Here is a 100,011-nt window from a genome sequence, read left to right as displayed (position 1 = left end):
TCGTCATCCTGACCGCCGAAGCCAAAGACACCGGCGCGGACCTGGTGGCCGAGCTCAAGGCCGAGGTCTCCCGCGAGATCTCCCCCATCGCCCGCCCCCGCGAGATCCACGTGGTCCCCGAACTCCCGAAAACCCGCTCGGGCAAGATCATGCGCCGCCTGCTCCGCGATGTGGCCGAGGGCCGCGAACTCGGCGACACCTCAACCCTGGTGGACCCCAACGTCTTCGAAGCCATCCGCGCCGATAGATCGAACCGATAACCACACTGGAGCCGACAACGATGTCTACCACCAACCTGTATTCGAATCTGATCCATCGAGTCAACGTCGGCGACAGTCTGACCCGCACCTCGCGCCGCCACCCGAACCGTATCGCGGTGGTCGACGGTGCCCAGCGATACACCTACGCCAACCTCAACGCGTGGGTGAACCGAGTTGCCAATGCCCTCGGCAATCGCGGATACCGGCGCGGCGATGCCCTGGCCCTGGCGTCCGGCAACAGTGTCGAGTTCCTTGTCACCTACTACGCATGCGCCAAACTCGGCGTCATCTGCGTGCCGATCAACCTCGGCTGGCGCACCGACGAGGTGACCTATGTCCTCCACCATTCGTCTGCGCGCGGCATCGTGATGGAAAGCCAACTGCTACAACAGCTCTCCGGCGCGATCCAACAGACAACGACGCTTCAGGACATCATCGTCGCGCCGGGTACCGGTGCAGCCGAACCGGAGGAGTCGACTGATCCCGCCTGGCTGACCTTCGGCGACCTGACCTGCAGAGGAACCAGCGCCGAACCCGAGCATGTCGTCGACGACCGCGACCCCATCACCTATCTGTACACCAGCGGCACAACCTCCGCGCCGAAAGGTGTGGTGGGCAACCACACTGCGATCTACCTGGAATCGATGACCATGGCGCTGGAGGCAGGGTTCCGCGCCGACGACCAGTTCGTCGCAATGCTGCCGATGTTCCATACCGCGCAACTCAACTGCCATTGCACTGCGGCCCTACTGGTCGGTGCGACGATCCACATCCGGCGAGGTTTCGATCCGGGCGAGGTGCTGGAACAGATTGAGCGCGAGGGCATTACACAGATCTTCGGTCTGCCCATGATGTATCGCGCCATGCTCGAGCATCCGCAGCTGAAGGAACGCGATCTGAGCAGCCTGCGCCGAGCATGTTATGCGATGGCGCCCATGCCGGATGCTCAACTGCGGCAGTGCATCGATGCCTTCGACTGCGATTTCTATCTGTTGTTCGGCCAGACCGAAATGAGTCCGACCGCAACGATGTTCCGTCCGGAACATCAGCTCTCCCATGCGGGAGCAGTGGGAACTCCGGTCATCAATATCCAGGTTGCCATCCTGGACGCCGAAGGCAACCAGCTTCCGCAGGGGTCGGAGGGCGAGATCGTCTATCGCGGTCCACACACCATGACCAAATACCTCGACAACGCCGAAGCGACAGCGGCGGCATTCGCCCACGGCTGGTTCCACTCCGGGGATATCGGCCATTTCGACAGCGACGGGATCCTCTGGTTCAGCGACCGGAGGAAGGACGTCATCAAGTCTGGCGGCGAGAACGTCGCATCGATCGAAGTGGAGAAGGCCGTGTATGCCGCAGGCCCGAATGTCGCCGAAGCCGTCGTCATCGGCTTACCTCATGAGCGCTGGAGTGAGGCAATAACGGCAGTCGTCGTGGCCAAACCGGGGACCACGATCGACACCGCCGCCCTGATCGCTGCCGTGAAGCAGCAAATCGATCCTTACAAGGCACCGAAAGCAGTGATTGTCGTCAACGAGCTACCGAAGACCTCGACGGGCAAGATCCAAAAGAACGTCGTACGCACCAGGTTCAATAGCTACTACCGGTAAGCAGCCAAAGCGGGATGGCAAGCCACACGACCACCGGCCCGGCCGTCGGCGGCTCATGCGACGGCCTTCAGGAATCCTGCGCCGAATGCGAATCGACCATGCCCGCGCGAGCGGACAGTACGAACTCATGGTTCCGGATGCGACGATGGACGGCGGCCGATCAAAAAGGCTGAGCGGCACAGGATATCCCCGTCGTTGAGGCGATCACGCGTGCTGCGGACGCGAGAACCGATGCCGCCGGTGGCCTACCGCCGCCCGGCGTCGGCTCGTTGGCCCAGTGCCAGCCGGTTCCTGAGTTCGAGACCGGGAGCAGAACCCGCTGTCCACAGGCCCGCTGCACGACTCCGTACTCGACCAGATTCCGCTCGGCGAGGAGCGGGCTCGATTCCGGTGACGCGATATCGACGAGGAAGGTCCATGTCGTCCCGCGCGAGTCGGCGATCACCGGCACCGAGGCCGTGAACGGCAACAGCGGTAGCACTTGCCCGCCGAGCACGGCCGGCATGTCGATCGCGCCCAGCCGGGCACCGCACACCAGAACGGGTCGGCACGCGGCGAATTGCACATCCAACCCGTATCGATGTCGCAGAAGGTGTGCGACATCGAATGGCGTACAACATGATTCGAACATCTACCGATCCCCGGCGCGACAGGCGGCAGACTGCGACAGCGGGCGTACGATTTGGATTGCCGAAGGGTTGCGGTGGTCTTCCAGGATGCACAGACCGATCAAGCGATCGTGCGGCGAGACGTGCGGAAACATCCAAAGGAACATGCGCGAAGCAACCTCTCCGAGTAGTCGTTCAGAGACCGCCCGTACCGCATCCTCACCACCGCAGACACTTTGACGTGAAATGGCGCGACAGACCCGGCCCGAGAAGGGGTACGGGCATTTCATCAGCTGATCGTTGCTGAACAGTTGCCTCGACATTGCCGCCTTGTTGCCGACGGCGTGCGTCCGCCGAGCGGTGCCGCCCGGTTCACCGTTGGGCCGCGCGGCGCGCTGATCCTCAGTTCACTGTTACGGCATGGTCGCGGTGTCGCCCGTCTGCAGCGCGGTGAGTTGCCCCAGGGATTCGGTCGCAGCCCTGATCGCGGCTTCCACCTGCCGATGAATCTGAACCCGACGGATACGAGTGTGACGGCGGCGTGGCACCGACTGGCCGAACCAGCCCATACATACTGCCTTACGCGGGCAAAGCGATGTCGCACTTCCCAATTGGTTCACGCTGGTCAACCTCCGACAGCGCATCGGCACACAAACACGGCCTACTACCGCGCACCTTCAAAAACGCGCACAGTGCTGTCGGTCAATAGCTTTGTGAGATGTCGTATGGCACGCAGCGGCCAGTGTCGCCGTTGGTCCAGCCGAAAAGCACCCCGTCGGTCAGAACACATGTACTTCCATTGGGCACGCACTGGCCATTTGTATTGAATACCGCACTGCCGCCTTCACATTTCGTCCCCGGCGGCGGTACGGCATGAGCGGCGACCGTAGCGGTCAGAGCCAATCCGAGCGCCGCGATGGTGACGACGGCAAGGCGCGATGAGATATGAAGCATGAATTCTCCTAATCGCATCGAGTTTCGACCTGAGACTACGCTCAGCAGGACACCCCGCGGAGTTCCGAAAATAGGTCGCGGTTGCGTCGACTACCATGCCGCCCGGTCTGGGAGTTGTTCACCGCAGGTTGGTCAGGGCCGCGATGATGTCGGCGACCTCGGTGCGGGCGGTGTAATCGGGTTGGACGTCGACGAAGCGCACGACGCGGTCCTGGTCGACGATCAGGACGGTGGGCCGGGGAAGTCGGGTCGAGCCCTCGGCGTTGACCTGGGCCAGATCCAGGCCGATCTTGCGCTGGGCCGCGAGGACCTCGTCGGCCTGCTGGAAGTCGATCCCGATCCGTTCGGCGACACGGCTACCGGGGTCTGATAGGACCGTGAACTCGAGTCCGGCTTTGTCTGCGGTCGAGAGGGAATCATCCGGGGATTGCGGGCTGACGGCCACCAGCCGAGCACCGAAATCGTTCAGTTGCGGTAACAGGTCTTGCTGGTAGGTGCGTAGCGCGACATTGCAGTAGGGACACCAACCACCGCGGTAGAAGACCATCACGGCGGTCCCTGCCGACACGAGTTGATCGAGGCTGGTCGGCGTGCCGGTGGCGTCGTCGAGGGTGAAGGGCTCCAACCGCTGTCCGGCCTGGATGGCGCCGGCGGGGATTCCCTGGTCCAGGAACTCTTGGATGCTGCGGTCGAACACGGCGACCACATCGGCCGGAAGACGTTCGGCCGCAACCGCCTTCAGGTGGTCGGACTGTTCGCGAATGCTGGGTGACATCGGATCTCCACGGTGGGTTGATCGGATTGAATGGACTGCATAGTCCAATAACTAGAGGACCATGCCCCGAACTGGACTGTCAAGTCCACTCAGGGAATACTGGGCCGATGGGAGCATTACCGACCACCGAGCGGGGACGCCTGACCCGCCGCCGGATCGTGGCCGCCGCCCTCGAGGTCGTGGCCGAAAACGGGGCGCTCGGGGCGAGCCTGGACGAGGTCGGCGCACGCGCGCCCGCATCGCGTAGCCAGCTGTACCACTACTTCGAAGACAAGAACGATCTGCTTCGTGCGGTCGCGGAAGCCACCAACGACACGGTGCTCGACGCCCAGCAAGACCTTTTCGCCGGTCTCGGCACGTGGTCGGGGTTGCTGCGCTGGACCGATGCCCTTGTCGCACTCCAATACCAGCGGGAAGGAAAAGGAGGCTGTCCGCTCGCCAACCTGCTCGGACAGGTCGGCGAGCGCGACGACGATATCCGCGCCGTGCTGGCGTCCGGTTTCGACCGTTGGGAGTCGAGCATCCGCGCGGGGCTCGCGGCTATGTACGAATCCGGAGAATTGCGAACGGAAACCGACATCGCCTGGCTGGCCACCTGCACGCTGGCCAGCCTCCAAGGCGGCCTCGTCCTCGCACAGGCTCGCCGGGATCCGGGGGCGCTGCGCAGCGCCCTCGATGGCGCGCTCGCCCTCATCGGCAGCTACCGCACACACGTCGCGGCCCGCCCGTTCGGCGCTCACACACAACGCTGATTCCGGTGACCCGAAAAACCTATAGATCGTAGTTGTCCACCACCTCTCACCCCTTTCGATCACGATCGGGCGGGCCCGCCATCGAGTGGATGAGCCGACAGGCTCGATTGCGTTCGGTGCGTGTGTGCATATTCTGGCTGCATGATCGACCCCCGCCCCGCGCTGATCGAGTTCGGTGAAGAGCTGATGACCCGGCCACCACGCCCCTGGGAACGCGGCACCGAGCCATGGGACAGATTCGCCGCGATCTGGCAGGTGCAACCAGGCCGCATGAGCAGCAACGGTGTCGAGTTCCACGGCACCCGGTGGCAGGGCGCAGCCATCCCCGCGGTCAGGGATGCGGAGGATCTGCTCGAGGGATTCCGCCGAGAAATCGGCTGGGGCGCGGTCGTATTGACGCTCGACCAGGTAGCGGGTGCGGCCCGGGTGCACCTGTTCGGCGGCGACACCGACCCGATCTGGGAAAAGACGGTAGCGACCGAACCCGACGTCGCCGAACGCGCCTTCGAACTGTTCGGCACCGGGATGGCGCTCCCGGACCGTGCGAGCGCGAACTGGATTCCCTTGCGCGCCGACCAATCCGAGCTGGCCGGCCTCACCGGCAAACTCCTGGTCCCGGATCCGGCCGATGACGACGGGCGGCCCGCGCAGTTGCCGCCCGGCACGCAATACGTTGCGATCATCGACGACGAACCCACCGTGAATCTCACTGTGCGGGTCTGGGCGCCTGGCGTGGTGTCGTCGCCGTTCGTGCGCTACGACCAGCTGGCATGCCGCACACCACAGACAATCGAATCACTCTTGGGCACATAGGCTTTCGCATCGCACCGGTGCTGCCACCACACGCAGATTCCAAGGCGCACACATCAGCATTTGCGAGGGTGGGCGCAGTTGCGTCAAATCTTTCGCCATGCCAAGCGAGTCTGCGATGCCCGAGTCCGACTACCCGAGCTCGGCGCCGGTCGGGGTGGACACCGCATCGTCGGCGGCGTCGGCCATAACCCGAGTTCGAGCCCGGGCGACATGACCGAATCGGCGTACGCTCAGCTGACTGGGCAATTCCTATCGCCGAGAGGATGAGCCATGTCAGCCGATGACAGCGTGTTCACCGGGGTGGTGGCGAAGTTCTATGAAACATATCTGGTGCCCCTGATATTCGAGCCTTATGCGGCGCCGATGGTCCGGCAGGTGACCAGGCCGCCGCGATCGGAACTTCGGCGGTTATCACACCGCGGCCGTGTCGGTGTTTGCCGAACGCCACCGGGCCTACTATTTCCACGGCAATTTCCGCGAATCCATTCGGGCCACGCCGAATTGGGGCGACGAGGATGCCGCGGACGTCAATCGCGCGGCCATCGACTGGATCCGCCGGCATGCCGACCAGGAGAACTGGTACCTGCACCTGACCTACTGGGAACCGCACACCGACTACACGCAACCGGTGGAGTGGACCGACCGGATGGCCGCATCCGGTCCCGTCCAAGCCTGGCCCGATGCCGACACCATCGCGGACCACGCCGAAATCTACGGCCCGCGAGGCGCTCTGGATCTCAACTACTCACTGCGCGGCGACGGACGCTCGCCGGTGCCGCACAATATGCCCGAGGCAATTGCCTCACGCGCCGACTTCGAGCACCTGATCAATGGCTTCGACGGCGCGATCGCGTACTGGGACCACCACTTCGGGCAACTGCTCGCGGTGCTCGAGGAGCTCGGCATCGCCGAGGAGACGGCGATCATCGTCAGCGCCGATCACGGAGAATCCCTCGGGGAGAACGGTTCCTACGCCGAACACGGTCTCGCCAACGAACCCGCGCACCGGCTGCCCCTGGTCTTCTACTGGCCCGGCGTTACCGACGAACTGCCCGCTGCGGGCCGCCGTAATGACGCTCTGCTCTACAACATCGATTACGCGCCGACCGTGTGCGAACTGGTCGGACTGCCGAAACCCGCGGGCTGGCAGGGTGAATCGTTCGCAGCGGCCGTGCGGGGCGAGAGCATCGAGTCACGCGAGTACCTGGTGCTCGGCCACGGTGCGCATACTTATCAGCGCGCCGTGCGCACCAGAGACCACCTCTACATTCGGACCTATCACCCCGGTTGCTTCCGTGCCGAATGGGGGCAGTTGTTCGACGTCACGGCAGATCCCCATCTGACCGAGGATCTGCTCGACGCCCAACCGGAACTGCTCGCCGCCATGCGATCCCGGCGGGCCGAATGGTGGAACACGTACGCCGGGCGTCCGGGCGCACTGCCCGATCCCATGCAGACCACGCTGCAGACCGGCCCCACCTACTACAACGATCCCGTCACCTACGCTCGTCACCTTCGAGAAACCGGCCGCGCTCATCTGGCCGAAGATCTGGAAGGGCGGCTGCGGAACTACGCGAACCCGGTATCCTGGCATGCCCCGGACCAGCCGCGGACCGTGGCGCTGGTCCAGCGCTGGGCGGAATTGGCGCAGGCCGCCGCGCAGCGATCGCTCGACCGGCCCGAACCGGCTTCGGCGCACGCCTCCGACTGAATCGAATTCTGCGCGAGCGCGCACATCTCAGAGCATAAATCAGGTCGGACAGCGCGCGCTGCGGGAGTTGTATCTCGCGCCGTTCGAGGAGATCATCGCCACCGCCGGGCCGTGGGCTTTGATGTCGGCGTACAACTCGGTCAACGGCCCCACCATGACCGAGCATCACCACTTGCAGGTCGAGGTGCTGCGCGGGGAGTGGGGATACGACGGTGTGGTCGTCTCGGACTGGCTCGCCGCCCGCGACACCGTGCGCGCCATCGAGGGCGGGCTCGATATCGCCATGCCGGGTCCGCTCACGGTCTTCGGCCCGGCGCTAGCTGCCGCGGTTCGGGCGGGTGAGGTCGCCGAATCGACCGTCGACGAGGCCGTGCGCCTGGTGCTGCTGCTGGCGGCTCATGTAGGACTGCTCGCCGATACCGCACCGGCGGTGCCCGAGTCGGCGCGACCGGTTCCGCCCGATGGAATCGCCACCGCGCACGAGATCGCCGCGCGCGCAATGGTATTGCTTCGCAACGAGAACAAGGTGCTGCCGCTGGACCCGGATGCGGTCGGCAGTATCGCCCTGATCGGGCGGGCGGCACGTGATGCGCGGGTGCTGGGCGGGGGCTCTGCGACCGTCTTCCCCGCCCGTATCGTGTCACCACTGGAGGGGCTGTGGGCCGCCCTTCCGACGAAGGTAGCGCTCACCTATGTCGTCGGGGCAGATCCCAATGAGGGATTCGATCTGACCGCAAGAGGTTTCGATCTCCGCGCGGTCCTGCGTGACGACGACGGCGCGGTGCTCGCCGAGCAGCCGCTCACGGTCGCACGGGTGCGATGGACCGATGCCACCCTGCCCGGAGAGACCGCCTTCGATGCCCTGGCCTCAGTGGAATTCACCGGCACCTACACCCCACAGGAGACCGGACCCCACCTGTTCGGCATCGGCGGTCTCGGCCGCTTCCGGCTCACTGTCGCCGACCGCGTGCTCTTCGACGGCATGCAGGAAACCTCCGAGCACGCCGATCCTTTCGAAGCGTTGACCGCACCGCCGACCCCGCACGGCTCGGCGGATCTGGAGGCCGGTCGCCCGGTCACGATCAGCCTGCTCAACGCCACACCCAAAGCCGCTCTCGGACCGATCCAGGGTGTGAGTTTCACTCTGGCCGTGCAGGAACCACGACTTGACGACGACATCCTGATCGCCGAAGCCGTGACAGCCGCGGCCGCGGCCGAGGTGGCCATCGTGGTGGTCGCGACCACGACCGCGCAGGAGAGTGAGGGTTTCGACCGGGAGAATCTGCGATTGCCCGGCCGTCAGGACGAGCTGATCGCGCGGGTCGCCACCGCGAATCCGCACACCGTGGTCGTGGTGAACTCCGGGTCGCCGGTCGAAATGCCCTGGCGTGAAGAGGCATCCGCGATCCTGGTGAGCTGGTTTCCCGGACAGGAAGGTGGCGCCGCACTCGCCGATGTACTACTCGGACGCGGAGAGCCCGGCGGCCGACTGCCCACCACCTGGCCCACTCACCTGGCAGACGTGCCCGTATCCCTGGTGACCCCCACCGACGGTGTATTGCGTTACGACGAAGGACTTTTCATCGGCTACCGCGCCTGGCAGCGACACGACGTGCAGCCGGCCTACCCGTTCGGGCACGGTCTCGGCTATACCGATTGGCATTACGAGAACATCGTGGCGACAGCGCGGGAGGTTCGGGTCACCCTGCGCAACACCGGCTCCCGCTCCGGTCGCGAAACCGTTCAGATCTATGCCGGACCGGTCGACGCCGACGATTCGCGTCCGGCGTACCGGCTGGCGGGCTTCGCCACGGCCACTGCCGACCCCGGCGAGACCGTGCACGTCGAAATCCCCCTGGCCGAGCGAACTTTCCAGATATGGGACGAGACGCGGGGCCGATGGTCCGCACGTCCGGGTCCGTACCTGATCCGCGCCGGGCACAGCAGTATCGATCCAGGCCTGTCCACCACCGTCCGCGTCACCGCGACCGATCAGGAGGAGGTGACACCGGCCCACGCCTGACACCGTGCACTTCTGAAAAATTGAATCTCTGAAACCCGAACCCGCCGAACCTATTCGAACTCGGCGGGCCGGTAACCACTGCCTGCATACCGACTGTGGCATCGCAGGTCTTATTTGGCATACCGAAAATCTGCAAGACCGGCGCCTCGCCTCTTCGCGCAGTCGAATATCGCACGCGGGCAGTACATCTCGCCTCCGCCGGCGCTCTCCGGCGTCGATTCGAGACTACCTGCTACGTGCGAGCAACCGGAACTTCGACGGCTCGGATATGGCCGAGATCACGACCGGCACCATCCTGATGAGGAACCCACATGAATATCCGTCTCGCCTCGTATACCGCGGCCGTGCTGACCGCGAGCGTCGTCGGCACCGCCACCGCGGTCGCCGATCCCGGTACAACTGCGCCCGCGGTCAGTTATCACGCGACCCTCGACAACACCACGGTCGTGGCAACGCTCGACAACGGCGTGTTCGCGCTCACCGACGATCAGCGTTCGGTCACGGTTCGCGACAGCTCCGGGCAGGTCCTCGACGCACTACCGCTAGCCCTGACCTTGGACGATCAGGGGCTGCCCATTCGCTCGCAGATCACCGATGCGGGCCGCACCCTGCAGCTCACCCCGGACCTTGGCGGGCTCGACCGGTCCGCCCTGAAACCTGTTGCGGCGCCGCTGGAGAACCAGTTGGCCATGAACGACCTGATCAATGCGGTCAGCATCGGCACCTCGCTCGGCAGCCTGGTCGGTACGGCCATCGGCGCGGTGATCGGCATCGGTGTCGGTGTCGTGCTCGCGGGCGCGTCCTGCGTGGTCCTCAGCCTGGGCTGCGTCGTCGCCGTACTGCCGATCATGGCCTTGGTCGGTGGCGTCGGCGGGCTGGCCGGGCTCGTCGTCGCCGGTGGCCCGGTCGCTGCCGCAGCCCTGTTCGACTACGTCACCACCCTCAACGCAGCACCGGGGCACAGCAAGTACGTAGGAATCTCAACCGCCCGACCACCCACTCGTGTGCAGGATGATCGGGACCGGTCGCCTCGGCTGTGGTGAGATGCGCGAGCTGAACCAGATCCCGGTTGGCCGCGTTATTGCGCATTATCCGCACGAGGAAGTCGAGCAGACCGTCGAAGTCCATCTCGGCGAAATCGCCGAGATCGGTCTCGGTGGCCGCCAGATCCCGTAGGTCACGGGCGCCGAGTACGGCCTGCAGCAGCGCCGCTTTGCTGGAAAAGTGGTGCAGCAGACCGGACTGCGAGATACCGGCCTCGGTGGCGATGCGCGCCAGCGAACTGCCGCGATAGCCGTGCCGCGCGAAATGTTCGAGCGCGATGCCGACGATCTTGGCGCGTGCCAGTTCACCGGATCGTTGCGCGGAATCAGTCGTTGCCATGAGACCGAAGGCTAGGTGATCGGCGTGCATTCGAGGACGGCCGACCACGCACACGGCCCGCGAGCCGAACGCGAATCACGGATTCCCGGCGGCGTGCGGCAGTTCAGGGTTCGTGGACGGGGTCGGGCAGCAGCCAGCGTTCGGCGGCACGGGGACGCAGGTAGATCAGGTAGTACGCGATGCCGAGAGCCATGGTGACGATCGCTACCACCAGTTGCTGCCAGGAATCCTTTCCGAGGCTGTAGCCGGCGTAAACCATGACGGCGATGACGATCAGGGGCGGCAGCGGCCACAACGGCATGCGGTAGGTGTCGGAAACCGCCATGCGGCGCACGCGGAGTGCGGCCAGGGCGACAAAGAGATACACCAGGACAAGGCCCGCGCCGGTGGCGGTGATCAGCCAGTTGAGGGGCAGAACCGCGGCGGCTACCGCTGCGATCGCGCCCACCAGGATGGTGGCGGCCACCGGGGTGTGCAGGCGCGGGTGCACGGCCGACAGTGCGCGGTCGATCGGATCGGGCCAGCTGCGATCGCGAGCCGAGGCGAATACGAGGCGAGATATTTGCAGGATGATCGCGATGACCGCATTGATGATGGCGATCGCAATACCCACGCTCACAACGGTATTCACGGCGGAACCGCCGCGCGCGGTCAGGAAGTAGTTCAGCGGGGCGGGGCTCTGCAGCAGATCGGTCATCGACGGTGCGCCGAGTACCACGGCGGCGATCGGCAGGATTTCGATGGCCACGGTCGCGGCCAGGCAGACCATGATGACCCGCCCGATCGTCTTGCTGGCGTTCTTGGTTTCCTCCGAGTAGTAGACGGCCGCGCCATAGCCGTTGTAGGCGAACAGCGCCACCGGGATCAAGGCGGGTAGTGCGCCCATGCCGACGCCGACCGTGCCGCCGCCACCCGCGGTGAGCGGATGGAACCATTCCGCGGGACCACGCTCGACATGCCGGAAGCCCAGGAACACCAGCACACTGATGGCCGCGACCTCCACTGCCAGGAACATGCCCGTGACCCAGGCATTGGCTTTGATATTGAGCAGCGCCACACCGGTTGTCACCACAATGACGGCAACGCCGACCCATTTACCGCCGAGTCTCGGGATCGCCACGCCGAGATAGTCGCCGGTCCCCAGCGCGATGACCGAGATGATCAGCACCCCGTTGACCATGGTCAGCAGGAACATCGCGAATCCGAGGGGACGTCCGAGCAGGCGTGCGGCCCAGGTGTATTCGCCGCCCGCGATCGGATACCGCGCCGACAGTTCGGCGTAGCACAGGCCGACGCATACCGACGCGATCGCCGCGATGCCCAGCGTCAGCACCGACGCTCCGCCCACCGCGAGCAGGATCGACGGAATGATGATGAACACGCTGGAAGCCGGCGTCACCGCCGACAGCGTGATCAGGATGTTCTCCCCCATCCCCAGGGCCCGCGAAAGCTGTTGCTTATAACTGTTTTCCGGGTCGCCTGCGGCTGTCCGGCCGGTCGAGGGGTGCATCGCCATGACCGACTCCTTTCTTTGATTTACAATCAAAGAATGATCCAAACCCGCTGGCAATACGGGGTTTCAGACGTAACAAGTACTTAACTCATCATCAAAGTAAGAAACGGGAGGGAAACGGATGGCACGCCGGAAGGATCAGGTGCGCGCACGCCGCACCATCCTCGACGCAGCGCTGGCGGCGGTGTCCGACCGCGATGTGGGCAGGCTCAAGATCCGGGAGGTCGCCGAACTCGCGGGGGTCTCGCCCGCCACGGTGCACTACTACTTCGATGACCTCGACACGCTGTTGCGCGAGGTCCATCGGGAGGCGAGCGATCGGTTCTTCGGCGCGCGGCTGGCCATGGTCGCCGACATCCCGGATGCCCGGGAGAAGATCGGGGCACTGATCTGGGCCGGATTGCCGGCCGACGATACCGACCAACTGGTCGTCGCGCTGTACCGGCTGGTGGCGTACCGCAATATCGCGGCCGAGCACGGCGATCTGATCACGGCGCTGTTCGACAAGCAGGTCGCGTTGTACATGAGCGCACTGGAGGTCGGAAGTGCGCAGGGGCACTTCACGATCGATGCGCCGATCCTGGAGGTGGCCGCGAATCTGGTCGCTCTGGAGGACGCGTACGGCCTGCACATCATCACCGGGAATCGATCGGTGACCAAAGCCCGTGCCGCTCAACTGATCTGTTCCTATGCCCGGACGGCGACCTGCTGCCCGGACATTGCGACACCTCTGAAGGACGCCTGAATGACCGAGTACCAATCGTTTTCCCCGGACGGACGACCCCGCGCCCGCGCACTCGGCCTGCATCCGACGGGTACGCCCGGACCGTGGAATGCCATTACCGACGTCCCCGGAGTCGAGGTGGGGTACCTGACGCTGATCGACGGTGCGGGACCACTGCGCGTGGGCGACGGGCCGGTGCGCACCGGAGTGACGGCAATCCTGCCGCGCGGCCGGGCCGGCGTCGGCAGGCCCTGCGCCGCGGGGCGCTACTCGCTCAACGGCAATGGCGAAATGACCGGCACCGCCTGGATCGACGAGGTCGGGCAGCTCTCGATGCCCGTCACGATCTCCAATACGCACGCCATCGGGGCCTGCCATACCGGCACCATCGACTGGATCAATGCGGTGCATCCGGATCTGGGCCGGCAGTGGCTGCTACCGGTCTGCGCCGAAACCTGGGACGGCTATCTCAATGACATCAACGGCGGGCACGTCACGCCGGAACTTGTCGGGGCCGCACTCGATTCAGCGCGGTCGGGGCCGGTCCAGGAGGGTTCGGTCGGCGGCGGCACCGGTATGAACTGCTATGCGTTCAAGGGGGGCAGCGGTACCGCGTCCCGGCTGGTCGAATTCGGCTCGCAGACGTACACCGTGGGTGTCTTCCTGCAGGCGAACTTCGGTTCCCGGCAGGAACTTACGATTCGAGGGCGGCGCGTCGGTGAGCAGATCACGGTGGGCAATCCACAGGAGTCCACCAGTTGGGGCACGGCGCCGGACCAGGTTCCGGCCGCGCCCGGGGGTTCGGGTTCGGTGATCGTCATCGTCGCGACGGACGCCCCCGTCGAACCGCTGCAGTGCAAGGCCATGGCCCGCCGAGTGCCGTTCGGGTTGGCGCGCACGGGAACTACCGGCAGTCTCTTCTCCGGCGATCTGTTCCTCGCGTTTTCCACTGCCGGCGATCGGGCCTCCGACACCGGGTTTCCGATCGGCGAACCCAGTGACGAGGAGCTGGTCACGACCGCCCGAATGCCTTGGAACCGTATGGATTCCCTCTATACAGCCGTCGTCGAAGCGGTCGAAGAAGCCGTCCTGAACGGCCTCGTCGTCAATACCGATATGACCGGCCGTGACGGCCACTACTCGCCCGGAATCCCCCATGATCAGCTGCTCGCCTTGCTGGCGGAGCGGTAAGCGTCGCCTGAAGCATCTGTCACACAGCATGTTTCGGGCAAACGCACAACCATCGACAATGTCCGCGCAACGCGGGAGACTGCTGCCAGAGTTGCGAGGAGAATACGATGGATGCACAGCCAATTGTCCTGGACCCCATGGGTTCCGATATCCAGGGTGAATCCGCCCACATCCGCGCGAGCGGGCCCGTCACCCTGGTCGAGTTGCCCGGCGGCGTGCGCGCCTGGTCGGTCACCGATGCCGTCGTACTGAAGAGTCTGCTGACCGACCCGCGCGTATCGAAAGACGCTGCGCAGCACTGGACGGCGTACATGAACGGTGAGATCACCGCGGAGTGGCCGCTGCTGCCCTGGGTTGCGGTCAGCAATATGTTCACCGCGTACGGCACCGACCACCGTCGCCTGCGCAAACTGGTCGCTCCCGCCTTCACCCACCGCCGCACCACGGTGCTGCAATCCCGCATCGAGGCGATCACCTCCGGGCTGCTGGATCAGCTGGCGCAGACCCCCGCCGGCACCGTGGTCGATTTGCGTGAGGCGTACTGCTATCCGGTGCCGATCCAGGTGATCAGCGAACTGATGGGCGTGCCGGACGACCGCAATCCCGCACTGCGTAAATGCGTCGACGGATTCTTCGACGGCTCGCTCGGGCCTGAGGAGGGTATGGCCAACTACCTCGAAATGTACGGCCTGGTCACGGAAATCGTGCAGCTCAAGCGTGAGACCCCCGGCGACGACCTGATCAGCGAACTCATCGCGGCCCGGGACGAGGACGACGGCTCCCGGCTGTCGGAGAAGGAGCTCGTCGACACCCTGATGCTCATTATCAACGCGGGCCACGAAACCACCGTCAACCTGCTCGACCAAGCGGTCTTCACCCTGCTCACGCACCCCGAGCACCGCGCCGCCGTCACCGAAGGCCGCGTCTCCTGGGCAGATCTGGTCGAAGAAACGCTTCGCTTCGAAGCACCCGTCGCCCACCTCCCGCTGCGATACGCCGTGGAGGACATCGAAATCGAAGGCCGCCTCATCCGCAAGGGCGAGCCCATCCTGGCGTCCTACGCCGGCGCCAACCGCGACCCGAAGGTCCACGGCCCCACCGCAAACGAATTCGACCCGCACCGCACCACCAAGGACCAGCACCTGGCCTTCGGCCACGGCGTCCACCACTGCCTAGGCTCCCCCCTGGCCCGCCTCGAAGCCACGGTGGCCCTCCCCGCCCTCTTCACCCGCTTCCCCACCCTCACCCTCGCCGCCGCCCCCACCAGTCTGAAAACAGTCGGCAGCTTCATCTCTAACGGCCACGCCCAACTGCCGGTCTACTTGGAAGCGCCCTAGTCCCAACCGAACACTGCGGATGGTCCGCGCAACTCCTGGCGCGCGGACCGTCCGCAGGTGAATCAGCTGCAGGCAGGCGAGCTCTGGTTGCCCAGCGTCAGAATGTTGCAGATCCATTCCTTCTGGACCTTCCACTTGCCGTCCTCGACCACGAACGGCACGACTGCCTGCTGCGGTGCGCCGCCATTGATCGCCGCCTGCGCGTCGGCAGTGAGAGTTCCATTGCCCAGATCGGTGACGCTGGTGACGGTGATGGTGGCGTTGTTCTGCTTGTAGGCGTCGATAATCCGCGTGGGCAGGCCCGGGTCCGCCTGCATGCCCTGCATCAGATCCAGCTTCTCGGTGTCCGGGATGCTCGGGTCCAGCACCTTCTGCAGTTCGCTGTTCAGGTCCGCCGCGGTCGGGGCCGGCGGGAAGGTCTGGGCGGCAGCCGTCTGCGACGTGGAGGTCTTGACGGGCTTGGCGCTGTCCTTCTTGTCATCGCTGCCACAGGCCGACAACCCGAGTACGGTCACGACAGCCAGCGCCGCGACCGCAATGCGTCCAGTCTTCTTAAACGTCAACTACTCATCCTTTTCGTTCGAGTACATCTGCTGCGCAACGCCACAGCCACCCGACTGGCGACGCCGCACGACCCCCGACAGTACTGACGAGACCCGCCGAACTGTTACCCAAAGCAAGCGCTAGAGCACTTTCAGTCCAGATCCTCATAGTTGACACTGGTTCGGATGGCTTCGGCGCAGTGTCAGACGACGTGTCAGGTCGGCATCAGGCCGATATCAGCCGGCCTCGCGACAGTATTCACATGAACAACACCGCATTCGCCACCCCGGGACCGATCGCCATCACCGTCGACGTGCTCTACGGGAACGTCAGGGTCATCGCCTCCGACCGCACCGACACCGTCGTCGAGATCCGCCCCACCGATCAGTCCAAACGAGACGACGTGCGCGCCGCCACGCACACCCAGGTCGATTTCTCCGCCGGCGCCCTGACTGTGAAAACGCCCAAAGGGTGGCGCATCTACACCCCGTTCAGCGGCAATCCCTCGATCGAGGTCGTCATTCAGGTGCCCACCGGCTCCCAGCTCAAAGCCACCGCCGGCATGGGCGTAGTACAGAGCTCCGGCGAACTCGGCCCGTGCGAGCTGGAGATGTCCGCCGGCGACATCACCATCGAGCGCGTGCATGGATCGGTCACCGCGAAAACCGGCAAGGGCAATATCCGTATCGGCGAAGCCTCACGCGGCGTGCTCGAACTCGAAACATGCATGGGCGAACTGGAAGTCGGTATCAGCGCGGGCAGTACGGCGCGTCTGGAAAACAGCACCCAGAACGGCACCGTGCACAACCAGCTGACACCGGCCGATCAGGAGCAGGACACCGTGGTCGTCTACGCACGAAACTCCTACGGCAACATCATCATCGGGCATTGCACGGCCGCTTGATGTACCGGACAGTGCATCCACGGATACGACCTCTGCCATGGCTACGGCGGAAAGTCACAGTGCGGCACTATCGAAGCGCCCCAGCGGGTTCGTTGGGGCGCTTCCAGTCTGGTTTTACAGCGAGGCGCTTCAAGTCTCGATTGCGGAGGCGCGCTTCGCGTCTCGCGTGTACTACTGAGTTCGCCACTCCGGACGGCTGGAGCCGCGGGGTACGAGTGGCGGGTCGGGCCAGGCCGGAGTGAAATGCGAGAACTGAACCGGCGGAGCCAGCATGTGAATGTCGCCGAGCGGGCTGGGGGCGTCGTAGGCGGCAGGCTCGCGCAGCGTGTGCTGGTCGCCGACACCGGCGCCCTCGGGGTCGACCAGACCGAGGGTTTGATACCACATGGCGGTGCGGGTGAGATTGACGGTGACGTGCCAGGAACCGCCCTCGGTGGCCCGTTTGCCGAGCGCGGCGAGCGCGCCGATCGCTCCCATATAGCCGGTGATGAAATCGTTGATCATGCCGGTGACAGGCAATTTCGGGTCTTCGGGGGTGCCTTCGAGCGTCATCAGGCCCGAGGCTGCCGAGCCGTTCATGTCGAAGCCGCCGCGAGTCCGCCAGGGGCCTTCGGAGCCGTAGCAGCTGACCGAGACGACGATGATGCCCGGGTAGCGGGCGGCGAGTTGGTCGGGGTCGAGACCGAGCTTCTCGAGTTTGTCGCCGCGATGGTTGTTGACCACGACGTGGGTGTCGGCCAGTAGCCGGTCGGCGCGTTCACGCCCGGCGTCGGTGGTCAGGTCGAGGTAGGTGCTGCGGGAGCCGACATTCGCTTCCGCATAGATGAAGTCGTGCTCGTAGTCATTGGGGCGGGTGGCGCACAGCACATCCGCGCCGTACTCGGCAAGGGTGCGCCCGACCGTGGGCCCGGCGATAGCGTGGGTGAACGACAGCACCCGGATATCGTCCAAAGGTCGTGCGGCCGGACCGAAGTCGTGAATCGGGGCGTCACCTATCCGGCGCAGCCCGATCACCGGTTGCCCGGCCAGCAGCGCACCCTGCGGGTGGGCAAGCCATTCCTCGGGCGTGCGCGCGATGCACAGCGGCAGCCCGGCCGCATTGGCGGACTCCTCGAGTTCGAACGCCTCCCGGGTGGCGAAGGCGGCGGCGACTTTCGCGTAATCCGGTGGGACATCGAGGAATCGGCACCATTTCGCGGCCAGGTGCGGGTAGACGCCCGACGCCATCACGGTGCGGCCATCTGCGGTGCGGTAGGGCGCGAGCAAGAACGGGTTGTCCGCGACGAGTGGGTGCGGCGGCAGTTCACCGGCGAGGGTGGGATGCCAGAACGCATGCGGGGTGATGCCGTGCACGGCTTGACGCAGATCCAGTTGCAAATCCTGATCCGGACCACCGCGGCGGCGATGCAGGGCGACCGCGCCGACGGCCGCGGCCATGATCGGAATGCCGATGCCGGCGCCCAGCCGATGCCGGGCCGGCACGATCGGATCCGCACCGGCGAAACCGACACTGCCGCCGGTGTTTCCGGTCGAGATTCCGAGATTCTCCAGTAGGCCGTCGACGGCCACGACGTGGTCGAGCGTGGCGATATCGGGGCTGAGTGCTTGGTCAGTCATCTGTGTCTCCTCCGGGAGCGGACAGTCGATTCATCAGGGTTTCGACGAGTTCCCAACGCGCAGTGGTCGATTCGGCATATCCCGCCGCATTCTCTGTCAGAGTATGCAGGTTCTCACCCTCGACGACCGTCACGATCAGCCGGGTGAGGTCTTCCACCGGTAGCAGCGGTACGCGCCCGGCGGCCGCGAGTGCCTCGGTCAGCAGTGCGGCCAGCGCCGCGCGCCCGCGCGCCTCGTGCTCGAGCAGCATCCGGGCCAGCGCGGGCCGTCGCACCGCATGCAGGCCGAACTCCGCCGACACCAGCAACCACCGCCGTTCGGCCTCGTCCACCACCGACGGCAACAGCGCCGGGTCGCTCAGCGTGGCGACCGGGTCCCCACCGGACGGCAGCGCGAGCCGGAGCCGCTCGAGCCGGACGGTCCACTCGCGGTCGAACAACGCCAGAAATAACTCGTCCTTGTCGCCGAAGTTGGAGTAGTACGCACCCTTGGTCAATCCGGCGCGTGCACAGATCTCCGCGATCGACGTGGCCCCGAATCCCTGCTCGGCGAACAATGCCAACGCCGCGTCCAGCAGCGCGGCCACAGTGATCGGCCTGCGTTTGGTTACACCTTTGGGCATCCGCGCAGCATAACGGATACCGAACAGTATCGGATACCAAGATGAATCCGATTCCCCCACCTGCAGAGACAAGAATATTTTCCTTGACAATTTTTTTCGTCGGCTGCATGCTGGACCGGTGCTGGACGTAGCTGTGATCGAAGAACCCGCCGCGGCCGAGGCGTCCCTGGACCCGATCCGGTCCCGGATCCTCGCCGCACTGGCCGAGCCCGGCTCGGCTGCCATGCTGGCCGTTCGACTGGGGTTGCCGAGGCAGAAGATCAACTACCACCTCAAGGAATTGGAACGGCACGGGCTGGTCGAGCTCGAGATGGAACGACGCAAGGGCAATATCACCGAGCGGGTGTACCGCGCCACCGCCACCTCCTATGTGATCTCCCCCAGCGCCCTGGGCGCCATCAGCCCGGACCCGTCCCGGTCTCCCGATCAGCTGTCCGCCTACTGGCTGCTGGCCCTGGGATCCCGGCTGCTGCAGGAGGTCGGCGCACTGCTGGGTGGCGCCCAGCGTGCCAAACAACGGGTCGCCACCTTCGGCATCGACGCGCAGGTGCGGTTCGCCTCCGCGGCCGACCGGGCGGCCTTCACCGAGGAGCTGGCCCAGGCCGTGACAACCCTCGTCGGCCGCTACCACGACGAGTCCGCCGAGGGCGGCCGAAACCACCGCGTAGTCGTCGGCCTCCACCAGATCCCGACAGCGCAGCCCTGCCCGCAACAACTACCCGAAACGACCGAACCCGAAGCAGGACAGGAGAACTGACAATGGCGCATCCGTTCGAGATCGAACTGGAGACGACACTGCCGGCGAGCCCGGAACAGGTCTGGGAGGCCATCGCAACCGGACCGGGAATCGACTCCTGGTTCATGGGGCGCAACGACGTCGAGCCGAACGAGGGCGGGGTGGCGGCCATGGATACCGGAGGCCATCGGGAAGAAGCGGTGATCACCGCCTATGAGCCCGGCAAGCGTTTCGGCTCCCGCACAGTGGCCGCCGAAGACGGCCGATTCATGGCCTTCGAGTATCTGATCGAGGGACGGGACGGTGGCAGCACCGTGCTGCGCGTCGTCCAGAGCGGCATGCTCGGCGACAACTGGCAAGACGAGTACGACGCACTGCGCCGCGGCTGGCCCTTCCACCTCCACACGCTGCGGGAGTACCTGTCGCACTTCGCCGGTCGCGTCGGAACCCCCGTGTTCGCCGTGGCATTCGGGCCGTCCGCGCAAGAAGTGCGCGCGGCGCTCACCCGTGGGCTGTCACTGTCCAGCCCGGTCACCGAGGGTGCGAGGGCGCACGCGGAGCCGGAGAAGCTGCCGCCGCTGGACGGTGAAGTGGTCTGGGCGGACGACGAGCGCATCGGGGTCCGTACCGCCGACGGACTCTACTCCTTCCACCAGGGCCCGACCGGCATGGCGCTGATGTTCCATCACCTATTCGCACCGAAAACCGATGGGGCAGAAGCCGCCTGGCAGCAGTGGCTCACGACACTTCTCAGCTGAGCTTCACATTCGCTATCGAAAACCGACACGAGATATCAAGGAGACAACCATGCGCACTCTGATCAGCACCGCCTTCATTTCGCTCGACGGCGTCGTCGAAGGCCCCGGCGGCGAACCCGGCTACCGCAATTCCGGATGGACCTTCAAGGACATCGAATTCCTCCCCGATGCCTTCGAAATCAAAGGCCGGGAACAGCAGGAATCCACCGCGATCCTCCTGGGCCGAGCCAGCTACCAGACATTCAGCCCCGTCTGGCCGGACATGGAAGACTTCGCCGACTACAAGACCATGCCGAAGTACGTCGTCTCCACCACTCTCACCGACAACGACCTCGTCTCGAACTGGGGCGACACCACAATCCTGCGCACCCTCGACCAGGTCGCCGCCCTGAAGGAAACCGAAGGCGGCCCGATCATCATTCACGGCAGCGCCACCCTGAACCAAAACCTCTCCGACGCAGGCCTGATCGACCGCTACCACCTCCTCGTCTTCCCCCTCCTGCTCGGCGCAGGCAAGCGCCTGTTCAGCACCACGGACAAGGACACCCAGAAGCTGAAGCTGGTCGAATCCGAGGCCTACGCAAACGGCCTGCAAAAGAACGTCTTCGACGTCATCCACTGACAAAACGCTCGCCCGCCCGCCTCGGCGTTGGGTAGCAGTCCGCGAGTTACCGATTCAACCGCAGCTCAGCGGAAGTCGTTCGCGTGGTCTATTGCCCACTGCGGGAATGTCTTCGCTGGGCGACCGAGGACATCCTCGATCGTTGTCATGACGGGAGAAGGCTGCGGCGACGGCATCGCAGGGAGTCAGTGCTGCGGAGCGGGTCCGTCCGGCTGTGGAGAATCGGGGTCACCGCTGTGGCCACCGTCCTGATCGCCGGCTCCTTCGCCTGCGACAGGTCCGATTCTGCGCGGTCTGGCCATGCGCCGAATGCCGGCGGCTGGAGCGTCAGCGGCTCGTTTGCGCCGCGCCGCGCCGAGATCGACGACACTCCCATCATGCTCGGCTCTGCCCGGATCATTCGCCGGGGCGGGATGGCGTACCGGGCCGGGGTCGATCGGCAACCACCCTGTCTCACCCTGCAGCTCTGATCGCAGCACGGGCCTGGTCGGTGCGGGATCGTAGACGGAGGGGCCTTCCGAGCGCCAAGTTTTGCGGGGACGCTCGCTGGTTTCTTCCGTCATGCGCCGGGGGCGACGCGGCAGCCGGGTGATTTTCGACGTACCGTTTCCCGCCTCGGGAGAACCAGCGTCGGCAGGCTTCAGACCTTCCAGCTTCTTGCGTAGTCGTTCCACCGCATCGAACCTGTTCCCGCCGGGTCCCGGCAAGGATCCCCGACCCGGCACTTCCTGGTCCGACATCGAGCTAACCGCCGACAGGTGCCTGGACACCCGTCGACACGACTGCCGGTAACCCGGGCTGATCTCTGAACTTCTTCCTCATTGCGTCGCTCATGTCCGTATTCTCCCTCAGCACCGCCACACTCGTTTCCTCCCCAGTCCCACTGAGCACCGGGGCCGGGTCCGCGCGCCTTCATCCACGTGACGAATCAACGATAACCGGCGAGCGCACTCACTTGCGCGTCTGTCCACCAGGCATGCCCATAAAACCGGGGGCGCAACGCCTTTCGTCCCGGACACGAAGTACTGGTAGTACCGAATGGAAAGGGATCGTATGAAACGGATAATCGGAATCATCGCGGCGGTCGCCGCAGTGGCCCTGGCGACGGCATGCCAGGACAGCGTCACGACGCCTGCGGCCGGGGGGTCGTCAGCGTCATCATCCGTCACTGTCGCCCCGCCTGGATCCGTGCAGCCTTCGGACACCCAGCAGTCGCCGGCCCCGGAGCAGTCACCGGGGGCGACGCCGCCCGCCGGCAATGATGCTCCCGCCACCGCCGGGAACGGCAAATGCGTCGATCTGAACTCCGGAGTGGTCAAGGCCGCGCTCGGCAGGCTCGGTGCCAATGTGGGTGGCGACGGCTTCTACGCGGACAGCGGCACCGATGCCGCGGTCGGCTCCTGCCCCAGCCTGCTGTGGGTGCTCGCCGGGACTCCGCACGGCACCGCGAGCTCACCCTGGCAGGTGATGCTGTTCAATCACGCCGGATATCTGGGCACCGCGACCAAGAATTCGACGTCCTACACGACGGTGGTCGGCTCGTCGGATCGCAGCGTCCAGGTGCAATACCGCTGGCTGGCAGGTCAGGACGCCAGCTGCTGCCCCTCGGGCGGTCCGGTTACCGTCACGCTCACCCTGGGCTCCGACAACCACACGGTGACCCCGGATCGCGACTTCCCCACGCAGGCAACGGATCCGAGCTCGGGGGGCACGCCGTCCGCATGCCCGGTCTCCAAGACCGTCCTGCTCGCGGCGTTGAAAGGCACGGACATCGAGTCGCGATTGGCGAAACCGATCGAACTCGAGGACCAGATCGCCTGCGCCGGTGACTGGGCAATGGCCCACAGCGGAACCCACAACAACACCGTCAACCGCGCCCAGGTCCTGTTCCACTACGTGGCAGCCGACGGTGGTTGGAAGCCGGCGGATCTCGGCAGCGCCCTGCACTGCACCGAGATCGGCGTCCCGTCCGACGTCGCCGCCAAGATCTGCGGCTGAAAGCCCTCGGAGAGCCGCAGCTGAATCGGTGACGCGCAGGGCTCATAAGCCCTGCGCACTCCTCCGCAGCATCAGGCCGTCCGGCCCGCCGCCTCGCTCAGTCGCAGGCGCGCATGTCAACGCTGCGGGAACATATTGGCAGACAATCCCATTGGCGCTCCCCCGCACGGCGACTACGTCAATCGGTCGTGCTGGCGTGCGCGGCAATGATCCGCCAGCCGTGCGTGTCGTCGTGCAGCCAGGTCCGGGTGTAGCGCATCCGTGCCGCGAACGGCGACCCGTTGACGGTCCCCTCCACGGAGCCGAGAAACCAAGTCACACCAGCACGCCCATCGGCGACTACGGTCAGCTCTTCCTCTGCCATCCTCGTCACCACCTGCGCCCGGGTGCGGTGCATCTCCAGGTCGTCCGCCTTGGTGTACGTATCCGCACCCAAGGTGAAAATCAGCCTGTCGTCCAGCAGCCGGTCCAGCGCTTCGACATCCCCCGCGAGCTGCGCAGCCTGCAAACGACGCTCGGCATCCCCTAAGTCCTCCACAAACCTCACCCTACCGGCGGGCCCTCAACTAGCTGATTCGAGCGAATCCTCTGCTGGGCGGAGCTCGAGGCCGGCCGCTGTCGTGCGAGCGCCGTCTGCCTTCGCCGGGTCGTTCAGTCCCCCAGGCCAGTGCTGAGCGATGAAATGGCGGTCGATCGTCTCGGCGATATCGGTGAGGGCGTCGAGTTGATGCGGGGAGAGCACGTCGGCGAAGCAGTGGCGGATGCCTGACACGTAGGACGGCCAGGCGGCCTGGAATGCGGCACGGCCGGCATCGGTCAGCACGACGTCGTAGCCGCGCGCATCGCCCTCGCTCGGCGCGCGCATGACCGTGCCGCGAGTCTCCATCCGGGAAACCTGGCGGGACAGGCGACTTCGGTCCCATTGCAGCGCGGCGGCCATGTCACGCGCACGCAACCTGCACTCCGGGCTGTTGGACAGTCTGAGCAGGATCACAAAATCCGCCTCGGTCAGTCCGAAGTCGCGGGTCAGCATGCGGGCGAGCACAACGTTTATCTCGATCCGCATGTGCTGGAACCTGACCCAGGCGCGGGTCTCCCGCTCGTTCAGCGACTCCTGATCCATGACATCGAGCCTACCGGGGTCGCTGGTTTTGTTGACATGTAACTCTCTGCCAGCTTAGGGTTGAGTTGTTTACATAGAAACAAATACTGACTTCGACCTACGTCAGCGGCATCGGCAGCCCGATCCACCATCGGGCCCGAGCCGGAACGGCAGGAGTTCGACATGACCGAGGCGCTCGACTGGAATGCCAAGACGATCGCGGAGTTTCGAGCGAACGAGGGCAGGGTCGGCGGGGTCTTCGAGGGTGCTCCCATCACCCTGCTGCATCACCGCGGCCGCAAGAGCGGACGGCAGTACGTCAGCCCGGTGATGTATCTCCCGAACGACACCGAGCCGGACATCATCTACGTCTTCGCCACGAGGGGCGGAGCACCCGTCCATCCGGACTGGTACTACAACTTGACCGCCACCGGTGACGGCAGTATCGAACGCGGTACCGAGGCATACCAGGTGACTGTCCGCGAATTGCCCCGCCCTGAACGCGATCTCGTCTATGCCGAGCAAGCGCGGCGCCACCCAGGCTTCGCCGAGTACGAACGCCAGACTGCTGGGGTGCGAACCATTCCTGTTCTCGAACTCAGCCGGACATAGCCACTCGCCGTCGCACACCCAGGCGAATTCCAGCCGAACGGAGATCCAAGGATTATGGCAAAGGCAGTCAGGTACAACGAATTCGGCGGAATCGACGTTCTGCGGGTCGAAGAGGTCGAACGCCCGGTGCCCGGAGACAGGCAGGTCCTGGTGCAGGTCAAGGCAGCCGGAATCAATCCCAGTGAGGCGGCCATCCGGACGGGGGCGGTTGCGGACATATTTCCCTCGACGTTCCCATCCGGGCAGGGCAGCGACCTCGCCGGAGTCATCGAGGAGGTCGGCACAGGCGTCCGCGGATTCTCGCCGGGCGACGAGGTGATCGGGTTCTCGCAGAACCGGGCCTCCCAGGCCGAGCTGGTCCTGGTCGAGGCCGGCAACCTCATACCCAAGCCGAAGAACATCTCCTGGGAGGTGGCCGGCGGCCTGTACGTCGCCGGGGTAACCGCGTGGGGCGCAGTGCATTCCGTCCACCTCGCGAAGGACGAAACCGTCGTCATCTCCGGAGCCGCCGGAGGCGTCGGCTCACTCGCCGTCCAGCTCGCGCGCCGTGCCGGGGCCACGGTCATCGGCCTGGCGAGCGAGGGCAACCACGAGTGGCTACAGAGCTACGGCGTAATCCCGGTCGGGTACGGCGACGGCGTCGAAGACCGGATCAAGGCCGCCGCACCCCATGGTGTCGACGCCTTCATCGACACCCACGGCAACGGGTACGTCGAACTGGCCCTCGCCCTCGGCGTTGCGGTCGAAAGAATCGACACCATCACCGATTTCGCCGCGGCCGCGAAGTACGGGGTGAAGACCGATGGCGGGGCAGAGGCCGGGCCGGGCGCCGAAGTCCTCGCCGAACTGGCCGCCCTGATCTCCGACGGACACCTCGAGGTCCAGATCGCGAACGTCTACCCGCTGGCACAGGTCCGCGAGGCCTATACCGAACTCGAACGCCGCCACACCCGAGGCAAGATCGTCCTCGAGCCCTAGCAGGGTTCTCACTCAGGGGATTCGGGGTTCTCACGGATGGGTTCGATGCGCGGGTCGGCGAAGATGCCGACGCCCTCGTCGTCGGCGGTCGCCAGCCGGGCCGCAGCCGAATCCGTGACACGCAGGGCGTACAGGCCCTGCACCGGATCGAGCGAGACCAATCCATAGCCTGCGTCGACCTCACTTACAGCGAGCCCGAGTGTGCGCAGTGCGATCTCGAGGGTCGCGTTCTGCGCGAGCCGAATGGTCAGCAGCGGCATGGTTGTCACGCTACGCGTGCGGGACGGTGCGTCGCAGTTCCGTGAGCAGGGCGGCGGTGTCGATGACGCCGAACCCGTAATCGTTGTCGAAGCCGAGGGTGCCGCGATCGGTTGCGGTGCTGCGCAGTAGTGCCCGCAGCTGAGCGGGTGGCAATGCGGTCGCGGACCATTCGGTGCGGATGGCCGCGATCACACCGGCCGAGACCGGGCAGGCGGCGGAGGTGCCGGTGTCGGGCTCACCGGCGCCGAAGGCCGTCGAGCCGAGAAAGTGTGTGTAGGAGCAGATATCGGGTTTCTGCGCGCTCAATCGGCCCGGGCCCTGCGACGAATAACCGACGCGGGTGCCGGTGTCATCAACACCGCCGATGCTCAGCACGCTCGGATGGGAATTCGCGCCGCCGATCGGCTGAGTCTTGTAGGCGCAGCGCGCATCGGGGCAGTCGCGCCCGCAGTTTCCGGCAGCAAAGATGATGTCCGCCCCGGCGGCTTCGAGTGATCCGACGATGATATTGAACGGATGCGACGGATTGTCGGAGTAGTTCCCGGGGTTCCCGACCGGGAAATCCCACTGCGGCGAGAACGACCCCCAACTATTGCTGACCACCAGCGCGCGTGTCGATTCCGGCTGATCGCTCAGCACGGTGCGCAGCTGCGCGTATGCGGCAACGGCATCGGACAGCAGCCCGTCCATGACCGTGCCGCCCTGCCGGGTGCTCTGCATGACCGGAATATCGAGCAAAGTCGCCTGCGGTGCGGCGATGAGAACGTCGAACGCGCACATCGACCCGTGCGCCACGGGAAACTCCCCCGCCGTACCGGTTACTCCCGAGGGATTCCAGCTGCGGGCCTTGTCGATGATCGGGGGCGTACCGCGAACCTTTCCGACAAATGCGGCATTGATACCGGTGTCGACAATGGCGAGCGCCACGGCCGCACCACTGAGCCCGGCAGCGGCGAGTTGGTCGACGTGCAGCCGGGATTCGATGTCATGCCAGTTCCCAACGGCCGGATCGCCACCGCAGGTGAGGCAGGTCTCAATGACTGGATCCGCGAATACCCCTGTGATCGTGGGAGATTGGTTCAACAACCGGATACCGGCAGCGATGTCGCCATCAGGTATCTCCCCACGCACCAGCACCGTCGCGTGTTCCGGCGCGGAAGAGTATGTCGGCCGATCGGACTCCGACGGCACAGGTCCGGGCACCACGATCGGCGCGAATGAATCATCGAGTACAAGTCCGCCCGATTCGCCGAGAATGTCGGAAGAGCGAACCGTGACCCTGGGATCTGCCACTGCCGCAACCAGTTCGGCCGCCGGGCGAAGCTGAATCAGAAGACGCATACCCGCCATCCTGCCGCTATTCGCCTCCGCTCGCTCGCGGGTCGGAAAGATCGGAAGACGATGCGCGCCTGTCCAGGAGCGCGATCCTGCTGTCCGCGCAAAGACATCCGCGAATTACATTCGTTTGCAACACTAATGGCCATGGAACTTCAGGGGAGTTGCCCGTTTCAGGCCGGGATCCACGGCGTCGATGCACTACATGAGGAACTGAGAACCCAAGGGGCGGGGGTTCATCGGGGGACACTGCCCGACGGATCCGAGGCATGGGCGGTCACCGGCTATGAGAACGTGAAGCGCCTGCTCAACGATCCACGCCTGTCGGTGGTGAAAGCCGAGAGCCTCCACGGATATGCCGGTCTCCAGCTGCCGCCCGCACTGGATGCGAATCTGCTGAACATGGACGGCGAGGAGCATCGCCGCCTGCGCAAACTCGCTGCCGAGGCATTCGCCCCCCGTCATCACCGCGCGCAAGACGTGATCGTGGCCGAGACAGTCGCCGAACTCGTTGCCGAACTGCCCGCCGCCGGGGAGATCGACCTCATGAACGGGCTGTGCGAACCGTTGCCGGTGCGCGTGATCGGGACCCTGCTCGGGCTGCCCCGCCAGCGGTTGGATGCGTTCCGCGATGCGACCGCGCTGGTCCTGCGCGTGGACTCCTCCCCCGATGGGCAGGACACCCGCAACGCCATGATCACCCTCATGGGGCTGGTGGCCGGCGTCATCGCCGACAAGCGCCGCGAACCCGGCGACGACCTGCTCTCGGCCTGGATCGCCACCCGCGACGGGCAGGACAAACTCACCGAGAACGAACTCATGAGCCTCGCGTTCCTGACCATCGTCGCCGGATTCGGGAACGTCGTCAGCCTGACCTCGCTCGTGTTGGACGACGTCGTGCGTAACCACCAGGACCGCGCCCGCGAGATCCTCGACCAGCCCGTCGAATTCACGAAATTCATCCGGCAACTCATCACCGAGGACTCGCCGGTGAACTACGCACTGCGCCGTTTCCCCACCACCGACCTCGAGGTCAACGGCGTGACGATCCCGCGCGGGCACACCGTCTTTCTCTCGGCGCGCTCGGCACACCTGGATCCCGACAGTGCGGGGAAGGCCGATCTGGGGTTCGGGTACGGCCCCCACTACTGCATCGGTGCCAAGCTCGGCGAAATGCAGGTCAAACACGCGGTACACGCTGTGCTGCAACACTATCCACATCTGAGCGTGACCATCCCACGCGAGAACTACCAACTACTGCCGAGCTGGCTGACCTACGCCCTGGCCGAGCTCCGCATGGTCGCCGCCTGACCCCAGCAGACGTGGCCCGGAACTGACGGCGGGACCCTCTCGATGTTTGCCGCCGCCAGTTCCTGGTCGGCATCGTTTCAGTTGCAGGAGAGGGAAATCTGGAGCTGGGAAACCACCCTCGCAGTCAGTCGGCGTCGCGGAGTTGGTTTACTCGGAGGCGGAATTCGGTGACCGACAATTGGGGTTGGACTGCGGCTCGGACGCGGTCGTTGGCGGCGGTGCCCAGGAGTAGGTGTGCGGGGCGGAGGTGATCGTCACCGAGAGCTGCGGCTTCTTCCCTGGCCAGTAGCAGGACCCCGGTGGCGTCGTCGAGCAATTCGTCATCGAACACCGGGATTCACCCGCCGGTGCCGGACATAACCGTCAGGCAGAAGGGGTGCCCCGACGGGTCCAGGAGCACCCGCCATCGATCAGGGGCGGGTTGGAAGGTGGCCTTCATCGCACCGCAGCCGATAGCCGCCGCCTCAGCGGTATCGAGGTCTGTCACAAAGAGATCGAGATGCATCTGCTTGGGCACCTGATTGCCGGGCCAATCCGGTGGTACATGATCGGCCACCTGCTCGATCGTCAGCGTCACTCCCCCGCCTCGAAGCACCACCAACTCATCGGATTCGAATCGAATCTCGAACTCCAGCAACGTTCGATAGAACTGCCCGAGAAGTCGCGGATCTCGGCTATCGAGCGAAATCGCCCCGAACCTCGCTATCGCGGTCATGACTCCTCCATGCTCATCGCCCCGGCCCCGCGCCGAGTGCACCACTACCCGCCATACTTACCGCAGACCACCGATCCCGCAATCAGCCCGAGGACGGGTGCGGCCGAGAATCTCACGCCCGGAATCGGATTCGGAAAAGGTCGACGTGCGGTGTCCCTGGTGAATGTGATCTCCCGGCCTCCCTTCGATGAGTTTCGGTCGCGGGAGTCGTCCACCTTTCGAGACCATCGACAGGAGCGGACGGCATGGATCTGTACAGCATTGTGTGCGTGAGCGATCGCGCCGAAGCATTGCAGTGGTACGAAGTGTTCTTCGGACGCGCAGCGGATGAGGTCATCGGCGAGGAACATCTGTGGCAGGTCGGTGAGAATGCGTGGATCGTGATCGACGATCGGGACGTGCGGGCCGCCCGGGTGGGCGGAGCGATGATCACGTTCGGCGTGAGCGACCTCGACGACATTCTCGCTCGTCTCGCGGCACACGCTATCGAGCACAAACCGATCGATATCTACGGCAACGGCGTACGCCATGTCGAGGTGCTCGACCCGGATGGCAACAGTCTGTCGCTCGCCGAGTCTCCCGCCCAGTGACGCTGCCCAGGAGAAGCCACAGCTGCTGTGACGTTTTCACACCAGCCCACGGGGGATGTGCCCTGACCTGGGATTAGATTCCTTTTCCACAGTGTCCCGGTCGTAATGGGCGAACGGTTCCGAGCTGCGGGGCCCGCCCTGACGAAGGAGCAAGCGCATGGCAAGGAAGTGGGCAGCGGCGGAGTTGTACCGGCTGGCAGGCCGGCTGCGGCATAAGCTCGGCGCATGACGTCGCATCTGCGGCCGGCGCCGAGCCAGGACGGGTTCGCGGCGGAGACCGAGCGGTTCCGGCGGGAGTTGCTGGCGCACTGCTATCGGATGGTCGGCTCGGCGCACGATGCCGAGGACCTGGTGCAGGAGACCTATCTGCGGGCGTGGCGGGCGTACGCCGGATTCGAGGGTCGGTCCTCGATTCGGTCCTGGCTCTACCGGATCGCGACCAATGTCTGCCTGACAGCGTTGCAGCAGCGGCGAATTCGGGTGCTGCCCTCTGGTCTGACGGGCCCCTACGACGGACCCGATCGCCTCCCGAGTATCGCGCCGGGCGACGTCTCATGGCTGGAACCGCTGCCGGACGGCATGATCGCCCCAGCCGACGACGATCCGGCGGTGGTGGTGGTCGCACGTGAATCGCTGCGGCTGGCGCTCATCGCGAGCCTGCAGCACCTGCCCGCCCGCCAGCGCGCGATCCTCATTCTTCGTGAGGTGCTGGCTTTCTCCGCGGCCGAGACCGCGGAGATCCTCGAAACCACCACCGCCGCAGTCAAAAGCGGCCTGCAGCGGGCCCGCGCCCGGCTGGACGAACTCGGGCCGGAGCCCGCGGAACTGCTCGAACCGACCGACCCGCGGGCACGCGCACTGCTGGACGGCTACATCGCGGCCTTCGAGCGGTCCGATGCCGCACTGCTGGAACAGGTGCTGCGCGCGGATGCCACGCTGGAGGCGACGCCATTCCGCGACTGGCAGGCCGGGCGGACGATGTGCATCCACATGCTCGACAAGTACGTGCTGGGCACACCCGGCGACTGGCGCATGCTCGCTACCGCCGCCAACGGCCAGCCCGCCGCCGCCGTGTACCACCGGGACACGGACGGGGCGCTCCGGGCGTACGGCGCGGTGGTCTTGGAAACCACCGCCACCGGTGTGTCTCGCGCGATCGCGTTCCACCATTCCGCGCTGACAACAATGTTCGGTTTCCCGGACACACTCTCAGACTGACTCCGACGCCGGGCTGATCACTGATCGTCGAGTTGAACGATCATGCCGCGAATCGTGGTGTAGCGAGCCAGATTCGTCATGGCGTCCTCGGCCGTCCTATTGCCGATCTCGGAGCTGAGCGCCGCGCCCAGCGATTCCATATCGTTCCAATCGAGCATGACCACCAGGTAGTACGGCTCACCGATGACCGGCACCGCATCGTGGCTGACCGTGTATCGCCGCAGGCCGGGAAGCTGCTTGGCCAGCGGAAGATGAACCTCGCGATAGTGACGTTCGAACTCCTCGATATCCGAAGGCAGGTCGTACATCACCACGAATCGCGCCCTCGGCTCGGTGACCCGTTCCATCTCAGGGCACCAGGGCGAGTTTGCCGACCGTCGCCCTGTTCTCCAGTTCCGCGAGAGCCTTTGGGCCGTCGGCCAATTCGTAGGTGGTGGGCTGCCCGGGAGTGAGCACGCCGGCGGCGATGAGCCCGAACATCTCGCCCATGAGTTCGCCGAAGATCTGTGGTGTGGCCTGGATCAGCACGCCGATATTGAGGCCGATGAGGTGGACCTGGTGCCGATACACCAAGTCCCAGTTGGTGATCGAGGCTTCGCCACCTGCCAGCCCGTAGACCACGACCCTGCCGGTGACCCGCTTGGCCGCGGCCAAGCTCGCGCCAAAGGTTGCGCCGCCTGCCGACTCGAGCACCAGATCGACACCGGCGCCGCCGGTCAACTGCAGTGCTTCGGCGGCAATGTCGGGGCTGTGGGAGTCCAGAATATGGTCGGCACCCAATGCCCGCACTGTGTCGTGCTTACTCGGCGCCGCAGTGGCGATGACTGTCGCGCCATAGTGTTTGGCCATTTTCACTGCGGCCTGGCCGGTCCCGCCCGCCGCCGCGTGGATCAGCACGACCTGCCCTGCGACGATCTGCCCCAGAGGCCTGAGCGCGGCCAGTGCAGTCGGCCAGTTCACAACCAAGCCCAGCGCCTGCTCCGCTGTCCAGCCCGGCGGCACGGGCACCGCCGCAGCCGCGGGCAGGACCATGTATTCAGCGAAAGCGCCGTACCCAACACCTATTACCCGGGCGCCGAGCCCCAGACCGGTCACTGCCGCGCCTACGGCGGCGATCTCACCAGCGGCTTCGAAGCCCGCGAGAAACGGGGGTTGAAGGCCACCGGCGGACGTGCCGTAGGCCTGCGAGATATCCCGAAAGTTGATGCCGGCGGCGGTGACTCGGAGCAGGATCTCATCCTGGCCGGGAACCGGTACCGGCGCGTCGGTGATCAAGCGCATGTCCTGCGGGCCGTTCAACGACATCTGCTGCAGGGCGCGCATGGTGGTAGGGAGGCTCAAGGCAGTCACCTTCTCTTCTCGATTTGTGTGATCGAGGCCGGCCTGGGCCGCACCTTCACCATGTAGACCTCGGCCACCACACAAAGGAATCGAAGGACGACAGGGCTATTCGATGGTGGCCGGGCTGCGGTGGGCGGGCGCGTCGAGAAGCGCGGTGAGGTGGGTGCGGGACCAGGAGCAGAGAGCATCGAATTTCTCACAGCGAATGCAGCCGTCGTCACAGGCGATCCCTTCGCAGGCGAGACAGGCACTTTCGCGCAATTCCGGCATTACGACGGAGTTGATATCGAATACGTGCAGTGGTCGGACCAGTTGCGCAATAAGATACTGGGTGCGGGAACCGCGTAGCCGGTCGGCCGGCAGATACAGTTCGGCCGGTCCGGAAGCTGGTTCCGGACCGGCCGGGTCCTGGGAGTCACGTATTCCGGCAGCCTGGGCGCCTTGTCAGGGTTCCGACCCGGGACTCTTCGTACCGGCGACTGTCAGCCGAACGAACCTGTCCAGAGCGTACCGAGGATCCCTCCCAGGGCGGCGCTTCCGGTGTTCAGCAGACCTCCGAGAGCAGCACTGCCGGTGTTGACAATAACGGGAATCATTCGATCGCCTCTCTATAGTGGAATACACTGTCAGCCATAACATTTCGTTGCCGACAGGGCCCACTCTGCCTACCGCAGCTGAGAGATCACTTAACGCGTCCTGTGAATTCCCCTGCATAGAAATCGAATTCGTCATGCAGACAAGACATTTGTGATCCACAACCCTGAATTCCCACCGACTTTTTCGAATGAATATCCCTCTCGAGGGGGATGCGAAATCATCCGACAGGGGGACGACGAATCCCGCCTGCGATATTCGCAGGCGGGACAGGGACTTTCGACTATTCCGTTCGGAGCCCTCAGCTCGCGTAGACGTCTTCGACGTAGCGACCCTGTTGTCCGAGGTCACCGAGCCACTGCTGGGCTTGGTCCGCATCGGCTCCGGTGTTGTCGCGGTAGATCCGCATGAGGGTCTCGCGGACACCGGGGGCGAGACGGCGAGCGTCACCGCAGACGTAGACCTGCGCGCCCGCCTGCAACTGGGCCCAGATGTGGTCGGCGTCCTGAGCCAGGCGATCCTGGGCATAGCGGGCGTTCTCGATGGGCTGCGTACTGAATGCGGGCCGCACGCTCACCGCACCTGCGGTTTCGGCAACCGTCAGCACCTCGCGGTACAGGTAGTCCAGATCTGGGTGATCGCAGCCGAAATACAGTGTGGCCTGCGCTAACTCCAAGCCTTGACGCAGGGCGTGGACGCGGTCGGCGATGACGCCGTGGAAGGGCGCCAGCCCGCTCCCGGCCGCGATCAGCACGGTGGGCACCGAGCTGGCAGGGTCGACGCGGAAGACTTCCCGGCAGGGCTGCAGGCGTGCCCAGATCCGATCACCGGGCGCGAGGCCGGCGAGGTAGCCGGATCCCGTGCCGCGCTCGCCGACGCCGGATTCGACCACCGCGACGAGCAATTCGACGGCACCCGGACTCGCCGCGGGACTCGAGGAGATCGAATACGTCCGGGGCCGCAACGGCGGCAGCAGGTCGAGCAGCGTAGCGAGATCGATGCGACCGGTGAGCGCCGGATACTGCTCCACCAGCTCGATCAGGGTGGGCCGGGCGATCTCGGGCGTGGACTCGGCGAGAGCGGTCAGCGCGCGTGCCTCCGGCGGGCAGGGGTTGAGCTCGGCCAGTCGGCGAACAATCGTGTCCGAGACCGGAATACGCAGGTCGACGGTGTGGCGCAGCAGATCTTCCACACTGATCGGCACACCGGTGGGTATGCGGGACTCACTGACCGTCCGGGTCGGCTCGACCACAACCAGTTGCTCTCCATCGAGCGCGCAAGCCGCCAGCGCACCTTTGACGTGCCGACCGGGGTTGGGGGCGAGCACAACAAGCTGATCGCTGGTGCGGTACTCGGCACCGGCGGGCAGCCCGAGGCGCAGCATCCGCTTCGTGCGGCCCGGCCGGCCTTGGTCGGTGAGCGGCTCATTGGCTGCCACGGTGAACCCCGAGAATCCGGTGGTCAAGGCCGTAGCGGCATCGGTCCCAGCGACTTTCACGATTCGATGACCCGATGGCGCCGCTCCGACCGGACCGTCGACCGGCTCACCGAATTCGCTCAGCAGAGTGCCGAGGACCTCGTCGATCCACGGATCCGCGGCGACAGACAACCCCACAGCGGCATCCGCAATTCCGCGCGGCACCATCCGCTGCCCACCGGCCGCCGCGAGTCGCTCATCGATGAAAGTGGGCACACGCTGGTAGGTCGCACTCCAATTGCGGTCACCCACACCGAGAACACCGAACCGAACACCGTCGAACTCACCATCCCGAGCATGCTCCAGCCGATCGACGAATCGCGCCGCGTCGTCGGTACACCGGCCGTTGTAGGACGCGGCGAGCAGCAGCACCGGATGATCTGTCGGCAGCGAGTCGACCGCATCGTCGAGACTGCCCCGGTGCACCGTGAACCCCGCCTCGCCTGCGCGAGCGGCAAGATTGTCGGCCCAGCGCTTGGTCACGCCCAGATTCGAACCGTGCAGCACGGTCAGCGGTGCCGCCTTGGCACGCAATGCTTTCGGACTGTCGACGGCAACCGAGGCCGGCACATCGGCGACAGCCCGCTCAGCCGGAGTGCGGCGACGCAACCGGAGCGTGAACCCGCGCGGCTTCACCGTCAGCGTCTGCGCGACCTCCAGCCGATAGTTGCTGTGATCGTCGAATGCGTAGCGGTGCAACAGCAGTCCGAGCACCAGCGTGGCCTCGTGCACCGCGAAACGGCTTCCGATGCAGGCGCGTTCGCCGGTCCCGAAAGGCTTGTAGGCATGTACCGGGCGCGCGGCGGTGCGTTCGGGCGTGAAGCGGTCGGGATCGAAGGCATCGGTATTGTCGCCCCAGCACGGGTCGCGGTGCAGCGCGGGCAGCACTACCAACACCTGCTGACCAGCGGAAACCGGGTACCGGCCGGCCAGCACCGTATCGGCCGCACTGACCCGGTTGAATCCGGGAGCCGTCGGCCACAGCCGCAGCGACTCGTCCAGACACTGTCGTACATAACGCAATCGGCGGACATCGTCGGCGGTGGGCTGCGGACTATCGGCCGCGCCCCACATCGCATCCACCTCGGCGGTCGCGCGAGCGAGCGCGACCGGATTCTTGACGAGCTCATAGAGCGCGAAAGACAGTGCACCCGAGGTGGTCTCGTGCCCCGCGACCAGGAAGGTGACAATCTGATCGCGAATATTCGTGTCGTCGAGCCCGGCGCCCGACCGCGGATCGACCGCATTGAGCATCAGCCCGAGCAGGTCATCGGTCGAGGTGTCGTCCCGCTCGCGGCGGGCCCGCAGCACATCGTCGATGGTGGACAACATGACCGAGCTCTGCTCCTGCTGCGCGGCATCCTGTCGCCGGTAGAGCCTGTCGCTGCCCGGCGGACGCCGCAACCGTTGCTGAGTACTCGTCAAAACCTCGCGCAGCGCCTCGACGAACGGATGCGAGGTCGCCCGCCCGAACGATCCGAAGTCGTAGCCGAATCCGGCCAATCCGATGGTGTCCAAGGTCAATCCGGTGAGATCCCCGACAACATCGACGGCAGTGCGGTCTGCCGCGGCATCCCATTTGCCCATCAGCGCCGCCGCGACCCTGAGCATGGCCGGGTGATAGCTGTCGATCTCGTCCATCGCGAAGCCGGGCATCAGGATGTTGTGGGCCTTCGCCCAATTCGGGTCATCATTGTCAGCGGTGAACAATCCCCCGCCGATATTGCCGCGCAACAGCTTCAGCGCCGGACCGACAAATTTGACGAACCGGGTGTCGTCACACAGATCGCTTACCACATCCACCCGACCGGCCATCAGCACCTCCCGCCCGAATCGGCGCGCGGAAATCAGACTGCCGAGCTCACCGAAAGCCGACGGCAACTCGAATGCCGTGCGCTGACCCGCGAAGCCGCCGACATCACCGAGCATCGGTAGCCGAGCACGGCCGAGCGTCGGAATCTCTGTGCTGGACTGCGTTTTCATCGAACTTCCTCTCGGTAATGACGGGCCGGTGACGGTTCGGCGGGCCGGGTGAGCAGACGCCACGACAGCACCGCGAGTGCGAACAGGGCGGGCAGACCGAGCACGAAGTGCGCAATGCCCAGCGCGACAACCTGATTCGCGAGATACAGCGGTACACCGACCGCCAGGTGCAGCGCCCACAGTCCGAGCCAGTAGCCCGTGAGTCTCTGATGTACGTCCGGAGCCTCCGGCAATCCGGCGCGGCGCGCGATGCGCACGGTGATGGGACGGCCCCGGACCAGCGATCCCGCGAACACGATGAGGAGTGCGGCATTGATCACCAGCCAGGACAGGAAGAAGTTGCGCCCCTCCCCCGTGCCCAGCACCAGCGCGGCCTGCAGCAGCACGCCGCAGAACGACATCGCGATCAGTCGCAGCCGCTCGCTGCGCAGCACGCGTATCAGCACCAGGACCGATGCCACGACAAGTGCAGCGGTCACCCCGACCAGTGGGCCCGCGAGGGCATACCCGATCAGGAAGGAGCCATTGGGCACCACCGCGTCGATCACATGCCGGCGTCCGAACGATTCCTGCAGAGGGCGAGCGAGCGGTTGCTGCCGGGTTACTTCCTGAGCAGGCTCCATACCGCCACGCTAGCCAGCACAACCAGCCGAAACATCGCTCCACCGGGTGATCTCGGGTCCCCCGAGCGAGGGATGGCCACGCCTACCGACAAGTGCCGGAGGCTCATCCCGCCGAGGTCACCGGCCTGCCGCTACGAGCCGTTGCGATGAATGCCCGGATGAGATCCGGCGACTTCACGCCGCGCTCACTTTCGACCCCGCTGGAGACGTCAACGCCCCATGCGCCGGTCAGGTCCAAAGCCTCGCGGACATTGTGCGGGCTGAGTCCGCCCGCCAGCAGCCAGTGTCCTTCCGGGGCGGAGAACTGCGCCGATCCCCAATTCCAAGGTTTGCCCGAGCCCGGATCGGGCGCATCGAGCAAGAGCAGATCCTCTCCGTACTCCCCGCATCTTTCGACATGCTGGGAGGTGGCGCGCAGCAACGTCTTTCCTTCAGCGCGCAGCGCCTCGAAGTACTCCGGCCCCTCTTCCCCGTGCAACTGTGCTGCGCGTACACCACTTTCCCGCACCAAACGCCGGATCTCCTCGACGGACTGACCTCGAAAGACGCCCACGGTGAGCACGCCCGCCGGTACCCGCTCGGCCAGACGTGCTGCGACGGTCGCGTCAACAGTCCGAGGACTACCCGGCGCGAAGACGAACCCCACCGCATCAGCACCGGCGGTCACGGCCGCGTCGACGTCGGCTTCGGTCTTCAAACCACAGATCTTGATGAACGGGGTAGTCACACGGCCAGTTAACCAGCTCATACCTGGGAGTGAACCAACCCACATAGACTATTTTTAAACGCACGTTTAGATTTGCAGGATGGCGACCGCGGAGCAACACCCCACCAAGCGCAAGCGGACGCACGATCCCGAGGGCAGGCGGCGCAGCGTCCTGGAGTCGGCGCGCAGGCTTTTCACCGAGCGCGGCTTCGACCAGACGTCGATACGCGCCATTGCCGCGGACGCCGATGTCAATCCGGCACTGGTGATCACCTATTTCGGCAGCAAAGAGGCCCTCTTCCGGGAGGTCGTCAGTGATCTCCGACTGCGCGACGACGTCTTGCCCGGCGATCTCGAGGGCTTGGGAGCCCGGCTGGCGCGACGCTATGTCGAACGGTGGGAGCATATGAGCGCCGACGATCCCTGGCAGGCGCTGCTGCGCTCGGCCATGACCCATCCGCCGAGCGAGCAGATCATGCGATCGGTCCTGGATGTGCAGCTGGCCACGCCGCTGCGCGCCATTTTCGGCGACGAGGGCACCGGCCCGGCCCGCAATGCGCTGGTGCGCTGCCTGCTCATCGGAACGATTATGGAGCGCTACGTCTTCCGCTTCGAGCCGGCCTGCTCACTGCCTGCCCCGCAGTTCGAGGAAGTCCTCGGCAATACCCTGCAATTCGTGATTACCGGTGTGATTCGATGACACACGCCCTCGCCTCCGAATTCCCGCCCGCCCCAAGGCATCCGCCGCTTCTGCGCGCGCTCGTGGCGCACCGGCCCGGCCCCTGGGCATGGGAGGCCGCCGTGCTGGCGCTGTTTGCCACCGTGGTGCCGTTTCTCGCGCTGAACGCCATTGTCGGCCGGTCCGCCGGACTGCTCGCGGTCGCAGGCGGATTCGCCGTCGTCTACGGCATCGGCGAGCCCAGCGCACGCCGCCTGCGCATCAGCAGCGCAGCCGGTCTCGCCATAGTCGCGGGCGTCACGTTGTTCTCCGCGGTCGCGGGATCGCCCTGGATCGCAGCTGTACTCATTGCCGTCGTCGCCGGACTCGCCACCTTCGTCATCGATGTGGCCCGCGCAGGGCAACCCGGCATGATCTTGATCCTGATCGCGTCGAGTATCGCGCTGGCGCTGCCCGTCGAACCGCATCAGCTCGGCCAGCGCGCGCTGTGGACGGCCGCCGGTGCGGGCTTCGCGATAGCGATGACCGCGCTCTCGGTTCTGGCATATCCGGCCCGCCCCTACCGCGCGGCGATCTCCCATGCCTACCTCCAGCTTTCGCGCTTCACCGGCGCACTGGGCACTCCGGGAGAAGACGTGGCACGGCACGCGGCCGCAGTGGCAGTCCAGACGGCACTGTCGCTGCCCGCTCGCGATCACCACGAGGTCACACGGCTCAATCACCTTGCGGAGCAGGCAGATCTGATCCTCGATGAGTTGATCGGCGATCGCATGGCACTGATCAACGACGGCGGCAACAACTCTCGTCGTGACACTCTCGCCGCCCTTGCCGGCGGAAAGAAGAATCGGGCATCCGCCGCAATGGCGGGAGACCGGCCCGTAGATGCGACGATCGCCGCTGCCACGCGGACCAGCCACAGCAAGGCAGCGCTCGCCGGCCGGTCACACCGGCGACAATCACGCACCACCCTGCTGCGAGATATACGCCGCCACTTGATCGATCGGCATTCGATCGCCCGGGTGCACGCGGAACGTATGGCAGTGCCCACCGCGCTGGCCGCCGCCCTCGCCCTCGGCACCCATATGCCGCACTGGTATTGGGTCCCCGTATCGACCGCGGCAGTCCTGCAGGGCGCGCACACCACCATGATCTTTCATCGCGCCCTGCAGCGCGCCGCAGGCACGCTGCTCGGAATCGCGGCCACCGCCGGGGTGCTCCGGCTCGCCCCGAATGTTGTCGGGATCCTCGCGGTCATCGCCGTCTGCATGTTCGTGGCACAGCTGTTCTTTCCGCGAAACTACGGTGTCGCAGTAGCTTTCGTCACGCCACTGGCACTGCTGATGCCCGAGCTCGCGCACCCCGGCGTCGCGGCCCAGTCGATGGGCCCGCGTGCCTGGGAAACAGCCCTGGGCGCCACGATCGCACTGGCCGCCGCCTATCTGTTCCGGCGCCCCGTCACCATCACCCATCTGACCGACGCCTTGCAGAATGCCGCCACCGCGGCCGCCGAACTCGATGCGGCCGCCGATGCGCCGCCGCGGGCATTGCGTGCGCAGGCAACTCACCACGCGCTCGATGCCTGGCAGACCTTCGACGCCCTCAATGCGGACGGCCTCACCCGCACCGGGGCGCACGCCCTCTGGCCCGATGTCGTCTCCACGCACCGGCACGTATTCCACGCCCGCGCCCACCGACCCCGGCACTGACCTTGCGTCGATATCGGTGCGGATATCGCCGCATCCGGGCGTGGTCTTGGACAGCCGTACCGGTTCTGTGTTGTCGTGTCACCATGACTCAGAGCAGAAAGCGGTCGACCCCGGCCCGCCCGATATTCGCCGCGATGATGACTGTGATACTCCCCGCGATCGCTGCCTGCGGAAACAGTTCGAACACCCCGGACACCGCAGCACCCGCGGCCTCCACGACTACTGCCGCCAACGCCCAATTGGCCGGCCTGGAACAGCGGAACCAGGCGCGGCTCGGGGTATTCGCAATCGACACCGCCTCGGGAAAGACGGCCGGCTACCGCCAGGACGAGCGCTTCCCCATGGCCTCGACATTCAAAGCCCTCGCCTGCGGCGCGCTGCTCCACGCCCATCCGCTCGCGACCGGATACTTCGATCAGATCATCCATTTCACCGATGCGGACGTCACCGCAGCCGATGGCGCGCCGGTCACCGGCGCCCGAGTCGGCAGCGGTATGTCGGTACTCGAATTGTGCGATGCGGCAATCACTCACAGCGATAATGTCGCGGGCAACGAGGTACTGAAACTGCTCGGCGGACCCCAGGCGGTCACCCAATTCGTTCGGACCCTCGGCGATCAGGTCACTCGGCTGGACCGCTGGGAACCGGCGCTCAACGATTCGATCCCGGGCAATGAGCAGGACACCACGACACCGGCCGCGATCGCACACGACTACCAGGCTCTCACCACCGGCGACGCACTCCAGGCCCCGGAGCGCAAGCAGTTGACGGCGTGGCTGCTCGCCAATACGACCGGCGGCACGCGTATCCGCGCGGGCCTGCCGAGCGACTGGCAGACCGCCGACAAAACCGGCACCGGCTCCGGCTACGGAACTGCCAATGACATTGCCGTCACCTGGCCGACCGGCAGCAGCGCACCCATCGTTATCGCGGTGCTGTCCACCCACTCCGCGCAAGATGCCCAGGCGAACAATGACTTGATCGCGGAGGCGACCAGGAATGCCATCACCGCAGTGCGGTGATGGCATCGCGACGTTCCGCGACCTAGCGCGCTGTCACTGGCCGATGTCGTTCCAGTCGTTCTCGATCGGCCAGCCCGACGCCACCAGGTGCGCGCGCACACGGGCCAGGTCGGATTCGCTCGGCAGCTCGTCGGTCAGTTTGGTGATGACCACCCCGACATCGGCCTTGTCAGCGGGAAGTGCACCCTGCTGGACGAGTGCGGCAGCGATCTGCCGCACCTCGTCCTCGGGCAGTCGCCCCGCCAGCAGCGAGAGCAACGGGATGTAATCGGTATCCGGCACCCCGTGCGGATATCCGGCACGCAGCCAGGCGACGATGCGGGACAGCAGTGCAGATAACGCCATAGGAATTCCGGCCTCCGCGGTAGGTATCAGGCCTCGGACGGGTGTGCCAGCGGCCAGCCGGCGGCCGCCAGCCGTGACGCGACACGGTTTATATCGTCGTCGCCGGGCTTCTCATGGGCAAGCCCCGCAATCGCGGCCTCGATGCGATCGCGGCCGTCGCGGCCGTCGGTATCCTCGGCCACCAATTGTTCGACTACTTGATTGATTTCGGATGCGGTGAGGCGGCGGTGCAGTACCGCGAACAGCGCCACATAGTCCTCGGACGGAACACCGTCGGGGTATCCCGCGCGCAACCAGCGCAATACCGCTCCGAGAATTGACGTACTCGAAAAAGTCATGGATTCACTTCTTGGGAGGTTTGGCGCCGAAGAGCTGGACGTCGAACGAGTGGCTGATGAAATCCTTTGCGATGTACAGGATTCCGGCCCCGATCGCCAGGATGACAATAGCGAAGCAGAGGTAGGCCACCGCGAGTGCGGCCGGGTTGCGGGCGCCGGTGGGCGCCGTCCCGTCCGCGGTTACGGTCTCCATCGACCAGAACCGGATGCCGATCGTGAAGATCAGCGGCAGTCCGGCCCCGAGGACCAGGGCGATCAGCGTCACTTCACCGAGTGACTTGGCGATGGCGTTGAACGTATGCATGGACCGTAGCTCCTCAGACCGTCGCGCCGGCGGCGACCTTGACGTCCGACGGAGGCGTGAGGCCGCCGTCCCATTCGTCGTTGACATTGCTGGTGTCCACCGGGTTTCGCCGGGAACGCAGGTAGATGAAGACCGACAGGCCGATCAGCAGCGCGAAGTCGACCAGGACACCGCCGAGTCCGCCGAACAGATCCGCGATCCCCCAGCACAGCGCGCCGACCAGGCCCGCCAGCGGCAGCGTGAACAGCCAGGCGGTCGCCATCCGGCCCAGGACGCCCCAGCGCACTTCCGCGCCCGGCTTGCCGAGCCCGGTGCCCAGGATCGATCCGGTCGCGACCTGCGTGGTCGAGAGCGGCAGACCGAACTGCGCCGACGTGAGAATGATTGCCGCCGAGGAGGCTTCGGCCGCGAAACCCTGCGGCGGGTCGATTTCCACAAGGCCCTTGCCGAGCGTGCGAATGATGCGCCAGCCACCCAGGTAGGTGCCCAGGGCAATAGCGGAGGCACAGGCGAACTTCACCCACAGCGGAATATCGTCGCTGTTGTTGAAGGTGCCGTGCGCGACCAGGGCCATGAAGATGACGCCCATCGTCTTCTGCGCGTCGTTCGTGCCGTGCGCGAGCGAAACCAGTGCGGCGGAACCGATCTGGCCCCAACGGAAGCCGTCATCGACCCGCTTCTTCGCCGATCGGCGGGTGAGCCGGTAGATCAGGAAGGTGCCCAGCCCCGCGACCAGCGCGGCGACGAACGGCGCCAGCACCGCCGGAACGATGATCTTGCTGATCAGTCCGGTCTTCTCATTGCCGGTCCAGATCACGCCGCTGGCGCCCAGGGCGGCCACGGCCGCGCCGATCAGGCCACCGAACAGCGCATGCGAGGAACTCGACGGAATTCCGAACAGCCAGGTGAGCAGATTCCACAGAATGCCGCCGACCAGGCCGGCGAAAACGATGTGCAGCATTGCCATGTGGTTCACATTGCCGATATTCAGCAGACCACCCGACACAGTCTTGGCGACCTCCACCGAGAGGAAGGCGCCCAGCAAATTGAGCACCGCCGACATGGCTACCGCCACCCGGGGCTTGAGTGCTCCGGTGGCGATCGACGTCGCCATTGCATTGGCAGTGTCATGGAAACCGTTGGTGAAATCGAATCCCAACGCGGTGACGATCACGATCAAAAGAACGATCATTTCTGAACTCACATCGATATTTTCAGGTACGCCGCTGCTCGACTGCTACGGCGAAGGCAGCTGTTCACGCGATATTCAGGGCGTGACCACCCGGGCGGTCCGGAGCGTCGTGCCATACTCCTCAACATGTATAGCCAAGTTGTGAACGGGCCTGCGGTCGAGGCATCCGTTGTGGACGGGGATGTGTGGTTGACGACGGCCGATCGCACCGTCGAGATACCGGCAATGTGGTTGCGGGACAACGCCCCTGATGCGCTCAGCCGTGATACGACGAGCGGACAGCGGCTGTTCAATATCGTCGAGCTGCCCGCCGAGGTCCGCGTCGAGGATGCGGGTGTCATCAACGATCGGCTCGAGGTCGTCTTCGCGCCGGGCGGGCACCGTACGTCGTTCGCGATCGACGGCCTGCTGGGCGATACCGCTCGCGTCGCCGATCTCGACCATCGCAGCGAGCGGTCGAAGACCCTCTGGCCACAGGCCGACGCCGCAGACTTGGCACCGGTCGCCTGGCAGACGTACCTGGAGAATCCCGGTCCGGCGCTGCGGCAGGTGGTCGAGTGGGGATTTGTACTGCTGCGCGGAGTTCCGGCCGAGCTAGGCCAGGTGACACAGGTCGCGGAGACGTTCGGGTATGTGCGCGAGACGAATTACGGCCGGATCTTCGATGTCCGGGTGGAACCCAATCCGGTGAATCTGGCATTCACGGGATTGGCCATCACCCCGCACACCGACAACCCGTACCGAGATCCGGTGCCGACGCTGCAACTGCTGCTGTGCCTGCACAATGCCGCCGAGGGCGGTGATTCCGGCCTCGTCGACGGCTTCGCGGCGGCCGCGACCCTGCGTGCGAATGATCCTGCCGCCTTCGACGTGCTCACTTCGACCGCGGTCACCTATCGGTACGAGGGTGATGGCACCCGTTTGGCTGCTGTGGTGCCCCTGATCGGTCTCGATGCGGAGCACCGGATTCGTGAGGTCCGGTTCAACAACAGGTCGATGGAAGTGCCGCTCGCCGATCCAGCGCGCGTCCGCGCGTTCTATGCCGCGTACCGGACCTTCGCGGAACTGCTGTACGCACCACAGGCTCAGCTGAACTTCCGGCTCGGCATCGGTGATTGCCTGATTTTCGACAACACCCGGACCCTGCACGCCCGCACTGCTTTCGCGGCAGCCGGCGGCCGCCACCTCCAGGGCACCTACGCCGATCTGGACGGCCTGTCGAGCACCCTGCGGAAACTGGAGGAGCAGGCGCGATGACGCATGCGTATGAGGCCCTGTCGGAGCTGTTCGAAGGCGAGGGCGCGAAAGACTACCTCGGCGAGCAGGTTTCGATGGCGGCGCACATGTTCCAGACCGCTCGGGCGGCCCGCGAATCGGGCGCTCCGACGGCATTGATCGTCGCCGCCGTGGTGCACGATGTCGGGCATTTCTCGGGCGCCATGAGCGGTCGAGAGCTCATGCGGGGCAATGACAATCGCCATGACACGATTGCCGCCGAATGGCTTTCGCAGTGGTTCGATGCCTCGGTCACCGAGCCGGTCCGCCTGCATGTGGCCGCCAAGCGGTATCTGTGCGCGACGGACTCGACCTACTACGAGAGGCTTTCGGAGGCATCGAAATTCACCATGGCCGTACAGGGCGGGACCATGAGCCCCGAGGAGGTGGCGGCCTTCACCGCCGAACCGCACCGCGATGCCGCGACGGCGCTGCGCAGATTCGACGATGCCGGTAAGGATCCGAATGCCCCGGAGCTGACCCTCGCCGATTTCCGTACCGCTATCGAGGCGATGGATCGCACGCTCAGTGCGACACCTTCGATCTGACCCGGCTGACCGCACCCGCGGCCACCGAATTACGCACGACGAAGGCGACCGCCGACCCGAGGTAGGTGTCGAACGAACACTCGAGCACCTCACCCGCCGGGTCGGTGGTCCGGCGCATGGTGCGCAATAGCGGTGTGCCGATGTGGATTCCGAGCAGCTCCGCGGTACGCGCGGTAGCGCCGATCGCCTCGATCGAATGTTCGGCGTCGACGAAGACGATGCCGTAGTCCTCGAGATTGTCGGTGATCGACTCGGCGTCGAGGTCCATGGCCAGAATCGGCGCGGCGAGTCGTTCCGGGTAGTAGGTGCTCTCCAGCATGATCGCCGCCCCGCTCAGCAGCCGGACCCGCTCGACGTGAAAAGCCTGCTCCCCCTGCGTCAAACCCAGTTTCTCCCGGACCTCCGGTGCGGGGGTGACAAATTCGGTCCCGATGGTGCGGCTGCTCGGCGTCTCGCCGATGCTCCGCGCCCATCGTGAGAAGCTGAGCAATTCGGTCATCGGTTGCGCGCGTGGACCACGCAGCACCTGCCGTCGTGCACCCTGCCGCGACGAGACGATGCCCGAGGCGCGCAGATAGGCGAAGGTCTGCCGAATGGTGCCCCGCGAAACGCCGTAGCGTTCGCCGAGATGGTGTTCCGAGGGCAATGACTCACCGTCGGCGAACTCACCGTTCTCGATCGCCTCGCGCAACTGCTCGGCGATCTCCCGATACCGCGGCACCCTCGGCTGTCCAGTGGTCACACGCCAACTCTATTCAACTCGGTTCCGCCGCCAGCAGCACCGGCCGGTCGAGCAGCGAAACTTCGACACGAGTACCGGGCGGCAGGTCGCCCGCACGATGGCTGGCGATATCCGCGAGCAATTGCGTCCCGTCGGCCCGGGTCAGGCGCAGGCGGGTGGTCGCACCGTAGAAGGTCCCGGCCTCTACAATCGCTGTGCCATCGGAGGATTCGTGCACCAGGACCGCCTCCGGGCGAGCGAGCACCGTCACCTCACCGGAGCACGTCGCCTCACCGTCACACAGCAGCACCTGCTCCCCCACCCGCACATGGGTGGCGTCGACCGCAGTCGCCGGAATGCGGTTCATGGTCCCGACGAATTCGGCGACAAACGGTGTCGCGGGCCGCTGGTACACCTGATCGGGACTCGCGCACTGTTCCATCCGGCCATTGCGCATGACCGCGACCCGGTCCGCGATGGCCAGCGCCTCCTCCTGGTCGTGGGTGACGAAGACCGTGGTCACACCCAATTCTCGTTGAATACGCCGGATCTCCTCCCGCAACTGCTGCCGCACTTTCGCATCGAGCGCCGACAACGGCTCGTCGAGCAGCAGCACGCGCGGGGCGATCGCGAGCGCACGCGCCAGAGCGACGCGCTGCTGCTGCCCGCCCGACAGCTGATGCGGGAACTTCGCCATATGCTCGGCGAGCCCGACCATATCGAGCAGCTCCTGCGCCCGCTCCCGGCGCCGCTTGGCGGGCCGTCCACGCAGATTGAGCCCGAAGGCGACATTGTCGAGCGCCGACATGGTCGGGAACAGGCTGTAGGACTGGAAGACCATGCCCATATCGCGCTTGTTCGCCGGAATGGCCGACGCGTCGCGCCCGTCGACGAGAATCTCGCCGGAGGTCGGGTGATCGAATCCGGCGAGAATCCGCAGCGCCGTGGTCTTCCCGCATCCGGACGGACCCAGTAGCGCGACGAATTCGCCGGGCTCGATATCCAGATTCAGACCGTCGAGGGCCCGCACCGAGCCGTAATGGCGGTGCACGTCGACGAAACCGACTGCGGTGCTGCTGATCTCGGGGACTGGCTGGGCGGTCATCGGGGAGCCTTTCGTGATCGACCGGCGATCGAGACGACTACGAGTAGTACGAGCCAGGTGAGCACCAAGCTCAGAATCGACAGCGCGACCTGCAACTGGCCATCGGAATTGGCGGACTGTGCAAGCCACACCGGGAAGGTGCGGAAGATGAGAATCTTCGCAATGGTGTACTCCCCCATGACCAATGCGAAGGTCAGGAAGGCCGCGTTCAGCAGTGCGGTGCGCAGCGTGGGCAGCACCACCCGCCACATCACTATCGTCCATCCGGCGCCGAGGTTTTGCGCGGCTTCGACCAGGACGTCGATGCGCGAACCCCGGATTCCGGCGTCGAGCGCACGAAAGGTGAACGGCAGCGCGATCACCACGTACTCCAGGGCCAGAATCAGCGACAGCGGCTGCTGCTGCAGTGCCGTGAACACCTGGGACACTTGGACGTAGTCGCTGTTATTGCCCCACGACAGCACGCTGCGCACACCCACCACCAGGGCGACCGGCGGAATCACCAACGGCAGCAGGGACAACAGCTCGACCAGCGTGCGCGCGGCGGGTAAACGCAAGTGCACCAGCAGCATTGTCGGCACCATGAGCACCAGCGTGATGACCACCGCGATCAGGCCGAGGATCAGCGAGGTACTCAGGGTGCCGGAAAGCCCGTTCGCGGAAAGGATTCGCGTGTAGACGCGAAAACTCACCCCGCCCTTGTCGTGGATGGTGAACCAGAACGCCACCGCGAACGGCCCGATGAAGTAGATCGCGGCGAGACCGAGCACGATCCAGCGCCAGTAGGCCGTGGGCGGTGATACCCGGCGTGCTGAACGGCGCGGCGGATTCGGCGCCGCCGCCGGGCTGCCCAGCGCCGCCGCGGGATCGGTCACTGTAGCCATCGCGAGGTCCTGTTCTGCATGTACTGGTAGAGCAGGGTGAGCGGCACCACGACCACGATCATGTTCAGAGCCATGGCGGCGCCCAGATTCTCCTGTCCGACAAGCACATTGCCGGAGACGGCGCTCTCGATCTGCAGCGGCGTGATCGAGAGCGTGCCATTGGTGAGCGCATCGGCCGTGGCGAAAGAGGAGAAGGATGTGCAGAACAGCAGCGCGACGCTGCCGAGGAAGTGCGGCAGCAGGGCGGGTCCGGCGACATAGCGCCAGTACTGCCAGCCCCGCGCACCGAGGCTCTCGGCCGCCTCACGCCATTCCGGCCGCAATCCCTCGAGCGCCGGTGTGATCACCAGAACCATCAGCGGCACAAGGAAATACAGGTAGACGAACTGCACGCCGGCCTGGGAGTACAGATCCAGGTGCAGATCGTCACGCAAGGAAACGCCCAGATGATCCTGCAACAGTTTCGTCAGCACACCGGCATTGCCGATCGCCGCGACGAACAGGAATGCCAGTGGCAGCCCACCGAAATTCGCGAGCACGGCCGCACTGGTGGACACCACGCGCTGCAGGGTCTGCCCGCGTCCGCTCGTAATCGCGTACGCCAGAATCACACCCAGTACCGCGGCGATGATCGCGACCACCAGGGACAGCACGACACTGTTCTTCAGCCCGGTGAGATACGCGCCCTTCAGTGCCGCCGTGACATTCGCGGTCCCGAAGGAGGAATTCGCATCGTCACCAATTCGGAAGGCCGAGTACATGATCACGCCGGTGGGCAGGAGGAAGAACACACCGACGTAGCCGAGGAACGGGACCAGCCCGAGCCAACCGAGGGCCCGGGCTGAACGAACCGATGTTCTCATTTGACGGTGTTCGCCCAGTTCTGGGTGAGCGTGTCCTTGGCCTTCGCGGCCTGATCGTCCGTCGGGTAGACGGCCTTGTCGCTGGCGGTCGGCAGCACCTTGGTCAGTGCGGGATCGACGGTGCCGGCCTTCTGCATGGCGGGCAGGCGCACCGGGCGCGCGAAGCCCTTGAGCAGACCGTTCTGGCCCTCATCGCTGTAGAGGTATTCCTGCCACAGCCGCGCGGCGGCCGGGTGCGGTGCGGTCTTGCTGATCGCCTGCGCGTAATAGCCGCCGATGGAGGCGTCGGTGGACACCGCGACGGTCCACTTCACGCTCGTATTGCCCAGCGACTGGGCGATTCCGGCGTTCAGGTAGTCCCAGTCGATGATGATCGGCGTCTCGCCGGACTGCACGGTCGCCGCGGTCGCCTTGACCGGAACGAAGTTCCCCTGGGCCTTGAGCTTGCCGAAGAAATCGATACCGGGCTGGATGCTGTCCGCCGACCCTCCGGTCGCCAGGGCCGCGGTCCATACCGCCATCAGTGCGGAGTTGCTCTTGAGCGGGTCACCGCTCAGCGCGACCTGCCCCTTGTACGCGGGCTTGGCCAGATCGGCGATGGTCGTCGGGCACACCGCGACCTTCGCGGCATCACAGCCGATGGAGATATAGCCGCCGTAATCGCCGTACCACGTGCCGCTCGCATCCTTCTGCGAGTCCGGGATATCGGCCCAGGTGCTCACCTTGTAGGGCGCGTAGAGCCCCTCCTTGGCGCCGCTGATGGCGAATGAGGTGCCGACATCCACCGCATCGGGCGCGCGATCCTGCCCCTTCAGCGATTTGATCGCATTGATCTCGTCGGCGCTGGCGGCGCCGGGGTTGTCGTCATTGACCTTGATGCCGTACTTGGCGCCGAAATTGTCCATCAGCGCGCCGTACCCGGCCCAATCACGGGGCAGCGCCATGAGATTCAGCGTGCCCTCCTTCTTGGCCGCAGCCACGAGCGCGTCCATTCCTCCGAGATCCGCAGCCGAAGTCGCCGTCGCGGCCCCACCCGCGGACGTTTCCGACTTCTTCGTGCAGGCGCCTGCGCTGAGGACCAAAGCCCCTGCGACAAGACAGATTCCAATATTGCGAGCAGTTGCGATACGCACTAGCGAACTCCTGGATCCGGCATTCCATCAGAGACCGGGGACCGAAAACGCCCCCGGCAGCAGCACACACACTCGGCCCAAAAGTTGTATAGCCAAGATATCGCAACCATACGGAAGGTGAACAGGCAATGCCATGTGAAATCCACTCCCGTTCACCTGCCCGCCCGGCCACGTTCGAGCACAGTCCGATCTCGGACCTCGGATCGTCTCGGAACACCTGAGCGGACCCAATTGTGTTGCCCCCATGCGTTGTTCACTACCACGTGCAGGTGCGCACTTCGACCCCACTGGTCAAACTGACCGATTTGTCCGATTAAGGTAGGGGCGTGAAGATTGCAGCAACACACACATCCGGTTTCCGCATACGCAACTACGGCACCACCGACGGGCGCACCGCCGCGCCCATCCTGACGGACGGGTGAGTCCGGTGGTTGCTCACGAAACCGCACTGTCGCTGATCCAACTGGGGGCGGTGCTCTTCGGGTTGGGGTTGCTCGGACGGCTGGCCGCACGCATCGGAATGTCGCCCATACCGCTGTATCTGATCGGCGGGCTGGTGTTCGGCACCGGCGGTTTGATCGGACTCGAGCACGTGGATCAGTTCATCGAACTGGCCAGCGAGATCGGTGTGGTGCTGCTGCTTTTGCTGCTGGGGCTGGAATACAGCGCCACTGAACTGGTCACCGGCCTGCGCACGTCGTGGCTTGCCGGCGTGGTGGATCTGGTGCTCAATGCGGCGCCGGGTGTGACGGTGGCGCTGCTGCTGGGCTGGGGTGCGACGGGTGCGGTCGCCATGGCCGGGGTCACCTATATCTCTTCCTCCGGCATTGTCGCCAAGGTGCTCAATGATCTGGGGCGCCTCGGCAATAGGGAGACGCCGACGATCCTGTCGATTCTGGTGTTCGAGGATCTGGTCATGGCCGGATATCTCCCGGTGCTCACCGCGGTGCTGGCGGGCGCGGGCTTCGCGGCCGGGATGAAGACCGTCGGTATCGCGTTGGTGACGGTGACGGTCGTACTGGTGGTCGCATTGCGCTTCGGCAAGTTCGTATCGAAGATCGTCGATAGCGACGACCGTGAGATCTTCCTGCTCAAACTGCTCGGCGCGGCCCTGCTGATTGCGGGATTGGCCTCGTCACTACAGGTTTCCGCCGCGGTGGGCGCCTTCCTGCTCGGCATCGCCATCTCCGGTTCCACCGCACACAATGCCGCCAAACTGCTGGAACCGCTGCGGGATCTGTTCGCCGCGCTGTTCTTCGTGCTGTTCGGACTCAGCACCGATCCGTCCAGCATTCCACCGGTACTCGGATGGGCGCTCACGCTCGCCTTCGTGACCGCCGCGACCAAGATCGCGACCGGCTGGTGGGCGGCCGAACGCGCCGGGGCTTCGCGCTACGGTCGCGCACGCGCCGGATCAGCGCTGGTCGCACGAGGCGAATTCTCCATAGTCATCGCGGGTCTCGCGGTCACCGCCGGTGCCGTTCCCCCGGAGTTCGCCGCACTGGCCACCACCTATGTTCTGATCATGGCAGTGCTGGGACCCATTGCCGCACGCGTGATCGAGCCGGTACTGCGCGGTGCGGATCGGCTACGCGTCCGCACCGCCTGACGCGATCAGTCGATTTCCGGTCCGAGGGAGATACCGCGGCTGGCGAGCCAGGGCAGCGGATCGATCTTGTCGGCGCCATTGAGCCACACCTCGAAATGGCAGTGCGGGCCGGTGGAGAAGCCGCGATTGCCGACCGTGGCGATCTGGTCGCCGGCCAGGACCCGCTGGCCCACAGAGACTGTCGCGGTGTCCACGTGACCGTAGACGGTGATGGTGCCGTCGTCGTGCTGCAGCCGGACCCACATGCCGAAGCCGTCGGCCGGTCCCGCGCTGATGACATTGCCATCCATGATGGCGTAGATGGGAGTTCCGATCGGGGCGGCGACATCCACGCCCAGATGCTCTGCGCCCCAGCGTGTTCCGAATCCGGAGGTGAAGGTACCCGAGGCGAATTTCACGAAGAGCGGACGCAGTTTCGAGGCCGCCCGGGCCGCGATATCGGCCTCGAACTGCTGGCCGTTCGCCAGAATGTCCTGGTATTGGGCGGGATCCTCCGGCTGGGCGGCATCCAGGATCTCCGGGAAGTGCGCGTCCGTACCGGTGAGAGCCGCGGGCTGCAGGGCGGCAATCTCCAGTGTCGAAGGTCCGGCAGCCGTGGTGGTCTTGTGCCCGCCCACGTCTTGCAGACCGGCCTGCCCGGCAGCGACCGCCGCCCCGGCGGCCACCGCGGCGATGACCGCGCGACCCTTCAAAATGGTGATAGCCGGTGGTTTCCGGTGTGCACCCGATTGTCCACCAGCAGTCCAGGAAGTATTGCCGTGCAACAGAACCGAGCCTCCTACGCGATCTCTCCGGCGCGCGGTCCCGTCCCGATTCGTCCCGGTCCGAAACCGCCGGCCGCATGTGCCCTCTGCGGCGGCGAGACGATATCACCCGAAACTGTGAACGACTCCCAGGAAAGTACCGTCCGGTCCCTGCCCGGAGTGGATACGGCCAGCTCACCCGGGCCGCGGCGGCCCGGGCGCTGTCGGTTCTCCAGCGATGGAAATCCTCACCCGAGAGTGGTGATTTCCAGTCCGCCGTCGGCGAATTGCGCGCGCAGCGCCTTCTTGTCGAACTTGCCGACGCTCGTCTTGGGTACCTCGGGAATGAACGTCCAGTGTTCGGGTAGCTGCCATTTGGCGACCTTGCCGGTCAGGAATTCGCGCAGCGCCGCGGGTGCGACGGTGGCGCCGTCGCGCAGTACCGCCGCAACAACCGGGCGCTCATCCCATTTCGCGTCGGGAATGCCGAAGACGGCCGCTTCCACAATGTCCGGGTGCCCCATGACGGCGTTCTCCAGATCGACAGAGGAGATCCATTCGCCACCGGACTTGATGATGTCCTTGGACCGGTCGACCAGTGTCAGGTAGCCGTCGGGACTGATGTGGCCGACATCGCCCGTACGCAGCCAGCCGTCCTGGAACTTGTCCGCGTCGACCACCGCGCCGTCCGGTCCGTAGTACGCGCCGGTGATCCACGGCCCGCGAACCTGCAACTCGCCCACCGCTCTTCCATCGTGGGGCAGCACCGCGCCACTGTCGTCGACGAGCCGCGCTCGCACGGCCGCCGGGAACTGGCCCTGGGTGATCCGGTAGGCGAACGCCTCCTCTCCGGTCGTACCGGCGGGCGGGCGCGCGACACTGCCCAGCGGCGATGTCTCGGTCATGCCCCAGGCGTGCAGGATTCGCACGCCGTGCTTGTCCTCGAACGCTCGCATCAGCGAGGGCGGGACCGCGGAGCCGCCGACAACGACCTCACGAAGGTGGGTGATGTCCTGTGGTTTCGCCTCGAGCGCGCCCAGCACGCCGTTCCAGATCGTGGGCACGGCCCCCGCGAAGGTCGGCCGTTCGGCGGCCATGAACGCCAGCAGTGGTTCGGGCTGCAGGAATCGGTCGGGCATCAGCACCGACGCCCCGGACATCAAGGCCGCGTACGGGATGCCCCAGGCATTGGCATGGAACATCGGCACAATGGCCAGGACGGTGTCCGCGGCGGCCAGTCCCATTCCATTGCCGCTGCATGCTTGCATCGCGTGCAACCAGTTCGAGCGATGCGAATACACCACGCCTTTCGGATCTCCCGTCGTTCCCGACGTGTAGCACATTGCGGCGGCGGATCGTTCGTCGATCTCGGGGTACGCGTACGTATCCGGTTGATCGGCGAGCAGGGCGTCGTAGCTGTGTACTTCGATGCCCTCCGGTGCGTCCAGTGCGGCCCCGTCACCATTGGCGACAATGACGTGGCGCACCGTTTTCAGGTGCGGCAGTTGGGCGGCCAAGAGTGGCACCAGGCTGCCGTCGACGATGACAACTCGATCTTCGGCGTGGTTCGCCACGAATACCAATTGCTCCGGGAAGAGCCGGATATTCAGCGTGTGCAAAACCGCACCCATTGCCGGAACACCGGCATAGGCCACCAGATGCTCATTGTTGTTCCACATGAAGGTGGCGACCCGGTCCCCCACGTCGATTCCCAGCGCGCGCAGAGCATGCGCCAGTTTCGCGGCCTGCCGGCCGACCTCGCCGTAGGTCATGACACGCGATTCGGTGCCGGTCCAGGTGGATACCGTGGAGTCCGCGTGCGCCGTGCTCGCGTACCGCAACAGCGTTGCGAGCGACAGCGACTCATCCTGCATTGTGCTCAACATAAGTTGTCAGCTCCTTCTGCCGATACCGCGTGACTAGCGGAACATGGCTTTCGTCTCGAGGAACTCCAGCACCCCGTACGGACCGAGTTCGCGGCCGTTTCCGGACTGCTTGTAGCCACCGAAGGGGGCGATGGGACTGAAGGCGCCGCCATTGATTTCGACCTGGCCGGTGCGCAGCCGGCGGGCGACGCGCTGTGCGCGTTCCGGATCGGCGGACCAGACTCCGCCGGACAGGCCGTAGTGCGTGCCATTGGCTATGGCCACGGCGTGGTCCTCGTCGTCATAGGGCAAGATCGCCAGCACCGGTCCGAAGATCTCCTCCTGCGCGATCGTCATGGACGGATCGACATCGGAGAAGACGGTGGGGCGCACGAACCAGCCGTGCTCCAGACCCTCGACCGGCTCGGTGCCGCCGGTCACCAGGGTGGCTCCCTCATCGATGCCGCGGCGGATATACCCCAGTACCCGATTGCGGTGTGCCGCTGTGACCATCGGCCCCACAGCGGTGGCCAGGTCGAAGGGATCACCGACGACGGCCGCCTCCACGGCGGCCTTTGCAATGACTTCCACCTCCGCCAATCGGCTGCGCGGCACCAGCATTCGGGTCAGCGCCGTGCAGGTCTGGCCGGAATTGAGGAAGCACTTGCCGACGCCGTCGACCACTGCGGTCATCAGGTCGGCATCGTCGAGGATCACATTGGCCGATTTTCCGCCCAGCTCCAGCGCGACCTTCTTGATCGTCCGTGCGGCGAGCTCCGAGACCCGGGCTCCCGCAGTGGCGGAGCCGGTCAGCGAGATCATATCGATGCCCGGATGCCCGGCCAGTGCTTCGCCGACCACCGGTCCGGTGCCGGGAACCAGGTTGAAGACACCGGCGGGCAGGCCGACGGCATCGATGATCTCAGCGAAGATGAACGATGAAAGCGGTGCCACCTCACTGGGTTTCACCACGATCGAGCAGCCTGCGGCCAGCGCGGGGGCGACCTTGGCGGCGACCTGATGCAGCGGATAGTTCCACGGGGTGATCGCACCGACCACCCCGACCGGCTCCCGGACGATCAGGGCATTGCCGAGTTCCTCTTCCCAAGGCAGCTCGCTCACGAACCGGGCGGCAGCCGAGAACGTCATAGCGGGCAAGCCCGCCTGCAACAGCCGGGAGACGGCGATGGGGGTGCCGACCTCCTGCGAAATCACCGCGGCCAGTTCATCTCCGCGCGCTTCGAGTCCGGCGGCGATGGCTGCCAGCACGTCGGCCCGGGTGGAAACCGAACTACGCGACCAGGATTCGAATCCGGCCTGGGCGGCGCTCACCGCCTTGTCGACGTCCGCGGCTGTGCCGAGACGGACTGTCGCGATAGTTTGCTCGGTGGCGGGGTTGATCACTTCGTGGGTCTCATTGCCGGACAGCGCGATCCATTCGCCGCCGATATAGGCCCGGTCGTGCAGTTGTACGGCGGGTTCGGTGGTTGTCATCTCGTTCTCGTCTCTACTTCGCCGTGGCCGATGCGCCGGTGGGGATTTTTGTGCCCGCGTCCGCCGCGATCGCTTCGGCGGTGCGGTGCGCCAGCGCCATGATCGACAGCATGGGATTGGTGCCGGAGGCGGTGGGGAATGCGCTGCCGTCACCGATCCAGACGCCGGGGGTGTCGTGCAGTTCGCCCGTGGGTCCGGCGACGCTGGTCTGCGGGTCGGTGCCCATGCGGCAACTGCCCATCTGGTGCGCGGAGAACATGCGATAGCCACCGGCACGGAATGGGATTCGGCGAATCTTGGCAAGGTATCGGTCGAGGTCATCGCCCCAGCGCCAGGTCGGCAGCCCCTCGGCGAAGGCCACGATCTGCACCGCGCCGGCGGCCTCGTGCATGACGGCCAGCGCTTCCACGCCCTGGCGCAGATTGGCGAGGTCGACTTCGTCCGTTATGGAGTAGGACACCACCGAATTGCCGGTGGCATCGATGGTCACCTGCCCGTGCCCACGGTCCCGGACCACTGCCAAACTGGTGGCGGCATTGCTGAATCGGCTCAGGAACTGCTTGTGCGCGGCGCCCGATACCCACGGCACCGCCGAGGCTCCCAAGCCGGTCGTGTACTGCGCCGTCTCGATCAGGAAGCCGTAACCGTCTCCGGTATCGGCGAATTCGTCGATCAGACCGGTGTGCGGGGCGCCCCACCACGCCTGCTGATCCTGGGCGTAGATACCGGCGATCGCGGCGACCGGATGCAGGCGCAGATACTTACCGACCGCGGGGCCTCCAATGCCGGACCGCAGTAGCAGCGCGGGTGATTCGAGCGCGCCGCCCGCGACGACAACACGGGGAGCACGGACGGTGAAGGTCGCGGCATCGCCGGTCACCGGATCGGCGTAGGTCGCTGAAACACCTGCGGCCCGGCCATTTTCGACCAGGACCCGATCGGCGCGGCTGCGCACGATGATCTGCGCGCCCGCGTCGGCGGCATCACGCAGGTAGGTCTTCATGGTGCCCTGTTTGGATCCGGACTGGTCGCCGAAGCCCAGGTAGCCCGCGCTGGCCGGATCGTAGGTCGCCGGATCGGTATTGCGGGCAATGGTGGCGAACGACCAGCCGAGGTGCTCGGCCGCTTCCTGGAAGCGCTTGGTCGGGCCGTTGAAATCGGAACACTGCTCATTGACCGAGATGCGTTGCGCCACTGCGTCCAGATGCCGGTCGAACTCCGGGCCGTCGACATCCTTCAGCCCGTGTTCGCGCGCCCACTGCTCACGCACCCAGGGCCGGGTGCGCAGGCAGTTGGTCCAGTTGACGGTGGTGCCGCCGCCCAGAGTCGCACCGGCCTGGAGTGAGATATTGAAATCGGCGGTCGGCGTCGGGCCACCGCGCCAGTAGAGGTTCTGGAAGCCCCACAGTTCGAGCTGGTTGAAGTCGGATTCGTCGAAGTAGCCGCCTGCTTCCAGGACCACGACGCGCAGTCCGGCCTGGGCCAGCTGTCCGGCGATCACGCCACCGCCCGCACCGGAGCCGACGATCACGATATCGGCCTCGATGGTCGAATCAGGCTGCGGCACTGTGATATGCAGGTTCTTGGTGTCCTGCTGCGGTGCGCCGATCGGGCCCGGGAAGCCGAATCTGCGCCACATCGGATTCTGGCCGGTGGCCGGATCCGGCATTCCGTAGGTGAGGAACAGCGTGAGCGAGATCAGTACCCCGACTCCGGCCCCGGTCAGCGGCCCGAGCAACGCTGTGCGCCTGAGCAATTCCTCGCGGGACAGCGGCGAGGCCGCGACAATGCCCTGTGCGGCTAGGGCATCGATGAGCCCCAGCAGTCCGGTGCGCTGATCTTCGGGCATGCCTGCCAGATAGGCGACAATCCCCTGGTCCGCGCCGAGCTCGGAGGCGGTACGCGCCCAGAAGCCGTCCTGGTCATCGGGTCGCCGCAGTGGCGGGACGATGGTGTCGCAGATCGCTCGCAGCGCCTGTGACCGCTCGTCGGTCATCCATTCGGTCATGTCTTCCTCGACTTTCCGGGGGTCTATCGGTCCGTACCGGGCACAGCGGTATCGGTCGCTGCGCGGGGCTCGGTGCTCCACGCGCCGCCGGCGGGGCCGGTGACGAGCTCTGATCGGGGGTCGCCGAAGCGCATGACAGCGCGCTGGTCGGCGCTGTACCGCGCCCAGCCCGGGTCGCCGGTGGTGGCGAAAGCGACCCAGGCCGCATGGATTTCGTCGGCGAGGCGCTGCGGTGCATGGGGGCCGGCGAGCGGAACCGCATTGGCGAGCGTGTCGAAGACGAACGGGACTTCGAGGCCGTGGCAGGCGCCGAGATCACCGTCGGTGCGCTGCCAGCCGAATTCGTAGACGTAGGCCGGGGTTCCGGTCGCGGCGTGTGCGGCGGCTAACTCGGCGGTCGGGCGGCGGAACATGCCGTCGGTGATGACGGCCGCCAAAACATCGCCGGGAGTGTCGTCCGGGCGGGCGGCGGCGAAAAGCTCGGCTATGGATGCCTCGATACCGAAGCGCGCCAGCAAGAACGGAAGCATCTCGGTGGTGGCCGCGTCGGACAGGCCCGTGGGAACGGTGAACAGGCGGAATTCCTCGGCGGTGACGCCGATGATCAGCGGGATGCCGCGCGCGGATCCGGCGGTGACGGCGTCGATCGGCAGTGCCGACAGCAGCTCACCGTCGAGCGTGGGCATCAGGTTCATGACCCCGCCGCCGGCCGCGACCACCGAGGCTCCCCAGCGTGCCGGGTCCGGGTTCAGCGCAAATTCGGCATGAACGGCCTGCTGTGCGACGAGTAGGTCGGCGGGCGACACCTGCGCGAATTCTGCGGCGGTCGGCGCGATGTCGAGCTTCTTCGCAAGCTCCGCGCTCGTCAGCCGGGCATCGTCCGCGGTGACCGCGACGCTGCCGTTGCCGCTCTGCATGATCGCCCTGCCGAACAGGCCACGCGAGGCCGGGGCGCTGAGCAGCGCCGCGACGCTCATCGCGCCCGCCGATTCGCCGAAGACCGTGACATTGGCCGGATCGCCGCCGAAGGACGCGATATTGTCCTGCACCCAGGTCAAGGCGAAGAGCTGGTCGAGCAGCCCGCGGTTGGCGGGGGCGCCGTCGAGAACCGCGAAGCCCGAGACGCCGAGCCGGTAGTTCACCGACACCAGCACCACGCCGTCGCGGGCGAAGGCGGCACCGTCGTAGGCCGGTACGGCATTGGACCCGTGTTCGAACGCGCCGCCGTGAATCCAGACCATGACCGGCAGGCCCGCACCGCCGGGGTCCGGGGTCCACACATTCACATTGAGGTATTCCGCGCCGGGCACGGCGTAGGTCCCCAGGATCTCCTCGATACCGGGCGGGTACGAGGGCTGAATGCAGGTGGCGCCCAGCGTATCCGCCGCGCGAATCCCGTCCCAGGGCACCACCGGCTGCGGCGCGAGATATCGTGCGAGCCCGATCGGCGCCGCCGCGTACGGGACACCGAGAAACGCGCTCACACCGTTCGTCGTTCGTCCCTGGATCTTGCCGCCGCTCACTTCGACGATCGGTTCCATTCCGCTCCTCCATCACTACGCCCACGCCGCAGGCATCGGTGTGAGTCCATTGAAATTCGCCGCGCACCGGATCGCGGCGATACCGCGAAATGAACTTGAAATCGGATTCAGGTGGCGGCCGGCGGGCCTCCGGTCCGCTTCTTTGCGGATCGGTCCCGTGTGGAGTCGCGCGCAGCTAATGTGGGCACCCGTCCAGCTGATATCGGGCGGCTGTTCGTACCAGGGGAGGACATGTGTTGACCAACGATCCGAATGCCATTCGGGGGCGGGCGGTTCTGCTGACCACACTGGCGGTCTTCGCAGCCGTGGGCGTCGGACCGGCCGAGGCGGACGGCCCGGGTGTCGCCGATTGTTCGGCAACGCACTGGGTGGGATCCTGGGCAGCCAGTCCCTCCGATGCGCTCGGGGCGTTCGATCCTGCACTGCAGCCCATATTTTCGGTAGGCGAGCAGTCCTATCGGATCGTGGTCACGCCGCATCGCGGTGGCGGCCAGGTGCGGATTCGGTTGACCAATCGATTCCGGTCATTGCCGCTGACCGTCGGTCATGCCACGATTGCCGACCGCGCAGCGGGAGCCGAGGTGGATGCGGCCTCGATGCGGCCCATCACCTTTGCCGGGCAGGCGGGCGTCACGCTGGCGCCGGGTGCGGAGATCCTGAGCGATCCCATCGAATTCGGCGCGACGGCTTGGGAACCCATCGCGGTGAGCGTGTATCTGCCCGGGGCTGCGCCGTTTCTGACCGAACATTTCAACGGCAATGCCACCAGCTACTACACCGCGCCCGGAGCTGGTGACACCACCGGCGATTCCGCCGGGGCGGTGTTCAGCCTCACCACCACCGCGGTTCCACTCGTCTCGACCTTAGATGTATCGGCTTCGGGCGATGCTTCCGCCGTTGTCGCACTGGGTGATTCGATTACCGACGGATACGTCTCCGCCAATTACATTGGCATACCGCAGAATCCGACGCTCCCTGATACCAACGCCCGCTATCCGGACTTCCTCCAGCATCGCCTGGACACGGCGGGAATACCTCTGACCGTGCTCAATGCGGGCATCTCCGGCAATGCGCTGGCCGACGACGGCATGCTCCCGGTGTTCGGCCCGAGCGCCGTTTCCCGCGCGGCGGCGGATGTCCTGAGCCAATCGGCCGTCTCCGATGTCATCCTCCTGGAGGGCATCAACGATCTCGACTCCCCCGCCGGCGCCGACTACGACCGGCTGATCGCCACCTACATCAACATCATCACCCGACTGAAAGCCGCTGGTCTGCGCGTCCACCTGGGCACCCTGATGCCGGCCGGCGGATCCCTCCTCGGCAGCACGATCGCTCCGCGCCAGAACCCGATTCGACTGCGCATCAACGACTGGATCCGCACCCAGCACCTCTCCGACACAGTCATCGACTTCGCCGCCGCCGTCCAGGATCCGGCCGATCCCAATGCCCTCGACCCCCGCTTCGCCGGTCCCGACAAACTCCACCCCAACCTGACCGGCTACCGCGCCATGGCCGACGCCATCGACATCTCGACGCTGGGCGGAAAAGCCTGCGGGTGACGGTCGGCGTGAGCTAGGTGTTGAGCTCGCCTTCCGACCGCTGCGATGCTGGTGCCCAACCCGCCTGGCGCGCAACGGAAGTCCCGTCGGCGGGCTCGAATGTGGTGCGCCCCATCAGCGCCGCCTCACACGTCTGCAGAAATTCCGCGATCCCATGACTTCCGGCCCGTGCGCCGGATCGACAACCTGCGGCGGCCACCCGTTCGGAGTGGTGATGTACCCATCGGCGCTCATGCACAAGCGAGCCAGAACCCGCATGTCCGGTGCCCTCTCGTCAGTCGCTCAAGAGCCAGTTGAGCTCTGTACGCAGACCCGAAGGGTCCATGTCCGGGGTCGGTTGGGTGTGGTAGACCTCCCAGCGAACCGGACCGGCCACCCCACCCTGCTCGCCGATCCAGACCTGCAAGCGATCCCATGCGTCGCTCAATCCGTCGAAGTTGCCGACATGGACAACCCGGGCAACCCGGCCCGCCGGCAGACACCCGGCGCTGACGCCACGCTCCGGCTGCACAGCCCTATCAACGGCGAACCCGACCTCGAGGTCGATCGATTCGCCTGAGACGCCCCGATACAGGCCGAACGCCGGTCCGCCGATCGCCGCACCCTGTGCGGCGACCACCTCCGGCAATACGCGGAACGAGGTGTCGAAGAAGTCTCGCAGCCCGGACACCGGAACCGTGCCACGAACGACCGCCGTCGGCACTTCGACAACTTCGAGCAGGTCAGGACCCACTACCGGACCATCAGCGATGTGATCAACCACAGCTCTCCTCGGTGCCGTCAGAAACCCGTTCACAACACAGACGTCGCAGCCAACCGAAACTCATCGCTACTACGTGCTCTACGCGACTGACACCGGTCCGAGGAGGTCCCACCGGTTGCCCGCGATGTCGAGAAAGACAGCAACCTGCCCGTACGGCTCACTGCGCGGTTCGGTCATGAATCGCACACCGGCCCCGATCATTCGGCGGTAGGCCTCGCCGAAGTCGTCGACCCGTAGGAAGAACCCCACGCGCCCGGCCACCTGCTCGCCGATCACAGCGCGCTGCGCGTCTCCATCGGCACGCGCCAGCAGGATTCCGGTCGCCGTGCCAGGCGGCCTGACGACCACCCAACGCTTCGGGCGGCCGTCGTTGGTCAGCGACGGAGAGTCTTCGACCAGGTCGAAACCCAAGACCTGCACAAAGAATTCGATGGCCGGGTCGTACTCCGCGACCACAATGGTGATGAGTTCCAGATGCACCGAGAAGTCCCTCCACCAGTTCCTGGTCGACGATTTTTCACACTACGCATCGAGCGTGTCGGCAAAGTCCTCTGTATAGCCGAGGATGAGCAGGCGCTGTCCGGTGAGGAGTGCCGCCAGTTCCGGCCATTCGGGAGATTCGGGCGCTCCGTAAAGGTGAACGAGGTCGGTGATGACAGCCTGCGCTTCGGTCTCAGAGGGGATGGTTCGGCGGTCGAACGCTAGAAATGCTGCGCCCATGCCGAAGTGGCGGTAGCCGTGCGTCGCCAATCGCCTGACGACAGCGTGGTTTTGGAAGATGTCCCAATCATCGGCGAAGTAGCCGTTGGGAATCCCGGTGATCGCGAGATCATCGGTTGCTACCGGCACACGCTGAATCAACACCACATCGTCGAGAGCGCGATCCGGTACTCGGTTCAGGGTAACGAGACCCGAGACGTCCTCTTTTCCTCCGATTCGCGTGCCGGGGAGCGCTTCCCATTCGACTCGAAGCGCACCGTCCTGGAGTCTTTCGGACAAATGGGCGATCCGCGCGTTGTCGACGCGCTGCCTCGCGACGGCATCTTCGTCCTCTGCCTCACCCTCCTCGAACCAGAGCCGGTCGTCCTCCGAGGCATGCATACTCGTATACAGACATTGATCGACATCATCGAGCGTGCACAGGATCCGCGCCGGACTGTGCACGCTGCGCAGTTCGTCCAGAACAGCGAGCAACTCCTCGAACGACTCGACCTCGTCGAGCCGGGCCACCGTATTGGTATCGGGCCGATCCCGCTGCACCGGTCCAGAACTCTCGAAAAGCGTCACTCGCATGCCTGCATCCTGCCAACGGGCATCGCAAAGGCCTGCAGCACGTCTCTGTTCGACTATCGGAAATGAGTCCCGTCCGGAATTCCGGACGGGACTCACTCGACTGGATTCGAAGTTCAGCCGGCTACCGACACTGCACCCTCCGCCGTGGCGGCGCGACTTCCGCGACCGATCAGCAGGTCCGCGATGACATCTGGGTGAGTCAGTTGGGGATAGTGACCGGTCCCTTCGATGATCGTCACCGGGTGGGTGATGGGTGCGGTCACCGGATCGTTCGAACCGGCGACAATGTCGAAAGGCACTCGCAGTTGGGCTAATTCGGCGCTGATCGCCGCCCGATTCTTCGGGGCGCTGGCGGCGGCGAGTGCCGCGACAGTCCGCTGTGCGACGCCGGGCCGACGGAGGTTGGCGGCGGCGCTCGCGACGGCCGCGCTGTTCGGAACACCCAGCTGCTCAGCCAGTTTCGCCACCGGAAGGCGCTTCATCACCTCGGCGATAATGCGGGAGCGGGTCAGCCACGGTGCTCGCGACTGTAGGAATGCCGGCGAGATGAGGACCAGTCGCGAGATGCGATCGGGGTGGCGAAGAGCGAATTGCACCGCGGGTTCGGTGCCGAGCGAGTGGGCGACCAACACCGGACGGGTCTGCACCGTGGACATGAGGTCATCGAGCCACTCGACCATCGAATCGGGACTCGCCGCCGAGCGTCCGACTCCAGGCAGGTCGGCTGTCAGCACCGGCGCGTCCAATCGGCTCACGACCTCGTTCCATGCCTCGCTGTCGATGGGAAGACCGTGCAGCAGAACGTACTTCGGCGTGATGGTGTCACCCGAAACCCAGGTGCCGTTACTGAAACCGGCCGCAGCGGACGCTGGAGCGGCACCGAAGCGAGTCGCGACAATTCCGTCAGCCCAGCTTCGCAGTAGTTCGCCGACGGGCGGATGCGCAATTCCGAGCCTGCGGGCGACGTCATCTGCGGCCGTGGTGTCGTATCGGTCGCTGGCAATGAACATCAGCGATTCTGGTTCCGCGTTGGTGAGTGCGCGGGGCAGGGCACGCAGTAGCGATACCGGGATCGTGAAACGTGGTGCGGGAACGTGGAGATGGTCGGCGATCAGTCGAATCAGGTCGGGCAGATTCGGTGTGGCGGGGTCGAGGAGGGTGTATTCCTTGCTGACTGTGTCAGGCAGTGTGGGCAGTCCGACGATGAAGCGGGCCAGATAGGTGATATCGACAACGGGGATGAATGTGTCGCTCCGGCCGGGAAGCGCGGGAAGCTTGCCGTTCCACAGATTGTCGACGACGTCACCGAGGCCGAAGTACTGACCGGGACCCAGCACCGTGGAGGGGTTGGCAATGGTCAGTGGAATACGCTGTGCGGCAGCACGTTCGCGTAGCGCGGCATCGGCCTCGAGTTTCGAGGCGCCGTACGCACCGTTGCGATAGTCGCGTTCGAGTCCACCCTCCACGGTGGCGCGGTACGCGGTGATGTGCACGACCCGCCGCAGCTCCGGTTGCCTACTCGCCCAGGTGAGTACATTCACCGCGCCCGTGACATTGACCCGGCGGGCCTCGTCGGCTTGCAGCCCGAATTTCATCAGCGCCGCGGCGTTGTACACGTCGCGGACGCCCGCGATCGTGCCACGCAGGGCCAGATCGGGTTGCGCGATATCGGTGTCGACGATCGTGAGTCCGCTCTGGTCGACGCCTTCGCCAGTAAGCCAGGTGCGCAAGCGATCCTGACTGCCGGCCCGGACAGCGGCAGTGACGGTATGGCCGTCCCGCAGCAGCTCGGCGACCAGCGAGCGTCCGATGAATCCGGCGGCGCCGAAGACGATCGAGTCCGTGTCTACCATGATTGTCAGCTTTCAGTAGATCGATCTATATATTTTGAAGGTATATCGCCAGGTCGGCGGAACCGCGAGTACGGCTCACACGAGGATGTCGACAATTTCGGCCAGTTGCCGCAGCGGTGTGCGGTCACGGTGGGTGCGGGCCAGAATCAGCCCGCCTTCGATCATCGCGAGGACCGCGGTGGTCATCCGTTCCGGCTCTGGATGCCCGTACGCGGTCAACCGGTCCCGCAGCACGTCTTCCCACTGCCGGTAGACAGCCGAACAGGCCTGCTGCACAGTGTCATTGGACGAGGCTACGTCCAGCGCGACAGCCGCGACCGGACATCCGCTGGTCCATTCGGAGAGCTCCAGCCGGTCGCCGAGCAGGGTGAGCAACTGCCGCACGAACTCTCGGGCATCGGGCGCCTCCACGACGGCGATGAGCTCCGCGATATCGGTCCCGCTACGCCCGATGGCCTCACCGACCAACTGGTCCTTACCACCAGGGAAATGAAAGTAGAGCGATCCCCGCGGCGCCCCACTGGTCTCGATGATCTGATTGAGCCCGGTCCCGAAGTACCCACGAGCCTCGACCAGCGTGCGAGTCGCATCCAACAGCTTGACCCTGGTCTCGGCTCCCTTATTGCTCACCAGACAAACAATAGACCGACCTACATATTTCAGCAAGCCTTCCGCCGCGCGCAGACAATCTGACCGCAGCTCTGCCCGGATCTGCTTCCCGCCCATGCGAAACGACGCCGACCGGGCGCTGGTGGTTGGAACACCGAGAAGGTGCCGCCACCAGCGCCCGCCGGTGATGCCTTACAACAAGGCCCGGCCGTCAGACACCGCGAGCGAAATCTGCCAACAGCGTCGGCACCGCCGAGTCGAACCCGGCAATGTCGAGCATGCCCGCATCGGACGGATCGGCGATGGAGAAGTTCGTCGCGGTCATGCCGACCACGACCAGCTTGGCCTCCGGGTTGATCTCACGCCGATACTGCAGCAGTGCCTGATGCGGATGCACCTTGCCCGCCCAGGTCTCGTTGTCGGTTAGTACCTCGAACACGTCCACGTGCAGCTTGTTCTCCAGTGCGTACTGCATGGGGAGCGCGCAGTCGGTACCACCGAACGGCAGGTTGCTCACCGCTCGGATGGCGTCGTCGAGGCGCTGGCGCGGACTGATCGGCAGGTGCGTCAGTGCGGCGTTGCGGTAGTCGCCGTTCGACGTGAATCCGACAATGTCGTAAGAGGATTCGGTCGATGCGGTTACCAGTGCCAGCGCAGCGGTCGCCTCGCGAGCGGTCAACGGCAGCCCCGAGACAGTCGTCGCCATCGATCCGGACACGTCCAGCGCGAGCAGGTGATGCTTACCGGTCGGCTGCACCACCTCGAACGCCTGATAGAACGCGGCATCGAGGGCGTCCACAATCGGACGGGAAGGCTCCCAGGAGCTTTCCCCACGCGCCGATCGGCCGGACGCGTAAGTACGCAGCGCGACAAGGACATTCACCGGGTGTACGCGAGCCTTCCGCAGACGATCGCGGTCGGCCAGCTGCTCGGCGACGGTCTTGGTTCGCGACCCCAGCGGGGACAGCAGACCGAGACGCGTGAGACGCGGCAGCTGGCGCATCAGCGCCGTCTGCGGCATCCCGTTGTCCAGCAGCGCCTCCCATACGGCCGGCTCGTTGATCGCGGCATCGGGCAGCATCTCCCACGACAGCCGGTACTCGCGCACAAGGTCCGGGATGCGGGCGACCGGCGCGTCCTGGGCGCGCTTGAAACCTTCGATCAGGCGCAGTCCCTCGAGCGAAGCCTCGCGGTGGCAGATCCAGTCGAACAGACGGCGGCGCTCGTCCTCGTCGGTAGCCGGGTGCGACAAACGCAGCAGATCGCGATGCGTCCAGCTTTCACGCTGCTGGTACTTGACTACCTGATACGCGAGGTCGTCGACGGACTTCTCCACATACCAGTGGGCGACAGCGCGACGCAGCCCGCGTCCCCATCCACGGAACTGCTCGACATAGCGGGCGAACAGGAACAGGTGGGTACCGGTGCGCGCGACCAGCGGCAGCGCGTCGAGCGCGATGCGCCGGCCGTCTACATCGCCGAGAGACGCGGCGGCCGCCAGGGCGAAGAGCGCCGGGTTCTGCTTCGGCGCCCGGCCCGCAGTGGAGATCGCGAGGATTTCGGCGACCAGGTCCGCAGTGCGATTACGGGCGAAATCCAGTACGACGGTGGCGTTCTCCTTCGTCAGATCACGCGCGTTCACGTAATACGTACCGCCCTCGATGCCGAGGGTGAGGAAGCGGCGCAGCCGCACTTCCGGCGTCACCTCGAAGATGAAACCACCGGCGTTATCGGCAACCTGGCGCGGATCGGCCGGCTGCGACTGCGGGGTTGCCCGCAGGTTCACGCCTGCGTAAGCGTCCATGGTCACCTCATTTGTTCGGCCCGGTGAAGGGCATGGGGAAAGACGGGCGTGTGAATGCCGACCAGAGTTTTTGGCGGACGCCTCTACCACTCGGCCACAGACGACAATGTCGTCCGGCAGGATTCGAACCCGCGAATGCCCCGCTCCGGATAACTGATCAGCTCCGGCCCGTCTTACGTTGTCCTGTACTGCCTTCGAGAGCGGACGGTCATGGTGCGCCGACCGGGACTGACATGCGGATCACTCCGAATGTCAGCAAGGAGTTGAACCTTGGTAACCGATAACCGATCAACTCCGGCCCGTCCTTCTCGCCACAGCAAACGTAAGGTGAGCGGTCGTGTTGTTCCGACCGACGTGTGGCGCTCTACCAAACTGAGCTACGGAAGCAAGCTTCCGGCGAGATTCGAACTCGCGACATCCCCATTAGAAGTGGTAACCGACCGAATCCGGCCCGCTCACACCACGTTCGCTGTACTCGATCGACTGTAAGGGGTCGCACCACCGATGCGCCAACCAATTTCGACGAACGCACATTCCATAGGCCGCCGCATCGGGTCGAATCCGCAATTGCCCATCTCCCCGCACATCTCGAACCCGCGTGAGAACACCGGACCAGCATCCCCGTCCGAACCAGCACCCAACCCTCACCCCCCGCGCACACGAAAGGACGCCGAGAGGCCCTGGCGGTGGGGACACACCGAAAATCCCACCACCAGAGCACTCCGCGATGCTTCAGATCATGGGCTCGCATTCGAGCGAGCCCACGTTGTGGATCCCGCTTCGAGACCGGCCTGAGCGGTCAGGAATCGGCTTCAGGCCGTGAATAATGCCGTCATGGTGGGGCTTTTGACCGCTCAGGCCGGAGCGTTGCCGTGCCAAGCGCTAAATGTCGAAAGTGCCTGTCTGGACCGCGATCACGAAGCTGTCCCACTGCTGCGGACCGAAGGTGAGCGCCGGGCCGAGCGGATTCTTGGAGTCGCGGATGCCGACTGCTCCCCCGGTGAAGTGTGCGGCCTCCACACACTCCCCCGATGAGGTGCTGCGGCTCGACTTGAACCACTCGGGTCTCGATAGGTCGGTGTTCACTGGCGATACTCCTTCGCTATCTCGAGCACGAGGCCCCTGCTCGTGTCGGGATCTACTGCCACACGGCTGATCTCGGTGAATGCGTCGCGGTACCGCTGCACTTCAGCCTCTCGCTCAAGGTAGAGGTCTCCGGCATATTCTTCCACGAACACGACCGGCGGCTCGATCAAACCGGTGGCCGCGAGTTGTGGAAACTCCAGCAGCACAAACGATCCCACCACCGATCCGAGGTGACCTGAGGCGTCGAAAGGGACGATGCGAACCGATATGTTGGGGAGCTGTCCGATAGCGGCAATACGCAGGAGTTGCTCAGCCATCACGCCCGGACCACCGATCTGGTCGCGAAGCACCGACTCCCAGAGGATCACGTCCACCGCGAAAGCGGCATCGGCGAGCCGTTCCTGCCGCCGCATCGCGACCTCGATACGCTTCTCGACCTGTTCGGGCGGCAAACCAGGCGAGTCGGTCCACGCGATCGCGCGGCGATATTCAGCCGTCTGGAGCAGTCCCGGCACGATGGTCACTTTCCAGGTTGCCAGCCTGCGTGCCGACTCCTCGAGCCCCATGTAGTGATCGATTCCGAGTCGTATCCCGGAGTCGGCATACGCGCGCCACCAACCGCCGCCCGACTTTTGCGTGGTTCGCACCTCAAGTGCCAGCTCCAACAACATCTTTCGCTGACCACTCGTAGCCGTGTAGGCGTCGGACAGCGCGTTGATGTACAGATCGGAGACCTTGGTCGGTAGTCCGTCCTCCATGCGCCCAATGGTTTGCGGCGAGACACCGATGACACGCCCCGCGGCAGACTGATTCATTTGCTTTGCTTCTCGCAGTCGCTTGAGCTCCCGCCCCAATGCTCTGCGGGCCAGCGTCGATCCAGTTCCCATCTCGTTAGCCTCACTATCGGACGCTCTAGATTCTGGAAAGCCCTGTCGTGGAAATGACCGTAAAGGAATGACCGCATCACGGGCGCGGAAATGCGTGTTTGGAGATTCCAAACCGGGACCGTCGGGCGTGTACTGATTGCACCCCCGGTGGCCGGGAAGCCTTGGACCACTCGAAGCTGGATCGCTCTTGCGTTGTGCCCCTTCGCAACTGCTTCGGGTGGCGGGCGAAGTACCGGCCATCGGCGGGCTTCAGAACACATCGCAGCAGGAGGTTTACCTATGTTGCTTCAGGCGGAATTTGGTCGGGCAATTCTTGTTCTGTGTGGGCGGCTCGGCGGGGAGCGGCGGGTGTTGATGCCGGTCTCGGCTGGGCGGCATCGGGCTTCCGGGAAGCACCGGAGGTGAGGGGGTGGAGTACATTGCGCCGCGCACATTGGAATTGGCCGATCACGGGGTGTTACTGGAGGGCCGGTCGCGGGCTCAGCTGGCGGAAGTTGTGACACTGCATCGTGATTGCCGAGTTGACGAATGCACCGCAGGCGCTCGGGCATCGCTGTTGCTGGGTGCGGATGGTGGGAGTTGAGGTGGTGCTCGGGATGGAAATGCCGAGAGGGACCGCCTTTTCAGGCGGTCCCTCTCGGCTGGGGTGGCGGTGCGAGCTACATGATCGGGGTGAAGTCGCGGTTCGCTATATAGGTGGGGCGGGGGGTGGTGGCCGCGTAGGGATCGGCCAGGGTGTTCTCCACGCTGTTGAAGACGATGAAGAGGTTCGATCGGGGGAAGGGGGTGATGTTGTTGGACGAGCCGTGCATGATGTTCGAGTCGAACAGCAGGGCGGATCCAGCGCGGCCGGTGAACTGGGCGATGCCGTGTTTGTTCGCCAGTTCGGTGATGTCGGCTTCGGAGGGGACGCCGATCTGCTGCTGCCGCAGGGAATCTCGGTAATGCTGGTCCGGGGTCGCCCCTTCGCACGGCACGAAGGTCCGGTGCGAGCCGGGCATCACCATCAGGCTGCCGTTGAAGGGGAAATTGTCGGTCAGGGCGATGGAGAGGCTGACCGCGCGCGGCGCGGGCATTCCGTCCTCGGCATGCCAGGTTTCGAAGTCGGAATGCCAGTCGAAGCCGGCGCCCCGCAGGCCGGGCATGTAATTGATCCGGCTCTGGTGGATGTAGACCTCGGAACCGAGGACCTGGCGAGCCAGACCGGCGATTCTGCTCTCCCGCAATAGATTCGCGATCAGCACACTGAGCTTGTGCACCTCGAAAATCGACCGGACGCGGTTCGACTCACGCTCGATGACGACCCGCTCGTCGAGCATCAGTTCGGGATCGCCTGTCAGGCGCTCGATCTCGGCCGCGACGCCGGCGACCTCCTGACGATCGAGCAGGCCGTCGAAGATCGCGTATCCCTCGGCGTCGAAACTCGCCAGCGCCACAGAACCGACCTCGCCCCATACGGTGGGATCGGTGCGCTCCAGGTGAGGCGCGGGTCCGTCCGTCCGGGTCGGATATCTGTCGAAGAGGGTGTCGTACGTAGTCGTCATGCCCTGGGAGCTCCCGTCATTCGCTAGTCGGTCGATACGGCGACGAGCGGGTAGATCCCGTTCTCGTCGTGCACTTCCTGGCCGGTGACCGGCGGATTGAACACGCATAGCATGCGCATCCGGGTGTGCGCGTGCAGCCGGTGCTTCTCATGACCGTCGAGCAGGTACATCGACCCCGGGCCCAGCTCGTAATTGACGCCGTTGTCGAGATCGGTGAGACTGCCCTCCCCCTCGACGAGCCACACCGCTTCCACATGGTTGAGGTAGTGGAATTCGTGCACAGTCGCGGGCTCGATGGTGGTCTCGTGGAACGAGAAACCCACACCGTCGCCGCCGAGCACGATGCGCTTACTGCGCCAACCCGCTTCTGCCACATCACGTTCGGTTCCGGTGATCTCCGCAGTGGTACGCACGATCATGTCAGCGCCCCTTCCCGTCGCAGACAACAGCTACCGCGTCGGCGATTATGGCGAGGCCGTGATCCAGCTCCGGTTCCGTAATCGTCAGCGGCGGAAGCAATTTCATCACCTCGTCCTGGGCGCCGGAGGTCTCCACCAGCAGCCCGTGCTCGAATGCCACCTGGGACACCTTGCCCGCCTGGGACGGTTCGTCGAAGACCACACCGTGCACCAGTCCGCGGCCCCGCGTGGACAGTCCCTCGAAGGACCCGCACATCTCGTCCAGCGTGCGGTGCACCAGTTCGCCCTTGGCCAGAGTCGCGGTAGACAGCAAGGTATCGGACCAGTAGTGCTCGAGCGCCACCGTCGCGGTCACGAACGCCGGATTATTGCCACGGAAAGTGCCGTTGTGCTCCCCCGGCGCCCACTGATCGAGCTCGGGACGCATGAGTACCAGCGCCATCGGAAGCCCGTAGCCGCCAATAGATTTCGACAGCGTGACAATATCGGGGATGATGCCCGCCTCCTCGAAGGAGAAGAACGGCCCGGTACGCCCGCAGCCCATCTGCACATCGTCGACGATCAGCAGAATCTCACGCGCCGAACACAATTGCGACAGGGAGCACAGCCATTCGGGGCGAGCGATATTGACGCCGCCCTCGCCCTGGACGGTTTCGACGATCACCGCGGCGGGCTTGTCCACCCCGGAGGAAGCATCGTCCAGGATGGTCTCCATCCACACGAACGGATCGTCCTGCGAATCCGGCAGATAGCCGTCGAACGGCATCGGAGTGGCATGCGGCAGCGGCACACCCGCACCGGCGCGCTTGGCCGCATTGCCGGTTACCGCCAGCGCACCCAGCGTCATACCGTGAAAAGCATTGGTGAAGTTGAGGATTGTGGTCCGGCCGGTCACCTTGCGCGCCAGCTTCAGCGCCGCCTCGACCGCATTCGCGCCGGTGGGTCCGGGGAACTGCACCTTGTAGTCCAAGCCGCGCGGCTGCAATATCGTGCGCTGCAATGTTTCGAGCAGGCGACGCTTGGCCACCGTCGCCATATCCAGGCCGTGCGTAATGCCGTCACCACCCAGGTAATCCAGTAGCGCCTCTTTGAGCACCGGATTGTTGTGGCCGTAGTTGAGCGCACCCGCGCCGGCGAAGAAGTCCAGGTAGTCCCGGCCGTCCTCATCGCGCAGCCAGGCGCCGGACGCGGTATCGAACACCGCGGGCCACGAGCGGCAGTAACCGCGCACATTGGATTCGAGTTCGTCGAAAATGGTCAAATCGGGGGCAGTCATCGGCCCACCTCCTGGTCTATTGCCGTGGCTATACGGAACAGGTGTTCGGGTTCATGTCCGTCCGGAAAATGGCCGGGTTCGAAGAGCGGCCGCGCCGTGAGCAGGGCGCCACGCCGGCGGGCGAGTGCGGCGAACATGGCGGTCGAGGCCGCATTGTCCGGCGAGACGGTGGTCTCCAGTGCGGAGACTCCCTGCTCGGCAAGGCCGTCCATCAGGTAGTCGAGCATGGACACGCCCAGACCGCGCCCACGATGGGTTTCATCCACCGCGACCTGCCAGACGAAGAACGTCCGTGGCTGCTGCGGGCGCAGGTATCCGATGACGAATCCGCCCACCTTGCCGTCGATTTCGACGACCGCCGAGGTGGCCGCGAAATCGCGGCACCACAGCAGGTACGCATAGCTCGAATTCGTATCGAGGACTCCCGAATCCGCGGCAATGCGCCATATCCGGGCTCCGTCCTCCAACACCGGAGCCCGGACGAGGAATTCGTTGCTGCCGCGCACCGGAGACAACGCGGAGGGCGGCTCTCGAGTGATTTGCTGGACTATTGCTTCGAATGTCTTCAATTGCGTCTGCATGACCCTTTCGAGCCTCGCGGACGAACTTTGAGGTCTCCTGTTGGGTTCATTGCGATCGTGTGACGATCGCGTGTCATCCGGCGACGCTCGGCAACCGAACGGTGAATCGGGCGCCGCCGCCGGGCCGTTCGCCGCACTCCACCCGGCCACGATGGGCCGCAACGGTTTCCGCGACCAGAGCCAGCCCGATACCGGTACCACTGGCCGACCTGCGCGCGTTGCGGACTGTGGCGAAGCGCTCGAAGATGCGTTCACGTTCCGCCGCAGGCACTCCGGGGCCCGCATCGTCCACGGTGATCACCACCTCCGTCCCGACCCGTGCGGCAGTCACCGCGATCACACCGCCGCCGTGCCGCTTCGCATTCTCGAGCAGATTGCCGATCGCCCGCTCCAACTCGACCTTGCGGCCCGAGATCGTCACCTCACCCGCCACCGTCAGCAGGTCCGGGCTGTACGAACGCTCGGCGAGCATGTGTCTGAGCAACTCCGCGACCGAGAGCGGTTCAGTATCCCCGCGATGTACGCCGGCTTCCACCCGCGCCAGCTCGAGCATGTCGTCGAGAATGTGACGCAGATGTTCGAGCTCGGCGCTGACGAACTCCAGTGCACGCCGGGAACGCTCCGGCAGCTCCTCGGAATGCCGGTTCAACACACCGACACTGGTGATCAACGTGGTCAGCGGCGTGCGCAGTTCATGGCTCACATCCCCGACCAGGCGGCGCTCGCGTTCGATGCGCCGCTGCAGGGAATCGACCATCATGTCGTAGTCGTCGACCGTCGCGGACAGCCGGCGGCTCACCCAGATGCCTGCCGCCGCACCGAAAGCACCGGCGGCCAGCGCACCACCGATCAGCAACAACACGGGATCGGCGCCTTCGCGGCCGACGCAGTACCCGGTGACTCCCACCAGCAACGCAATGATCCCAGCACCCAGGGTGAATGCGAAAATCACACGGCTGCGCAGGCTTTCGGTGCGCGGACCCGGGACAGTACTGCCCGGATCAGCGCTGCGCATCGAGTCGGTAACCGAGACCGCGCACGGTCACCACAATCTGCGGGTCGGAGGGATCGCGCTCGATCTTGGTGCGCAAGCGGCGCACATGCACGTCGACAATGCGTTCGTCGCCGAAAAAGCCCCGGTCCCAGATGCGTTCGAGCAACGCCGTCCGACTTAGTACCCGGCCGGGGCTCGCGGCGAGTTCACACAGCACGCGGAATTCGGTGACGGTCAGATGAAGTTCGTCCTCGCCGCGCCGGACCGTGCCGCCGTCCGGTGAAAGCACCAGCGGCGAGTCCGGATCGGCGTCCAAGAGCACCTCATCGGGCGCCTCGTCGGGAGCGTCGTCCCGGGCCGATGCCAGCCGCGCGCGCCGGCGCAGCGCCCGCATGCGCGCGGTGATCTCCTTGATCTCGAACGGTTTGGTGACGAAGTCGTCCGCGCCCGCCTCCAATGCCGCGACCACGTCATGGGTGTCGTCGCGTGCGCTGACCACGATGATCGGCACGTCATGATCGCGGCGCACCTCACGAATACAGGTGAATCCGTCCATTTCGCCCAGCATCAGATCGACGATCATCACATCCGGAACGCCGTGGTCCCGGAGATGTTCTAGTGCCGTCTCGGCCTCCTCGGCTTCGGCGACGTCATATCCTTCGTCTTCCATGGCGAGCCGGAGAGCGCCACGAACCCGGTCGTCATCCTCCACGATCATCAGGCTCGCACCCATACACATCCCTCACCTGCACGGATGCGGCGAACCGCATCCTCCCGATCAAACGCCTGCTGCCCGCAGACGCACCTTCGAACACACGACAGAGCGGGTACCCGCCCGATCGACTGCCAAACAACCTCCGGCATCGCCGGACATCGGTGCACGCTATACGACGTCGGGGATTCGATCGCCTGACCAGCAGTAACCGACCTGGGACCATCGCGAATACACGGCACAACATCGGCCCGGCAGACAACAGCACCGGCACGGGGTCTCGCCTAGGCTGCACGCATGGTCGAGGGTGAGGGGGTCAAGCAGGCGCTGGGCGCGGCTCCATGGGGATCGCGGCTGCTCGGGCCCGCCGAGGAAGGGGCGGTGTCGCGGCGCGTGCGCGTGCAGGTGCTGCTGACCGTGCCGCTGATCGGCGCGAATCTGGTCGGCATCGCGGTAGCCATGGTGCTGATCGGAGTGGTGCTCCCGGGACCGTCGGTATTCACACGCCGATTGGTGCTGCTGAACTTCGTGGCAACGCCGCTGTACGCGGCTCTGGCACTGCTGCTCGGCATGGTGTGGGGAACGATCTGGGGACTCCGGACGCTGCGCTGGTCGATCGAACCGGACCGGGTACCGGACGCCGACGAGCGGCGGGCAGCCGCCAGTGTGCCCAGACGGCTGGTATTGCAGCAGGCGCTGCTCTGGCTCGGCGGGATGGCGGTGCTCACGCCGCTGTACGGGCTGGCAGATCCGGCATTCGTGCCGAAATTCGTGCTGGGCATCGGGTCCAGTGCGATTGTCGTATGCGCCAACAGCTATTTGGCCGCCGAGTTCGCACTGCGATTCGTCACCGCGCGGGTGCTCGATGCCGCGCCGTCACGGCAGTCGCGCGGACTCGGCGTGTTCGGGCGCTCGGCACTGGTGTGGATGCTGGGTTCGGGCACCCCGGTGGCATTGCTCATGGTGATCGCGATCCTGGCCCTGGGCGGCGTGGATATCAGTACCGAACGGCTCGCGGTCTGCGTGCTCTCGCTCGGCGGCGCCACGCTGGTCTTCGGCGGGCTCCTCATGACACAGACGCTCGGCGCGACGGTCGCACCCATTCGCAGCGTGCGCAACGCGCTGCGGCGGGTCGAGGACGGCGACCTGGAAGCGGCGGTCACGGTCTACGACGGCACCGAATTGGGGGAACTGCAAAGCGGTTTCAACCGAATGGTGCAGGGATTGCGTGAGCGGGAACAGATTCGGGATCTGTTCGGACGCCATGTGGGCCATGATGTCGCTGCGGCCGCGCTGGAGCGCAATCCGGAGCTGGGCGGCGAAGAGTGTGATGCCGCAGCGATTTTCATCGATATCATCGGCTCCACCACCATGGCCGCGACCCGGCCGGCGCGCGAGATCGTGACTATTCTCAATGACTTCTTCGGAATTGTGGTCGACGAGGTCGAGCGATACGGCGGACTGCTCAACAAGTTCGAGGGCGATGCCGCGCTCGCGGTCTTCGGCACGCCCGCCCTGCTACCCGATGCGGCGGGCTCGGCCCTCGCGGCGACCCGTGCCATCCGGCAGCGCCTGTCGAGCGAGACCACCGAATTCGATGCCGGTATCGGTGTCGCTGCCGGACGCGTCGTCGCCGGCAATGTCGGGGCCCACCGCCGCTACGAGTTCACGGTCATCGGCGATGCCGTCAATGAGGCTGCGCGCCTGTGCGAACTCGCCAAGAGCGATGAGCAGCGTGTGCTGGCCTCCGCGAGCACCGTGGATGCGGCAGAAGCCGCCGAACAGAAACACTGGGACCTCGGCGAATCGGTGACACTCCGGGGCCGGATCCGGCCGACACGCCTGGCTCGACCCCGTCTCTAGCGGGGATTCAGCAACCGTGCAGGAACGTCACTGGTGTCTCACCGGCGATTCACTGGCGTTCACCAGACTTCAGTGACGTAATCGACCTCATAGCAGGTGGCGAACAGCGCCTACCTGGTAATTCGAAGAGGTTTCACAATGACGAACCCGAAACCGGAACCGGAAGCAGACACTTCCGCCACCGAGCAGATCGCTACCGAACCCGCACCGGAGACTACCGAAACCGAGCCGGTCTCGCCGCCCACGTTCCCCGTGCGCCGACCGCCGAACAATGTGGGCTGGGCGGTCGCATCCCTGATCGTCTTCTGGCCGCTGGCCTTCTCGGCATTCACCCACGCGCTCAATGTGTTTCCGCTCTGGAGCGAGGGTGACGTCGAGGGCGCGCAGCATGCCTCGAACCGGGCCCGCTGGCTCGGCATTCTGTCGCTGTGGATCGGCGGCGCTCTCATCGTGCTGTTCGGGGCGCTGTATCTGATCCTGATGATCGTGATGATTCATCACGGGCACCACCACCACAGCTGGTCGGGCGGGCAGGGTCCGCGTATGCACCGCGGCTGACCGGCACGCCCGACGCGCCCTGAATCGCAGACCGCACGCGATCGATGAATATCCCTCCGGACAGGTGTCCGGTTGATACTCTCATCGCCACACCGAGCAGGTGGTCAGCGAAAGGCACTGCGGGCATGCACGATTCGATGTTCCACCGGATGCCGCGCTGGAGCCGTATCCGGGCGGGTAAAACGCGGACCACCGCGCACTTCCCGTCCGCCAGCGCTACGGTTCTGACCATTCTTGTCACCGCGTGCACGGTCGGCGTCCTCGGACCGGGGCCCGCCGCCGCCGACCCCGTGCGCTTGCCCGGTACGGTCGATATCCCGTGTGCCGGAGGCACTCTGAACCAGAGTGCCGACTGGTATCTACCCTCGGGCCAACCACGCGGCCTGGTCTGGGTGCAACACGGGTTCGCACGCAGCAATGACAATGTCGCAGCACTCGCCGAAACTCTCTCCACGGCAGGCTATCTCGTCTTCGCGCCCAGCCTCCCGTTCCTGAATCTCGACGGCTGCACCTTGCAGAACCTCGGCAGCAATACGCCGTTCCTGGATCACATTGCCGACTTGTTCGCCACCGCAGCCGATCCCACCGGAGTTCTCGCGCAGAGCCTCGCCGCGGCGGCCACCCACGCCGGTCGCCCGATCCCGGAGATGCCGGGACTACTCGCGTTCATCGGTCACTCGGCGGGCGCGGAAGCTGTCGAATATGTCGCACACCGGCTGCACTCGACCTACCCGACGACCTGGCAGAACCTCCGCGGACTGGTACTACTGGACCCGGTGAAGTCCTTCCTGGGCGACAACACCGACCGCGCACTCACCGATCTGGACGCCACCGATCTGCCCGTCCTGGCTGTTTCCGGACCGCCCTCGCTGTGCAATAACTTCGGCAGTGGCACGACCGCCCTGCAAACGCTGCTGCACCGGCCGTTTCTCGGTGTCCGGCTCCCCGCCGGAGAACATACCGACGCCGAAGGAACCAGTTCCGATGCGCTCGGCGAATTGCTCTGCGGAGTGCCACAGGCCGGCAATGTGGACGCTGTGCAGCGGCTCACCACGGGCTGGACCGACGACTTCTTCACCGGTGCCCGCACGACCGGCTACTACCCTGACGATGTCCGCGCACCTGGGCTCGTATGCGCTATGCCAGGAGCCCAGCCGCTACCGGCCACCTGAGCCGGTGTGGGCCGCGCCTACGGCAAGGCCCGAGCTATCGAGTCTTACACTGGGTGGCGTCTGACAGGTGAAATCGCAATGACCCGGACTTCGTGGGTATGGCGGGTCTTGCGCGGTGCATGACCGAGACCAAACGGAGCCCATGGGCGGCAGTGCAGGATTATTGAAATCGTGGTGGCGAGATCCGATCGATCGCCGCTGGCTGGTGCACGTCCTCGAATCCCATTCTGTGCTGCGCTGGGAGCAATGGTCCGTCGGTGCGGGCGGGCTCGTCATGGCGTTCGTGGCCGCGGCGACGGCAGCCTCACCCGGTGGCCCCTCCGATACGTCGGGGCGCGTGATCTTCGGCATCATCGTGGTCGGCGCCGTGCTGTGGGCACTGCGGTGGTGGTTCGGTCCGTGGCCGAGCGCGAAGGAATCGCTGATTCTGTTCGCCGCCGCGGATGTGAGCATTACGGTCGGCTGTCTGCAGGACTCGAATCGGGTGTACGGATCGCTGGGCGTCATTCTGCTGGTGGTGACCGGCTCCTATCTCACCTTCTTCCACAGTCCCAAAGTGCTTGCCGCGCATGCTCTCTGGTCGGTGCTGTCGGTGCTGGTGTTGTCCTGGCACATGGTCACCGGCGGGGGCGACATATTCCTTGCCACCGCCATCGTCCTGATCGTCATGGCCGCACTGGTGGTGGCGCTGCCCTCGCTACAGTTCATGTTCTGGCTGGTGCAGACCGAATCGATGTCGGATCCGCTGACCAAACTGATCAATCGGCGCGGACTCGAATTCCATTTGGGCAGAATGTTCGCCACCAGTGATCTGGCTCAGATCTGCGTCATGATCGTGGACCTGGACGGGTTCAAAAGCGTGAACGACCGCTTCGGGCATTCGGTGGGCGACGACGTGCTGATGCGGACTGCGCAGCGAATCCAAGCGGCCGCGACCCCCGATCTGATCGTGTCCCGGACCGGCGGTGAGGAATTCGCCGTTGTCGGGTTGATGTCCCCCGAGGAGGCGAGTGCCGCGGCCGAACTGTTCCGGCAGTCCGCCGCCGCCCAGCACACCGTCCCGGTGACCGTCAGTATCGGCGTGGCGATCGGCGGCGATGGTCCGCATCCGACGCCGCAGGTGCTGTTGCAGCGCGCCGACTCGGCGATGTACCAAGCCAAACATGACGGCGGGAATCGCGTGGTCATCGACGAGGCAATTCGGCCGGAAGTACGCCGAAGCTGATCTCCCTGCCCGATATCAGCTTCAGGTGCTCAGTTGACCGTGGAGACCAATCCGCCGTCGATGCGTAGATTCGCTCCATTGACAGAAGCGCTGAGCGGACTGGCGAGGAAGGCCACTGCGCTCGCGATCTCGGCGGGCTCGACCAAACGGTCGGACGGGTTGGCCAATGGCCCATCGAGCAGCATTCGAGTCGCGGCGGTGACATCGTCGCCCAGACCGTGGCCCTGCGCGAAGGTCCGGGCGAAGTCCCACCAGCCGTCGACCAGGACCGGGCCGGGGCTGATGGTGTTCACCGTGATTCCGGTGGCCGCCAATTCCTTCGACAGGCTGACGGTGAGGTTGGCCAGTGCGGCTTTCGCGGCGCTGTATGCCGCCCGCATCGGAAGCGGATCGGGGTGTGCCGCGCTGCCGACCTGAATTACTCGGCCCCACTGACCTTCTCGCATCTGCGGTGCCAGCGCGTGGATCAGCCGCACCGCTGAAGCGACATTGGTGTTGTACAGCGCGAGCCAATCGGCGGCGACGGCAGTGGTCCAGCCGTCCGCGCCGAGGCCGCCGGCATTGTTCACCAGAATGTCTATGCCACCGAAAGCTGTTGTCGCGCTTTCTGCTACGTCCTTCGCGGTCGCATCGGACGCCAAATCTCCCAGCGCGACTGCCGCCACGCCGCCGGCTGCCGTGATGGCGTCGGCGGTGGCCTTCGTGCGATCGCCGTCGCGCCCATGAACGACGACGGCGACGCCTTCAGCAGCCAACCCGAGCGCGATCGCCCGGCCGATGCCGCTCGATGCTCCGGTGACCAGTGCTCGCTTGCCCTGCAGTTGTAGGTCCATATATGGCCCAGCTCCTTGATTTGGATCAATAGCTTGAGTCCAAGCTATTGATCCGAAGCGTAAGCTGACCGGGTGTCATCGTCAACCCGTGCGCAAGCTGGCCCCGAGGGCCCGAAGGATTCCGTGGATCGGCTGCTGGCCGGATTGACGCTGTTGCGGCCCGAGCTCGATCACTCACCCGTAGCGGTGGTCCAGCGCCTCGGACGCGTACGCCGCATTATCGAGGCAGAAGTCGAGGCCGGGTTCGCCGAATTCGGGCTCACCGGGTCGGACTACGTCGCGCTGGCGACCTTGCGCCTGGACGACCGCAGCGACGGGGTTTCGCAGCGGTATCTGATGCGCGAGCTCGGGCTGACTTCCGGCACGATCAGTGTCCGCGTCGATCGACTCGTCGAGCAGGGTTTGGTCACCCGTTCCCCCGATCCGGCCGATAAGCGCAATACGCTCGTCGCCCTTACTGCGGTGGGGCGCGAACTGTTCGACCGCGTCACGCCCGCGCATCTGAGCATCGAAGATCGACTACTCGCCGCGCTCGATCCAGAGCAGCGCGAGGTCCTCGAGACCATCCTGCGCCGATTGCTGGTGTCATTCGAAGGATCGGTTCCCGACGACGAATTCCCCAGACTGGGAATGGTTTTGGCACCAGCCCACATTGCCGTCCAGATGCGCCGAGCGGTCGGGCTCCCCGAGTTCACCGGCCTGCTGGTCCGGGAGGTCGAGCCCGACTCTCGGGCGGAGCGCGCGGGAATCAGAACCGGCGATGTGCTGCTGCGGGCCGGCGACCGAGATCTCCGCTCGATTGCCGCATTGCACATGGCACTGGGAGCGGCGACAGCGGCTGGGGCACTGCATATCTCGCTGGTTCGCGGCGTCGACACCCAGTATGAGGCCACTCTCGATGTGGGCCCGCATACCGCTGACACCGGTACTGCGCCGACCACACATACCAGCGGCACACACCTGATCTGACGCCGATTCCGGCGAATTCCGGTGGGCGAATTCAGCCCATATCCGGACGACGGTGACGGCCGCCGCTTTCCGGCTCGAGCTCGTACGGGCCGGCATCCGGCAACTCGACAGTTGGCGCGTCGAGCGCGCCGCGAAGACGAACGAGAAAGGCATCCACACTGCCATATCGATGCAGAACATCGGTCAGTAGTTGCTGTGTCGTCAACAACTGCTGAATCTTCGGCACTGTCACCGCTGTCATCGCCACCCTCACCTCGAATGTACGTAACAAGCTCGTACGGTGGGAGTTTCGCCCGGCTGCAAAAAGCCACCGGGAGAGCCGAGCAAAACCCCCACCACCCGAACGGACCCAGGGACTTACCCCACACCTCCTGGACCGCACATCACTGTAGCGGCACGGCTCGCCGCAGCGGAATGGGCAATAGATGACTTATCGTGCCAACTTCTTTCCTGCGGGCAAACACTCGGACACCGAATTTTAGAGTGGCACAACGGTACTAGTTTCGGTCACCGCTATCGGATCGTCGCGCCTCGATAGCCAGCGCGCTGGACTGCGCGTCCGACGACGCTGGTATCGACCGTCGCGATGTCCAACGGGCCGAGGGTATCGGTCACGAATTCGTAGAGTCCGGGCAGATTGCGACAGAACACCGTGGCGAGCAGATTTGTGGGACCGGTCGTGGCCATGACGCCGTGCACTCGGGGATCGCCGGCCAGTCGTAATCCGGTGTCGTGCAGGCGGCCCGGTGACACGCTCATCCAAATATGCGCATCGACCAGGTAGCCCATGAGCGCCGCGTCAATGGACACATGGGTGCGCAGCAGTCCCATCGCGCGCAGCCGGTGCAGACGGCGGCGCACAGTGGATTCGGATTGTTCTGTCGCAGTGGCCAATACGGAGATGCCGAGGCGGGCGTCCTGAGTCAGCTGGGTCAGCAATTGTTTATCGGCTTCATCGGGTGCGGCGGGCTCGGTCGCCTCCGGCGGCGTCAGCGCAGCGATCTCGCCGGGAGTGAGATATCCGGCGCGCCAATCGGCGGCGTCCGCGAAGACGTGCAGCACCGACAGGGCGCTGGTGGATACCACGGCACTATTGGCCGGAAGCTGCTCGGAGATCAGGCGATCCCGCGAATGCGGATCGGCGATCGCCAGTGCGACGATCTCGTCGCCACTGAGCGTGATGTCCACGAACGGCACATCCGGGCGCCGGGCGAGCGCATCGGCAATGGAATCTATCCGGCCTCGAAGCACCTTGGCGCGCAACACCATCGACGCTTCCGCTGGATAGGAGGTGCGCGCCGGGACCCGCGTCACCAGCAGCCCCGCCGACCGGGTCAGCCTGGACAACCGGCGCGAGATCGTCCGGCCGGAGACGCCGAGCGCCTCGCCGATCTGGGCGACCGGCGCGAAACCGTCGATCTGCAGGGCCGAGACGATTCGGCGATCCAGATCGTCCAGGGTGATGTCCGATTCCACGCTTGATCCCTTCTATTTTGTCCAGAATCAAGCATATCTGCCTTGGTGAGCGCCTCTCACGTGTGCAGCGCGGATAGAACTGTCCGCAGCAGCCACGCCGCACAGCGAAGGAGAAGACCATGACCAGCGCGACAATCGAGGTCACACAACTCGAGCAAGTGGTAGCGACCGTGCACACAGCGGGCGCTCGCCAAGCCGAGGCGTTGGCCGCCACGGGGCCGGTGCCCAGCGACTGGGACGGTATCCGCGCGGCACTGACCCGCAACGACCAACTGGCGGAAGACATTCTGCGTCCTCGGTTGCAAGCCGTACGACCGCGTGCGAACTGGGCTGAGGAATTCGAGACCGGGCCGCTGGGCGAGGGCGAATGGTGGGTGGCCGACACCGCGGACGGCAATATCAATGCGGTGCACGGCCTGCCGGAGTGGACAGTGGCCGTGAGCCTGGTCCGCGACGACACCACGCTGCTGACAGTCGTGCACGCTCCGCTTTCCGGCGAGACCTATACCGCGCTTCGCGGCGGCGGCGCGTTCCGCAACGGGCTGCCGATCCACGTGTCCGGCAAGACCGATCTGGCGGTGGCCATGGCCGCGACCGCCCAAGCCGCCCCGGGGCGAACCGAGCGGAGCGACGACGAGGGCCGATCGATCGCCGCAATGTACCGAAACGCCCTGGTCGTGCGGTCCGGCGTGCCGTCCACACAGCACCTGGCACGGTTGTCCACCGGACAGCTGGATGTGTTCTGGCTGCACGGACGGGACCGGTCCGCCGCCATGGCCGGCGCGCTGCTCGTCACCGAAGCGGGCGGTGTGGTCACCGATATCACCGGCGGGGCGTGGACCCCCGCCTCCGACACTTTCCTGGCCGCGGCGCCCGGCGTACACGCCGCCGCCGTCACCGCACTCACCCCGAACCACTGAAGCAGGAGCAACCATGACCACCATCGCTGTCCTCGGAGCCGGTCGCGTCGGCCGGAATCTTGCTACCGCACTCCATTCCGCCGGCCATACGGTGACGTTCGGCGCGCGCGGCCCCGTGGAGCTGTCTCCGCAGATTGGCACCGCTTCATTGGCCGAGGCGGCCGCGGGCGCCGACATCATCATCAACGCACTGCCCGGAAATGTCTCCGTCGCAGTCCTTTCCGGCATTGCCGACGAATTGACCGGAAAGGTCCTCGTCGACGTCGCCAATGCGACCGACCGCGGACCGGACGGCCTACCCGGCCAATTGATCTATCCCACCAGCAGTCTCGGCGAAGAAATACAACAAGCGCTCCCCCACACCCGGGTTGTCAAAACTCTCAACACCATGCTCTACACCGTCATGACCACCCCCGCGTCCCTGCCCCACCCCGCCACCGCCTTCCTCTCCGGCAATGACGACCAGGCAAAACAGTGCGCCGCAGCACTACTCACCGACCTCGGCTGGCCCGCCGACTGGATACTCGACCTCGGCGACATCACCACCGCCCGAGCGCCCGAGGCATTCACGCTGCTGACCGCCCCGCTCCTGAGGACCTTCGGATTCACCCCGTTCGCCCTGACCATCAGCCACTGAACGCCCCGAACGTCCCATTGCTATAAGTACGCGCTCCGCATCCTGCGTATGCCGAACTGACCTGTCGTCGCGGTTCGAACCGAACTGCAAGTCGAGAGGTGTCGGTTGGCTGAGCCCGCGGGGGCGGTCAAGGGGTTGCGGGGTGGTTGGTCTTGGGGGTGGAGGTTTGGTGGAATGCTGGGTGGATGGTGGTAGCGAAGGTTGTCGGTGGGCGTTGGGGGGATCACAATGCCGAGCGGCGGCGGGTGATTATGGATGCGCTCATCGAGTTGATCGAGGAGTGTGAGCTGGGGGCGGATATTCCATTGCAGGCCATTGCCGATCGGGCCGGGGTGAAGCGGTCGGTGATATATCGGCATTTCATTGATCGGAAGGATCTCGACGCGCGGACTCGGGAGCATGCGGTCGAATCACATGCGGATGAGGTGATGCCGACCCTCGATCCCGATGACACGTTGCGGGAGACGATCTTTCGGTCGATCGATGTGTACGTGATGCTGGTGTCGGCGAATCCGCGGTTGCAAGAATGGATCGAGCGGGGGCCCGGGAGCAATGAGCCGAACGGGCAGGCGATTGTGACGGGCACCAAAGCCGCTGTGGCCAAACGGATTGCGTTCCTGTTCGAGACGGCCGCCGCCGTTCTCGGACAGACCGATCCGGCGATCGACGTGGCCGCGTTCTCGATAGTGTCAATGGTGGACGGCGCGGTGACGCGGTGGTTGCACACGCAGCCCGAGGGCTGGGGCGCGGCCGATGTGAGCCGGATGCTGACCGAGTCGATCGTGTTCCTGGTCGACGGTCATGCCCGTATGCGGGGATTGGAGGTCAACCCCGATATCCCGGTCGGCGAGCTGCTGGCTCACGCGTCGGCCGCGCTGTAAGCCGATCCATGATCGCGACATACTGTCACGGTCAACCCTTGTTCGACCTGACGTGCCGAGCTACCGTACTCCTATGACCGCGACATGGTGTCGCGATCAGGGGTTCGAGGAGACAGCCGATGACGTCCACCACCCACGCCACGTCCACCGCTGAGCAGTACACCGACGCACTCGTGACACTTTCGGAAGGATCGGTGCATCGGAAATTCGATCCCTTCCTCGATATCCCCTGGGACGACCCGGCTTTCGCGGTGGTGCCCGACGATGAACGCTGGATTCTGCCGACCGCCGATCCGTTCGGCGCGCACCCCTGGTACCGAGCGCTGCCGCGGGAGAAGCAGATTCGCATCGGGATGTGGCGGCAGGCCAATATCGCCAAGGTCGGGCTGCAGTTCGAAAACATCCTCATTCGCGGGCTGATGCAGTATGTCTTCTCGCTGCCCAACGGGTCGCCGGAGTTCCGCTACAGCACGCACGAGGCTGCCGAGGAGTGCAATCACACCCAGATGTTCCAGCAGGTGGTCAATCGAATCGGCGTGGATGTGCCGGGGATGAGCCGCCTCACCCGAGCGCTCGGCCCGATCGTCCCGCTGGTGCCGATCGTGTTCCCGACCTGGTTCTTCATTATGGTGCTGGCCGGCGAGGAACCCATCGATCACGGCCAGAAGTCGATCCTGCGCTCGGACTCCGAGATGCATCCGATGATCACTCGGGTCATGCAGATTCATGTCGCCGAGGAAGCCCGGCATATTTCGTTCGCCCATGAATACGTCGAGCACCACGTACCGGAACTGTCGGCGATCAGCCGCTTCGCGCTATCGGTCGTCACGCCCATCACCATGCGGGTGGCACTGTGGTTGATCGCGGTTCCCCCGAGCCGCTTCCGGCGCGAATTCGACGTGCCGCGTGCGGTTTTCAACGATGTCTACTGGCGGAGCCCCGAATCACGCCAGGCATTGACCGACTTCTTCGCCGATGTACGCATGCTGATCGGCAATGCCGGCTTGATGAATCCGGCCTCCCGGCTCATCTGGAAGATTCTGCGTATCGACGGCAGGCCCGCGCGCTACCGCAGCGAGCCCACCGCCTGACCGTGCCGGTAGGGGTCCCGGTGCCGGACCCCTACCGAGTCGGTCAAGGCTGAGTCAGACCCATGCCCTGGGCCAGCAGCGGCCAGGACGTGTGCAGCGCATCCTCCCAGTACGACCAGCGGTGCGTACCGATCGGATTGAACTGGTAGGTCGCCGGGATGCTCAGCGAATCGAGCTTGTCCTTGAGGTTGTGGGCGCAAGCGTTGACCGCACCCTCGATCACCATGCCTAGACCGAGGTTCACGGCGCCCATGGGGCCGGCGCCGTTCATGTAGTACTGCACGTCTCCCATGACCGGGATACCGCTACCACTGGAGATGTAAAGCAGTGTGTCGCGCAGCTTTTCGGCATTGATGACCGGATCGTTCGCAGCCCACAGCGGGCCGTCGGACGGGCCGTACATATTCTTCGTATCGCCGCCGGCCCACGTCTCGGTGGAGAGCTTGACGAAGGCCTGACCCGCCGGGTCGGCGATCTGCGCGCAGCCACTGTAGGCGGCGACGGACTTCCACAGACCGGGCTTGGCCTCGGCCAGCTGCAGCACCGAGGTACCCGAGGTCGACAGGCCGGCCAGGGCGTTGAGACCGTTGGAGTGGAGCGTGTCGTCGAGCAGCGGCGGCAGTTCTTCCGTGAGGAAGGTCTTCCACTTGTTCAGGCCGAGCGCCGGATCCTTCTGCAGCCAGTCGGTGTAGTAGCTGCCGCGACCACCGATCGGCAGCACGACATTGACCGGCTTGTCGCTCAGCCAATTGAGGGCATCGGTACTGCCCTGCCAGCTCGCGCTGCCCTCGCCGCCGTCCAGCCCGCTGAGCATATAGAGGTTCGGTGCGGGCTGGGAATCGTCGAGCGGACGCTGCACATCGACAGGGATTTCGGTATCCATAGCCGCCGAGTACACCTTCAGGTGCCAGGTGCGGCCATCCTTGGAAACGGAAGTGACGGAGGGGGCCTTCTGCGGATCCGCCGAAGCCGTGCCGGCGAGGAGCGCCACGGACAATGCGGCGGTGAGCGCTAGAGCGGTGGTCCGGACGGAGGCCACGCTGCGTAGTGCGGAGAGCTTCATAAACCAGTCAATCCAATCCGTGGGTCACCCCAGCCTGTGCTTCGCCGGGCCCGCAGGCTGCACCGTCCATGCCGCTGCGTTTTCCGTCGAAGCGAAACTGTCACTCGAAACCTGTGCGCCGACTATCGAAATCGACACATAGGCGGCCCGAAGGCCCGTATGACCTTCCCATGCAACCGGCTTCGGCTCAAGCCCATCTGGACGAGTGGTTAGTTCGCCAGTCCCATCCCCTGCGCGAGCAACGGCCAGGACTCCTCCAGGGCCTGCTGCCAGTAGGGCCAGTAGTGCGTTCCCACCGGGTTGAACTGGTAGGTCGCGGGGATGTTCAGCGAATCGAGCTTGCCCTTCAGATTATGCGAGCAGGCGTTGACCGCGCCCTCGATGATCATGCCGAGCGCGAGGGTCGTCGGGCCGCCGTTGTTCAGGTAGTACTGAACGTCATTCGCCACCGGAATACCGCTGCCGGCGGAGACATAGAGCTGGGTGCCGCGCAGCTTCTCGGCATTGATGACCGGATCGTTCGCGGCCCACAGCGGGCTGTCGGACGGGCCGTACATATTCTTCGTATCGCCGCCGGCCCAGGTGCCGACCGCAAGATTGACGAACAGCTGACCGGCCGGGTCGGCAATCTGCGCGCATCCGCTGTAGGCGGCGACGGACTTGAACAGACCGGGCTTGGCCTCGGCCAGCTGCAGCACCGACGTTCCGGACGTCGAGGTGCCGGCCAATCCGTTCAAGCCGGTGGAATTCAGGGTGCTGTCGAGCAGCGGCGGAAGCTCCTCGGTGAAGAAGGTCTTCCACTCGTTCACGCCCAGGACCGGATCCGGCTTCAGCCAGTCGGTGTAGTAACTGCCCTGCCCGCCGATCGGCTGGACCACATTGACCTGCTTGTCGGCCATCCAGCCCAGCACGTCGGTCTGGGTCTTCCAATTCGCGGTGCCCTCACCGCCGTCCAGGCCATTGAGCAGGTAGAGGTTCGGCGCGGGTATGGATTCGTCGACCGGACGCTGCACGTCAACCGCGATGTCCTTGTCCATCGCCGCCGAGTACACCTTCAAATGCCAGGTGCGCCCATCCTTGGTGACGGAGGTGACCGCAGGGGGCTTCTGCGCATCCGCCGCTGCCGTGCCGCCGCCGCCGAGCAGCGCCATGGACAATGCGGCGGTCAGCGTCAAAGCGGCGGTACGGAAAGCTGTATGCAGCACTCATCACTCCCTATGCTTATGCTTCGTCGGCCCGCACGCTGCACCGATCCCCGTCGCGCTACGTCTTCCGTCGAGGCGGAATTATCAGTCGATGTATTCGGCCATAGATCGGTTAGACCCTGCCACACAAACCGCCGCTACTCAAGATCACAACGCCCCGACGCGAATTCGGCGCGCTGCGCCACACGCATTTACCGCTTTGACCGATTTTCCGGTAGGCGGGACCATCTACCGTCCGATTCGTTGACCAGTGGTTTCGCCCGTCAGTTGAACATCCCCGGTTCGTAACTGCCTGCGGGAGTTCGGGCGATCACATTCAAGCGGTTGAAGGCGTTGATCACGGCGACCACCGATATCAATGCCGCGATCTGGTCGTCGTCGTAGTGCTTGCGGACCTCCGCCCAGGTGTCGTCACTGACGCCGTGGCGGGTATCGGCCAGCCGGGTGCCCTCCTCGGCGAGGGCCAGTGCGGCCCGCTCGGCGTCGGAGAAAACGGTTGCCTCCCGCCAGGCGGCAACCAGGTTCAGCCGCACCGAGGTCTCCCCCGCCGCGGCTGCGTCCTTGGTGTGCATATCGGTGCAGAATCCGCAGCCGTTGATCTGGCTGGCACGGATCTCGATTAGCTGTTGCGTCTCATGCGGCAGCGCTGATTCCCTGAGCAGCTGGCCGACACCGGCTATCCGCTTGCCGATCTTGGCGCCGAGCTCGTTGGTGCGAAGGTTGAATCGAGGTTCCAGTTCCATTGCCCTGTCCTTACATTCAGACCGTGCCGCGGTCGGTGCGGCACACGTACGTAAGGAAGACCCCTGAGCAATGCGGAGTGTGACATGCCAAGACTGTGACGGCCGTCACGTCGCTCGCGTCAAAGAGGCTCGGCGGCAAACCGTTCGGCAGGCCGGGGCTGTGTCAGTTCCAGTTGTCGATCTTGACATCGTGCGGGTCCGGGGCGCCTTTACCGGTCTCGACCAGGGACTTCAGACTCATGAGGAACACTGCCCACTTGGTGCTGCAATGGTGCATGAACTCGACCGGCTCCTTCCAACCCTGGTGATTGAAAAGCACGATGGTGTAGTCGTCGACCTGGCTGATGTCCCAGTCCACGTGGGTGCCGACCCACTCCTCGGGGCCCTCGACGACCTCCCACGACACCCGCTTGCCCGGGGTGAGCTCGCGGACCTTCATATCGAATCCGCCGGCGCCGAAACGGAATTGGAGCACACCGCCCAGGTCATTGCCTTCACCCTGGGTATTGGTCGCCCACCAGCCCGCGAGCCCCTCGGTGGTGGTCAGAGCCGTGTAGACCTCGGCGGGCGAGGACTTGATTCCGACTCTGTGCAGGATGTCTACCATTTCGAATCTTCTTTCCAGTGTTCGTACTTGTATGGGCGTTCAGAAATTCGCTGCTGTGTGAATTCACTGCTGTGTGGCGCGCTGGTCTTTCGTGCGCTGAATAACCTCGGCAATGCGCTTGATACGCCGGAGCCGGGCGTCCCAGGCCGACCCGACCGACGCCAGTTGGGCGACCGCGCGAGCGAGTTGCGCCTCGTCCACGTGGTACCTGCGCTCTCGCCCGGCGGGCGTGGCGTGCACCAGGCCGACACGATCGAGTACGCCGAGATGTTTCGAGATGGCCTGCCGGGTCACGGGTAGCTGCTCACTGAGACTGGTGGCCGTGCCATTGCCGTCGGCCAGCAGCAGGTCGAGCATCCGCCGACGGGTCGGATCCCCGATTGCGGACCAGAGGTCGTCGTCGACGGCAGCGGTCATGGGGTCGACACCAGCCGCGTGACGTATTCCCCTAGTCGGGGAACGAAGGTGTCCCAGCCGATGCTGTGCTCGCGGTACTGCTCCTCCAACTTGGCCACCTCCCAGCCCATCTCGCGGAATCCGGTCTCGGTGAGGCGAATCTTGGTGCCGGCACCGGAAGGGGTGAGCTCGAAGGTCACCAGGAGCGAATTGACGGAGTCGTCGACCTTGCCGTCGGGAAAGCACCAGCGGAAGGAGAACAATCGGGGCGGCTCCACCTCCACCACCGTCATCGGGAGGACATCCACCCGGTCGCCCCAGACCAATTCACCGACCGCGCCGGGTGTCACCTGGAACTCGGCCTCGTCGGTCCACCACTCCGAGATGTGCTCGGGACTGCTGACGACCTCGAAGACCACCTCGGGTGAGGCGTCGACGTAGATCTCTCGTTCGATGCTGCCGTACTCGGTACTTGTCACGCTTCCTCCATATGCAACGTTTGGTTGCACATAAAGCTAGCGAATCGGCCGCGATCGCGCAACCTTTGGTTGCCTATTTCTGACACGACAGGATCGATCGGCAAACGGTGACCCGAGACCGCCTCGATCGATGGTTTGCTGGGTACATGGCACTGAACTGGAAACTGGTGATCGACAGCGCGAATGCGCCTGCCCTGGCGGACTTCTGGGCCCAGGCGCTGGAGGACGAGGACCCCCAGCGCGCTCATCGACCAGCTACTGGCCGCCGGCCACCTCCCCCGACGCAGCCGTTCCCGAGCACAAGGGCCGCAAAACCTTCCGCGGTTATGCCGCAGTCCGCCATCCCGAGGACCCGTTCGATGAGACCAGCGGCATAGGCCACGGCCGGCGGCTGCTCTTCCAGGACGTGGCCGAACCCAAAACCACCAAGAACCGCCTGCACATCGACGTGCACAGCGAGCCCGGCGGCCTCGAGAAGCTCGTCACCCGCCTGGACGATCTCGGCGCCACCCGCGTCCGCGAAATTCGACAAGGGCCCCGCCGGCCACTGGTGGGTCATGCACGATCCGGAAGGCAATGAGTTCTGCGCTTCGTAGGCTACGGCTAGGACCGAATGGCGCTCGCCCACTGCGGGTCTCGGCCGGATGCCGCGACGGCGCGCGTCCACGGGTCCTCGGTATCGGCGACATCGACTACCGCAGCGAACCCTCCGAATTCTCGATATTCCTTCCCGCTGGCGTCGATGATCTGCTGGATCGTCGCCGCCGACTCCTCAGAGACCCGGTACTGCTGACCGGTCGCGCTGGCGACGTCCCAGCCGTGCAGGGCCAGCTCCGCGAGCAGCATCCCGGCGACATCGGCGGCGGGTGTCGTCGCCCAGCCCAGGTCGATATCGCCCTCCCAGGCGGCGGGATCGGACCAGGCGCGCAGCGCTCGATCGAGCTGTGCCGCAAAGTCTTCCGCCCAGTCCGGCGCCGCGGTGAAGTCGCGCCCGGTCAGCTCGTCGGGGATCACCTGACGCAGGGCCCGGCATTCCAATCCGTAGGACGAGTAGAGCACCCAGTGATTGATGAGCACGCGAGTATCGAACTCAGGGCACGGCGTCGGCCCGGACAGCTGGCCCGGGCGGATCTCCCGGGCCACACGGGTGGCTTCGGCGGCACATTCGGTCAGCGCGGTGAAGATCTTGTTCATACCAACAACGCTAGGCAGGGCCGGTCGCCGGGTCTTGGAAGAACGCGTCAGGGCACGGCCGAAGTCGTGCCCTGCGCGCGAGCGCTAGTGAGGCGCCAACTGGGTGACCAGTACTGTCGAACAGTGGTCGCGGTCGACGTGCTGGTTGGTCGTGAGGTCGAGCACGAGCTGCTCGAGGCGTTCGTCCTCGGCAGACCGCCGACGAGCCGGTGCTGGTCATCCGCGGTGAACCGGGCGTGGGCACGACCGCTGTGCTGGATATGGCCGCCGATCCGACTGTGCCCGAACCGGGCCTTCCCGAAGCTCGGCATCACCACCCGTAGCGCCCTTCGCGACGCTTTGGCTGGACAGCCCGACTGAACTACGTCAATTGACGGATTCCCCTGGGCCGGACCGGACCTAGATTCGGTTGTGCCGAACTGAAATTCAGTACAGAGGAGACTCGGAATGAGTGCGAAGAGCAAGACCGTCGTCCTGGTTCATGGCGGGTTCGTGGACGGGTCCGGGTGGCGAGCAGTCTATGACGAGCTCACCAAGGACGGAATCAGCGTGCGCGTCGTGCAGAACGCAACCAAGTCGCTCGACGACGACGCCGCGGCCACCCGGCAGATCCTCGACGATATCGAGGGCGAGGTCGTGCTCGTCGGGCATTCCTACGGCGGCGCGGTCATCAGCGAGGCAGGCACCCACGACAAAGTCACCGCCCTCGTCTACATCACCGCCTTCGCCCCCGACAAGGGTGAGTCGGTGAATACGCTCATCGCCGGCTTCCCGCAGGACGGGCCGCAGCCGCCAATCCTGGCGCCGCAGCAGGGCTACCTCTTCCTCGACCGGTCGAAGTTCCACGAATCCTTCGCCGGAGACCTCTCCGCCCAGGAAGCGGCATTCCTTGCCGATTCCCAGGTCCCGTGGGGCCTGGAGGCACTCGGCGGGCCCATCAGTGAAGCCGCCTGGCGGATCAAGCCCAGCTGGTACCTGCGCGTCACCGAGGACAAGATGATTCCGCCGTCCGCGCAAGCCTCCATGGCCGAACGCATCGGCGCGACGGTCGTCGAAACCCCTGGCAGCCACGCCATTTACGTCTCCCGCCCCGACGTGGTCGCACGCATCATCCGCACCGCAGCGGGCGAAGCCTAGCGTCGAGGTGGCGGCCGTTCACAGCCATCTGTGAACGGCCGCCACCCATCGAAACTGCTGAGTCGAGCGGGCTTTCACTACCGCCAATGGAGGTCGCCGAGCGCCGCAGCTTCCGAACCTCCGTCGGCAAAGATGACCTAACCGGGATATGCCGCCGGAGCCCGATACGACCGCATCAGCCCTAAAGCCGCTGCGGCGCAACGGAATTCCTAGGTGCTGATCGGATATGCCGATGACCTGGTCGCCCTCGGTCACTCCAGGCAGCAGGCCGAACAGATCAAAGCGCAGCTCGCCGCATGGCTGAACCCACGGGGACTGAGCTTCAACGAGGACAAGACTCGCATCACCCATCTCGACGAGGGCTTCGACTTCCTCGGGTTCAACGTCCGCGCTATCGCGGCGCGCATGGCGACTTCGCCGCCCGCCGACTCGGAGCGATCAGCCGCAATCCGATCAGCAACTTCACGTTGACCCAGCCGCACCGACCGAGATGCTGCGGCGCTCAACGCTCGCAGAGAACGGCCGGTGCAGTAACTGGATGCGCGCAAGAGCCGATGCGAATCGTGCTCTCAGCTAATGGAACTCGATGTTCACTGAGCCGGCGTCGGCTGTGACGCCGATCGCTATCCAGTCGGCCCCAGCACCATTCAACCAGCCATGGTAGCGGGTCACTTCACGTCCGGTATCGCGGTCATAAACGACGGCGATGGGACCTTTGTCTGCACCGTCGGCGATCCAAGCTCCGACTACCACCCGATCACCGGCGATGATCGTCTTCGGGTCCTGCGGATAGCCGGGCAGACCGGGGTCGGGAATCGACCATTTCTTGGCCCCGGTTGCTAGGTCGAACAGGGACAGTCCGCCCTGATCTGCGAATGTGCCGAAGAGCAGGGACCGGTCATCGCCGTCGAGGGGACTCCCCGGATCAGTTCCTGTCCAAATGGTCTGTCCGGTCACAAGATCGAACAGCTGCGGAGTTCCGGACGCGGTGACTGCGGCTATCCGCGATCCGGTTCCGATGAATTCGCCACCGAATATGGGCCCCAGTGCGAGCTGACAGTCACCGCTTTTGCGCCGCCCGCTGTACAGGGTGGCGGTGTAGCGGAGTGTGTTGTCACGAGCATTTGTCGTACGAACGTCGACCGCACACTCGCTACGCCCATTGGCGGGCTCGGAATCGGTGATTGCGAGAGCATCGCCGGCACCGACCGCGAACCAGGCGTGTGACTCGCCTCGGCCGGGAAGTACGACGCCGGTTGCCGTATCGACGAGCGCCAGCACGTAAGGATCCGAATCCGGTACCGAGATCGCCTGGTAGGCGGGTTCGATCGGCGCCCGCTCATGCCAGGCCCCGACGGTGTCTTTCTTCACCGAACCACGAGCTGGCGAGGCCCACGTCGGCACGCCGTCTCGGATGCCGTGACGCATCGTGGTGCACACCTGCTTACTCACGGGACCGGTGCAATCCACTGTATATACCGCCTGTCCGAAGGCGACGACGGCGCTTGCACTCGACTGCCAGAGCATGCGCCCGGTCGTCGCCTCGACCACCTCGAGCGGGGCCGGGTCGGACGAGCCCGCCACATATTCCGTGAGCACGATCGTCCCGTCACCGACCCGGTAGAACATCTCCCCGTTGGGCGCCTTGACCTCCCGATGCCAACGCTGCGCACCCGATGTCCGGTCTACCGCGACCACACCGGTCCCCTCCGGCACAATCACGACGTCCCCTACGACGGACATCATTTGCGAACTGTTGCCTTTCTGCGGAATCGACCACAGAGCAGCGCTTTTCGCCGTAGTGGTTACGGTCGCCGCGGCGGTCGAACTCGCCGCCACAGCATCGCCCTGGACTGTCCGGGCCGGTCCCCCACACCCGGTCAGCAGCAACAACCCGACTAGCGCCACAGCAATGCCTAATGCGCGCATACATTTCCCCCGATTTCGACACGTTCAGCAAGCGCGATCCGTACGGCAGCATAGCTGCGGCCCGGCCCGGCCCTGTTCTCCGGTCAGCACTGACCCGGCATGTTCGCCAGGCATCCGAGCCTGGCCGCTGGTGGCCCAGCGCAATCATCCGCTCGCCGGCTGCGCACTAACATGCTGCGTACCGCGCGGCTCGAAACGGTCACGCGGCTCTCCGGAAGATCAACGAGCCGAGACCATTTCGCGCAGGCGGGTGGCCGCAGGCAGTGCAGGCATATGCCGATTATGTGATGTTCTGTTGGCCAGAGGTGTATCCGGTAGCAGATGCCATGAGGGTGGTTATCGGTCGGCGAGGGCGGCCGCTACATACAGGTTGTCGATGGTGCGCAAGGCGTTGGCGGCGGGCGGTTGCCGACCCGAGTTGCGGCAGGCATCCAGTAGCCGGGTGTGCACTGCCCAGGTCAACAGGGGTGGTTCGGAGAGCAGGGGCAGCAGCGGTTCGATGTGATCGCCGAGGAGAGATACTGCCTCGGCGCAGATGCTTCCCCGAAGATCGGTGCGCGCCAGCTCTATCAACCGGTCGTCGAGGTCGCCGGGTGGGGTATGGGCGGCGCAGGTGGCCAGCGCCTCCTGGCCGCAGGTGCCGGCAACCTCGCCGGAGACGATCAGATCCCAAGTGAGCGTTGCGATCTCATGCGATAGTGGCACGAATCGCAGGTTGTAGACCGCGGATTTGCGGACACCCAGTTCCCGATCACGGGTCAGCGCGAGCAGTGAATCCACCTCCTGCCAGCTCGACAGCGCCGGGCAGCACAGCTCGCGCACCTGAGGGTCCGGATGGCCGGACAGAAACGCGGCCAGGCCGGGACGGTCGGCGGCAGGCACACCACTCCAGTGGTCGCTGCGGGGGTAGTAGCTATGCAGCGCGGCCAGTTTCGGCTTCCATGGGCCGTCGGGATCGGAGTACATGGCGAACACCTCCGCAGCCGACGGCACCGACGGCTTGGACCGCCGTGGTCCCGGCGGTCCGGGCGACGGCGCGTAATCGAGTTCAGGCGCGCCGAGCAAGTCTGCGACCGGTGTGAGCCAGTGCCCGATTCGTGACTGCTCATCCTCGAAATCGCTGAGCAGGTCGGCCACGGCATCTCGCGCTGCCGTCGCTCGTGTGTCGTCGCCCTGGGCGATCTCGTGAAGCAGCCGCAGCGTGGCCCGGCTGCGGTAGTAACGCAGCGTGTCGATCGCGGCACAGGCGACATCGGCATCACTGTCGGTGGCGGTACGGTGCAGCGCCGGTTCGGCGGCCACCGGTTCGTCCCAGCCCAGTTGATAGGCTGCAGTCCGCCGCACCGCTGGGTCCGGATGGTCGAGGCCGGCGATCTTGTACTGCTGCCAGTGTGGTTCCTCGAAGGTGATCCCGATTCCGATCAGTCCGTGCCGGTGCAGCAGGTGGTGCGGGTCGCACACGACCGGTTCGAGCAGATCGGCCTCGCCGCGTGTGGCCTGCCGCAGCAAGCATGCGCGGACCAGGTCGTCCCCGGTATCCCACCAGGCGCGCAGTTCGGCGCCCTCCGGGCACATCGCCGATTCCTCCAACACCTGCAGCGCTGCTTGCCGCACCTGGGCCGGCTGGTCGCGGTCACGCCCGATCCCTGCCAGTGGCACTGCCGCGCGCGGATCGCCGAGCCGTGCGAGCGCATAAACGATCCGCTCCCGCCCTCCCGCACCAGGATCGGCCAGTTCCCGAATCAACTCGAACGTCGCTGACCGGTCCTGCTGCTCCGTGATCCGATCCAGTTCCTCTAGCACCAATCCATCTTTGCCGAGCTTCCAGCTTGGAGCCACCGAGAATTGCCGCGCACCAGCACCAGAACTCTCGGGCTCGTCGGTGACACTGTTCGCGGCCCAGCTGCTGCGAGAGGTGTGATCGGTCGCACGCAACGAGTTAGGCCCTTGAATCTCTCCACAGCTGCGTTGTCTGCTCTAAACGGGATGCAGCAGTGACGAATCCGCCCCAGGCGCGCGCGTACCACCCCTTCGGAAGGCTCCGCAGCGACATGTGGGCGACACTGAATCACCGAATACGGTTGCTGGTCAAGCGGGTGGCAGGACCAGATTGCGGCCGTCGAGCAGCTCGATCCCTATCACGCGATGGGATGGACCTGTCGGATCGATCCACAGAAACATGATGGATTCGCCGTCGGATTCCAATATCACTACCCCGCCGCTTGGTGAGCCCAACGGCGCGGTCAACAGGATCGGACAGGTGGGCGTGCAGGTGCACCGACCATAGAACCTCAGGGCGCGAACTGTTCGAGCGAGATTCTCATCCTCGGGTTCAAGCAGGCCGACGATCTCGGTAACAAGATCTGGGAATACCTCCGCGAGGCGTGGGAACTGAACCTCCGTCATGCCCCGAACCATACCGGCGATAACGTACTTCGAAGCGGCCGCGCGGCACGCTCGAAGGTCAACTGGCCGATGGCATCTCAGCATCGCATCGCCGGATACGGTGGGAAGCGATGCTGGTTCGGCGGCCGGACTGCGGCTCTAGCGGGCGGGGTTCCAGGCTTTGTGTACGAGCTCCAGGCGGTTGCCGTCGAAGTCGGCGACGTTGGCGGCGTAGTAGCCGGGGGCGAAATATGCCCGGTCCGCTGGGCCACCTTCGTCGATGCCGCCGGCGTTGAGCGCGGCGACGTAGGCGGCGTCGACGGCTTCGTTGCTGTCGCAGACGATGCCGAGGTACAGACCCGTCTCGCCGGGCCGGCGCTGCCGCAGCCAGATGCTTGATCCGGCCCCGGTGCCGGAGAGGTAGGTGGCGTCGCCGAGGCCGAAGAGGTCCGGGACGTTGTCGGGTCCGGATGCGGCGTCATAGTTCCCGAATTCGCGCCAGCCGAGAGGCTTCAGTGCCTCGGCGTAGAAGCCCAGCGACTTCTCGATGTCCGTGACCGAGATGTACACATGATCGATCATTTCGAGGCATCCTTCCGCACTGCGGAGTTCTTAGGGACATTACCGAATCAACCTGTACCACAACCTGTTTCAAACAATGCGCCGGGCCAGCTCCGGGCGTTTCAGGTAGTCGGTCGGCCGATGACATCGCCCCGGGGGTCGGCGATCTCGACCGTCCAGCCGGTACCGACCTCGAACGGCGCGGCCAGGGGTGTGACACCGAGTTCCGCCAATTGCTCGGCGGCAGCGCGGGCGTCGGGAACCTCGAGCCAGAGCCGCATCGCCGGCGGCGTTCCCTGCCCGGCCCGCAGATCCGTACGGACCGTGATTCCGGGAGCTTCTCCCTTGCCTGTCGCGAACAGTGCGAGGCCGTGCTCGGGTACCTCGAATTTCATGGTCAAGCCGAGCTTGGCACCGTAGAAGTGCTTGGCCGTACCCAATTCACCGACCGGGACGAGCACGTTGTCCACTCCTAGTATCTCCATCACTCAATGGAACCAGTAGCCGAGCACGTTCTAGGAAATACCAGGTGATTGGTTTCGCCAGGGCAGGGTGTTGCGGGTCAGGGCGATGAAGATTGCGGAGACGACTACGGCGGCTAGGGCTGCTTCGATGATTTGGACGACTGCGAAGTCGGCGCCCCGGGGCATTTGGAGGACACCGACCAGGACCGAGAACGCTACTGCCGGGACGCGGAATGCGGGGGTTGTGGCCCAGGCGGCCAAGGGGACGATCGCCCACAGTAGGTACCACGGCTGTACCACTGGGGAGAGGAGGACTATGGCGCCCAGGGCCAGGCCCAGGGCGCCTATGGGGTGCAGGCGGCCGGTCCAGGTGGCGACCAGCATGCGGAGGCTGATGTAGGCGGAGATCGCCTGTGCGATCGGGCGGGTGATGCTCAGTAGGGCGACGGTGTGGTCGCCCAATCCCAGGAGGACGCCGCCGAATCCGGTCACGATGCCGAGAGCCGTGGGGAGCGACATCCAGCTGTTGACGGCTGTGGCGGTGCCGAGGGTGTGGGTCCAGCCGAAGCCGAGTCCGCTGCCCCAGCAGATGAGCAGCGTTGTGGCTGCGGCGACTGCGCCGAGTACGGTCGCGGCCACCAGCAGGGAACCGATTCGCCTGCCCCGGTGCCGGGCCAGTGCCATGCCGACGAAGCCGAGCGCGATGAACGCGGGAAGTTTGACCATCGCGGCGAGGGTGATGAGCACCGCGCCCAACGTCATCAGCGCCCACGCTCGACGGTCCAACGCGGGCGGTGGTTCCGTATCGGTGCCGCCGGGTAGCGCGCGCAGGCAGAACTCCAGTCCGACCAGCATGAGCCCCAGCATCAGCGTGTCGTTGTGCACGCCGGCGACCAGGTGGAACAGCACCAGCGGATTGGCCGCCCCGAGCCACAGCGCGCTCACCGGAGCAACCCCGCAGCGACGTGCCAGTCGCGGTAGGGCCCATACGATCAGCGCCATCCCGCCGAGTTCGAGCTGCCGATGTGCCCAGACACCGTGAACGATGTTGTCGCCGGTGAGTTCGGCGATGCCGCGGCCGATCCAGAGGATCAGCGGGCCGTACGGGGCGGGTGTGTCGCGCCAGATGGTGGGCACATTGTTGGTCAGCACATTGTTCAGGCCG

Annotated in this window: 103 protein-coding genes and 1 pseudogene; 41 read left to right on the top strand and 63 right to left on the bottom strand. The window is 65.3% G+C overall.

The features are described 5' to 3' along the window. Positions 1 to 260, top strand: a 260-nt coding sequence (locus JWN03_RS22520; protein WP_441343039.1) for an AMP-binding enzyme, incomplete at its 5' end; no start/stop codon positions are given. Between the two features lie 20 nt (positions 261 to 280). After that, on the top strand, positions 281 to 1,873 hold the full coding sequence (locus JWN03_RS22515) for a long-chain-fatty-acid--CoA ligase (RefSeq protein WP_297618380.1): 1,593 nt from the start codon (positions 281 to 283) through the stop codon (positions 1,871 to 1,873). Positions 1,874 to 2,033: 160 nt separating this feature from the next. On the opposite strand, the gene JWN03_RS22510 is transcribed toward JWN03_RS22515, so the two are convergent. The 3 genes from JWN03_RS22510 to JWN03_RS22500 all read right to left on the bottom strand — a co-directional run bounded on the left by JWN03_RS22510 (position 2,034) and on the right by JWN03_RS22500 (position 4,210). After that, positions 2,034 to 2,444: a hypothetical protein gene (locus tag JWN03_RS22510; RefSeq protein WP_297618377.1), complete on the bottom strand. Its 411-nt coding sequence runs from the start codon at positions 2,442 to 2,444 to the stop codon at positions 2,034 to 2,036. A gap of 739 nt (positions 2,445 to 3,183) precedes the next feature. Then, complete coding sequence (locus JWN03_RS22505; protein WP_297618374.1) at positions 3,184 to 3,435, bottom strand: hypothetical protein; 252 nt, start codon at positions 3,433 to 3,435, stop codon at positions 3,184 to 3,186. A gap of 118 nt (positions 3,436 to 3,553) precedes the next feature. Further along, positions 3,554 to 4,210, bottom strand: a complete 657-nt coding sequence (locus JWN03_RS22500; RefSeq protein ID WP_297618372.1) for a peroxiredoxin-like family protein — start codon at positions 4,208 to 4,210, stop codon at positions 3,554 to 3,556. Positions 4,211 to 4,317: 107 nt separating this feature from the next. Between JWN03_RS22500 and JWN03_RS22495 the strand changes: the two genes are divergently transcribed. From JWN03_RS22495 to JWN03_RS22475, 5 genes are all read left to right on the top strand, one after another. Next, positions 4,318 to 4,962, top strand: coding sequence for a TetR/AcrR family transcriptional regulator (locus JWN03_RS22495; protein WP_297618369.1), 645 nt, complete (start codon positions 4,318 to 4,320; stop codon positions 4,960 to 4,962). A gap of 141 nt (positions 4,963 to 5,103) precedes the next feature. Then, a complete protein-coding gene (locus JWN03_RS22490; RefSeq protein ID WP_297618366.1) occupies positions 5,104 to 5,775 on the top strand; it encodes a DUF7161 family protein in 672 nt (223 codons plus the stop codon). A 424-nt stretch (positions 5,776 to 6,199) separates the two neighbouring features. Beyond that, the gene (locus tag JWN03_RS22485) at positions 6,200 to 7,486 is read left to right on the top strand and encodes a sulfatase family protein (RefSeq protein WP_297618363.1); all 1,287 of its coding nucleotides are present in this window, start codon (positions 6,200 to 6,202) and stop codon (positions 7,484 to 7,486) included. Further along, positions 7,368 to 9,509 carry a glycoside hydrolase family 3 C-terminal domain-containing protein gene (locus tag JWN03_RS22480; RefSeq protein ID WP_297618360.1) on the top strand — a complete coding sequence of 714 codons (2,142 nt, stop codon included), beginning with the start codon at positions 7,368 to 7,370 and terminating at the stop codon, positions 9,507 to 9,509. Before JWN03_RS22485 ends, JWN03_RS22480 begins: the two co-directional genes overlap by 119 nt. A gap of 311 nt (positions 9,510 to 9,820) precedes the next feature. Further along, positions 9,821 to 10,552, top strand: a complete 732-nt coding sequence (locus tag JWN03_RS22475; protein ID WP_297618358.1) for a hypothetical protein — start codon at positions 9,821 to 9,823, stop codon at positions 10,550 to 10,552. Here JWN03_RS22475 and JWN03_RS22470 read toward each other — a convergent pair. Both JWN03_RS22470 and JWN03_RS22465 read right to left on the bottom strand, forming a co-directional pair. Next, entirely contained in the window at positions 10,452 to 10,892 is a 441-nt protein-coding gene (locus tag JWN03_RS22470; protein ID WP_297618355.1) for a TetR/AcrR family transcriptional regulator, read from the bottom strand. The two genes, JWN03_RS22475 and JWN03_RS22470, sit on opposite strands and share 101 nt — an antisense overlap. A 103-nt stretch (positions 10,893 to 10,995) precedes the next feature. Further along, positions 10,996 to 12,408: an APC family permease gene (locus tag JWN03_RS22465; protein WP_297618352.1), complete on the bottom strand. Its 1,413-nt coding sequence runs from the start codon at positions 12,406 to 12,408 to the stop codon at positions 10,996 to 10,998. Positions 12,409 to 12,526: 118 nt separating this feature from the next. Between JWN03_RS22465 and JWN03_RS22460 the strand changes: the two genes are divergently transcribed. From JWN03_RS22460 to JWN03_RS22450, 3 genes are all read left to right on the top strand, one after another. Continuing rightward, positions 12,527 to 13,150 (top strand): TetR/AcrR family transcriptional regulator, encoded by a 624-nt coding sequence (locus tag JWN03_RS22460; protein ID WP_297618349.1) that lies wholly within the window; start codon positions 12,527 to 12,529, stop codon positions 13,148 to 13,150. Beyond that, positions 13,151 to 14,320, top strand: coding sequence for a DmpA family aminopeptidase (locus tag JWN03_RS22455; RefSeq protein WP_297618346.1), 1,170 nt, complete (start codon positions 13,151 to 13,153; stop codon positions 14,318 to 14,320). It begins immediately after the preceding gene. A gap of 107 nt (positions 14,321 to 14,427) precedes the next feature. Further along, on the top strand, positions 14,428 to 15,657 hold the full coding sequence (locus JWN03_RS22450; protein WP_297618343.1) for a cytochrome P450 family protein: 1,230 nt from the start codon (positions 14,428 to 14,430) through the stop codon (positions 15,655 to 15,657). 62 nt (positions 15,658 to 15,719) lie between these two features. Here the strand turns inward: JWN03_RS22450 and JWN03_RS22445 are convergent, their stop codons facing one another. Beyond that, positions 15,720 to 16,220 (bottom strand): hypothetical protein, encoded by a 501-nt coding sequence (locus tag JWN03_RS22445; protein WP_297618340.1) that lies wholly within the window; start codon positions 16,218 to 16,220, stop codon positions 15,720 to 15,722. Between the two features lie 242 nt (positions 16,221 to 16,462). Here JWN03_RS22445 and JWN03_RS22440 point away from each other — a divergent pair, with 242 nt between their 5' ends. Continuing rightward, a complete protein-coding gene (locus JWN03_RS22440) occupies positions 16,463 to 17,104 on the top strand; it encodes a DUF4097 family beta strand repeat-containing protein (protein ID WP_297618337.1) in 642 nt (213 codons plus the stop codon). A 171-nt stretch (positions 17,105 to 17,275) separates the two neighbouring features. Here JWN03_RS22440 and JWN03_RS22435 read toward each other — a convergent pair whose 3' ends face one another. Further along, the gene (locus JWN03_RS22435) at positions 17,276 to 18,721 is read right to left on the bottom strand and encodes a CoA transferase (RefSeq protein ID WP_297618334.1); all 1,446 of its coding nucleotides are present in this window, start codon (positions 18,719 to 18,721) and stop codon (positions 17,276 to 17,278) included. Next, a complete protein-coding gene (locus JWN03_RS22430; protein WP_297618331.1) occupies positions 18,714 to 19,343 on the bottom strand; it encodes a TetR/AcrR family transcriptional regulator in 630 nt (209 codons plus the stop codon). The genes JWN03_RS22435 and JWN03_RS22430 overlap by 8 nt, the downstream gene beginning before the upstream one ends. Before the next feature lie 118 nt (positions 19,344 to 19,461). On the opposite strand from JWN03_RS22430, the gene JWN03_RS22425 reads away from it, so the two are divergent. The 5 genes from JWN03_RS22425 to JWN03_RS22405 all read left to right on the top strand — a co-directional run bounded on the left by JWN03_RS22425 (position 19,462) and on the right by JWN03_RS22405 (position 23,457). Beyond that, positions 19,462 to 20,100, top strand: a complete 639-nt coding sequence (locus JWN03_RS22425; protein WP_297618329.1) for a helix-turn-helix domain-containing protein — start codon at positions 19,462 to 19,464, stop codon at positions 20,098 to 20,100. A 2-nt stretch (positions 20,101 to 20,102) separates the two neighbouring features. Continuing rightward, positions 20,103 to 20,837, top strand: a complete 735-nt coding sequence (locus JWN03_RS22420; RefSeq protein WP_297618326.1) for an SRPBCC family protein — start codon at positions 20,103 to 20,105, stop codon at positions 20,835 to 20,837. A gap of 49 nt (positions 20,838 to 20,886) precedes the next feature. Continuing rightward, positions 20,887 to 21,459 carry a dihydrofolate reductase family protein gene (locus JWN03_RS22415; RefSeq protein WP_297618323.1) on the top strand — a complete coding sequence of 191 codons (573 nt, stop codon included), beginning with the start codon at positions 20,887 to 20,889 and terminating at the stop codon, positions 21,457 to 21,459. Positions 21,460 to 21,695: 236 nt separating this feature from the next. Further along, positions 21,696 to 21,929 (top strand): hypothetical protein, encoded by a 234-nt coding sequence (locus JWN03_RS22410; protein WP_297618320.1) that lies wholly within the window; start codon positions 21,696 to 21,698, stop codon positions 21,927 to 21,929. A 583-nt stretch (positions 21,930 to 22,512) separates the two neighbouring features. Further along, positions 22,513 to 23,457 carry an LppP/LprE family lipoprotein gene (locus JWN03_RS22405; RefSeq protein ID WP_297618317.1) on the top strand — a complete coding sequence of 315 codons (945 nt, stop codon included), beginning with the start codon at positions 22,513 to 22,515 and terminating at the stop codon, positions 23,455 to 23,457. Positions 23,458 to 23,635: 178 nt separating this feature from the next. On the opposite strand, the gene JWN03_RS22400 is transcribed toward JWN03_RS22405, so the two are convergent. Further along, positions 23,636 to 23,995 (bottom strand): nuclear transport factor 2 family protein, encoded by a 360-nt coding sequence (locus JWN03_RS22400; RefSeq protein ID WP_297618314.1) that lies wholly within the window; start codon positions 23,993 to 23,995, stop codon positions 23,636 to 23,638. A 24-nt stretch (positions 23,996 to 24,019) separates the two neighbouring features. Then, positions 24,020 to 24,580 carry a MarR family winged helix-turn-helix transcriptional regulator gene (locus JWN03_RS22395; protein ID WP_297618311.1) on the bottom strand — a complete coding sequence of 187 codons (561 nt, stop codon included), beginning with the start codon at positions 24,578 to 24,580 and terminating at the stop codon, positions 24,020 to 24,022. A gap of 162 nt (positions 24,581 to 24,742) precedes the next feature. On the opposite strand from JWN03_RS22395, the gene JWN03_RS22390 reads away from it, so the two are divergent. Together JWN03_RS22390 and JWN03_RS22385 are read left to right on the top strand one after the other, a co-directional pair. Then, positions 24,743 to 25,171, top strand: coding sequence for a nitroreductase family deazaflavin-dependent oxidoreductase (locus JWN03_RS22390; RefSeq protein ID WP_297618308.1), 429 nt, complete (start codon positions 24,743 to 24,745; stop codon positions 25,169 to 25,171). Positions 25,172 to 25,225: 54 nt separating this feature from the next. Continuing rightward, positions 25,226 to 26,149: an NADP-dependent oxidoreductase gene (locus tag JWN03_RS22385; RefSeq protein WP_297618305.1), complete on the top strand. Its 924-nt coding sequence runs from the start codon at positions 25,226 to 25,228 to the stop codon at positions 26,147 to 26,149. A gap of 8 nt (positions 26,150 to 26,157) precedes the next feature. Here JWN03_RS22385 and JWN03_RS22380 read toward each other — a convergent pair whose 3' ends face one another. Both JWN03_RS22380 and JWN03_RS22375 read right to left on the bottom strand, forming a co-directional pair. Next, a complete protein-coding gene (locus JWN03_RS22380; protein ID WP_297618302.1) occupies positions 26,158 to 26,409 on the bottom strand; it encodes a hypothetical protein in 252 nt (83 codons plus the stop codon). Positions 26,410 to 26,419: 10 nt separating this feature from the next. After that, positions 26,420 to 27,751, bottom strand: a complete 1,332-nt coding sequence (locus tag JWN03_RS22375) for a S8 family serine peptidase (RefSeq protein WP_297618299.1) — start codon at positions 27,749 to 27,751, stop codon at positions 26,420 to 26,422. 141 nt (positions 27,752 to 27,892) lie between these two features. Here JWN03_RS22375 and JWN03_RS22370 point away from each other — a divergent pair, with 141 nt between their 5' ends. Then, positions 27,893 to 29,056 carry a cytochrome P450 gene (locus JWN03_RS22370; RefSeq protein ID WP_297618296.1) on the top strand — a complete coding sequence of 388 codons (1,164 nt, stop codon included), beginning with the start codon at positions 27,893 to 27,895 and terminating at the stop codon, positions 29,054 to 29,056. A gap of 124 nt (positions 29,057 to 29,180) precedes the next feature. Here the strand turns inward: JWN03_RS22370 and JWN03_RS22365 are convergent, their stop codons facing one another. Continuing rightward, complete coding sequence (locus JWN03_RS22365) at positions 29,181 to 29,387, bottom strand: hypothetical protein (RefSeq protein WP_297618293.1); 207 nt, start codon at positions 29,385 to 29,387, stop codon at positions 29,181 to 29,183. Positions 29,388 to 29,393: 6 nt separating this feature from the next. After that, positions 29,394 to 29,771 carry a VOC family protein gene (locus JWN03_RS22360; RefSeq protein ID WP_297618290.1) on the bottom strand — a complete coding sequence of 126 codons (378 nt, stop codon included), beginning with the start codon at positions 29,769 to 29,771 and terminating at the stop codon, positions 29,394 to 29,396. 245 nt (positions 29,772 to 30,016) lie between these two features. Between JWN03_RS22360 and JWN03_RS22355 the strand changes: the two genes are divergently transcribed. Continuing rightward, the gene (locus JWN03_RS22355) at positions 30,017 to 30,361 is read left to right on the top strand and encodes a VOC family protein (protein WP_297618288.1); all 345 of its coding nucleotides are present in this window, start codon (positions 30,017 to 30,019) and stop codon (positions 30,359 to 30,361) included. A gap of 225 nt (positions 30,362 to 30,586) precedes the next feature. Then, the gene (locus JWN03_RS22350; RefSeq protein WP_297618286.1) at positions 30,587 to 31,579 is read left to right on the top strand and encodes a sigma-70 family RNA polymerase sigma factor; all 993 of its coding nucleotides are present in this window, start codon (positions 30,587 to 30,589) and stop codon (positions 31,577 to 31,579) included. Between the two features lie 17 nt (positions 31,580 to 31,596). On the opposite strand, the gene JWN03_RS22345 is transcribed toward JWN03_RS22350, so the two are convergent. From JWN03_RS22345 to JWN03_RS22325, 5 genes are all read right to left on the bottom strand, one after another. Then, positions 31,597 to 31,926: an EthD family reductase gene (locus tag JWN03_RS22345; RefSeq protein ID WP_297618284.1), complete on the bottom strand. Its 330-nt coding sequence runs from the start codon at positions 31,924 to 31,926 to the stop codon at positions 31,597 to 31,599. Position 31,927: 1 nt separating this feature from the next. Then, positions 31,928 to 32,929 carry a zinc-binding dehydrogenase gene (locus JWN03_RS22340; protein WP_297618282.1) on the bottom strand — a complete coding sequence of 334 codons (1,002 nt, stop codon included), beginning with the start codon at positions 32,927 to 32,929 and terminating at the stop codon, positions 31,928 to 31,930. An 886-nt stretch (positions 32,930 to 33,815) separates the two neighbouring features. After that, on the bottom strand, positions 33,816 to 36,974 hold the full coding sequence (locus JWN03_RS22335) for a cytochrome P450 (RefSeq protein ID WP_297618279.1): 3,159 nt from the start codon (positions 36,972 to 36,974) through the stop codon (positions 33,816 to 33,818). After that, positions 36,971 to 37,597, bottom strand: a complete 627-nt coding sequence (locus JWN03_RS22330) for a DUF3159 domain-containing protein (RefSeq protein ID WP_297618277.1) — start codon at positions 37,595 to 37,597, stop codon at positions 36,971 to 36,973. The genes JWN03_RS22335 and JWN03_RS22330 overlap by 4 nt, the downstream gene beginning before the upstream one ends. 103 nt (positions 37,598 to 37,700) lie before the next feature. Further along, complete coding sequence (locus JWN03_RS22325; protein ID WP_297618275.1) at positions 37,701 to 38,324, bottom strand: phosphoribosylanthranilate isomerase; 624 nt, start codon at positions 38,322 to 38,324, stop codon at positions 37,701 to 37,703. Positions 38,325 to 38,403: 79 nt separating this feature from the next. Here JWN03_RS22325 and JWN03_RS22320 point away from each other — a divergent pair, with 79 nt between their 5' ends. The 3 genes from JWN03_RS22320 to bla all read left to right on the top strand — a co-directional run bounded on the left by JWN03_RS22320 (position 38,404) and on the right by bla (position 41,710). After that, complete coding sequence (locus JWN03_RS22320) at positions 38,404 to 39,003, top strand: TetR/AcrR family transcriptional regulator (RefSeq protein WP_297618272.1); 600 nt, start codon at positions 38,404 to 38,406, stop codon at positions 39,001 to 39,003. Continuing rightward, entirely contained in the window at positions 39,000 to 40,688 is a 1,689-nt protein-coding gene (locus tag JWN03_RS22315; protein WP_297618269.1) for an FUSC family protein, read from the top strand. Before JWN03_RS22320 ends, JWN03_RS22315 begins: the two co-directional genes overlap by 4 nt. A gap of 134 nt (positions 40,689 to 40,822) precedes the next feature. After that, the gene (gene bla / locus JWN03_RS22310) at positions 40,823 to 41,710 is read left to right on the top strand and encodes a class A beta-lactamase (protein ID WP_297618267.1); all 888 of its coding nucleotides are present in this window, start codon (positions 40,823 to 40,825) and stop codon (positions 41,708 to 41,710) included. 33 nt (positions 41,711 to 41,743) lie between these two features. Here bla and JWN03_RS22305 read toward each other — a convergent pair whose 3' ends face one another. Genes JWN03_RS22305 through JWN03_RS22290 form a run of 4 tightly spaced genes read right to left on the bottom strand, consistent with a single transcriptional unit; the run spans position 41,744 to position 43,901 of the window. Continuing rightward, on the bottom strand, positions 41,744 to 42,055 hold the full coding sequence (locus JWN03_RS22305; RefSeq protein ID WP_297618264.1) for a DUF3349 domain-containing protein: 312 nt from the start codon (positions 42,053 to 42,055) through the stop codon (positions 41,744 to 41,746). A gap of 26 nt (positions 42,056 to 42,081) precedes the next feature. Beyond that, the gene (locus tag JWN03_RS22300) at positions 42,082 to 42,393 is read right to left on the bottom strand and encodes a DUF3349 domain-containing protein (protein WP_297618261.1); all 312 of its coding nucleotides are present in this window, start codon (positions 42,391 to 42,393) and stop codon (positions 42,082 to 42,084) included. Between the two features lie 4 nt (positions 42,394 to 42,397). Continuing rightward, positions 42,398 to 42,697: a hypothetical protein gene (locus tag JWN03_RS22295; protein WP_297618258.1), complete on the bottom strand. Its 300-nt coding sequence runs from the start codon at positions 42,695 to 42,697 to the stop codon at positions 42,398 to 42,400. Between the two features lie 13 nt (positions 42,698 to 42,710). After that, positions 42,711 to 43,901 carry an inorganic phosphate transporter gene (locus JWN03_RS22290; RefSeq protein ID WP_297618256.1) on the bottom strand — a complete coding sequence of 397 codons (1,191 nt, stop codon included), beginning with the start codon at positions 43,899 to 43,901 and terminating at the stop codon, positions 42,711 to 42,713. Positions 43,902 to 44,015: 114 nt separating this feature from the next. On the opposite strand from JWN03_RS22290, the gene tmpA reads away from it, so the two are divergent. Both tmpA and JWN03_RS22280 read left to right on the top strand, forming a co-directional pair. Beyond that, on the top strand, positions 44,016 to 45,146 hold the full coding sequence (gene tmpA, locus JWN03_RS22285) for a 2-trimethylaminoethylphosphonate dioxygenase (protein ID WP_297618253.1): 1,131 nt from the start codon (positions 44,016 to 44,018) through the stop codon (positions 45,144 to 45,146). Further along, positions 45,143 to 45,712 (top strand): HD domain-containing protein, encoded by a 570-nt coding sequence (locus tag JWN03_RS22280; protein ID WP_297618250.1) that lies wholly within the window; start codon positions 45,143 to 45,145, stop codon positions 45,710 to 45,712. Before tmpA ends, JWN03_RS22280 begins: the two co-directional genes overlap by 4 nt. Here JWN03_RS22280 and JWN03_RS22275 read toward each other — a convergent pair. The 5 genes from JWN03_RS22275 to JWN03_RS22255 are packed head-to-tail and all read right to left on the bottom strand — an operon-like array spanning position 45,690 to position 50,277. Next, positions 45,690 to 46,454 (bottom strand): GntR family transcriptional regulator, encoded by a 765-nt coding sequence (locus JWN03_RS22275; RefSeq protein WP_297618247.1) that lies wholly within the window; start codon positions 46,452 to 46,454, stop codon positions 45,690 to 45,692. The genes JWN03_RS22280 and JWN03_RS22275 overlap by 23 nt on opposite strands. A 13-nt stretch (positions 46,455 to 46,467) precedes the next feature. Further along, the gene (locus JWN03_RS22270) at positions 46,468 to 47,538 is read right to left on the bottom strand and encodes an ABC transporter ATP-binding protein (RefSeq protein ID WP_297618244.1); all 1,071 of its coding nucleotides are present in this window, start codon (positions 47,536 to 47,538) and stop codon (positions 46,468 to 46,470) included. After that, a complete protein-coding gene (locus JWN03_RS22265) occupies positions 47,535 to 48,422 on the bottom strand; it encodes an ABC transporter permease (RefSeq protein ID WP_297618241.1) in 888 nt (295 codons plus the stop codon). Before JWN03_RS22265 ends, JWN03_RS22270 begins: the two co-directional genes overlap by 4 nt. Then, positions 48,410 to 49,285, bottom strand: coding sequence for an ABC transporter permease (locus JWN03_RS22260; RefSeq protein ID WP_297618239.1), 876 nt, complete (start codon positions 49,283 to 49,285; stop codon positions 48,410 to 48,412). Before JWN03_RS22260 ends, JWN03_RS22265 begins: the two co-directional genes overlap by 13 nt. After that, a complete protein-coding gene (locus JWN03_RS22255) occupies positions 49,282 to 50,277 on the bottom strand; it encodes an ABC transporter substrate-binding protein (protein ID WP_297618236.1) in 996 nt (331 codons plus the stop codon). Before JWN03_RS22255 ends, JWN03_RS22260 begins: the two co-directional genes overlap by 4 nt. Positions 50,278 to 50,845: 568 nt before the next feature. On the opposite strand from JWN03_RS22255, the gene JWN03_RS22250 reads away from it, so the two are divergent. Beyond that, the gene (locus JWN03_RS22250; protein WP_297618233.1) at positions 50,846 to 52,027 is read left to right on the top strand and encodes a cation:proton antiporter; all 1,182 of its coding nucleotides are present in this window, start codon (positions 50,846 to 50,848) and stop codon (positions 52,025 to 52,027) included. 5 nt (positions 52,028 to 52,032) lie between these two features. Here JWN03_RS22250 and JWN03_RS22245 read toward each other — a convergent pair. The 5 genes and pseudogenes from JWN03_RS22245 to JWN03_RS22225 all read right to left on the bottom strand — a co-directional run. Next, positions 52,033 to 52,752 (bottom strand): annotated as a pseudogene (locus JWN03_RS22245) (M23 family metallopeptidase); the annotation flags it as partial. Between the two features lie 266 nt (positions 52,753 to 53,018). Further along, positions 53,019 to 54,656, bottom strand: a complete 1,638-nt coding sequence (locus JWN03_RS22240) for a long-chain fatty acid--CoA ligase (RefSeq protein ID WP_297618230.1) — start codon at positions 54,654 to 54,656, stop codon at positions 53,019 to 53,021. 33 nt (positions 54,657 to 54,689) lie between these two features. Beyond that, positions 54,690 to 56,129: an aldehyde dehydrogenase family protein gene (locus tag JWN03_RS22235; RefSeq protein ID WP_297618227.1), complete on the bottom strand. Its 1,440-nt coding sequence runs from the start codon at positions 56,127 to 56,129 to the stop codon at positions 54,690 to 54,692. A 13-nt stretch (positions 56,130 to 56,142) separates the two neighbouring features. After that, on the bottom strand, positions 56,143 to 58,137 hold the full coding sequence (locus tag JWN03_RS22230; protein WP_297618223.1) for an FAD-dependent oxidoreductase: 1,995 nt from the start codon (positions 58,135 to 58,137) through the stop codon (positions 56,143 to 56,145). Between the two features lie 23 nt (positions 58,138 to 58,160). After that, on the bottom strand, positions 58,161 to 59,678 hold the full coding sequence (locus JWN03_RS22225; RefSeq protein WP_297618221.1) for a carboxylesterase/lipase family protein: 1,518 nt from the start codon (positions 59,676 to 59,678) through the stop codon (positions 58,161 to 58,163). Between the two features lie 236 nt (positions 59,679 to 59,914). Between JWN03_RS22225 and JWN03_RS22220 the strand changes: the two genes are divergently transcribed. Beyond that, positions 59,915 to 61,237: a GDSL-type esterase/lipase family protein gene (locus JWN03_RS22220; protein ID WP_297618218.1), complete on the top strand. Its 1,323-nt coding sequence runs from the start codon at positions 59,915 to 59,917 to the stop codon at positions 61,235 to 61,237. Positions 61,238 to 61,511: 274 nt separating this feature from the next. On the opposite strand, the gene JWN03_RS22215 is transcribed toward JWN03_RS22220, so the two are convergent. The 14 genes from JWN03_RS22215 to JWN03_RS22150 form a co-directional block, all read right to left on the bottom strand. Beyond that, positions 61,512 to 62,000 (bottom strand): GyrI-like domain-containing protein, encoded by a 489-nt coding sequence (locus tag JWN03_RS22215; protein ID WP_297618215.1) that lies wholly within the window; start codon positions 61,998 to 62,000, stop codon positions 61,512 to 61,514. A 78-nt stretch (positions 62,001 to 62,078) separates the two neighbouring features. After that, a complete protein-coding gene (locus tag JWN03_RS22210) occupies positions 62,079 to 62,480 on the bottom strand; it encodes a VOC family protein (protein ID WP_297618212.1) in 402 nt (133 codons plus the stop codon). A 42-nt stretch (positions 62,481 to 62,522) separates the two neighbouring features. Next, on the bottom strand, positions 62,523 to 63,293 hold the full coding sequence (locus JWN03_RS22205; RefSeq protein WP_297618209.1) for a hypothetical protein: 771 nt from the start codon (positions 63,291 to 63,293) through the stop codon (positions 62,523 to 62,525). 113 nt (positions 63,294 to 63,406) lie between these two features. Beyond that, positions 63,407 to 65,146, bottom strand: coding sequence for an alpha/beta fold hydrolase (locus JWN03_RS22200; RefSeq protein WP_297618206.1), 1,740 nt, complete (start codon positions 65,144 to 65,146; stop codon positions 63,407 to 63,409). A 75-nt stretch (positions 65,147 to 65,221) separates the two neighbouring features. Next, positions 65,222 to 65,776: a TetR/AcrR family transcriptional regulator gene (locus JWN03_RS22195; protein WP_297618202.1), complete on the bottom strand. Its 555-nt coding sequence runs from the start codon at positions 65,774 to 65,776 to the stop codon at positions 65,222 to 65,224. Positions 65,777 to 65,966: 190 nt separating this feature from the next. Continuing rightward, positions 65,967 to 67,559, bottom strand: coding sequence for a TROVE domain-containing protein (locus tag JWN03_RS22190; protein ID WP_297618199.1), 1,593 nt, complete (start codon positions 67,557 to 67,559; stop codon positions 65,967 to 65,969). 882 nt (positions 67,560 to 68,441) lie between these two features. Further along, on the bottom strand, positions 68,442 to 68,645 hold the full coding sequence (locus tag JWN03_RS22185) for a DUF397 domain-containing protein (protein WP_297618196.1): 204 nt from the start codon (positions 68,643 to 68,645) through the stop codon (positions 68,442 to 68,444). Then, positions 68,642 to 69,532: a helix-turn-helix domain-containing protein gene (locus JWN03_RS22180; protein ID WP_297618193.1), complete on the bottom strand. Its 891-nt coding sequence runs from the start codon at positions 69,530 to 69,532 to the stop codon at positions 68,642 to 68,644. The genes JWN03_RS22185 and JWN03_RS22180 overlap by 4 nt, the downstream gene beginning before the upstream one ends. A 659-nt stretch (positions 69,533 to 70,191) precedes the next feature. Next, positions 70,192 to 71,076 carry an ectoine hydroxylase gene (gene thpD, locus JWN03_RS22175; RefSeq protein ID WP_297618191.1) on the bottom strand — a complete coding sequence of 295 codons (885 nt, stop codon included), beginning with the start codon at positions 71,074 to 71,076 and terminating at the stop codon, positions 70,192 to 70,194. A 23-nt stretch (positions 71,077 to 71,099) separates the two neighbouring features. After that, positions 71,100 to 71,495, bottom strand: coding sequence for an ectoine synthase (locus JWN03_RS22170; protein ID WP_297618189.1), 396 nt, complete (start codon positions 71,493 to 71,495; stop codon positions 71,100 to 71,102). A gap of 1 nt (position 71,496) precedes the next feature. Further along, a complete protein-coding gene (ectB, locus tag JWN03_RS22165) occupies positions 71,497 to 72,771 on the bottom strand; it encodes a diaminobutyrate--2-oxoglutarate transaminase (protein WP_297618187.1) in 1,275 nt (424 codons plus the stop codon). After that, positions 72,768 to 73,340, bottom strand: a complete 573-nt coding sequence (gene ectA / locus JWN03_RS22160; protein ID WP_441343038.1) for a diaminobutyrate acetyltransferase — start codon at positions 73,338 to 73,340, stop codon at positions 72,768 to 72,770. The genes ectB and ectA overlap by 4 nt, the downstream gene beginning before the upstream one ends. A gap of 85 nt (positions 73,341 to 73,425) precedes the next feature. After that, positions 73,426 to 74,367: a sensor histidine kinase gene (locus JWN03_RS22155; RefSeq protein WP_297618185.1), complete on the bottom strand. Its 942-nt coding sequence runs from the start codon at positions 74,365 to 74,367 to the stop codon at positions 73,426 to 73,428. Then, on the bottom strand, positions 74,354 to 75,079 hold the full coding sequence (locus JWN03_RS22150) for a response regulator transcription factor (protein ID WP_297618181.1): 726 nt from the start codon (positions 75,077 to 75,079) through the stop codon (positions 74,354 to 74,356). The genes JWN03_RS22155 and JWN03_RS22150 overlap by 14 nt, the downstream gene beginning before the upstream one ends. A gap of 276 nt (positions 75,080 to 75,355) precedes the next feature. On the opposite strand from JWN03_RS22150, the gene JWN03_RS22145 reads away from it, so the two are divergent. The 4 genes from JWN03_RS22145 (at position 75,356) to JWN03_RS22130 (ending at position 79,876) form a co-directional block, all read left to right on the top strand. After that, a complete protein-coding gene (locus tag JWN03_RS22145) occupies positions 75,356 to 76,921 on the top strand; it encodes an adenylate/guanylate cyclase domain-containing protein (protein ID WP_297618178.1) in 1,566 nt (521 codons plus the stop codon). A 138-nt stretch (positions 76,922 to 77,059) separates the two neighbouring features. Next, a complete protein-coding gene (locus JWN03_RS22140; RefSeq protein ID WP_297618175.1) occupies positions 77,060 to 77,479 on the top strand; it encodes a CD225/dispanin family protein in 420 nt (139 codons plus the stop codon). Between the two features lie 125 nt (positions 77,480 to 77,604). Continuing rightward, entirely contained in the window at positions 77,605 to 78,651 is a 1,047-nt protein-coding gene (locus JWN03_RS22135; protein ID WP_297618173.1) for an alpha/beta hydrolase, read from the top strand. 142 nt (positions 78,652 to 78,793) lie between these two features. After that, positions 78,794 to 79,876 carry a GGDEF domain-containing protein gene (locus JWN03_RS22130; RefSeq protein WP_297618170.1) on the top strand — a complete coding sequence of 361 codons (1,083 nt, stop codon included), beginning with the start codon at positions 78,794 to 78,796 and terminating at the stop codon, positions 79,874 to 79,876. Between the two features lie 29 nt (positions 79,877 to 79,905). On the opposite strand, the gene JWN03_RS22125 is transcribed toward JWN03_RS22130, so the two are convergent. Continuing rightward, positions 79,906 to 80,709, bottom strand: a complete 804-nt coding sequence (locus tag JWN03_RS22125; RefSeq protein ID WP_297618167.1) for an SDR family NAD(P)-dependent oxidoreductase — start codon at positions 80,707 to 80,709, stop codon at positions 79,906 to 79,908. 72 nt (positions 80,710 to 80,781) lie between these two features. Between JWN03_RS22125 and JWN03_RS22120 the strand changes: the two genes are divergently transcribed. Continuing rightward, on the top strand, positions 80,782 to 81,678 hold the full coding sequence (locus JWN03_RS22120; protein ID WP_297618163.1) for a MarR family transcriptional regulator: 897 nt from the start codon (positions 80,782 to 80,784) through the stop codon (positions 81,676 to 81,678). Between the two features lie 31 nt (positions 81,679 to 81,709). Here the strand turns inward: JWN03_RS22120 and JWN03_RS22115 are convergent, their stop codons facing one another. After that, positions 81,710 to 81,919, bottom strand: coding sequence for a hypothetical protein (locus JWN03_RS22115; protein WP_297618160.1), 210 nt, complete (start codon positions 81,917 to 81,919; stop codon positions 81,710 to 81,712). 272 nt (positions 81,920 to 82,191) lie between these two features. Next, on the bottom strand, positions 82,192 to 83,154 hold the full coding sequence (locus tag JWN03_RS22110; protein WP_297618157.1) for an Lrp/AsnC family transcriptional regulator: 963 nt from the start codon (positions 83,152 to 83,154) through the stop codon (positions 82,192 to 82,194). Between the two features lie 119 nt (positions 83,155 to 83,273). Here JWN03_RS22110 and JWN03_RS22105 point away from each other — a divergent pair, with 119 nt between their 5' ends. The 4 genes from JWN03_RS22105 (at position 83,274) to JWN03_RS22090 (ending at position 86,683) form a co-directional block, all read left to right on the top strand. Continuing rightward, complete coding sequence (locus JWN03_RS22105; protein WP_297618154.1) at positions 83,274 to 84,074, top strand: inositol monophosphatase family protein; 801 nt, start codon at positions 83,274 to 83,276, stop codon at positions 84,072 to 84,074. Between the two features lie 13 nt (positions 84,075 to 84,087). Next, positions 84,088 to 84,711 (top strand): NADPH-dependent F420 reductase, encoded by a 624-nt coding sequence (locus tag JWN03_RS22100; RefSeq protein ID WP_297618152.1) that lies wholly within the window; start codon positions 84,088 to 84,090, stop codon positions 84,709 to 84,711. A 185-nt stretch (positions 84,712 to 84,896) separates the two neighbouring features. After that, on the top strand, positions 84,897 to 85,592 hold the full coding sequence (locus tag JWN03_RS22095; RefSeq protein ID WP_297618150.1) for a TetR/AcrR family transcriptional regulator: 696 nt from the start codon (positions 84,897 to 84,899) through the stop codon (positions 85,590 to 85,592). Between the two features lie 119 nt (positions 85,593 to 85,711). Next, entirely contained in the window at positions 85,712 to 86,683 is a 972-nt protein-coding gene (locus JWN03_RS22090) for an AurF N-oxygenase family protein (protein ID WP_297618147.1), read from the top strand. 43 nt (positions 86,684 to 86,726) lie between these two features. Here JWN03_RS22090 and JWN03_RS22085 read toward each other — a convergent pair whose 3' ends face one another. From JWN03_RS22085 to JWN03_RS22060, 6 genes are all read right to left on the bottom strand, one after another. After that, complete coding sequence (locus tag JWN03_RS22085; protein ID WP_297618144.1) at positions 86,727 to 87,746, bottom strand: alpha/beta hydrolase; 1,020 nt, start codon at positions 87,744 to 87,746, stop codon at positions 86,727 to 86,729. 209 nt (positions 87,747 to 87,955) lie between these two features. After that, entirely contained in the window at positions 87,956 to 88,897 is a 942-nt protein-coding gene (locus tag JWN03_RS22080; RefSeq protein ID WP_297618385.1) for an alpha/beta hydrolase, read from the bottom strand. 317 nt (positions 88,898 to 89,214) lie between these two features. Then, complete coding sequence (locus tag JWN03_RS22075; RefSeq protein WP_297618382.1) at positions 89,215 to 89,688, bottom strand: carboxymuconolactone decarboxylase family protein; 474 nt, start codon at positions 89,686 to 89,688, stop codon at positions 89,215 to 89,217. A gap of 169 nt (positions 89,689 to 89,857) precedes the next feature. After that, entirely contained in the window at positions 89,858 to 90,301 is a 444-nt protein-coding gene (locus JWN03_RS22070) for an SRPBCC family protein (protein ID WP_297618141.1), read from the bottom strand. Positions 90,302 to 90,364: 63 nt separating this feature from the next. Continuing rightward, entirely contained in the window at positions 90,365 to 90,718 is a 354-nt protein-coding gene (locus JWN03_RS22065; protein ID WP_297618138.1) for an ArsR/SmtB family transcription factor, read from the bottom strand. Beyond that, entirely contained in the window at positions 90,715 to 91,176 is a 462-nt protein-coding gene (locus tag JWN03_RS22060; protein WP_297618135.1) for an SRPBCC family protein, read from the bottom strand. Before JWN03_RS22060 ends, JWN03_RS22065 begins: the two co-directional genes overlap by 4 nt. A 130-nt stretch (positions 91,177 to 91,306) precedes the next feature. Here JWN03_RS22060 and JWN03_RS22055 point away from each other — a divergent pair, with 130 nt between their 5' ends. After that, positions 91,307 to 91,756, top strand: coding sequence for a VOC family protein (locus tag JWN03_RS22055; protein ID WP_297618132.1), 450 nt, complete (start codon positions 91,307 to 91,309; stop codon positions 91,754 to 91,756). Positions 91,757 to 91,779: 23 nt separating this feature from the next. Here JWN03_RS22055 and JWN03_RS22050 read toward each other — a convergent pair whose 3' ends face one another. Next, positions 91,780 to 92,370, bottom strand: a complete 591-nt coding sequence (locus JWN03_RS22050; protein WP_297618128.1) for a TIGR03086 family metal-binding protein — start codon at positions 92,368 to 92,370, stop codon at positions 91,780 to 91,782. Between the two features lie 123 nt (positions 92,371 to 92,493). Between JWN03_RS22050 and JWN03_RS22045 the strand changes: the two genes are divergently transcribed. The 3 genes from JWN03_RS22045 to JWN03_RS22035 all read left to right on the top strand — a co-directional run bounded on the left by JWN03_RS22045 (position 92,494) and on the right by JWN03_RS22035 (position 93,978). Next, on the top strand, positions 92,494 to 92,730 hold the full coding sequence (locus tag JWN03_RS22045) for a hypothetical protein (RefSeq protein ID WP_297618126.1): 237 nt from the start codon (positions 92,494 to 92,496) through the stop codon (positions 92,728 to 92,730). Between the two features lie 87 nt (positions 92,731 to 92,817). Further along, complete coding sequence (locus tag JWN03_RS22040) at positions 92,818 to 93,507, top strand: alpha/beta fold hydrolase (protein ID WP_297618123.1); 690 nt, start codon at positions 92,818 to 92,820, stop codon at positions 93,505 to 93,507. A gap of 213 nt (positions 93,508 to 93,720) precedes the next feature. Next, positions 93,721 to 93,978 carry a reverse transcriptase domain-containing protein gene (locus JWN03_RS22035; RefSeq protein ID WP_297618120.1) on the top strand — a complete coding sequence of 86 codons (258 nt, stop codon included), beginning with the start codon at positions 93,721 to 93,723 and terminating at the stop codon, positions 93,976 to 93,978. 102 nt (positions 93,979 to 94,080) lie between these two features. On the opposite strand, the gene JWN03_RS22030 is transcribed toward JWN03_RS22035, so the two are convergent. From JWN03_RS22030 to mptB, 6 genes are all read right to left on the bottom strand, one after another. Further along, complete coding sequence (locus JWN03_RS22030; RefSeq protein ID WP_297618117.1) at positions 94,081 to 95,436, bottom strand: outer membrane protein assembly factor BamB family protein; 1,356 nt, start codon at positions 95,434 to 95,436, stop codon at positions 94,081 to 94,083. 336 nt (positions 95,437 to 95,772) lie between these two features. Next, positions 95,773 to 97,239 (bottom strand): HEAT repeat domain-containing protein, encoded by a 1,467-nt coding sequence (locus tag JWN03_RS22025; RefSeq protein ID WP_297618115.1) that lies wholly within the window; start codon positions 97,237 to 97,239, stop codon positions 95,773 to 95,775. Positions 97,240 to 97,524: 285 nt separating this feature from the next. Beyond that, on the bottom strand, positions 97,525 to 97,842 hold the full coding sequence (locus JWN03_RS22020) for a hypothetical protein (protein ID WP_297618112.1): 318 nt from the start codon (positions 97,840 to 97,842) through the stop codon (positions 97,525 to 97,527). A 138-nt stretch (positions 97,843 to 97,980) separates the two neighbouring features. Next, complete coding sequence (locus tag JWN03_RS22015) at positions 97,981 to 98,403, bottom strand: VOC family protein (RefSeq protein WP_297618109.1); 423 nt, start codon at positions 98,401 to 98,403, stop codon at positions 97,981 to 97,983. Positions 98,404 to 98,504: 101 nt separating this feature from the next. Further along, complete coding sequence (locus JWN03_RS22010) at positions 98,505 to 98,867, bottom strand: VOC family protein (protein ID WP_297618106.1); 363 nt, start codon at positions 98,865 to 98,867, stop codon at positions 98,505 to 98,507. A 30-nt stretch (positions 98,868 to 98,897) separates the two neighbouring features. After that, positions 98,898 to 100,011 (bottom strand): polyprenol phosphomannose-dependent alpha 1,6 mannosyltransferase MptB (gene mptB / locus JWN03_RS22005; protein ID WP_297618103.1); only part of this gene is annotated, 1,114 nt, incomplete at its 5' end.

The sequence above is a fragment of the Nocardia sp. genome (genome assembly GCF_025465275.1).
In the GTDB taxonomy this organism is placed as follows: Bacteria; Actinomycetota; Actinomycetes; order Mycobacteriales; family Mycobacteriaceae; genus Nocardia.
This window is presented reverse-complemented; position numbering and strand designations above follow the sequence as displayed.

Coding starts and splice junctions, on each gene's coding strand:
- tmpA (WP_297618253.1), top strand. CDS start 44,016: ATGTATAGCCAAGTTGTGAACGGGCCTGCGGTCGAGGCATCCGTTGTG.
- JWN03_RS22085 (WP_297618144.1), bottom strand. CDS start 87,746: ATGAAGCTCTCCGCACTACGCAGCGTGGCCTCCGTCCGGACCACCGCT.
- JWN03_RS22145 (WP_297618178.1), top strand. CDS start 75,356: ATGGTCGAGGGTGAGGGGGTCAAGCAGGCGCTGGGCGCGGCTCCATGG.
- JWN03_RS22315 (WP_297618269.1), top strand. CDS start 39,000: ATGACACACGCCCTCGCCTCCGAATTCCCGCCCGCCCCAAGGCATCCG.
- JWN03_RS22155 (WP_297618185.1), bottom strand. CDS start 74,367: ATGCGCAGCGCTGATCCGGGCAGTACTGTCCCGGGTCCGCGCACCGAA.
- JWN03_RS22440 (WP_297618337.1), top strand. CDS start 16,463: ATGAACAACACCGCATTCGCCACCCCGGGACCGATCGCCATCACCGTC.
- JWN03_RS22515 (WP_297618380.1), top strand. CDS start 281: ATGTCTACCACCAACCTGTATTCGAATCTGATCCATCGAGTCAACGTC.
- JWN03_RS22280 (WP_297618250.1), top strand. CDS start 45,143: ATGACGCATGCGTATGAGGCCCTGTCGGAGCTGTTCGAAGGCGAGGGC.
- JWN03_RS22080 (WP_297618385.1), bottom strand. CDS start 88,897: ATGGCGCTGCTCGGCGGCGGCGGCACGGCAGCGGCGGATGCGCAGAAG.
- JWN03_RS22010 (WP_297618106.1), bottom strand. CDS start 98,867: ATGGAGATACTAGGAGTGGACAACGTGCTCGTCCCGGTCGGTGAATTG.
- JWN03_RS22335 (WP_297618279.1), bottom strand. CDS start 36,974: ATGAAAACGCAGTCCAGCACAGAGATTCCGACGCTCGGCCGTGCTCGG.
- JWN03_RS22390 (WP_297618308.1), top strand. CDS start 24,743: ATGACCGAGGCGCTCGACTGGAATGCCAAGACGATCGCGGAGTTTCGA.
- JWN03_RS22140 (WP_297618175.1), top strand. CDS start 77,060: ATGACGAACCCGAAACCGGAACCGGAAGCAGACACTTCCGCCACCGAG.
- JWN03_RS22295 (WP_297618258.1), bottom strand. CDS start 42,697: ATGCATACGTTCAACGCCATCGCCAAGTCACTCGGTGAAGTGACGCTG.
- JWN03_RS22415 (WP_297618323.1), top strand. CDS start 20,887: ATGCGCACTCTGATCAGCACCGCCTTCATTTCGCTCGACGGCGTCGTC.
- JWN03_RS22395 (WP_297618311.1), bottom strand. CDS start 24,580: ATGGATCAGGAGTCGCTGAACGAGCGGGAGACCCGCGCCTGGGTCAGG.
- JWN03_RS22225 (WP_297618221.1), bottom strand. CDS start 59,678: ATGGAACCGATCGTCGAAGTGAGCGGCGGCAAGATCCAGGGACGAACG.
- JWN03_RS22270 (WP_297618244.1), bottom strand. CDS start 47,538: ATGACCGCCCAGCCAGTCCCCGAGATCAGCAGCACCGCAGTCGGTTTC.
- JWN03_RS22355 (WP_297618288.1), top strand. CDS start 30,017: ATGGATCTGTACAGCATTGTGTGCGTGAGCGATCGCGCCGAAGCATTG.
- JWN03_RS22420 (WP_297618326.1), top strand. CDS start 20,103: ATGGCGCATCCGTTCGAGATCGAACTGGAGACGACACTGCCGGCGAGC.
- JWN03_RS22050 (WP_297618128.1), bottom strand. CDS start 92,370: ATGAACAAGATCTTCACCGCGCTGACCGAATGTGCCGCCGAAGCCACC.
- JWN03_RS22255 (WP_297618236.1), bottom strand. CDS start 50,277: ATGGACGCGCTCGTGGCTGCGGCCAAGAAGGAGGGCACGCTGAATCTC.
- JWN03_RS22330 (WP_297618277.1), bottom strand. CDS start 37,597: ATGGAGCCTGCTCAGGAAGTAACCCGGCAGCAACCGCTCGCTCGCCCT.
- JWN03_RS22305 (WP_297618264.1), bottom strand. CDS start 42,055: ATGGCGTTATCTGCACTGCTGTCCCGCATCGTCGCCTGGCTGCGTGCC.
- JWN03_RS22350 (WP_297618286.1), top strand. CDS start 30,587: ATGACGTCGCATCTGCGGCCGGCGCCGAGCCAGGACGGGTTCGCGGCG.
- JWN03_RS22205 (WP_297618209.1), bottom strand. CDS start 63,293: ATGCGAGTGACGCTTTTCGAGAGTTCTGGACCGGTGCAGCGGGATCGG.
- JWN03_RS22370 (WP_297618296.1), top strand. CDS start 27,893: ATGGAACTTCAGGGGAGTTGCCCGTTTCAGGCCGGGATCCACGGCGTC.
- JWN03_RS22100 (WP_297618152.1), top strand. CDS start 84,088: ATGACCACCATCGCTGTCCTCGGAGCCGGTCGCGTCGGCCGGAATCTT.
- JWN03_RS22090 (WP_297618147.1), top strand. CDS start 85,712: ATGACGTCCACCACCCACGCCACGTCCACCGCTGAGCAGTACACCGAC.
- JWN03_RS22265 (WP_297618241.1), bottom strand. CDS start 48,422: ATGGCTACAGTGACCGATCCCGCGGCGGCGCTGGGCAGCCCGGCGGCG.
- JWN03_RS22235 (WP_297618227.1), bottom strand. CDS start 56,129: ATGACAACCACCGAACCCGCCGTACAACTGCACGACCGGGCCTATATC.
- JWN03_RS22055 (WP_297618132.1), top strand. CDS start 91,307: ATGGTTTGCTGGGTACATGGCACTGAACTGGAAACTGGTGATCGACAG.
- JWN03_RS22015 (WP_297618109.1), bottom strand. CDS start 98,403: ATGATCGATCATGTGTACATCTCGGTCACGGACATCGAGAAGTCGCTG.
- JWN03_RS22360 (WP_297618290.1), bottom strand. CDS start 29,771: ATGACCGCGATAGCGAGGTTCGGGGCGATTTCGCTCGATAGCCGAGAT.
- JWN03_RS22495 (WP_297618369.1), top strand. CDS start 4,318: ATGGGAGCATTACCGACCACCGAGCGGGGACGCCTGACCCGCCGCCGG.
- JWN03_RS22105 (WP_297618154.1), top strand. CDS start 83,274: ATGACCAGCGCGACAATCGAGGTCACACAACTCGAGCAAGTGGTAGCG.
- JWN03_RS22125 (WP_297618167.1), bottom strand. CDS start 80,709: ATGGACCTACAACTGCAGGGCAAGCGAGCACTGGTCACCGGAGCATCG.
- JWN03_RS22115 (WP_297618160.1), bottom strand. CDS start 81,919: ATGACAGCGGTGACAGTGCCGAAGATTCAGCAGTTGTTGACGACACAG.
- JWN03_RS22490 (WP_297618366.1), top strand. CDS start 5,104: ATGATCGACCCCCGCCCCGCGCTGATCGAGTTCGGTGAAGAGCTGATG.
- JWN03_RS22030 (WP_297618117.1), bottom strand. CDS start 95,436: ATGCGCGCATTAGGCATTGCTGTGGCGCTAGTCGGGTTGTTGCTGCTG.
- JWN03_RS22430 (WP_297618331.1), bottom strand. CDS start 19,343: ATGCCCAAAGGTGTAACCAAACGCAGGCCGATCACTGTGGCCGCGCTG.
- bla (WP_297618267.1), top strand. CDS start 40,823: ATGATGACTGTGATACTCCCCGCGATCGCTGCCTGCGGAAACAGTTCG.
- JWN03_RS22405 (WP_297618317.1), top strand. CDS start 22,513: ATGAAACGGATAATCGGAATCATCGCGGCGGTCGCCGCAGTGGCCCTG.
- JWN03_RS22320 (WP_297618272.1), top strand. CDS start 38,404: ATGGCGACCGCGGAGCAACACCCCACCAAGCGCAAGCGGACGCACGAT.
- JWN03_RS22500 (WP_297618372.1), bottom strand. CDS start 4,210: ATGTCACCCAGCATTCGCGAACAGTCCGACCACCTGAAGGCGGTTGCG.
- JWN03_RS22455 (WP_297618346.1), top strand. CDS start 13,151: ATGACCGAGTACCAATCGTTTTCCCCGGACGGACGACCCCGCGCCCGC.
- JWN03_RS22240 (WP_297618230.1), bottom strand. CDS start 54,656: ATGTTGAGCACAATGCAGGATGAGTCGCTGTCGCTCGCAACGCTGTTG.
- JWN03_RS22070 (WP_297618141.1), bottom strand. CDS start 90,301: ATGGTAGACATCCTGCACAGAGTCGGAATCAAGTCCTCGCCCGCCGAG.
- JWN03_RS22465 (WP_297618352.1), bottom strand. CDS start 12,408: ATGGCGATGCACCCCTCGACCGGCCGGACAGCCGCAGGCGACCCGGAA.
- JWN03_RS22170 (WP_297618189.1), bottom strand. CDS start 71,495: ATGATCGTGCGTACCACTGCGGAGATCACCGGAACCGAACGTGATGTG.
- JWN03_RS22065 (WP_297618138.1), bottom strand. CDS start 90,718: ATGACCGCTGCCGTCGACGACGACCTCTGGTCCGCAATCGGGGATCCG.
- JWN03_RS22040 (WP_297618123.1), top strand. CDS start 92,818: ATGAGTGCGAAGAGCAAGACCGTCGTCCTGGTTCATGGCGGGTTCGTG.
- JWN03_RS22475 (WP_297618358.1), top strand. CDS start 9,821: ATGAATATCCGTCTCGCCTCGTATACCGCGGCCGTGCTGACCGCGAGC.
- JWN03_RS22180 (WP_297618193.1), bottom strand. CDS start 69,532: ATGGGAACTGGATCGACGCTGGCCCGCAGAGCATTGGGGCGGGAGCTC.
- JWN03_RS22380 (WP_297618302.1), bottom strand. CDS start 26,409: ATGCCGCTGCTGACCATTCGGCTCGCGCAGAACGCGACCCTCGAGATC.
- JWN03_RS22150 (WP_297618181.1), bottom strand. CDS start 75,079: ATGGGTGCGAGCCTGATGATCGTGGAGGATGACGACCGGGTTCGTGGC.
- JWN03_RS22260 (WP_297618239.1), bottom strand. CDS start 49,285: ATGAGAACATCGGTTCGTTCAGCCCGGGCCCTCGGTTGGCTCGGGCTG.
- JWN03_RS22375 (WP_297618299.1), bottom strand. CDS start 27,751: ATGCGTCTTCTGATTCAGCTTCGCCCGGCGGCCGAACTGGTTGCGGCA.
- JWN03_RS22135 (WP_297618173.1), top strand. CDS start 77,605: ATGCACGATTCGATGTTCCACCGGATGCCGCGCTGGAGCCGTATCCGG.
- JWN03_RS22480 (WP_297618360.1), top strand. CDS start 7,368: ATGCCCCGGACCAGCCGCGGACCGTGGCGCTGGTCCAGCGCTGGGCGG.
- JWN03_RS22450 (WP_297618343.1), top strand. CDS start 14,428: ATGGATGCACAGCCAATTGTCCTGGACCCCATGGGTTCCGATATCCAG.
- JWN03_RS22470 (WP_297618355.1), bottom strand. CDS start 10,892: ATGGCAACGACTGATTCCGCGCAACGATCCGGTGAACTGGCACGCGCC.
- JWN03_RS22435 (WP_297618334.1), bottom strand. CDS start 18,721: ATGACTGACCAAGCACTCAGCCCCGATATCGCCACGCTCGACCACGTC.
- JWN03_RS22200 (WP_297618206.1), bottom strand. CDS start 65,146: ATGGTAGACACGGACTCGATCGTCTTCGGCGCCGCCGGATTCATCGGA.
- thpD (WP_297618191.1), bottom strand. CDS start 71,076: ATGACGACTACGTACGACACCCTCTTCGACAGATATCCGACCCGGACG.
- JWN03_RS22190 (WP_297618199.1), bottom strand. CDS start 67,559: ATGGACGCTTACGCAGGCGTGAACCTGCGGGCAACCCCGCAGTCGCAG.
- JWN03_RS22095 (WP_297618150.1), top strand. CDS start 84,897: ATGGTGGTAGCGAAGGTTGTCGGTGGGCGTTGGGGGGATCACAATGCC.
- JWN03_RS22460 (WP_297618349.1), top strand. CDS start 12,527: ATGGCACGCCGGAAGGATCAGGTGCGCGCACGCCGCACCATCCTCGAC.
- JWN03_RS22505 (WP_297618374.1), bottom strand. CDS start 3,435: ATGCTTCATATCTCATCGCGCCTTGCCGTCGTCACCATCGCGGCGCTC.
- JWN03_RS22130 (WP_297618170.1), top strand. CDS start 78,794: ATGGGCGGCAGTGCAGGATTATTGAAATCGTGGTGGCGAGATCCGATC.
- JWN03_RS22230 (WP_297618223.1), bottom strand. CDS start 58,137: ATGACCGAATGGATGACCGACGAGCGGTCACAGGCGCTGCGAGCGATC.
- JWN03_RS22300 (WP_297618261.1), bottom strand. CDS start 42,393: ATGACTTTTTCGAGTACGTCAATTCTCGGAGCGGTATTGCGCTGGTTG.
- ectB (WP_297618187.1), bottom strand. CDS start 72,771: ATGACTGCCCCCGATTTGACCATTTTCGACGAACTCGAATCCAATGTG.
- JWN03_RS22020 (WP_297618112.1), bottom strand. CDS start 97,842: ATGACGGAGGTTCAGTTCCCACGCCTCGCGGAGGTATTCCCAGATCTT.
- JWN03_RS22345 (WP_297618284.1), bottom strand. CDS start 31,926: ATGGAACGGGTCACCGAGCCGAGGGCGCGATTCGTGGTGATGTACGAC.
- JWN03_RS22385 (WP_297618305.1), top strand. CDS start 25,226: ATGGCAAAGGCAGTCAGGTACAACGAATTCGGCGGAATCGACGTTCTG.